Source organism: Mesorhizobium sp. WSM3879 (genome assembly GCF_002294915.1).
Taxonomy (GTDB): Bacteria; Pseudomonadota; Alphaproteobacteria; order Rhizobiales; family Rhizobiaceae; genus Mesorhizobium.
On sequence record NZ_NSFZ01000017.1, the window covers coordinates 1 to 101427 of the forward strand.

Consider the following 101427-nt stretch of genomic DNA (forward strand, 5'->3'; position numbering starts at 1 on the left):
CCCAGCATGAATGGTGAATCATAAACCCGCTGATTTGGGAATCCTCAACGACTCCCAACAATTTCATCCCGCTCTAGAAATGCAGGTCCAGTGCAGGCGGATGGCTTGGCCTGGATCGTCCTGCGGCGCTGCTGCGGAGCCGGCGGGACGGCTTGCTTGCTCCTGGTTGCACTGCCCAGTGAGCTTGCGGCGGCCGTGAAAGCATGATCTTCGCTCGAACAAGAGGCCAATCCCGATTCTGTCGGGACGGAACAGGTGCAGCCGGATGGCACTGAACATCGCGCAGAAGTTACGACTGACTTCGGTCGTGCTGGGAACCGCCAGCCGCAAGGATCTGGCGGCGGCGTTCCGAGCGGTCAATCCGAAGACGGCTTTCGATATCGGCCGCGCCGACAAATGGCTGCAAGGCCGCGCCCAGCCTCGCGAGCACAGCGTCTACGAAGACTGGGCGAAAGTGCTGCGCCTCGAGCGACCCGGCGCCTGGATCGCCGAGAGCGGTCTGCCGAGCTTCACGGCCGCGATCGCGGCCCGGCACGGCATCGACGCGACGGAGCTCGAACGCCGCGCCCACGCGCAGGCCGAGGCCTCGCCCGGACATGACGACAAGGGCACCGGGCTGGCGCTTGCCGGGACCTTTGCCTGCTATTCGCGCGCCTGGTCGCCTTACTATCGCGGCCAGCTCATCAGGGGCCGCCTGTCGATCGAGGCGGGGCCCGGCGCGCATGCGTTCACCGCCACATATCGCGAGACATTGCCGACCGGGCAGTTGCAGCTCGGCGGGCCGGTCACGCCGGCAAAGCGCAGCCTCTACCTACATCTGAAGGAGGTGGGCGGCGAAGCGCAGTTCTTCCTTTGCCTGTTCCCGCAGACGCAGCCGGTGAGCGTGCTCGGCGGCTATATGGTCGGCACCGCCATCATCGGCCCGGAGGCGCAGCCCTCGCTGACAAGAATCCTGCTGGTGCGCCTGCGCGATGCGCCAGCCGCCGAGCAATGGGGCGGGTACCTGCCGCCGGGCACCTCGATCGCCGCCGATCTCGCGAGCCTCGGCATCGTCATGGAGCACCCGGAAGCGGTCGACCGGCAGCTCGGCCAGTTCCTCAGTGCCGACAGCGACGGCGGCGTCAACCAAATCCCGCCGTCCGAGTACCGCGCCATCCTCGACGTGTTCGACCGCCATTGGCTGCAGCACGCGGGCTAGGAACGAACCTCAGCAGGCTCGATGTTGCCGGCTCACCACAGCCTGCCCGCATTCGGTTGCAGCCGGCTCGCTTTGCACGCATCTCACGAAAACGTTTTTTGACAAAACGGCACTTCCCTTGCGTCTTGAGGCGGCAAATTGGGCAAGGGGCATATCCATGAAGAAGATCTATGAGAAACCGGTGCTGGTGAAGCGCCAGAAGCTGTCGAGCGTCGTTGCCGGGTCGTCGGCCCCGCTCCCGCCGCGCTGACCTAAGCAACAGCCAGCAGGGCAAGCATTCCCGGGCTAAGCTTGACAGGGCGGCCGCATCGCGTTCACCTGCGCAGGTCGTTGACCCGCCCAGGAATGGACGATGAAGAAGACTTACGAAAAGCCGCGGCTGCAAAAGCGCGGCAGGCTGTCGGCCGCGACCGCCGCCGCGCCGTCGTCCGGCTTTACCTTCTGAGGCGAGCCAGGCCGCCCTGCGGCACTCCTTTGCGGCGGTCCGAGATCGGTCGAAACTATTGGCTTTGCCACGGCGCGCCAATCGGCGTACCCTGCCGTATCGCTGGTAACCACCCACCGGACACCATTGGCGACTGAGAGACGTTGATCCGCGCTCCCATCTGAACAGGGAGAGCGGCATGCTCGAGAACAAGAATCCCCACTTGCCCGCGCGGGCACGCGGCCGCAGATTTCCAGGACCAACTGATAGAGGAGAGCAGAAGGGCGCTGATCCGCTCTTACGACCTGTTGCGTCGTACGGAGCGCCTGGTGAACGCTTCCGGCCGCAAGCTTGATGGTCGCTCCCCGGCGGCGCTCGCCCACGCGAAGCGTCTTCAGGTGGGAATTGCGATCAAGAAGACGTACAGCAAGCCGACGCTTGAAAAGCTGGCAACGGTTCGTCAGTAGCGGTCTGGGCACCCTTTCTGAGCCTCGTACGCGAAACCTCGCGCCGCTGCCGGCCAGGAGCGGGCGGTACACTACGCAAGTGCCCGCCCGTCCGGCGCCGCCGCCAAGCTGCTGAAACCCCGTCCGTCCCCAACAGCAACGGTCATGGCGTAACCAGTCACTGCGGATTGCCATTGGCCCGGCTGGCTGTCAACGTCGGCGGCGGCGCCTCCGGAACAGCGTTTTTTTCCGTTGTGCAATGCCGAAATCGGGCTGCCGCATTTCCGCGGTTGCCGCGCCGGCAGGCTCCGAAATGGCGGATTTCCGGGCTTTTCGGCCGTTGCGGCAAGCGACACGAATGTTGCCGCCTACACGTTTGAATAGGCTGGTTTTTCACTGGTTGAGGCGTTTTGAGGTCCGGTTCTCAACCTGACTTTTTTTGGGCGCATTTCGGCAACGCAGCATTGGCGGGCAAACGGCAGTGAATTACCCGTCGCGCTAGCGGTTTCGTCGCCCCTCAAAGACTGCGGAGAGGAACGCTGCCGCTCTGTGAACCGCTTCATGATGCGCACATGCAGGGATGCTAAAATTCGCCATCCGATGAGGGTGGGCGATCGGTTGCTCGAAGTGTCCCGGCGCAGGTCCTGGCCGGCAGATCGGGCAGAGGTGCTCGCGCAGCGACGGAGCGGGGGTTCTTGTTGGGCGTCCCTCCGCTCCGTCCCGGCGTGTCGGTCTGTCGGCGCGGCGTTCCTTCGCGCCTCGCCTGCCTGCGTGCCGGTCGCCGCGAAAGGAGATCGGCTGTCTCACCGCCCGCCGCACACCTCCCTCACAAGGCCCCGCAGCCACCGATGCGCGGGGTCGGCGTCGAGGCGCGGGTGCCATAGCAGCGAGATTGTGAGCCCGGCGAGCTTCACCGGCAATGCGAAGGTGAGCAGGCCTTCGCGCAGCTTGCCGGTATAGCGCTCGGGCACCGTGGCGATGAGATCGGAGCCGCGCGCCAGCGCCAGCGCTTCCGCGAAGCCGCCGACCACGGTGGCGATTGTCCGCGTCAGCCCGGCGAGTTCCAGCGCGTCGTCGATAGGCCCGCGATCCAGCCCGCGGCGCGAGATCAATATATGCCGGCCGGCGGCGAAGCGGGCGGCGGTGATCTTGCCGTCGCACAGCGGATGGCCGCTGCGCACCACGCCGACGAAACGGTCGCGGAACAGCGCCTGCGCCCGCACCTCCGGGCCGGTCGAGCCGCCGATAACGCCGGTCTCGAGATCGACACTGCCTTCGCGCATCGGCGCGCTGTCCTTGTCGGGCTTCGGCACGAAGCGCAGCTGCACGCCCGGCGCTTCCTCCGCGACGCGCGCGAGAAGGGAAGGGCCGAAATTTTCCACAAAACCATCGCTGTTGCGCAGCGTGAAACTGCGCGTAAGCCGCTTCAGATCAAGGCGTTCGGCGGGGCGCAGCACAGCCTCCGCCTCCTTCACCAGCCGGCCGACATCCGTCCCGAGCTCGATGGCGCGCGGCGTCGGCACCAGGCCGCGCCCGGCGCGGACCAGAAGCGGATCGCCGGTCACCTCGCGCAGTCTTGCGAGCGCGCGGCTCATTGCCGACGGGCTGAGCTTCAGCCGCCGCGCGGCTTTCGCGACACTGCCTTCGGCGATGAGCACGTCCAGCGTGACGAGCAGGTTGAGATCGGGTCGGGACATGGCGCGATCTTAGCACGTCCTCGATGCAGTGATATGGCGTTTCATGCACTATTCGAGTGCAAATGCTGCGCGTTCCGCCGCATCGGCCAGGCACCTATTCTCCCGGCAAGTTCCACCCGAGCCGGAGAAGAACCATGGCCGATATCGCAGATCCACGCACCGCTCCCGCAAGCCACTCGGCAAGCGGCGCGCTGGCCAGCCTGTCGCTGGCGATGCTTTTGTCCTCGCTCAGCACCAGCATCGCCAATGTCGCGCTGCCGACGCTGAGCACCGCCTTCGCTGCATCCTTCCAGGCGGTGCAATGGGTGGTGCTAGGCTATCTGCTTGCCATCACTGCGCTCATCGTCAGCGTCGGACGGCTTGGCGATCTGGTCGGCCGCCGGCTGCTGCTGGTCGCCGGTCTTGGCCTGTTCAGCGCCGCGTCGCTGGCGGCCGCGCTTGCGCCGTCGCTGCCGCTGCTGGTCGCCGCCCGCGCCGCTCAAGGCCTCGGGGCCGCGGTGATGATGGCGCTGACCATTGCCTTGGTTGGCACGACGATGCCGAAAGAGCGCACCGGCAGCGGCATGGGCCTGCTCGGCACCATGTCGGCGATCGGCACGGCGCTCGGGCCGTCGCTTGGCGGCGTGCTGATCGCTTCCCTCGGTTGGCGCGCGATCTTCCTCGTCACTGCAGGGCTGGGCGTCGTGGCGATGATCCTCGCCCGGCGCTTCCTGCCGGGCGATCAAACCGCGACGATCCTCCGCAGTGAGGCGCAGGGCGTTGGCCCGCGCTTCGATATTCTGGGCACGCTGCTGCTTGCCTTGACGCTCGCCGCCTATGCGCTGGCAATGACGGCAGGACGCGGCCATTTCGGCGGCACGAACATCGCGCTGCTCGGCATGGCCGTTCTCGGCGCCGGCCTGTTCTTTTATGCGCAGCGGAGAGTGGCGTCGCCTCTGGTCAAACCAGCGCTGTTCAGCGATCCGGTGCTGGCGCCGAGCCTTGCCATGAATGGGCTGGTCTCCACCGTGATGATGGCGACGCTTGTCGTCGGGCCCTTCTTCCTGTCGCGCGCGCTGGGCCTGGACGAGGCGCAGGTCGGCGCCGTGCTGTCGATCGGCCCGGTCGTCTCGGCGCTGTGCGGCGTGACTGCCGGCCGCTTCGTCGATCGCCTGGGCGCGTCCGCCATGGTCGTTGCCGGGCTGGTGCTGATGACCATCGGCTGCCTCGCACTTGCTCTGCTGCCGGGGCTGTTCGGCGTCGCCGGCTACGCGGCGGCGATCATGCTGCTGACGCCCGGCTATCAGCTCTTCCAGGCGGCGAACAACACCGCCGTCATGGCCAATGTCGATAAGAACGAGCGCGGCGTTGTCTCGGGCATGCTCAGCCTGTCGCGCAATCTCGGCCTGATCACCGGCACGGCGGTGATGGGCGCGGTGTTTGCGTTCACGGTGGGCACTGGCGAGGTCGGCGCCGCGGCACCGGAAGCAGTCGCCGGCGGGATGGCGTTTACGTTCGCAGTGGCGGCGGGTTTGGTCGCCCTGGCGGTGGCAATTGCGGTGGTTGGAGGTTTGCGAAAGCGTCGGTAACATCCAATCTTCCCCTTGCGGGGGAGATGTCCGGCAGGACAGAGGGGGGGCGTCTCACTTGGATTGCCAACGCCGTCTGATGTCGGGGAGAGCGCTGGCGCTTCACGCGAAGCGCCCCCTCTGTCACCTTCGGCGACAGCTCCCCTCGAAGGGAGAGTACGCATCGCCGCCAATGTAACCCATCGCACATTCCCAATGTCCTTCTTGCCGTATCGGCTTCCGTAAATTAGCCGATTTTGATATTCCGGTGCGGTCTTCTCCCGCCGCATCGACGAGGAGCCAGATGGCAGTGGAAGGGTGCCCGGCCGGATGACCGACGCTCCGCATAAGGGGCTGCTGGACCTGTGCGTGCTCGGCGACTTCCAGGTGGTCCGCGACGGCGCGCTGCTCGACCTGCCTCCGTCGCGCAAGACGAGAGCCTTGCTTGCCTATCTCGCCGTCACCGGCAAGGCGCATCAGCGCGAGCGGCTCTGCGAAATCTTCTGGGACATTCCCGACGATCCGCGCGGCGCCTTGCGCTGGAGCCTGTCCAAGATCCGCCAGGTGCTCGGCGACGACGAATCCGCTCTGGTCGCCGACCGCAACACTGTCTCGCTGAAACTTGGCACGGACTATGCCCGGCTGCTGCCGCTGGTGAAGGCCGATCTTTCCATGGCGTCCACGGAAGAGCTGGAGGCCGCGGCCGGTTCGATCCGCGGCGATTTCCTTGCCGATCTTTCGCTTGAACGCTGCTTCGAATACGAGGCCTGGCGCGCGGGCGTCGCCAGCGAGGTCGAGATCGCCGAGCTCGGCATGTTGCGCGAGCTGATCGAGCGCCTGGCCGGCGAGCCGAGGCGTGCGCTGCCGCTTGCCAGGCGCCTGCGCCGGCTGCTGCCGGAGGATATCGGCCTGGCGGAAGAGATCGAAGCGCTGGAGGAGAAGGTGAGGGCGGCAGCCGCCCAGCCGACGGGACGCTCCGCGCAACGCGGCGCCACGGACGTGGCCCAGATGCAATCACCTTCCACTCAGCTTGCCAACAGCCCGACGCCCGCGCAGGATCCCGGCCGCGCCGTCCATTTCTGCCGGGCTCGCGACGGCACAAGGCTTGCTTTTGCCAAGACCGGCAGCGGCCCGCCCATCCTGCGCGCCGCGCATTGGATGTCGCATCTGACCTTCGACTGGGACAGCCCGATCTGGCGGCACTGGATGAGGGAACTGTCACGCCGGAACCAGTTGGTGCGCTACGACGAGCGCTGCAATGGCCTGTCGCAACGCCACGTGGCCGACGTCTCGTTCGACACGATGGTGTCGGATCTCGAATGCGTCGTCGAGGCCGCGGGGCTCGATCGCTTCACGCTTCTTGGTCTGTCGCAGAGCTGCGCGGTTTCGATCGCCTATGCCATACGCCACCCCGAGAAAGTCTCGGGCATGATCCTCTACGGCGGCTACGTCAAAGGCTGGCGGGCGCGCGGCGACCCCGGCGAGATCGCCACGCGCGAGGCCGTATCGACGCTGATGCGCGAGAGCTGGGGCAAGTCGAACCCGATGTTCCGCCAAGCCTTCTGCTCCATGTTCATCCCCGGCGCCACGCACGAACATTTCGCCTGGATGGACGATCTGATGCGGCGCACGGTTTTGCCGGACGACGCCTGGCGCCTGCAGACCGCCTTTTCCGTGATCGATGTCAGCGAGCTGCTCGAAAAAGTGCGGGTGCCGACCCTGGTGCTGCACGCGCGGGAAGACAATGTTGCCCCGGTCGAGTCCGGCCGCACCATGGCGGCAGGCATTCCCGGCGCCAGCTTCTTCGAGCTGGAAAGCCAAAACCACATCCTGCTTGAGGGCGAGCCGGCCTTCGACGAGTTCGTCGCCCACGTCCGGGCCTTCGTCGCCGGTACGGCAGGGTCGTAGGAAATCTCCTACCGCGATCGCGTAATTTAATCTTGGCGTGGGAAGATTATCTTTGGGTGGCGGCGGTGCCCATTCCGCCCCCTTCGGCCGGTGCTTCAGCTACCCCAACGCCCCCCGCCCGCTGCGGCACCGGCCTCATTCGTCTCGTTCTTCGATGCCGCCTCGGCCGAGCCGGCTTCCGCTTCGCGCTCCAGCTCGACCAGCTTCGACTTGATCTCATGCGTGTCCGCATGCTCGAGCCCAACCACGTCATTGCGTGTCTGCCGCAGCGCGATCACGATCTCGTCGAGTTTCGCGTGGATGGCCGCCGTGTCCCGGTACCCCTGGATAAGCACGATCCCCGTGATGACGATGGCCGCTGCCGACAGGGCATAGGTCACCGTGTTGGTAAGTCCGAAGGGTACGAGCAAGGTGCACGCAAACATCGCGATAACCATCGCATAGAAGCCGGGCGGCCGGGACAGAAAATCGGCGACGATGAAGAGGAGCCGATTCATGGGCGACGCTATGAAAGCAGGAACCCGGCTATCAGCACGGTGAGGACCATCGAAGCCGGCACGGCAAGCAGCCAGCGAGCCTCCAGGACACTGTTGGTCGGGTCTTCCATATTTATCCTCCCATCGGCGAATTGCTTGCCGGCAAACGGCGACCAAGAGCGTTCGTTCCACTCATCGGCCAACCGTCCGAAGCGCCGTCGGACTGAAGTCCGGAAAGCAAAGAAGAGGATCGACCGCCGCAACCTAAGTCATGCTTCCGCATTTCTGACGCGCCATTGCATCGGGAGGCGATATATGACCGACGGACTCGCGGACGATCTGGAAGACCAGCCCTATGAAACAGCGTCCTTCGCCAGCAAATACGGGCTCTCCGACAAGCTTGCCAAGGCCGTGTTGATCGCGAACGGACCGTCGCGACGCGCCTGCGACGCCGCGGCGAGCACTTACCTCAGATATGTTGCGCTGCGGCGCGAACGCCCGAAATGACCTTCGCTGCGTTGCTGCCAGGCAGCCCGATCCAGGCCGGAACCAAACAGCCCGGCAGGGGTTTATCCGGCGAAGGGACGCTCCACCAACCAGGAATATTGCAATGAAAACAGTGCTTCTCGCAGCGTTGGCGCTTTGCGTCGCGGCACCCGCCGTCGCATCCGCCGCCGAGGCCGATGTGGTCATCACGACGCATCACAGGCACCATTACCATCACCGTCCCGCCATCGTCATCAATGAGGAAGGCCACCGCCTTCATCACCGCCATCACGGCACCGTCGCATTCTATGACAACGGCCGCCGCGCCTGGCATCGCCATCACCGCTCGGACGCCGTCGTCGTCACGAACTCAGTCGAGCGCCATCACCGCTACCACCGTCGTCCGGTCACCGTCGAAAGCGACACCGACTATTGACGGCTATCGGCCCGGCTCCGGAACCCACAGCCGGGCCAACCGTTGCCGGCGGTCATTTGTCCGCCTCGCCCCCGGCGAGCGGCACGGTGAACACCGTCGCGGTGCCGGTGAGACAAAGCTCGCCGGCCTCGTTGCGCACCGAGGTCTCCAATTTCGTGATCGGCTTGTCGGCGCGCACGTCCTTGACCTCGACGCGGCCGGTGATCAGTTCGCCGACGCCGACCGCCTTGACGAATTTCCAGGAGACTTCGAGGAACACCGAGCCGGGCCCGGGAAGGTCCTCCGCGACCACCGCGTTCAGGATGCCGGAGGTGATGCCGCCCTGCACGATGAGCTTGCCGAACACCGAGGCCTCGGCCAAGACCTTGTCGCAGTGCAGCGGGTTGCGGTCGCCGGTCATCTCCGCGAAGGCGTCGATATCCTGCGGTTGCGTGCGCCGCGAACGTTCGGCGACGGTGCCGACCTGCGGCCGCCCCTTGATGACGCCGATCCACCCGTCCTTCATCAGATGTACGGTCATGGTCTTACTCCCGTTCGGTTGCGATAGAGGCTCGAGCCCGCCATTGCCTGCGGTTCGTTTGCCGGCGCTCGATAAGTCGCCAGCCCGCTCATGGCGGACGAAGCGCGGCGGACCGGCATCGGGTGTGCGGCGATCGCCCGGACCTCGGCCTTCATCACGGCGCTGAAGCGGCGGTGCCGCTCGCCGATATCGGCCAGCGACCAGTCGAAACCGGCAATGGCGTCGGTGGTGTCGAGGATCTGATGGGCGAAGAGGTCGCGCTCCTGCTGCCAGGTCGCGAAGGCTGCTTCCGATCCGTCCAGGATCGCCCGCGTCAGGCCGTCGGCGTCGCGCAGCGCGTCGGCAATGCCGTGCGAGGTGATCGGGTCGCGGAAGAAGCCGGCATCGCCGACCAGCGCCCAGCCTGGTCCGTGAGCGTGGCGGATGTAGCCCGGCACGCCGCGGAAAGCCTGCAGGCGGGCATCGTCGGGCGCCCGGCTCGCCTGTTCGGCCAGTGCCGGCGAAAGCGCCTCGAGCACCTCCATGCGGGCGCGGAAATGATCAAGGCGGAAGCGCTCGTCGAACAGCTTGGTCGGCACCGAAGCGACGATGCAGGCCAGCCCGGCATTGGTCGGAATGAGGGAGCCGGCGATGCCGTCGCGGAAATACCAGTGATAGCCGGCGCCGGGTTCGACCGGCGCGTAGCCATAGACATGGGCTGCCGAGACCGTGCCCCTTCTGAGCACTTGCGCGTCGCAGCATTTCGCCACCGTGGAGCCGATGCCGTCGCCGCCGATCACGATGTCGGCGCTTAAACGTAAGGCCGCGCGGCCGGCGCCGCGGATCTCGACGCCGCGCACGCGTCCGCGCGTGTCGGCAAAGAGGTCGCCGACCGCCACGTCGTGCAGGAACTCGGCGCCGGCCTTGCGCGCGGCATCGACGAGCATGCGGTCTAGCACGGTGCGCCTAGGCGCGATCAGCCCGGGAAGATCGGGCCCGGCATTGAGCGGAATCGTGATCTCCTCCTCGCCATAGTGGAACGTCGTTGTCTCGATCAGCGGCGTGCCGGCCCTGAGCAGCGGTTTGAGCAGGCCCCAGCGCGACAGCTGCAGCACGGCGGGCCGCATCAGCGCGTGCGTCGACAGCGTGTCTGAGCCGTAGGGCCGGCGCTCGATCGTCAGCACCGTCAGGCCGGCGCGGGCAAGCAGCAGCGCCGTCGAGGCGCCGGCGCAGCGCGCACCGACGATGATGGCGTCGTAATGGGCGCGCTTGGGCGTGGGCGGCAGGGAAATCGCGGTCGTTGGCATCTTCGGTGTCCTCACGGCGGCCTCTCAGGCGGCTTGGCGACCTTTGCGGTCGAGATAGATGGAGACCTCGGCGGCGATCGCTTGCGCGTCGACGCCGGCGCCGCCGATGAAGTTGGAATCGCGCTTGCGCAGAAAGCGGAAGCCGAGCGCGTAGAGTCCGGGAACGCTGGTGATCCCGCCGCGGTGCGCCAGCTCGCCATCCGGCCCAACCGCCGACGGCTCCAGCCAGTCGAACGAGCGGGCATAGCCCGTCGCCCAGATCACCGTGCCGGTCGCCCCCTCCGACAGCGAAAGCCGCTGGCGGCGCGCAGAGGGCGTCGCCACCGGCTCGCGCCGGCCGGGCCGCGCGGCGCCGGCGAAGCGGTCGATCTCGGCAAGCAGCCGCCCCTGCTTCGCGTCCGCCGCCGCGATCTGCGCGGCAAGATCGTCGGCAAAGGCAATCTCGCGGTTGGCTATGCCGCGCACGCGGCCGGTGAGCTCGACGCCGAGCGCCTGCAGCGTGGCAAGGTCGACATCGGCCTTGTCCGGTCGTCCGGCGAGTTGCAGCGAGGGCTGCCGCCTGGCGCTCTCCGGATTGGCAAGTCCGTCGAGCGGCTGGGCCATCACGCCCATCTGACAGAGCCAGAAGAAGATGTCCTTGCCGCGCCACAGTCTCGGCAGGCGCGTATGCTTGCCGACGGACAGCATCACACGCCGGCCGGCGCGCGCGAGCTCGTCGGCGATCTGCACGCCGGAAGATGAGGCGCCGACGATCAGCACCCCGCCGGGCGGCAGCTCGCCGGGAGAGCGATACTGCGAAGCGTGGATATTCAGCGGTCCGCCTCTGGTCTTGGACACAAAGGGCATCATCGGCCGGTCGCAATGCCCCGTCGCCACCACTACGACCCTGGCCGACCAGTCGCCGGCGCTGGTGGAAAGCGCGAAGCTGCCGCCGGTCCGCCTGCAGGAGGTGACCTCGACGTTGCATTCCACCGGCACTTGCCAGCGGCTTGCATAGGTTTCGAGATCATGGACGAACACGTCCTTTGTCCTGAAGCCGTCGGGGTCCGGGCCGTCATAGGGCGAGCCGGGCAGGCCGTTCAGCCAGTTCGGCGTCAACAGCCTCAGCGATCGCCAGCTCTGCGTGCGCCAGCGCTCGCCGATGCGGCCGCGCTCCAGCACGACATGGTCGATTCCGGCGCGGCCAAGGCAATGGCTGAGCGCAAGCCCGGCCTGCCCGCCGCCGATGATGACGACGTCAGCATGTTTCATGGCTGTGTTCCGAGGCCCTGGGAGAGACGGTCCGGATTTCTCCGAACCGTCGCTTCAGCTAACGCATTTGGCCCAGAAGTGTGCAGCGGTTCTGGGACAACGACATGCGTCAAAACAAAGAACTTAAGGCGCGTCGCCTGAACCGTTTTCAGGACGACGCGCTTTAGGTCACTGGATGGTCTTGATGCCGACCGTGACCGGCACGCCGTTGGTCAGCACGTCGAACACGGCCGAGCGTGCGCGGGCCTGCTCGACCAGCTGCTCGAGCTTCTCGGCCGGCGCGTCGCCCTCGACCTCGAACGACACCTGGATGTTCTGGAAGCCGTTGCGTACCTCGTCCGAGATGCCGAGGATGCCGCGCAGGTCGATGTCGCCGTCGACCGAGCACTTCACGCTGGTGAGCTTGATGCCGCGCGCGGCGGCGATGTTGGCGAGCCCCGCCATCAGGCAGCTCGCCAGCCCATGCAGCAGCCACTCGACAGGGGTCGGGGCGTTGTCGGCGCCGCACAGGATCGCCGGATGGTCGCTGTCGGCATAGAAGGGCTTCTCGTGCTTCTGCTCCTGGCCGGCACCGTGGAAGCCATGCATGACGCTCTTGCTGTGGGTGCCTTCGATCCATTCGTTGTGGGCGCGGAACTGGAACTTCGCCAGCTCCGGCTGACCGGCGACGAAATTGATGGTCGCCAGGAGGTTCGGTGTGTCGACGCCGTTGAGCGGAACGCGGGCAGGTTTGGTGTTAGGTTGCATGTCACTACTCCGAAGGTTGCTTTGCGGCTTGGTTGCCGTGACGGCTTCCTTTCTGACGCCGATGCGTTTGAACGAGAGTGGATGGCAGCGTGGAATTTCTGATACGCCCACCGTGGAAATTGCATCGCCCGTTTCATTTGGGCGGGCAGCCCGCGACCGGTTCCAATGCCGGCAGTGCTTCGCGCCGGAACGCGAAAACCCCGGCGAGCCGGGGTTTTCACCTGCCTTCCGGCCGGCCGCCGATGCAGTCGTTCATCCGCTTCAGGCATCCGTCCTGCCGGCTGCGGCGAGCGCGGCGCGCGTGGACGTGTAGTGCTCGATCTGCGAGCGGCTGATGCCCATGTCTTTGAGCAAATAGTCCGGCATGGCGCGCAGCGCGGCGCGATCGCTGCGCATCCGCATGGCGTGATAGGCCAGCCGCAATCCGCGGCGGGCAGAGCCGAACAGGTTGAAGCCCGTGCGGTCGGTTTCGTACTGCAAACGATCCATCGTCGTCATTGTCGTCTCCATTGTTGCGAGCGCGTTCATTCGCGCCGTCGATGGGGACAATGACGTACGGGCGAGGGAGCCAGCGTTGGAGGCGACGTCGAAATTGCCGTGGAATCGTGAGGGGGGAGATTACCCGCTCCGCTGCCCTCATTGGACTTGCCCCGGCACAACCCCATATTGAATCCCAAGGAGCTTTGAGGCGTGAAACTCGCGCGGGTGGCCCTTCTGGCAGCGGCTTTCATGGCCGCCGCGGCGGTTTTCCCCTTCTCCTCGGCCGAAACGGCGGGGGAGAGGATGGCCTTGAGCATCGCGATTGACGGCGCCATCGGTCCGGCGAGTTCGCGCCAGCTCAAGGAAGCGCTCAAGACCGCGGCCGAGCGCAACGCCGGGGCTCTCATCCTTCAGCTCGACACGCCCGGCGGCCTCGTCACCTCGATGCGCGAGATGATCGCCGATATCCTGGCGTCCCCCGTTCCCGTCATCGGCTATGTCGCGCCCGCCGGCGGTCATGCGGCGAGCGCCGGAACCTATATCCTTTACTCGACCCATGTCGCGGCGATGGCGCCCGGTACCAATCTGGGCGCCGCGACGCCGGTCGAGATCGGCGGGCTGCCCTCGCTTCCCGGCGGTGAGAAGGACGACAAGGACACCGGGAAGCCAGCCGGGGACCCGATGATGGCCAAGGCGACCAACGACGCGGTGGCGCTGATCCGCTCCCTCGCCGAACTGCGCGGGCGCAATGGCGACTGGGGCGAGAAGGCGGTTCGCGAGGCGGCGAGCCTCTCGGCAAGCGCGGCGCTGCAGCAACATGTCATCGACTTCGTCGCCCGTGACAAGGCGGAGCTGCTGCAGCTCGCCGACGGCCGCACCGTCGACGTGGCCGGCAAGAAAGAGGTGCTGGCGACGAAGGGCCTGGCCGTCGAGGTCCTGGATCCCGGCTGGTTCATCCGGCTTCTCGCGGTCATCACCGATCCGAACGTTGCCGTCCTCCTGATGCTGATCGGCTTCTACGGCATCGTCTTCGAGGTCACGAGCCCAGGTGCGGTGGCGCCTGGCGTCATTGGCGCCATCTGCCTCGTCCTCGGCCTCTACGCGCTCGATCTCTTGCCGATCAACTATACCGGTCTCGCCCTGATGCTGCTCGGCGTCGCCTTCCTCATCGTCGAGGCTTTCAGTCCGACAGTGGTGCTGGGTGTCGGCGGCGCGGCCGCCTTCCTGCTCGGCGCGGCCATGCTGCTCAAGGTCGAGGGGCCGGGCTTCGCCATATCGTGGGCGGTCATCGGCCCCGCCGCGGCGCTGACGCTGGGCCTCGCGCTGCTGGCCGGCAGCTATCTGTGGGCAGCGCGCCGCAATCCGCCGCGCGTCGGCGGCGGGGCCATGCACGGTCTTTCCGTGGACGTTCTCGACTGGGAAGGCGGAGAAGGTCATGTGCTGGCGCTCGGCGAGCGCTGGCGCGCCAAGGCCGAGGAGCCGATCGCGCCCGGGGATCGTGCTGAGGTGACCGCCGTCAGCGATCTCGTGCTGACGGTGCGGCGGCGTGGTGCAGGTCACAACGGAGCGGGAAACGACGGAGCAAAACAATGACGCTCGGCTATGTCGCCTATCTGATCCTCGCGCTGCTGGTGATCATGTTCCTGTCGGCGGCGATCCGCATCCTGAGGGAATATGAGCGCGGCGTCGTCTTCACGCTCGGCCGCTTCACCGGGGTCAAGGGGCCCGGCCTCATCCTGCTCGTTCCCTTCATCCAGCAGATGGTGCGCGTGGACCTGCGCGTTGTGGTGCAGGACGTGCCGCCGCAGGACGTCATCTCGCGCGACAATGTTTCGGTCAAGGTCAACGCGGTGCTCTATTTCCGCATCGTCGACGCCGAGCGGGCGATCATCCAGGTCGAGGATTTCATGACCGCCACCAACCAGCTGGCGCAGACCACGCTGCGTTCGGTGCTCGGCAAGCACGAGCTGGACGAGATGCTGGCCGAGCGCGACAAGCTCAACAGCGACATCCAGGACATCCTCGACCAGCGCACCGACGCCTGGGGCATCAAGGTCTCCAATGTCGAGATCAAGCATGTCGACCTGAATGAGAGCATGGTTCGGGCCATCGCCAAGCAGGCAGAGGCCGAGCGGCTGCGGCGCGCCAAGGTCATCAACGCCGACGGCGAGCAGCAGGCGGCGGCCAAGCTGGTCGAGGCCGGCCGCATGCTGGCGGCCGAACCGCAGGCCATGCAGCTGCGCTATTTCGAGGCCCTGCACGACATCGCCGGCGAGCGCTCATCGACCGTGGTCTTCCCGCTGCCGGTGGATCTGCTTAGCCAGTTTTTGAAGGGCCAGAGCCAGGGCAGGTGATCTCCCCCCTCGAGGGGGAGATGCCCGGCAGGGCAGAGGGGGTCGGTCCGACTGGACTCGGCCTATTGCGACGGTTGTAGGTTGGCGCCCCACGCGCGGCGACCCCCTCTGTCGCCTTCGGCGACATCTCCCCCTCGAGGGGGGAGACAAGGCCGGCGCTAAATCAACTTCTCCAGCGTAATCGGCAGGTCCCGCACCCGCTTCCCGGTGGCGTGGAACACCGCATTGGCAATCGCCGGCGCCACGCCGACGATGCCGAGCTCGCCGACGCCCTTGCCACCCAGCGCCGAGGAATGTGGGTCGGGGATGCCGACCGAGATCGTCCGGATGTCCGGGATGTCGGCATTGGTCGGCAGCATGTAGTCGGCGAGGTTGCCGTTGACGATGCGGCCATGGCGGCGGTCGACGATGCCTTCTTCCAGCAGCGCCTGGCCGATACCCATGATGATGCCGCCCTTCCACTGGCTCTCCGCCAGCTTGGGGTTGTAGAGCCGGCCGGAATCGAGCGCCGACACGACGCGCGACACGCGCACCGTGCCAAAATCCTCGTCGACGCGCACCTCGACGAAATGCGCGCACCAGGAGTGGCGGGAATAATCGCCCTCGGTGTGCGGCAGCGCCATGGCGATGGTAGTGTAGTTGTTGTAGCGCTGCTCCGGCGTGAAGCTGGCCGGGACAGTGTCGCCCTTGGCCTCGATCTTTTCGCGACCGAGGGCGCGCATCAGCTCGGCGATCGAGAACTCCGGGCCGTCACCGCGCGGCGAGGCGATGCGGCCACCCTTCACTTGCAGCGTGTTCGCTTGCAGCCCATGGAAGGGCGAGCGCGGATCGGAGAGCGCCAGCCCGATCAGCTCGTCCAGCGCCTGGCCCGCCGCCTTGTAGACGGCGCCGGTCATGACCCCGGCAAGCCGCGAGCCGCCGGTGACGCCGGCGCGGGCGAAATGGGAATCCCCCAGCCTCACCGACACCTTCTCCACCGGCACGCCAAGCGTCTCGGCCGCGGTCTGCGCCAGGATCGTGTAGGTCCCCTGGCCCATGTCGATGGAGGAGCTCTCGACCTCGACCGAGCCGTCGGCCAGGAGCTTCACCACGGCCTCGCCATAGGCGCGCCGAACCGGATAGGTGCCGGCCGCGACGCCCCAGCCGATGAGCTGGTGGCCGTCGCGCATCGAGCGCGGCTCGCGCGAACGCTTCGCCCAGCCGAAGGCTTCCGCGCCGGCGGCAAAGGCCTCGCGCAACTGCCTTGTCGACCACGCCTTCTTGGCGTGGGGATCCTGCTCGGCATAATTGATCAGCCGCATCTCCAGCGGATCGATGCCGAGCTCATGGGCGAGCTCGTCGATGGCGCATTCGATGCCGAAGGCGCTCGGGTTCTCGCCCGGCGCGCGCTTTGCTCCCGGCACCACCGTGTTCACCCTGACCACATTCTGCTTCGAGGAGAAATTGGGCGTCGCATACATGATCGAGGTGACGGAGCCGAGCGGCTCGACCCACATGCCGTCGACCGCCGTCTCGTTGACGCCGCGATGCACGATCGACTGGATGCGGCCCGCCTTGTCGGCGCCGATCGCAACAGTCTGGCGCGTCGCGGCGCGGCCGCCATAGGAGGTGAAATTCTGCGGGCGGTTGAGCACCAGCTTCACCGGGCGTCCGAGCATCTTTGCCGCTGCCGCGGCCACCGCGCTGTGCGCGAGCGCCAGCGCCTTGGAGCCGAAGCCGCCGCCGATATAGGGCGAGACCAGCCGCACGTTCTGGAACGGCACGCCAAACCATTCGGCATAGGTGCGCGCCATGCCGTCGAGCCACTGGCTCGGTTCCCAGATGGTGAGCTGGTCGCCCTCCCAGCGCGCGATCAGCCCGTGCGGCTCCATCGCCGCCTGGAACTCGCGCGGCGTGTTGTAGGCGGCGCAGACGCGCACCGGTGCCTCGGCGAAGGCGGCCTCGGCGTCGCCCCATTCCTTGGTCATGGCGTCGACCGGAATACCGTCGCTGCCGTCGCTGAGGTCGACGATTGCCGGCGTCTCGTCATAGCTGACCTTGACCAGCGCCGCGGCGGCGACGGCCTGCTCGAAGCTCTCGGCCACGACGGCAGCAATGTGCTGGCCGGAAAAGGTGACCTCGCGGACGAGCGGGCAATAGGTTTCTTCGGACGGCTGTCTGCCGAACCAGTCCGATGCCGAATTCAGGTCCATGATGGTGTCGGGCGTCAGCACCGCGAGCACGCCTGGCGCGGTTTCCGCCGCGCGCGTGTCGATGCCGGTGACCTTGCCGGCGGCAATCGTCGCGCCGACCAGTACCGCATGGGTCAGCCCTTCGAGCTGCTGTTCGAACGCGTAATGCGCCGCGCCGGTGATCTTGGCCGGGCCGTCGACGCGCGACAGGCGCCCGCCCACCGCTTCGAGGCGCGCGCTGTCGGAGCCTGCGTGTTTCATGTCATGAACGGTCATGCCGTTTCTCCCAATTGGAGGATGGCGCGCGCGATCACGCGGGGCGCCAATGCAATCTTGTAGTGGTTGGCGCCGTGGTCGACGGCGCCCTCCATGACGAGCTCGCTCGCCTTGCGAACGGACGCTTCGTCGAGCGGCTTGCCCTTCAGCGCCTCTTCGACGGCGCGCGCCCGCCACGGTTTCGTCGCGACGCCGCCGACCGCGACGCGGATGTCGCGTATGGTGCGGCCGTCGCCCTCGAGCTCCAGTCCGACGGCAGCGCTCGCCGCCGCGAACTCATAGGACTGGCGGTCGCGGACCTTCAGATAGGTCGACCGCCGGGCTGCGGCCGAACCCGGGATCTCGATGGCCGTGATCATTTCGCCGGGGCGGATGTCGTGCTCGCGTTCGGCCGTGGCGCCAGGGGCGAGGAAGAAGTCCTCGACCTTCAGCTTCCGCTCGCCGAGATCGACCTCGGCGTCGAAGGCGACCAGCGCGATGGCAAGATCGCCCGGATAGGTGGCGATGCAGGCTTCGCTGGTGCCGAGCACCGCATGGCCGCGCGAGACCCCGCCGATCGCCGAGCAGCCGCTGCCCGGCTCGCGCTTGTTGCAGGCCGGGAAGTTCTGCGGATCGCGGAAATAGGGACAGCGCGTGCGCTGCATCAGGTTGCCGCCGATGGTCGCCATGTTGCGCAGCTGCGCCGAGGCCGCCTGCCACAACGCTTCCGAAACCGCCGGGAAGTGGCTTTTCACCTCGGCGTTGTCGGCGACATGGCTCATCTTGGCCAGCGCGCCGATGACGGCGCGGTCGGCGGTTACATCAATGGCGTTGAGCCCCTCGATATGGCTGATGTCGATGACGGTGGCCGGTTCGGCGACGCCGCATTTGGCGAGATCGATGAGCGTCGTGCCGCCGGCAAGCAGCATGGCGCCGGGAAGGGCGGCCGCGTTGCGCGCGGCCTCGACGCTGTCGGCGCGAAGATAGGAAAAGTCTCTCATGAGCGGAGCTCCCTGGCTGCCTGGCGGACGGCGGCGACGATGTGCGGATAGGCGCCGCAGCGGCACAGATTGCCGGCCATGTATTCGCGGATCTCCTCGTCGGAGCCGGCATGGCCCTCGCGGATGCAGGCCACCGCCGACATGATCTGTCCCGGCGTGCAATAGCCGCACTGGAATGCATCCTGTTCGAGGAAGGCGGCCTGCACGGCGTGCAGCGTGCCGTCTTCGTCGGCGAGCCCTTCTATTGTTGTGATCGAGCGTCCCTCGACCTGGGCGGCGAGCGTCAGGCAGGCCAGCACCCGCTCACCGTCGACATGAACGGTGCAGGCGCCGCACTGGCCCTGGTCGCAGCCCTTCTTGGTGCCGGTGAGGTGGAGCCGCTCGCGCAGCGCGTCGAGCAGGGTAACCCGCGGCTCGATATCGAGCGCGTGGTCACGGCCGTTGATGGTGAGGTGGACGGACAAGGTGGTGGGGCTTGCGCCGTTGCTGGCCTTGCCGTTCCTGAAATGGCCGTCTTCGGGAGGGTCGATGATTGTCTGGCTGGTCATGAGGCGTCGGGCTCCGATTGCTGGACGCTAGGGGGAGGGAAATGGGGCTTGGGAGGAGAGGGGCAAGGCGTCGAAGCAGCTAATCTCCCCCCTTGCGGGGAGATGCCCGGCAGGGCAGAGGGGGTCGTCTCACGTCGAGCGCCAACGTCCTCGCGCGTCGCGCGCCAGCAAGGCGCTTCACGCGCGGCGACCCCCTCTGTCGCCTGCGGCGACATCTCCCCCTCGAGGGGGGAGATTAGGCGCTTACCCCGTGACATACCGCTTGCCCTGATTATATGATAAGACAACTCCACTAAAACGGAGGCGCCTCCGTTTATTTACGTGGGGGCTGACCCGCATGGGTTCAAGCCCCATATTGCGACAGTGGAGAAAAAACTGACTGAACAGCCCTCGGAGCCTGCCGAAAAGCCTGAAACGCCGGCGCCAAAGCCGCTGCGCGCCGATGCGCGGCGCAACCGCGACAAGCTTATCGAGGCGGCGGCGCAGGCGTTTGCCGCCGAGGGTGTCGATGCCTCGCTGGAGGAGATCGCCAAGCGGGCAGGAGTCGGCATCGGCACGCTCTACCGGCATTTCCCGACGCGCGAGCATCTGGTCGAGGTGGTCTACCGCCGCGAGGTGGAAGCGCTCTGCCATGCGGCCGAGGAACTTGCCGGCGCTCATCCGCCCGATGTGGCGCTGGAACTCTGGATGCAGCGCTTCGTCGACTACATCGCCACCAAGCGCGGTCTGGCGACAAGCCTGCGGCTGTTGCTCACCACCAACTCGACGCTGTTCTCCGATACCTCGGGCCGCGTATCCGGCGCGCTGAAGGGGCTGGTCGAACAGGCCGCAGCTGCGGGGAAGATCCGCGCCGACGTCGATGCGTCGGACGTGCTGCATGCGCTGGGCGGCATCTACTCCGCCCCCAACACGCCCGACTGGCGGGACCGCTCGGGGCGGCTGGTGAAGCTCTTGATGGATGGGCTGAGGTTCGGGGCATCGGAGGCGGCGAAAGCCGGCTGAAGCACCGCTAGCTGAGCGCGCTTCGTCTGTCCGGTTCCAAGCTGGTGATCCAGTCCGCAAAGGCCGACATCGCGGCGGTCGGTTCCCTGGACTTCAACTTGGTCAGCCAATAGCTGCCGAGCGATATTGAGGCCTGGAAAGGGCGCCTTATCGACCCCTTGCTCAGTTGTCGCGAAAACATCAGCGCCGGAGCCAGCGCAACGCCTGCCCCTTGTTCGGCGGCTTCCATCATCGCCAGTGAAGAATCGAAGACGATCGCGCTCGCGAAGTTCGCCGGCGCTTCCATGCCGGCGGCCTCGAACCAGCGGCTCCATTCGTCCTGACGGTAGCTGCGCAGCAAGGTAAGCGCGCCGAGGTCCTGCGGCGCGTGAAGCGTCGCCGCCAGTTCCGGCGTGCAAAGCGGCGTCAGAGGCGCTTCGAAAAGTTCCGTCGCATCAAGTCCATGCCAGGCGCCGTTGCCGAAGCGGATCGAAAAATCCAATCCCTCGGCCGCCAGGTCGACGCGGTTGTTGTTGGTGGACAGCCGCAGCTCGACGAACGGATGGGTGCGCCGGAAGTCTTCCAGTCTCGGAAGCAGCCAGCCGACGGCGAAGGTTCCGACGGCGCCGACGACGAGCGGTTCGCGCAGTTTGCCCGATCCGACCCGCTCCAGCGATCGCGCCAGGCGGTCGAAGGCGTCGCCGACGATCGGCAGCAGAGCCTCGCCTTCCGCCGTGATCTTGAGGCCGCGAGGCAACCTGCGAAACAGCTGCACGCCGAGCCGCTGTTCGAGCGATCGAACCTGCTGGCTAACGGCGGCCTGCGTCACCGCCAACTCGATGCCGGCGCGTGTGAAGCTGAGATGCCTGGCCGACGCCTCGAAGGCCCGCAATGCATTGAGCGGCAGGTAAGGTCGAACCATCGATGCCCAAGATTATCTTATAGCTGTTGCGATTTATCATCGTTTGTAGCCGGTTCGAAGGGGTCATAAACCCGCAATCGTCCGATCCAGAGGGAGCAGATCATGTGCAGCCGGCTTCGCTTCACCATCGCTGCCGTCGTCCTCGCCTGCGCGCCGGGCAGCCTGTCGGGCGCTCGTGCCGCCGATCAGGACGCCAAGGTAAGGCAGCTAGTCGATGAGGCGGTGAAGCCGGTGATCGCCCAGTACGACATTCCGGGGATGGCCGTCGCCGTGTCCGTGAACGGCGAGCGCTTCTTCATCGACTATGGCGTGGCCGAGAAGGACACCCAGGCAGCCGTCACGCGCGATACGTTGTTCGAGCTCGGCTCAATCAGCAAAACCTTCACCGCGACGCTCGCGGCCTATGCCGAGGTCGAGGGCAAGCTCGCACTTGGCGACAAGGTCGGCAAGCACATGCCCGAACTTCAGGGCAGCGCGCTGGGCGATGTCAGGCTGCTCGACCTCGCCACGCACACGGCCGGCGGTTTCCCGCTGCAACTGCCCGATACGGTGAAGACGCAAAAACAGCTCATCGCCTATTATCGCCAATGGAAGCCGCAATTCGCGGCCGCCACCACCCGCACCTACGCCAACCCGAGCATCGGCCTGCTCGGGATGGCCACCGCCAAGGCGATGGGCGCGAGCTTTCCGGCGCTGATAGAAAGACGGCTGTTGCCGGAATTGGGCTTGCGGCGAACTTACGTCAACGTCCCGGCCGCACAGATGAAATCCTACGCCTGGGGCTACAACCGCAACGACAAGCCTGTCCGCGTCACCCCGGCATTGCTCGCCGAAGAGGCCTACGGGATCAAGTCGAACGCAGTCGACATGATCCGCTTCATCGAGGCCAACATGGGCGTCGGCAAGGTGCCGGACGATGTCGCACGCGCGCTCGAAGCCACCCACACCGGTTATTTCCGCGCGGGCGAACTCATCCAGGATCTGATCTGGGAGCAGTATCCCTATCCGGTCGACCTGGCGAAGATCGTCGCCGGGAACGCGCCCAGTATGCTGCAGCCGATCCCTGCAACTGCGATCGAGCCGCCGATGGCGCCACGCGCCGACGTGGTGCTCGACAAGACCGGCTCGACAAACGGCTTCGGCGCCTATGTCGCCTATGTCCCGTCGAGGAAGATCGGCATCGTCATGCTGGCGAACAAGGCTTACCCGAATGAGGCGCGAGTCAGGGCGGCCTACCAGGTGCTGTCGCGGCTCACCGACTAGCCGCGCGTCCGATCGCTTCGGCGCTCCTTGGCCAATGCACTTTTCACCGGCGCTCCGCCTGCGCCCCAAAAAAACCTGCCCAAAATGGAGAAACAGATGACCTCGATCACCCGGCGTTCAGCGCTTGCCGGCGCATTCGCATCCTTGCCGATCGTCCGTATCCAGGCGGCGACGCGGCCGGGCAAGGCCGATGTGGTGGCCGCGACCAAGGCGGTCGAAGCGCTCGAATCGAGGAATGGCGGGCGCCTTGGCGTCATGATTCTCGATGTCGGGACCAACGCCGCGATCGAATACCGGGCGGACGAACTGTTTCCGATGACCAGCACCTTCAAGTTCCTCGCCGCCGCGGGCGTGCTCAAGGCCGTCGATGACGGCAAGGCCAAGCTCGACGACCGCATCGTCTATGCCGCATCCGATGTCGAACCGGGCTATTCGCCGATCACGAAGGACCACGTCGGCGAGGGCATGACGCTTGAGGATGTCTGCGCCGCGGCGGTCGTCTGGAGCGACAACACCGCCGGCAACCTTTTGCTCAGGGTGCTTGGCGGGCCGCAGGGCCTCACTCGTTTCGCACGCACGCTCGGCGACGACGTCACCCGGCTCGACCGCACCGAGCCGACGCTGAACACGGCCATCCCCGGCGACAAGCGCGATACGACCAGCCCGCGAGCCCTGCTCGGCGACGCCAGGCGCATCCTGCTGGGCGACGCGCTGTCGCCGGCATCGCGCAAACGGCTCGAGGCCTGGCTGATCGAAGACAAGGTTGGCGCGGCGCGAATTCGTGCCGGGCTGCCCGCCACGTGGGGCATCGGCGACAAGACCGGCAGCGGCGACAATGGGACGACCAACATCGTCGCAATCCTTTGGCCGCCCGAGGGCGCGCCCATTCTCGTGGCCGTCTATTACACCGGATCCACCGCGCCGCGGGCGTCGCGCGAGGCAGTCCACCGCGATATGGCCCGCATCATCGTCGAGACGTTCGCGGGATAGTGCGGCCTGGGCGGCGTCGCCGACGGCCGTACGGGACCAAACTCGGCGACGGCAGCGTTTATGTTTTGAGGCGTTGAAACTGCCAATCTCCCCCCTTGCGGGGGAGATGCCCGGCAGGGCAGAGGGGGGTGCTGTCCCGCCAGCCTGTCAATTCTTGGCAGTCCCGCATTCATCCTGTCGGTGAACCGATCCGGCCAACGGTAGCGTTCCTTCGCACCCCCCTCTGGCCTGCCGGCCATCTCCCCCGCAAGGGGGGAGATTAGCGGCTTCGGCGTCTCGCCTTCTCCTGTTGCCGGAGAACGGCTAGGCTTCGTGCCAAAGCACCCCCAGGAGCCCACCCATTCCAAAGCCCACCTTCCTCGAAATCGCCCGCCGCGCCGGGGTCGGCACGGCGACGGTGGAGCGCGTTTTGAACGGCAGGGGCGGGGTGCGCCCCGAGACGGTCGAGAAAGTGGTGGCGGCGGCGCGCTCGCTCGATTATCCGCGCCGGCTCCCCGAAGCGCATCGGGGCGTCATCCGCATCGAGGTGATCCTGGTCAGGCCCGACGCCACCTTCTTCGCGCGCCTCTCCCGTGCCTTCGAACGCATCGCCGCGACGCTCGACCGCTCGATCGCCGTCCACCGCACCTTTCTCGACGAGGCCAATCCGGCGGCGATCGCCAAGCGCATCCTCGAACCGGAGATGCGGCGCGCCGCGCTGATCCTCGCCGTGCCCGACCATCCGCTGGTGAGCGCGGCCGTGGCGAAGCTGGAGGCGGAAAACATCCCGACGGTGCAGATCGTCACCCAGATCTCCGGCACCAAGAGCACCTATGTCGGCATCGACAATTACGCCGCCGGCCGCATGGCGGGGCTGCTGATGGCGAAGATGCAGCGGCGGCCGGGCAAGGTGGTCGCGATCTGTCACAGCCAGATCTATCGCGTCCACCGCGACCGCGTGCGGGGCTTCTTCGACTATCTGATCGACGAGGGGCGGGATTTCGAACCCATCGCCACCCTGTTCGGTTTCGACAACGGCGACCGCAATGCCGAGCAGTTGCATGAGGCGTTTGTGCGCTGGTCGGACCTTGCCGGCCTGTACAATGCCGGTGGCGCCAACACGGCGCTGAACGAAGTGCTGCGCCGGCACCCACGCGGTCGCGACGTCTTCTTCGTCGGCCATGAACTGACCGAGCGCAGCACGCGCGGCCTGCGTGACGGCACGATGGACGTCGTGCTCGACCAGGCGCCGGAGGCTCAGGCGCGCCGCGCCATCGACTTGGTGCTGGCGGCGCTCAACCTGCACGACCTTACCGTCGACAATCCGCCGATCCGCTTCATCACCTTCACCGCCGAGAACCTTTGATCTGATTTGATCAAGGTTGCGCGAGCCTTGGCCGGCATCGCGGTGCTAACTCGACCGCGAACGGGAGACGAGCATGTGCGAATTCTCCCCCTCATCCGGCCGCTGCGCGGCCACCTTCTCCCGAGCGGAGAAGAGGGCCGGCACCGACGCAGCCTGGCTCCTCTCTCCCTGGGGAGAGGTCGGATGGCCCCGAATTGCGCTTCGCAGTTCGGCTGCCAATCCGGGTGAGGGGGAGCTTTCACAAGCCTGATCGTCCGCCCGCGAACGGGAGGATCATCGGTGACAAGTCGCTTGACGGCCTACGACCTGCAAAGCGCCAAGGGCAGCAGGAAATGGCTGCAGCTGCATGTCGACACGCCGGCCGAGGCGGCGGCCGCGGTCGCCTGCGACATCGTCATCCTCTCCTGCGAGCCCGACCACAATCTGGAATCGATCCGCCGGGCAGCGCCTCACGCGTTCCTCTCCGTCGGCATGCCGCATGGCGCGGTCGCGTCGCCGGACGAGGCGGTGCGGCTGGGCTTCGCCATGATGAAGCGCGGCGCCGACGCCGTCTATTCATCGCACTCGCCGCGCTTCATCGAAGCGATGGCGGCGGAAGGCATTCCCGTCACCGGCCATGTCGGCCTGGTGCCGAACCGCGCCACCTGGACGAATTTCCGTGCCGTCGGCCGCACGGCGGAAGAGGCCTTCAAGGTGCTGCGCGCGGCCAAGGACCTGGAGAATGCGGGTGCGGCCTGCATCGAGGTCGAGGTGGTGCCGGTCAGGCTCGCCGACCACATCACCCGCTCGACGCCGCTGATCACGATGGGCATGGGCTGCGGCACTGCCTGCGACACGCAGTATCTCTTCTCCTGCGACGTGCTGGGCACCCACACCGGCCACTATCCGCGCCATGCCAAGCGCTATGCCGACTTCGTCACGCTGGAGGCCGAGTTGCAGGAAAAGCGCATCAGTGCTTTCCGCGCCTTCGGCCGCGATGTCGCCGCAGGCAGCTACCCAGAAGCGAAGCACCAGGTGGACATGGACGATGCCGCCTATGACCGCTTCCTCACGCTTTCTCAATCGCTGTGAGACCAGCCATGGACGACCTGCAATACGGCACGCGCAACAAGAGGGGCGATTGGGCCCCGAACGAACCGGCCGGCACCGCGCCGCTCTTTGCGTTTCCGCCGCGACCGCTGGCGCTGCTGAAGTGGCTGCCGCATTATTTCCTGCCCTACAACCTGCTCTTCGCCCTCTCGGCAGTGGTGTGGTGGCGCTACGTGCTGCCGGACGTCGAGACGATGAAGACGCTCGCCATCGGCTGGATCCTGCGCCTTTTCATCGTCAACTGCGCGGCGCTGCTTATTTTCTTCGGCGCTTTCGAGCTTCGACTCTACATTTTGAGAGCCCAAGGCAACCGCTTCAAATACAATGGCAAATGGCCTCGGAGCAGAAGAGCAAGGCCTTCTTCTTCGAGAACCAGAACATCGACAACATGCTGCGCACCTTCGGCACCGGGATGCCGATCTGGACGACGATCGAGGTGGCGATCCTCTACGCCTACGCCAACGGCTACGTGCCGTGGCTGACCTTCGCGGAGAATCCCGTCTACCTGTTCTGCCTGGCGCTGGTGGTGCCGATCATCCACGAGACGCATTTCTTCCTGCTGCACCGGACGATCCATTGGGGGCCGCTCTACAAATGGGTGCATTCGGTGCACCACAATTCGGTCAACCCGTCGCCCTGGTCGTCGCTGTCGATGCATCCGGTGGAGCAGCTCGGCTATCTCGGCGTCGCCTTCTGGCACCTGATCATTCCGTCCAACCCCCTGCTGGCGCTCTACCAGCTCCACTATGCCGGCTTCGGCGCGATCCCGGGCCATGTCGGCTTCGACAAGGTGGAACTGACCGAGGACAGATCGGTCGATAGCCACGCCTATATCCACTACCTGCACCACAAATATTTCGAGGTGAACTACGGCGACGGCCTGATCCCGTTCGACCGCTGGTTCGGCACTTTCCATGACGGCAGCAAGGACGGCGAGGCGCGCATGCAGGCCCGCTACGAGAAGAAGAAGGCGCGCGCCAACGCCGCCGCGAAATGACAGCTGCAGAGAAAGCCACGTGGCCGGCCTGAGCCGCCCGCTTCAACGATCCCGAAAGGGCCGGCGAACAAGACAGGAGTGAGCCGGCACTCCAAATCCAGAGGGAGGAAACCCGTGAAGAAGCTTCTCATCTCGACGGCGCTCGCCGCTTTGATGGCGACCGCGTTCGCGACTGTCTCGACCGGCGCCTTCGCCGCCAAGCTCGGCGTCTCGATCGTCAACTTCGACAACAATTTCCAGACGCTGCTGATGCATGGCATGCAGGCCCGCGCCAAGGAGAAAGGCGCCGAGATCCAGGTCGAGGACGCCCAGAACGACGTTGCCAAACAGCTCGACCAGGTCAAGAATTTCATCGCCAGCGGTGTCGACGCCATCATCGTCACGCTGGTCGACACCAATGCCTCGAAGACCATCAGCGAGGAAGCCGCCAAAGCCGGCATTCCGCTGGTCTTCGTCAACCTGGAGCCATCGGACATGAAGAACCTGCCGGAGAAGCAGGTCTATGTCGGCTCGAACGAGGTCGAGTCCGGCACGCTGGAAGCTTTCGAGGTCTGCAAGATGCTGCGCGCCAAGGGCAAGTCGGCCGGCGCTACGGCCTACATCATCATGGGCAGCCTGGTGCATCAGGCGGCGCTCCAGCGCACCAAGGATGTCGAGCAGATCTTTTCGACCGACATGTGCAATTTCATCAAGGTCACCGACAAGCAGTCGTCGGAATGGTCGCGCGACAATGCGCAGAACCTGATGACAAACTGGCTGACTGCCGGTCCGGCGCCCGACGCCCTCATCGCCAACAACGACGAATCCGCCATCGGCGCCATCCTGGCGCTCAAGGCCAACGGCGTCGACCTGAAGAATGTCGTGGTCGGCGGCATCGATGCCACGCAGGACGGCCTGCAGGCGATGAAGGCCGGCGAGCTCTCGGTCACGGTGTTCCAGAACGCCAAGGGCCAGGGCGGAGGCGGTGTCGATGCGGCGCTCGCGCTCGCCAAGGGCGAGAAGGTCGACCGCGTCGTCTATGTGCCTTTCGAGCTGGTGACGCCCGCCAACGCGGCGGAATACCTGAACAAGAACTAGACCCGGATCATCGGGGTGGCCGGCTTCGCCGCCCCGATGGGTTCACCTCGATGTGAAGGGAAGAAAAATGACCGGCTGGATCAGGGCCTGCGGGCTCGACGACATCGAACAGGAAGGCGCCCGCCGCTTCGACCATGGCGGCAAGACCTATGCCGTCTTTCGCTCGCCCGACGACGAGGTCTTCTGCACCGACGGGCTCTGCACGCATGAGGCGGTGCACATCGCCGACGGCCTGGTCATGGACTACGAGGTCGAATGCCCAAAGCACGCCGGGGCCTTCGACTACCGCACCGGAGCCGCCAAGCGCCTGCCGCCATGCACCAATCTCAGGACCTATCCGGCGAAGGTCGAGGCGGGAGCGGTGATGGTGGCGGTGGAGTAGGGCGCGCTGCTAATCTCCCTCCTTGAGGGGGAGATGTCGCCGAAGGCGACAGAGGGGGTCGTCTAACGTCGAGCGCCAGCGTCCTTCCCTGACGACGATCATGTCGGCGATCTACGTGGGACGACCCCCTCTGTCCTGCCGGACATCTCCCCCTCAAGGGGGGAGATCAGCTGACACGGCCGCCTTCGCCAATCGCCAAAGAGAGACTCAAATCCCCTCGCCATCCACCAGCGGCACGTCGTCGCCTTCCCAGGGGCTCGGCAACGAACCTCGCCCCGCCGTGGGCAGCGGCATCCAGCATCTCAACTCCGGCTCGGCATATTCGACGATGCGTCCGGGCGATGAATCCGACGCCCGCCAGCCTTCCTCGCCAAACTGGTCGGCGCGCGACCAGTAGGCCATGTCGACCTCGGCCGGTCCCTGTTCGGACGAGCGCACCGTCACCAGGATGCGACTGCCGTCCCGCGGCGCGCTCGCCATGTTGCGCCAGTGGTCGGTCTCGTCCATGTGGTCTCCTCCCAAGAAGCTTCGCGGCAATAGTCGCCGCCCGCCGGGGAGGGGTCAACCCGAACTTGGCGCGAGACAGAAATATCGTTCACGGCTAATATGTTCGCCGACCGCAATCGGACGGACGACGATGGACGAAGGGTTGCCTCAAGCCACCCGTCTCGGGCCGGTCCATCTCAGGGTGACCGACATCCCGGCTGCCTTGATCGTCTGGCGCGATACGCTCGGATTGGCGGTCCTCGGCGAGGATGCCGCCACGGCGGAGCTCGGCGCCGGCGGGCGGAAGCTTATCGTGCTCCACGCCGGAGCGCGGATCGCCCTGCCGCAGAAATCGCGCGATCTCTTCCATGTCGCCATCCATGTGACGAGCCGCCGCGACCTCGCGCACACCGCCGCCCGGCTTAAGGCTTCCGGCTTGCGCTACAGCGCCCAGGACCACCTGGTTTCGGAATCGCTCTACGTTTCCGACCCGTCCGGCAACGGCATCGAGATCTGCTTCGACACGCCGGAACGCTGTCTGCGCCGCGAGGTGTCGGCCGATGGCCGCGTGGCGCTGATCGGCACCGACGGCAGCGCGCATTCCGGGCTCGAGCCGCTCGATGTCCCGGGCCTGCTGCGCGACCTCGGCAATTCGGGCCACGTTGAACCCGCAATGGCCCACGACGCCTTTATCGGCCACATCCATATGCGCGCCCGCGCGCCGGAAGAACTGATGGAATTCTATGTCGGCGTGCTCGGCTTCCGCCCGCACATCCAGTCGAGAAGCTTCGGCATGTTCGACTTCGGCACCGGGAGCCGGCCGCATATGGTCGCCTTCAATATCTGGGCGCGTGACGAGCTGCGCGAGCCGCCGCCGGGTGCCGCCGGCCTCGACCATTTCACGGTTGAGCTTGCATCGGTCGAGGAGCTGGCTGCGCTGGAACGCAGGCTCGATGCCGCCAACCTGCCGCCGAAAAAGATCGCCGGTGCCGTGGAAACCGCGGATCCGGAGGGCAATAGGCTGCGGTTCGTGCTTCGGGAAGGTTGATCGCGCCGCAGCGGACCATTGGGGAAGACAAGTGGGAGGAGGGGAGAATGACCATCAGGGTGATAGGAACCGGCTTCGGCCGCACCGGCACGGATTCGATGCGCGAGGCGCTGACCATGCTCGGCTTCGGCCCGTGCCATCACATGACGGAGGTCATGGCGCATGCGGAGCAGAAGCGGCTCTGGCGAGCGCTCGCCAAAGGCGCAGCGCCGGATTGGGATCGGCTCTTTGCCGGTTATAAATCCTGCGTCGACTGGCCCTCGGTGCATTACTGGCGCGAGCTGATCGAAGTCTTTCCGCAAGCGCGCGTCATCCTCACCTGGCGCTCGCCGGAAAGCTGGTGGAAGAGTTTCGCAAAAACCATCCTGCCGGCCGTCATTGACAGCCAGGATCAGGAGTCGTTGGGCGTCGCCCTTGTCACGAAGCAGGTTTTCGGCGGCCGTCCGCAGGACCGCGCGCATGCGATTGCCGTCTATGAGGCCAATATCGAAGCGGTGCTGAAGACGGTGCCGGCCGAGCGCCTGCTGGTTCACAAGCTGGGCGACGGCTGGGCGCCGCTCTGCGCCCATCTCGGCGTTCCGGTGCCGGACGAGCCCTATCCCAACCGCAACACCACGAAGGAGTTCCGGACGGCGCTTTCGTTGACTTGAAGAGAAGGAAGGGGAGTAGGGGAAAAAGGGAAAAAAGGGAAAAGGGAAAAAGGTATTGGCATTCGATATGCGGAGTTCACGAAGTCTGATCTTCCCAACTCCCCTACTCCCATACTTCCGTTCCGCAGGAAGGAACACCGTGATGAGCCATTTGGACAGCACCTTCCTGACCGCCTCGCAACTGGCGGCGGCGATCCGCGAGAAGAAAGTCAGCGCTTTCGAAGCGATGGAGGCGCAGCTTGCCCGCATCGCTGTCGTCAACCCGCTGCTCAACGCCATCGTCACCCTCGACGAGGAGGCGGCCCGCGCCGGAGCGAAGGCCGCGGATATGGCGGTCGCGCGCGGCGAGGCCGTCGGTCCGCTCAGCGGTGTGCCGGTCACGCTGAGGGACGGCCATGCCACCGCCGGCATGCGCACCACCGTCGGTTTGGAAGCCTTTGCCGATCATGTCCCGGCGACGGACGGCACGATTGCCGCGCGGCTGCGCAAGGCCGGCGCTATCATCATCGGCAAGACCAACGTGCCGCCCAGGCTGCGCGACCTGCAGACCGACAACCCGATCTTCGGCCGCACCGTCAATCCGTGGGACGTTACCCGGACACCCGGCGGCTCCAGCGGCGGCGCGGCTGCCGCGGTCGCCGCCGGGCTGGTGCCGCTCGAGATCGGCAGCGATGCCGGCGGCTCGATCCGGATGCCGGCGCATCTGTGCGGCGTCTATGGCTTCAAGCCGACGCAGGCGACGGTGCCGATCACCGGCAGCTACGCCGATCCGCCCGACCTGCCGCGCAGCTTCCGCCTGCTGTTCGACATCGGGCCTTTGGCTCGCGACGTCGACGATCTCATCCTGGCGCACCGCATCATCGCCGGCGCCGACGGTCTCGACACCGAAGTGCCGCCGGTAGCGACGGACGAGGCGCCGGAGCCGTCGCTGGGCAAGCTCAGGGTTGCCTTCGCGCCCGAATTTCCCGGAGTGCCGACCGCGCTCGACATCGCCGACGCGATCGCCGGCTTCGCGGGCGCCATCGAGGTCGGCGGCGCGCGGGTAGGGCAGGCATTGCCGCAGCACGATTTCGCGGCCGAGCGGGCGCTGTTTTCCGATCTCATCACCTGGTATTCGCAGGTCTTCCGGCAGCCGCGCGAAACCTCGCCCTCGCTGGCCGCCTATCTCGAGGCGCTCAACCGGCGCGACGAATTCATCTCTGCCTGGGAGCGCTTCTTCGACGGGTGGGACGTGCTGGTCTGTCCGGCGATGATGTGCACGGCCTTCCGCCACCGCGAAATGGGTGCGCCGATCCCCGTCGACGGCATCGAGACGCCCTACTGGAGCGCGCTCAGCCACGCCTGCCGCTTCAACCTGACCGGGCATCCGGCCGCCGTCATTCCAATCGGTGTCGACCGGGAGGGCCTGCCGATCGGCGCCCAGCTGGTCGGCCGCCGCCATTCGGACATGAAGCTGCTGGCCGTGGCGAAAGCGCTGGCGCGTCTCACCGACGGTTTCGTCAGGCCACCGGGATTGTGAGCGCGTGGAAACGGCGGGCTGCCTGAAAGACCAAGGGCCGCCGCCCCAGGCTCAAACATGCACGTCGCCGAACGACAGTTCGCCGTCGTCGGCGCGCATCAGGAAGGCGGCGGCAAGCATCGCGAGATAGAATACGACGACGCCGCAGACCACCACGACGCCGGGGATGGGACCGAGCGTCGCCACGCGAAAGGTGTCGAGCAGCGAGGCGCCGAAGCCTATCGGCGAGCCTTCACGCTGCAGGCTGGGCGTGGTGATCTTCAACACCCAGGCAAGCATCAGGATCGTGTACATGAAGACGTAGTTGCGGCGCAGCCTCCGGACCAGCGCCGCGCGCTGCGAGATGAGGAAGCGCGGCGAGCGCAGGCCTTCGCCGAGGATGGCGAGCCAGTTGGAGGCGAAATCCGGCTGCGGCGAAAAGATCTGCGCGAAATAATAGCGCTCGAACTGACGCACCCGCGCCCGATAGACGTCGAAGAACCGGTAGCGGCGCGCTTCGATCCATAGAAGCAGCGTGATGAGCAGCATGGCGAAGAGCAGCACGCCGTGATGCGCCGAAGGCGTCGACAGCGATACGGACAGCATCGCCGCCACCACGGTGATCGCCCAATTGCTGGTGCGATCGAGCCGGTCGCGCCAGCCCGCCATGCGCCCGATCTCCGCGCGGTGGAAATGCGACATGGTGGTTGCGAATTCGGACGAAGTGAGCTTCAGCGCGAATGCATCGGAGCCCCTTGGCGGCGCCGCTGCTTCGGCTGGCTTTACGGTCTGGACCTGCGACATCCCCTTGCCACGTGCCTCCCGCCGTGGCCGGCCGTTGAGCCGGCCACACCCCCTATAGCACAATGTGGGGCCGGCAGAAATGTTCCTGCCGACGCTCTCCGACGGAAGCTCTTATGCGCTCAGCCAGACCCGTTCGGCCACGCGATGATCGCTGAGCAGGAAGTTGGGATTGGGAACGAATCCCTTCACCTCCTGGCGCGCCGCGTCGATCCAGCTGGCGAAGGCCGGGATGATGGTCGGGCACTCGTCATGGATCATCTGCTGCAGCTCGAAATAGACCTCGCGGCGTTTTGCCGGATCGGCCAGTGAGCGCGACTCCGTCAGCCTTCTGTCGAAGCTGTCGTTCTTCCAATGCGTCTCGTTCCACGGCGCGCCCGAGGCGTAGACTGAGGAGAACATCATGCTCGCCGACGGCCGCCCGGCCCAGAAGGAAGCCACCCCTGGCTTCTTCAGCCACACGTCGCTCCAGTAGCCGTCATCGGGCTCGCGCTTGACATTGATGGTGATGCCGGCGGGCTTGGCCGATTGCGCGAAAAGCTCGGCCGTGTTGACCGCCTGCTCGAACGCCACGGGGGCGGCGTGCAGCTCGAGGGTAAGATCGCTCTTGCCGGCCTTCTTGAGGTGAAAACGGGCCCTGTCCGGATCGTAGCCGCGCTGCGCGATGTTCGGATTGAAGCTCGGATCGCCGGCAGCGATCGGATGGTCGTTGCCGACCCGTCCGAAGCCGGCCATCAGCAGCTTCACCATCTGCTCGCGGTCGAGCGCGTGCTTGAGCGCCAGCACGACATCGGGGTTGTTGAACGGCTCCTTCGTGGCGTCCATCGGCAGCGAGAAATGCTGCTTGCCTTCGGTGACCAGCAGATAGGCGCGCGGGTCCTTCTTGAGCAGTGGAGCGATCTTGTAGTCGATGCCGTTGACGATGTGCACCGAGCCGCCTTGAAGAGCCGAGACGCGTGCCGCGGCGTCGTTGATCACGACCGTCTCGACCGTATCGACATGGCCGCGATCGCCGCGCCAGTAGGTCTCGTTGCGTGCGGCGGTGGCGTGCACGCCGGGCTGGAAGGCGGTGAGCTTGAACGGACCGGTGCCGATCGCTTTCGACCAGTCGGCGAAGCCTGCCGGCACCATGGCGAAATGCAGATCCGACAGCACATAATCCATGTCGGGATTTGCCGATTTGAGCAGAATCTCGACTTGCGTCGGCGAGATGGCCCGCACTTCCGCGACGTCGGCGACCAGACCCTTGGCCTTCGACTTGGTCTTGTCGCCGATATGCAGGCCAAGCGAGTATTTGACGTCGTCGGCGTCGAACGTCTTGCCGTTGTGAAACTGCACGCCCTGCCTGAGATTCAGGATCCAGCGCTTGTTGCCGTCGCTGGCTTCCCAGCTTGCCGCGAGCTCCGGCGCCGGCTTGCCGTCATCGCCGATCTCCACCAGCGTGTTGTAGACCTGGCGCGACACGTTGATGGAAAAAGTGCCGATCAGCTGCGTCGGGTCCAGCGTGTCGGCGGAGCTGCCGCCGTTGAGGCCAAGGCGCAGAGCGCCGCCCTTGCGCGGCGCCTCGGCAAGGCCGCTATGTGGAAACGCCGCCGTGGCGAAGGCAGCCGCAGCGGCCGTCTTGATGAAGCTGCGGCGGTTCATGCTGTCCAGGCTCGAGAAGACGCTTCTGTCGTTCATGTCATTCTCCCATTGGTTCAGTAGGCGCCAAGGACTTCGTTGCCCATCAGCGGCTGTGGCGGCAGCCGCCGGTCGAGAACCGAGCTCAGTGCGCGCGCCTGCGCGCCGAGTGCTCGCTCGGGGAACAGGTTCCAGTGCTCCCAGGGGTCTTCGCGAAGATCGAACAGCTCCCCCCAGGCCGGCTGGTTGGGATAGCGGGTGAACCGCCACTCCTTGGAGATGATCGACTGGTTGTAGAGGCAGGCGTCACGTCGCGGATGATATTCACCGAACAGGAAGTCGCGGACGTCGGCGACCCGGCCGTCGATCAGCGGCTTGAGATCGGTGCCGTCGGTCGCGGGCGCCGGCAGGCCGAGCAGCGATGCGATGGTCGCGAACAGGTCGAGGTGGCTGGTCAGCGCATCGAGGTTTGTTCCGGCGCGGATGCCTGGACCGCTAAGAACCAGCGGGACCTGCAGCAGTTGTCGGTAGGGCGGCGGCCCCTTGCGCAGCAGCCCGTGGTCGCCGAGCAACTCGCCATGATCGGCGGTAAACAGCAGGAAGCTGTCATCGAGCACGCCAACGTCGTCCAGGGCCGCGAGCAGCCGCCCGACGGCATCGTCGATCATCTGGATCATGCCATGCGTGTGGGCGATTGCGATGGCCAGCGTTTCGTCGGAGATATCGTCGGTGCGCAGGAGGAAGCCCTGCTCGCGCGGCTGCTCGCCGGAGGCGATGTAGGGCACTTTCGTCGGATCGTCGCCTTCGCCGAGATAGGCCGGCATCCGCTCCAACTCGCCCGCCCGGATGGTCGGCGTGGGCATTTGCTCCGGTCGGAACAGGTCGCAATAGGGCCGGGGCGGGGCGAAGGGGTGGTGCGGGTCCGGAAACGAGACGAACAGGCCGAACGGCTCTGCCTGCTTGCCCTGGCGCTCGATGAAGTCGATCGCCCGATCCGCGATCCAACTGGTGTAGTGCAACTCGGGCGGCACCGCGCTTTTCCAGACTTCGTTCAGATCCTGCGCCCGGCTGTCGGGACTGGCGTCGGGCTCGTAGAGGTCCACCACTTCGGGGTGGTTGCGCTTGAGCCAGGCGGCGTAGTGGCCGGCGCGAGTGGCTTCGTTGGCTTCGCCCATGACGAGGTCGACGGCATCGAAGCCGAAATAGGGACCGTGCCAGTCCTCGCAGCCCGGCCTTTCCCAATAGGCAAGCGATTCCGGCATGTCGCGTTCGACGGGCGCGAGCAGTGGCTGAAAGTGCAGCTTTCCGACGCCTTTTGTGGCGTATCCGGCAAGCGACAGCGCCTGCCACAGATTAGGGAGCCGATCGTCGAGCGCCACGCCATTGCGCCACAATCCGTGATGGCGTGGATAGAGCCCTGTTGCCATGGTCGCTCGGCTTGGCGAGCAAATCTGGTTAGGCGTGAAGTGCCGATGGAAGGTTGCGCCGCGCGCGGCGATGCGGTCGATGTTTGCGGTATGGGCGACGCGGTTGCCGGTGACCGAGAGCGCGTCGTAGCGCATCTGGTCGGCACAGATGAAGATGACATTGGCTCGCTTCACGACGGCTCCGTCAGTTTCTGCCAAGCTTGCAGCTAGGGCCCGAAACGCAGCGAAATCAAAGATCAAGATTTTGGTCCGGTATGTGCTAATCCTATACCGGGAGGACGAGATGCGTTTTTCCGGGCTCAGCGTTCGTCAACTGGAGGCCTTCGAGGCAACGATGGTGGCCGGCTCCGTGTCGGGCGCTGCGATCGCGCTCAACGTCTCGCAGCCGAGCGTCAGCCGGCTGCTGCAGGAGCTGGAGATCGATACCGGCCTCAGCCTGTTCGATCGCTCGCACGGTCGGCTCGTTCCGACCGAGCAGGGCCTGCTGTTCTACGGCGAGGTCGGCAAGACGTTTCATGGCGTGCGCAACCTCATGATGGCGGCGCAGGAGATCAGGGAACTGAAGCGCGGCGTCGTGCGGATCGGGACGCTGGCGGCGATGTCCTTCAAGATCGTGCCGGATGCGATCCAGCAGCTTCGGACGCGCTTTCCGGAGGCAAGGACCACCATCGCGGTGCGCAGCTCGACGGAGATCGTCTCCTCCGTCGCCTCGCGCCTGACCGACGTCGGCCTGGTGGACGCGGGCGTTTCTTTCCTGGACGCCAAATGCGTCGCCACTTTCGAACGCAATAGCGTCTGTGTCATGGACCAGAAGCATCCGCTCGCCGAGAGCGAAGGCGTCCGGCTGGAGGATTTTTCCCGCTATCCTTTCGTGTCGCTGGGCGAGCTCTATTTCCGGCGCAGCCGCGACGGCGCGAGGCTACTCGAAGTGACCGCGGCCAACACCGTCGCCGACATCTTCCAGTCGTTCTTGGCCTGCGCGCTGGTCAGGGGGGGCCCTTCGCTGGCTGTGGTCGATCCGTTCACTGCGGGCTTCTATTCCGAGTTCGGACTGGCACTCAGGCCAATCCAGTTCGACATTCCGTTTCGCATCTCGATCATCGTCAATGATCGGTCGGCGACGGGGGCGGCGGCCGGCAAGGTCATCGAGGCGATGACCGATCTGATCGGCCGTTAATCATCATTGCCGGCCGCCGGTCATGGATGCTTCCTATCGCTGAGCGGCTGATATCGGAAACGGCACCACTTCGGCCTCGGGCCGGGCATAGAGGGCGGTCGCGACCGCCTCGATCACAAGGTCGAGCGCCGCAAGCGCCGTGCGGCTGGTCTCGTCGTCGCCGCGCAGATAATGGCAGGCCCTGTCGAGGTGCAGGTGGGCGGCGGCAAAGTCGCTTTTCATTAGCTTCTCCTTATTGCCCCGCCGTGCCGCGACCATGCGTGAGTCGCTTTACCGACAAGCAAAGATGGGCGGCAGCATTTGAATCGAATTGTACGCGACGTCGAAGCTGCTTGAGAGAGGCGGGCGGAGCCGGAACTGCCCGATCCCTCCGCGCCTGTGAGGAAGTTGTCCGGCAGGGTAGAGGAGGCGCTGTCCCACCGGCATCCCAGCCCTTGCAGGCACCTCCATGGCGGTTAAAAGTGACTTGCTTTGGAGATAGGTTGAATCGACGTTGGCCCTCCACGGCGCCCCCTCCGTCCTGCCGGACATCGCCCCCACAACGGGAGAGAGTGGCAGTTCCACCGCCGTGCAACCGATGCATGTGCGAAACCGTTATGGCGAGGATAATCGAGGGGTGCGGCAATTGTCCTTCATGCCCAACCGGCGCCGGCCGGTTTGTCTCGCGCTTGCGGCGGCGGCGCTTGCATCGATGCCGGCCGCCGCCTTCGCCGCCGAAAAAACCGGCATGTCGAGCGAAGGCATCTTCGTTCTCGAAGTCATTTTGCTGCTCGTCGTCGGCCGAGGCATCGGCGAATTGCTGGAGCGCCTCGGCCAGCCGGCGGTGATGGGACAGCTGATCGGCGGCATCCTGCTCGGGCCCTCGCTGCTCGGCTGGCTGTGGCCCGCGGCCGAGCGGCTGGTCTTTGCCGGCGATGCCGCGCAGAAGTCGATGATCAACGCCATCGCCCAGTTCGGCGTGCTGATGCTTCTGCTGCTGACCGGCATGGAGACGGACCTGAGGCTGGTGCGCCGGGTCGGCCGCGCGTGCTTTTCCATCTCCGCCACCGGCGTCGCCGTGCCCTTCGCGCTCGGCTTCGTGGCGGCGCAGTTCATGCCGGCCTCGCTGCTCGCCACCGGCAGCGAGCGCATCGTCTCCGGCCTGTTCCTCGGCACCGCGCTTTCGATCTCCTCGGTCAAGATCGTCGCCATGGTGGTGCGCGAGATGAACTTCATGCGCCGCGACCTCGGCCAGATCATCGTCTCCTCGGCCATCATCGAGGACACGATCGGCTGGGTGATCATCGCCATCACCATCGGCATCGCCACGCATGGCCGCATCGAGCTCGCCAGCCTCGCTTTCACGCTCGCCGGCGTCGCCGCCTTCATGGCCTTTTCCTTCACGCTCGGCCGCCGCATCGTCTTCGACGCCATCCGCTGGACCAACGACACCTTCCGCTCGGAATACGCGGTGGTCACCGTCATCCTCGCCATCATGGGCGGCATGGCGCTGGTCACCGACCTGATCGGCGTGCATACGGTGCTTGGTGCCTTCGTCGCCGGCATATTGGTCGGCGAGTCGCCGATCCTGTCGCGTCACATCGAGGGGCAATTGCGCGGCGTGATCACGGCACTCTTCATGCCGGTGTTCTTCGGCGTCGCCGGTCTCTCGGCCGACCTCACGGTACTCGTCGATCCCGAGCTTGCACTGCTCACCGTGGCGCTGGTGGCGATCGCCAGCCTCGGCAAGTTCGGCGGCGCCTTCATCGGCGCGGAGGTAGCGGGCATGAGCCGCAGCGAGGGCATCGCCGTCGGCTGCGGCATGAATGCGCGGGGCTCGACCGAGGTCATCGTCGCCTCGATCGGTCTGTCGATCGGCGTGATCTCGCACACGCTTTTCACCATGATCGTCACCATGGCCGTGATCACCACCTTGGCCATGCCGCCGACATTGCGCTGGGCGCTGGGGCGGCTGCCGATGGGGGAGGAGGAGAAGAAAAGGCTGGAGCGCGAGGAGGTCGACCAGCGCGGCTTCATCACCAATCTGGAGCGGCTGCTGGTGGTGGTCGACGAGGGCGTCGTCGGCCGCTTCGCCGCCTACCTCGCCGGTGTCATCGGAGCCGGCAAGCCGACGACCGTGCTCCGTACAAGCGGCGAAAGCGAAGCCGACCCCGTCGAGGCGGCGCATCTGGACGAGATCGAGAAAGGCGCTGAGCAGGGCCGCGAGGCGGCGAAGGAAGCCGACGAGGAGCCCGCGCATGAAGCCCCCCTCACGCGTCGAACGCATGACGCTCCGCTCTCCGCCGAGGCGGTCGCCAAGGAGGCGCGCAAGGGCTACGGCATGCTGCTCATCGGCCTCGGCCGGGCGGTGACCGCGAAGGGCGGCTTCTCGCGCCGGCTGAACGAGGTCGCCGGCGCTTTCGAGGGCCCGCTCTGCCTGGTGCTGAAGCCGGCCGGCGCCGGCCGGCAGATGCCGCGCCTTGGGCCGGGATCCGGCAGGATCCTGGTGCCGGTCAACGGCACGGCGAATGCACGCCGCGGCGCGGAACTTGCGTTTGCCGTCGCCTCGGTCACCAGCGCGCCGGTCAAGGTCCTCTATGTCGCGCGTCCGGGTCGCGACGAACCGCGCGACACCGTCTCGCATCGCCGCAGGGAGGCTGTGCTGAAGGACATTGTCGCGCTTGCCGACCGTTATGGCGTCGAGATCGAGACGGCCATCCGCTCGAGGGCCGCCGCCGCCGATGCCATTGCCCGTCAGGCGGGCAGGAACGTGGCGCTGATCGTCATGGGCGTGGCGCGGCGGCCGGGCGAGGAACTCATCTTCGGCGAGACGACGAGCGGCGTGCTGCAACGCTGCCCGTGTCCGGTGATGCTGATCTCCGACGCGCGGCTGCGCCGCGACGACGAGGGCAGGGAGGCGCTGAGGTCAGGTACGGGCACGGGCTGAGGGCAGCTTCGGCCTGACGGTTCCAACAGCTGACGGCCGCGCTTCACTTGCCTTCGAAAAAGCGATGGATCGCGGCGTCCAGCTTGCCGATGAGCTCGGCGTTGCGCGTGCTGCCGGCCCAGATCAGTGCATTGAGCCGCATGTCCTTGTTGAGGAAGTTCACCTTGCGGGATTCCAGCAGATATTGCGCGACTTCGAAGTGGCGTCCCTTGATCGCCTCGATGAGCGCGCTGTTGCGTCCCGTCTTGTCGGCGAGATTGACGTCGGCGCCATGCTCGACCAGCAGCTTGACGATATCGACATGCCCGTTCCTTGCGGCTTCGATGAGCGGCGTCCTGCCGTAATAGTCGGCGCGGGCGTCGATATCGATCTGCGGATGCTTCATCAGCGCCCGGATACAGGCGAGGTGACCCCTGGCCGCCGCCAGGCTCAATGGCGTGCTCTTCCATTTATTCCTGGAGTTCACGTCGACCGCCGGGTGGCCGATCAACGTTTCGAGCACGGCGGTGCGGCCGTTATGCGCCGCGAGGTGCAGGCTTGACCAGCCGTCTTCATCGGTCTGGTTGATATCCGCGCCCGCCGCGAGCTCCGCGCGCGAGGCTTCGGCATCGCCGCTCTCGGCCGCGACCAGCAAGCGGGACCAATTCCTTGTTTCTGCGGCTTCCAGGCCTGTGTCCACTGCAATATCCCCGACCACGGATCGCGCCGGCCCGGCCGGCATTCAGATGCAGCGTCTTCTCGCGCGGAGAGTTTCACACTCGCCGTCATCGGGCAATGGATTTCGCGTCGGCGGTGCGGGCAATCTACCCTCGAGGGGAGATGCCCGGCAGGGCAGGTCCTGCCGCGTGGATCGCCGGCACCCCATGCGACAGAGAGGGGTCGGCGCTTCACGCGCCGCGACCCCCTGTGTTGCCTTCGGCGACATCTCCCCCTCAAGGAGGGAGATTCATCGCGCTATGCCATCTGCAGCCGCTGCCGGCTTGGCTGCGGCGGAAAGGCGATCGCGATGCCGGCGGCGCCCAGGCCGACCAGCGCCGAGCCGATGAACAGCCAGGAATAGCTGGCATAGGCGTCGTAGATCATGCCGCCGGCGAGCGGGCCGAACGACATGCCGAGGCTGGAGAGCATGGTGGCGGCGCCGAACACCGTGCCGATGATGCGCGGCCCGAAATATTCGCGTGCCAGCACCGCATAGAGCGGCATGACGCCGCCGTAGGTGGCGCCGAAGATGACGGCCAGGACGTAGAACTGCTCGAGCCGGCCGACCGCGAGATAGGCGGCGATCACGGCGGCCTGGATGGCAAGGCCGGTGATCAGCACCGGCTTGACCCCCAGCCGGTCGCCGAGCACGCCGTAGAGCAGGCGTCCGCCAAGGCCGGCAAGGCCCTCGACGCTATAGATCGAGACGGCAGCCATCGGCGCAACGCCGCAGGCCATCGCATAGCTGACCATGTGGAAGATCGGCCCCGAATGCGCTGCGCAGCAGGCAAAGAAGGTCATGCCCAGAACCAGGAACTGCGGCGAGCGCAGCGCCTGGCTGACGCTCATGCCGGGGTCGTCGGCGGCACGCGCCGGCATGCCGCTGTCGGCCGCCGCGCCAGCCACCGGCGGCTGGCGTACCAGGAAGACGGCGGGCAGCAGGAGCACCCAGGCCATGACGCCGATGTCGAACATGGCGGTCCGCCAGTCATAGGCCGAGATCAGCCAGCGCGCGAAGGGCGAGATGGTCATCGGCGCCACTCCCATGCCGGCCGAAACCAGCGACACGGCAAGGCTGCGGTTGGTGTCGAACCAGGCGGTGGTGAGCGCGATCATCGGAGCGAAGAACGCGCTGGCCGCCAGCCCGACGATCACGCCGTAGCTGAGCTGGAAGATCAGCAGCGAGTTGGCGCGGCTCGCCACCACCAGCGCCAGCCCGAGCAGCACCGCGCCGGCAAGCACGACGGGGCGGGCACCGACGCGGTCATAGATCGCGCCCCAGGCGAAGCCGCCGACGCCCATCACCAGAAAATTCAGCGTCATGGCGCTGGAAATGCCGGCGCGCGACCAGCCGGTGCCGATCGACATCGGCTCGAGAAAGATCGCCAGCGAGAACATCGCGCCGAGCGCCACACAGGTCATCAGCGCGCCGGCCGCGATGATGACCCAACGATAGGAAGGATTCATGATTTTCTCCCGTGCCCTAAGGCATCCTGTTTGATGCGGCACGGTTTTTCCAGGTCCATCGCGCCGCTTGCGTCCGAAGGACGCCGCGGCAGACACCGATCCTACAATCTGGTTGCATTATTTATCCGGATTTTTGGGGGATGTTGGCCGATCGCCTTATGCTGGCGTTCCTTCACACCCCCTTCTGTCCTGCCGGACAGTCCGGTAGGACAGAGGGGGGTGCCTCGCGCCGACCCTCTTTAACTGTCAGCAGTCTTCCGCACCCACATTGACCGCGCATCAGGCCCTTCTAGATTGAGCCGCAGCAATCGGGAGGAGGCAAACGCCATGCAACTCTACCGCGGCCGGCTCATCGATCACCTTCATCTGGTAGTGCGCGACGTCAAGGCGAGCCGGCGTTTCTACGGCGCGGTGCTCGAGGTGCTGGGCGTCCCGATCGGCGGCGAGGCCGAGGATTATTTCTGGGCGGACGAACTGTTCGTTTCCAGCGCCGATAGCCGCGCGGCCCAGGGCGTGCTCACCGGCCGTCACCATCTCGCCTTCCAGGCCAAGGACCGCGCCATGGTCGACGCCTTCTACCACGCGGGCCTTGCCGCCGGCGGCAAGGACAACGGCGCCCCGGGCGAGCGTCCCTACCACCCCGGCTACTACGCCGCCTTCCTGCTCGACCCCGATGGCAGCAACATCGAGGCGGTGTTTCATGGCGAGGCGAAGCGTAGTGCGCCGGCGGTGGAGCTCAGTTTTTAGCGCGGCGGCGGGCGCCGTTATCTCCCCCACAAGGGGGGAGATAGCGCGACGCACAACCCCTCGGCTACTTGCTCGCCACCTCGTCGGAGCATCGGGGCTGGGCATCGGCAGGCATGACTTCGAAACCGGCGGCGATGAGTTGCAGCTTCGTTTCCTCGAAATGCCGCTTGGCGCCGCTGTCGATCGCGGCCGGTGCTATCCCGTCACCAATCCGGACGCCATCCGCGTCATCCGCGAGGCGGCCATGCTGGTGCCGATCCGCTAAAATCCATCGATCGGCGGGTGCCTCGTGCAATGGCCATGACCGCCAAAGCGGACGCTATTCCTTCACCGCGCCCGTCATCGATGAGACGTAGTGCTCGACGAAGAACGAATAAAGCACCACCACCGGCAGCGAGCCGATCAGCGCGCCTGCCATCAGCGCTCCCCATTCATAGACGTCTGAGCGGACGAGCTCGGTGAGCACGCCGACCGGAACCGTCTTCTTCTCCGACGACTGGATGAAGGTCAGCGCGTAGATGAATTCGTTCCAGGACAGCGTGAAGGCGAAGATGCCGGCAGAGATCAGGCCCGGTACCGACAGCGGCAGCACGATCTTGGTCAGGATCTGCCAGCGGGTGGCGCCGTCGATCAGCGCGCATTCCTCCAGTTCGAAGGGGATCGAACGGAAGTAGCCCATCAACAGCCAGGTGCAGAACGGGATCAGGAAGGTCGGGTAGGTGAGGATCAGCGCGAAGGGCGTGTCGTAGAGACCGAGGTTGAACACCATCACCGACAGCGGGATGAACAGGATCGAGGGCGGCACCAGATAGGCGAGGAAGACGGCAAGGCCGACCTGGCGGGCGCCGGAGAACCGCAGCCGCTCGATCGCGTAGGCGGCGAGCACCGCAGCCGCCAGCGACAGGAAGGTGGCCGCCGTCGATATGATCACCGTGTTGAGCAGCCAGCCGGGGTAGGAGGTCTCCAGGAGCAGATAGCGTATGTGCTCCAGCGTCGGATGCACGACCCAGAACGGATTGTAGTTCACATAATCGGTCATCTCGACATTGGGCTTAACCGCCGTGATCGTCATCCAGTAGAACGGGAACAGGAGGACGATGAGAAACACCAGCAGCGGCAGATAGACCGTGACCACCCGGCGCGGCAGGCTCTGCAGATAACCCATGCCGCCTTCGTCGGTGTCCAGGCGCTCGACTTCTCTGATCGCGGCCATGTCAGTCTCCGCCGCCTTGCTGCCACCTGCGCCGTTGCAGGCCGAAATAGCTGAACAGGATCGCCGCCAGCAGGAAGGGGATCATGGCGACCGCGATGGCCGCGCCTTCGCCGAGCTGGCCGCCGGCAATGCCGCGCTGGAAGGACAAGGTCGCCATCAGGTGGGTGGCGTTCACCGGCCCGCCGCGGGTCAGCACATAGATCAGCTGGAAATCGGTGAAGGTGAAGAGCACCGAGAAAGTCATGGTAATGGCGATGATCGGCGTCAAAAGCGGCAGCGTCACATGGCGAAACAACTGCCAGCGGCTGGCGCCGTCGAGCGTGGCGGCTTCATAGAGCGACTGCGGGATGGTCTGCAGGCCGGCAAGCAGCGTGATGGCGACGAACGGGATGCCGCGCCAGACATTGGCCGCGATGACGGAAGCGCGCGCGTTGGTCGGATCGCCGAGGAAGTTGATGCGGTGGTCGATCAGCCCCATCTGCTGCAGCGCCCAGGACAGGATCGAGAACTGCGAATCGTAGATCCACCAGAAGGCGATGGCCGACAGCACCGTCGGCACCACCCAGGGCAGCAGCACCACCGCGCGGAAGAACGACTTGAAGGGCAGCTTCTCGTTGAGGATGAGAGCCAGCCAGAGGCCGAGCACGAATTTCAGGATCGAAGCGCTGACCGTGTAGAGCACGGTGTTGAAGACCGACAGCCAGAACACGCTGTCGCTCCAGAGATATTCATAGTTCTCGACGCCGATATAGATGCCGGGCCGGCCGATGCGCGTGTCGGTGAAGCCAAGCCAGACGCCGAGTCCCAGCGGATAGGTGAGAAAGACCAGGAGCAGCGCCGCCGCCGGCAGCATGAAGCCGAGACCAAGAGTGTTCCGGCTCTCGGCAAGTCGCGAAAGCATCGACGGACGCCGCTGAACGGCAACGGATGGCACGGCCATGGGCGCGAATTCCTCGCAAGATGCGGTGGAGTGGTGGTGGCCGCGTGGTCCTTCCGTGCCCCGGAAGATCCCGACGCGGCCACCCTTGCTTCAGGTGCCCGGCAGGATCAGACGCGATAATAGCGGTTGGCGCGCTTTTCGGCCTCTTCCATCGCCTCTTGCGGCGTCGCCTGTCCCGTCACCGCCTTGGCGAACATGTCGACCAGCACATAGTCGGCCATGGTCGCGGCCGAGGCATAGCCGAGCGGCCCGGCATAGCCGTTGGGTCGCAGCGTCGCCGAGGCTTTCGCGTAAGCGGCATTGTTCGGGTCGGCCTTCCACACCGGATTGTTGTCGAAAGCCTTCAGCGTCTGGCAGCAATAGCCGGCCGACGACGTGATCCAGTCCGACATCTGCGGGTCCTCGAACATGAACTGCAGATAGGCTTTGGCCGCGTTGGGGTAGGGCGTGTAGTTGAAGATGACGGCCGTGGTCACCTGGAACAGCTCGACCGATTTCCCGACCGGACCGATCGGCAGATTGGTGGTGCGGATGTCCTTGGCTATTTCGGCCAGCTTCGGGTCGTTGTCCTTGTTGACCTTGGCGGTGTTGTAGGCCGAGATGCCGTTGGCGATCACGCTTATTTCGCCGGCCAGGAAGGCGCGGTTGTTGTTGACGTCGAGCCAGCTTTCCGTGCCGGGGATGAAGGTCTTGTAGAGCTCCTGCGCATACTGGATCGCCTTGAGCGTCTCGGGGCTGTTGATCGTCACCTTGCCGGCTTCGTCGACCATCTGGCCGCCATGGCTCCATAGCAGCCAATGCGCATAGTTGTTGCCGTCGCCGACGCCGTGGCCATGGGTGAACCCGGCGGGATGGCCCTTTGCCTTGAGCGCCTTGCACAGCTCGAGGAAACCCGCCGTGTCCTTCGGGAATTCCGAGAAGCCGGCCTCCTTCACCCAGCTTTCGCGATAGACGATGGCGTTGCCGATGGTGGCGAGCGGCAGGCCGAGGAACTTGCCCTCGCGCGTCGCATACTGCTTCGGGCCGTCGTGCCAGCCGCCATACTTCTTGCCGAGATGGTCGCCGAGTTCGGTCACGTCGAGCAGCTTGTCTGGATATTGGTGCGGGTCGTCGAACCAGACGAACATCAGGTCGGGACCGGAGCCGACATTGGCGGCGACGGCCGCCTTGGGCCGGATGTCTTCCCAGCTCTCCTTGTCGACGCGCACCTCCACGCCCGTCGCCTCGGTGAACCGCTTCGTATTCTTCAGCCATTGGTCCTCGTCGCCCTGCACGAAAGGCGACCAGCGCAGCAGCCGGAGCTTGGCGCCTTCCTCCGGCTTGTAGGTGAGGCCCTCCTGGGCGAAGGCGCTCGAGCCGACGAAGCGGCTGCCCAAGGCTCCGGCGGCCGCGCCGGCGGTCGTGCGGATCACGTCGCGTCTGGTGAACTTCATGCTCGTCTCCTCCTGTGGGTTTCCTCGTTGCGTGGTCTATGGCGCCGCTTCGATCCGCTGGCCCGTTTCGCCGTGAAACAGATGAATGGGGCCGGGTTCGACCGACAGCCGGATGGTTTCTCCCGGCGCGAAGGAATGGCGTTCCCGGAAATTGGCGACGATATCCTCTCCGCCCGCCGTCCGGCCGATGATCTGCACTTCCGAGCCGGTCGGCTCGATCACCACCACGGTGACCGGAATGCCGTCCTCGGCCAGCCGCAGATGCTCGGGCCGAACGCCGAGCACGACGGCTTCGCCGTTGCCGATCGCGGGTGGTTTCGACAGAGGCACGGAGACGCCACCCGCGCCCCGGAACGACGACGGCGCGCCGTCATTGGCGAATGTGCCCTTGAGCAGGTTCATGGCCGGCGAGCCGATGAAGCTCGCGACGAAGAGGTTGTTCGGCCGGTCGTAGAGCTCGAGCGGCGGCCCGATCTGCTCGACGAGGCCGTCATGCATGACGACGATCTTGTCGGCCATGGTCATGGCCTCGATCTGGTCGTGCGTGACATAGATCGTCGTCGTCTTCAGCCGCTGGTGCAGTTCCTTGATCTCGGCGCGCATCTGGACCCTGAGCTTGGCGTCAAGGTTGCTGAGCGGCTCGTCGAACAAAAACACCTGCGGATTGCGCACGATCGCCCGGCCCATGGCGACGCGCTGCCGCTGGCCGCCCGAAAGCTGGCGCGGATAACGCGACAGAAGCGGCACCAGCCCGAGGATCTCGGCCGCGCGCTTCACCCCGGCATCGCTCTCCGCCTTGGCCACTCCCTTCAGCATGAGCGAGAACGCCATGTTTTCGGCAACGGTCATGTGCGGATAGAGCGCGTAGTTCTGGAAGACCATGGCCACGTCGCGCTCCTTCGGCGCAACATCGTTGACGACACGGCTGCCGATCGAAATATGGCCGCGGGAGATTTTTTCCAGCCCGGCAATCATCCGCAGAAGCGTCGATTTTCCGCAGCCCGACGGCCCGACCAGCGTGACGAACTCGCCGTCCTCTATGTCGACGCTGACGCCGTGCAGGATCTGGGTGGCTCCGAACGACTTGTAGACATCGCCAATCGCGACAGACGCCATCGAACTCCTCCCGATGGTCCCTGCGGGTTTCGCGGGGAGCCGTTTCCAATCAAGGTGTGGCTGAAACGGATGCCGGCAAGCATCCACCACTGGCGTCGGCGACGTTTGCCCCAGCTCCCCCCGGGTCACGCGACTGTGAAACGGTAGCGCTACCAAACCCGCCTGTAAAGCTGCGGCGCATGCCCTTAGACTTTCGTCTCAAAGGGCAAATGAGCCAGCCTGCCGTGAGCTAAGTCAATCCAGGGCTGTGCCGGATGGCCACTAATCAGGTCGGCGAAGAAGGCTGAATGCGCATTAGCAAGTACTAAGGTGTAGATTTCAACCTGGCCGAGAAAGAGCCGACAGTTCCCGTTTCCGCGCAGACGGGATTGGCAGCTGTCCCATTCGAGATGCGGTAATGCTGATAGCGGTGCTTCCGGTGTGGCCCTGCTGCCACCGCGGGAAGGGGCGCGGCCGCTCCTTGGCCGTGTTCACCCGCCGATCAGAAACGCCGCAATCAGCTTCTGCAAGTTCCCGCCCGGACCGAACTCGACCTTGTCGAAGTCGCGGCTGGCCCGGCGCTGCGCCTTGGAAAGCTGGTCGAGATAATTCGTCAGCTCCGCCCTGATCTTGGTGCAGCCGGGGTCGTCGGCAACGGTGAGGCCGGTGCTGAAGGCGACGATCTTGTCCACCATGTCGACGATGCCGGCGCCGTGGACCTTCTCGTGTGCGGCGAGGCTGGCGGCAAACGCGTCCCACCGCGCCTGCACGGCGGGGGCAAGTTTTGCGGCGGGCTTGGGCAACGTGTAGGTGATGATCAGCTTCGGGCGAGCGGTCTTCAGCACGCAGGCGCCGCCTTGGGTCTGATAATCGCGCTGCCAGGTCAGCTTGAAGTTGGTCTGCGCGATTGCCCGCCGCCCGTTGCCGGCCGAGTCCCTGCCGATCACAGGGCCTTTCTCGCCGATCGAGACATAGAGCGCCTCCACGCTTTGTCCTGAGATCGCATAGGTCTCGACCTTCTCGCTCGGCTTCCATTGGGCGAGGGCGGGTGAAGAGAGGAGCAGGGCGGAAAGCAGCAAGACGGATTTCATGAGGACTCGGCAGAATTCCGGGACGAGCCTCCGTGCATAGCGGTTGTCGGGGCAAGAGCAAAGACGGCGCGGCGCTTTCGCCCGCAAGGCGGAGACAACGCGCCGGCGCCGTCGGAACCTGCTCCACCCGTCCGCCGTTTCCTTGTCATCGTTCCGCCCCAGGGAGACAAGGATGACCCGCAACGAGATCATTTCCGTTCTTGGCCCTGTCGACGAGGCCGTCATCGCCGACGTCGCGCTCACCGGCGCCAGCCTCGAGGAATTGCGCGAGGCCTTCGCCTGGATCGGCGCCGACGAGGCGCTGATGAACGAGGGTCGCGCGATGCCGGGCGCCAGGGTAGCGCGGCTGATCGAGATTCTCGAACCGCCCGAGGACGAGGCCGAAGCGCCGAGCGGGACGGAGTAGAGCGCGAATCCTGATCTCCCCCCTTGAGGCCTGAGGGGTCATCTCACGCAGATCGCCGACGTTGTATTCCTCCGCGCAACGCGCCGGCACTTCACGCGCAGCGATCGCTCCGTCGCCTTCGGCGACAGATACTTCGCTCGGTGCACCTTGTCCCGCAAGGCTAGGTGACTCCCCTACTTGCTCCTCCGACACCTCGGGCATAGCTTCTTCCCGCCTTGGGGGAGGAGGCTACCTTGGACACCAATGTCGTCATTGTCGGCGCGGGACCGGCGGGGCTGGCTGTCGGGGCCTGCCTGAAGCGGGCCGGAGTCGATTTCATCATCCTCGAAAAGGCGAGCGAGCTGGCGCCGGCCTGGCGGCGGCATTACCGGCGGCTGCACCTGCACACGGTGAAGTCCTTCTCGTCACTCCCTTTCGTGCCGTTCCCGAAAAGCCACCCTCGCTACGTTCCGCGTGAAAAAGTGGTTGCCTATCTCGATGCCTATGCCGCGCGTTTCAGCCTGGAGCCGCGCTTCGGCGTCACGGTGAAATCGATCCGCCGGGCGGGCGAAAAAGTCGTGGTCGAGACCGATGCCGGTTCTTTCAACGCCCGCAAGATCGTGATCGCCACCGGCAACAATGCCGAGCCGATAACGCCGGCCTTTGCCGGCATCGAAACCTTCAAGGGAGAGGTGCTGCACAGCGCCGCCTACACGGAGGCCACGACCTATACGGCCAAGAACGTGCTGGTCGTCGGCATGGGCAACACCGGCGCCGAGATCGCGCTCGATCTTGCCGAGAGCGGCGCGCATCCGACGATCTCGGTGCGCAAGGGCGTCCACATCGTGCCGCGCCAGCTCTTCGGCGTGCCGATCCAGATGGTCGGCATCGCCAGCCGGCCGATGCCGCGGGCGCTGAACGACTGGATGTTCCCGAAAATCCTCGACCTTGCGCTGGGCAGGCTGGAGAGATACGGCATCGTCAGGCCGAAGGAAGGCATCCTCAAGCAGATCGACGCCGGCCGCATTCCGGTCATCGATGTCGGCACTGTAGCGGCGATCAAGGCGGGCAGGATCGGCATTCTCCCCGATATCGTCCGCTTCACCGAGGACGGCGCAACATTCGCCGGCGGGCAGGAACAAAACTTCGACGCCGTAATCTTCGCCACCGGCTACCGTCCTGGCTATGACGGCATCCTGCCGGCGGAGCTGCGGCCGGGGAAGAGTGGAGTGAATCCACGGGCGACGGCGCTGGGTGTCTACCTCGTCGGCTTCTACAATCCGGTCACCGGCCTGCTGCGCGAGATCGGCATCGAGGCGCAGGCGGTGGCGAGGGATATTGCGGGGTGAGGCGTGGCGGAACTGCCGATCTCCCCCCTTGAGGGGGAGATGGTCGGAAGACCAGAGGGGGGCGCAGCGCCTTACGCAGTCCGCCACGAACACGACGCTGACGATTTACGGGAGACGACCCCCTCTGTCGCCTTCGGCGACATCTCCCCCTCAAGGGAGGAGATCAAGGCGCATAAATCGGGTGGCGCCCGCGCACGCCCTATGCGAAGCCAGCCTGGCCAAGGAGGGACGCACCCATGCTCACGCTCTACGATTATCTGCCCTCGCAAAATGCCTGGAAGGTTCGTGTCCTGCTTGGCCTGCTCGGCATCGCTTATGAAACCCGGATCGTTTCTATCTTCGAGGGCGAGAGCCGTACGGAGGCCTTCCTGAAGCTCAATCCGGCCGGCGCCGTTCCCGTGCTCGCCGTGGAGAATGGTGCGGCGATCGCCGAATCCAACGCCATCCTCGCTTGCGTCGCGGAGGGGACGCCCTACCTGCCGGCGGACAGGCTCGCGCGCGCCAAGGCCATGCAGTGGCTGTTCTTCGAGCAGTACTATGTCGAGCCGGTCATCGGCTCGCTGCGCTTCTGGTCGCTGACCGGGCGGCTGGACCGCAATCAGCCGATGGTGGCCGGCAAGCGTGAGGCGGGCGCCCGCGCGCTTGGCGCTCTCGAGCGCAGCCTGCAGGACACGCCGTTCCTTGTCGGCGGCTCGCTCACCATCGCCGACATCGCCGTCTATGCCTACGGCCATCGCGCCGAGGATTGCGGCTTTTCGCTTGCCGACTATCCGGCGGTCAGCGCCTGGATCGATCGGGTGAGTGGGACGATCGGCTCAGGCTACCCCGTCCATCCCTACAGCATCGACCCGCATTCGGGCGGTTGAGCGCCGGAACAGAAGGCCCGGGGAGGGCGTTTGCCCAAGGCGGTGCGCCGGTTCCGTCGACGAACGGCGCCGGCAGCGCCGGCCTGTTTTCCAGCAAACCGACAATGGAGGCCAGGAATGGTTCGCACCATCGCTATCGCTATCCTCTCTACCGGCATTGCCAGCCTGCCTGCTGTCGCGGCCGAGGAATGGTGGGTCGCCAGGGACGCCGTTTCGAAACAGTGCGAGATCGTGCCGAAGAAGCCCGACGGAACGCTTGTCGTCGATCTGGGCAAGAAGAGATACGCCAGCGAGGCCGAGGCCAAGAAGGCGATGGCGGCGCTGGCGGATTGCAATAAGCAGTAGGATCGACCGAGCTGATCTCCCCCCTTGAGGGCCCCAGAGCGGGGAGATTACCTCACCCCTACCGATCCACCATCGACATCGTCCGCTCGTTATACCGCGGCCCCGATACCTTCTCAGGCGTCAGCGCCATGTCGAGCCCCAACATCTCGGTGGCATCGAGCTTGATGTCGGCGGCGGCGACATTCTCCTCCAGATAAGTCCGTCGCTTGGTGCCGGGGATCGGCACGATGTCGATGCCGAATTCCGGCCCCTTGGCCAGCAGCCAGGCGATCGCCACCTGGCCGGGCTTGACCCCCTTGGCGACGGCGATCTCGCGGACCGTAGCGGCGGCGGCGACATTGGCGTCGAAATTTTCGCCCTGATAGCGCGGGTCGCCGCGCCGGAAATCGCCTTCGGGATAGTCTTCCGCCCGCTTGACGTCGCCGGCGAGGAAACCGCGGCCGAGCGGTGCGAACGGCACCAGCCCGATGCCCACTTCCGCAAGCGCCGGGATGATCTCGGGCTCGAGGTTGCGCTCCCACAGCGAATATTCGCTCTGCAGCGCCGAGACCGGGTGCACGGCATGGGCGCGGCGAATGTTGGATATCCCCGCCTCCGACAGGCCGAAGAAGCGCACCTTGCCCTCCGCCACCAGCTCGCCGACCGCGCCCGCGACATCCTCCATCGGCACGTCAGGATCGACGCGGTGCTGATAGAGCAGGTCGATGCGGTCGGTCGCGAGCCGCATGAGCGAAGCCTCGACCACGTCGCGGATATGCTCCGGCCGGCTGTCGCGCCCGGTGCCATCCTGCTTGCCGTCGACGATGCGGAAGCCGAATTTTGTCGCGATCGTCACCTCGTCGCGCCGGCCCTTCAGCGCGCGTCCAAGCAGCTCCTCGTTGATGAAAGGCCCGTAGACCTCGGCCGTGTCGAGGAAGGTGCAGCCAAGCTCGATCGCCCGGTGGATCGTCGCGATCGACTCCGCTTCGTCGGCCGGGCCGTAGGATTGGCTCATGCCCATGCAGCCGAGGCCGATGGCCGACACGACGAGCCCCTGGCTGCCGAGTTTCTGCTTGCCGAGGCTCATTCATCTGTCTCCGGTAAGAAACTAGCACCCGCGAAATTATAATGCCGGGACGCGATGCGTCCAGCGCGGCCTCAAGCCATCGGCAGCATTCGGCGCATGATCAGCGAGGCATGGCCGCCGACGCCATGCGCGGCCGGCCGGCGCTCGACCACCTCGAAGCCGTGCTTGCGGTAGAAGGCGATCGCCCGCTCATTGCCCTCGATCACCTCCAGCGCGATGCTTGGAATGCCGGCATGGGCTGCAAGCACCGCGTGCAAGAGGTCGACGGCGAGGCCGCTGCCGAACTCTTCCGGCTCGACATGCAGCCGGTCGAGCATGACATCGCCCCTCTCGTCCATCGCTGCCATCGCATAGCCGGCGATCGAGCCGTCGGTCCGCTCGGCCACGAACGACATCTTGTTGTCGTCGGCGAGCTCTTCGGCGAGCTTGTCGGGCGCATGTTTTTCGTCGGAGAGCCGGGCCACGGTTTCCTCACCCATGATCGGCGAATAGGTCCGCCGCCAGGATCCTCCCAGCAGCCGCGAGACGGCTGGTAGATCGTTCTTCGTCATCGCGCGGATGTGAGACATGTGCTTCCCTCGTTGCACTCCAAGATAGGGCGCGGCGCTGGCGACAGCCAATCTTCCCCTTGTTGTGGCGGAGATGCCGGCAGAGCAGAGGGGGCGCTGTCCCGCCGACGCATCGTAGTTTCTTGTTCGGAGATCCATAGCAGCAAAGCGGCGGCCCTTATTGGCTCAAACGCCTCGGTCCTTCCGGTGCCTCTCTGGTCTTAGCCTGCCGCCGTCTCCCCCGCTTGACGGGAGATTGGCGCTCCGGTCGCCCCGCCAAATTGACTCGCCCCCCGCTCTCATTCATCCTTAGAGACTGTTCAGCGCCAGCGTGTACAGAGTGAGCCATGGCCAGTCCCGTCGCCAGAGAAAATTCCCGCCGCGCCGCGGTGAAGAAGGCGCTCGACCGCCACAAGGTCTATGTCACCGCGCAGAGCTTTTCCGGCGGCACTTACAGCGCCCGTGTGCTGGTCGACGGTGAAGCCTATTGGGTCGACGAGTTCCGGCTCTCGCAGCTGCGGCAGGGTCTGACGCCGGCCGAGCTGGAATTGACGCCGGCGACCGACGATTGAGTGTAGTGCCTTCGTCATCCCAGGGCGGAGCAGGAGCGAAGCGACGTCGCGGAGACCCTGGGATCCATGCCGTGACGTGGACGCGTCACGACGGTCCAAGTTCTGCTCGGCTGCACTCCGCGGTAAAGATCACCGCATGGATCCCCGGGTCAAGCCCGAGGATGACGACCGCGCGGGCTCGGGGGCGCGAAGGATCGCAGCCCTTGCCACTGTCGGCTACGCGCTTCGGCACCTAACCCATGCCGGCTCCCCAACTCAAAACCTACCGCGCCAAGCGCGAATTCTCCCGCACCCCAGAACCGGCGGGCGGCACGGCAGGCGAAGTCAGCAACCGCTTCGTTATCCACAAGCACCACGCCACCGCCGATCACTACGATCTGCGCCTCGAAGTCGGCGGCGTGCTGAAGAGCTGGGCGGTGCCGCGCGGCCCCTCGCTCAACCCGGCCGACAAGCGCCTCGCGGTCGAGACCGAGGATCACCCGATCGAATATATCGACTTCGAGGGCGTCATCCCCGAGGGCGAGTATGGCGGCGGGCCGATGATCGTCTGGGACACTGGCACCTGGGCGCCGATGGAGGATGTGGACAAAAGCCTGCGCACCGGCGCCTTCAAGTTCCGGCTCGCCGGCCAGAAGCTCAATGGCGGCTGGATGCTGACCCGGCTGAAGCCCAAGCCCGGCGAGGACGAGAACAAGAAGAATTGGCTGCTTTTCAAGGAGCGCGATCTCGCCTCCGACACCGAGCTCGACATTCTCGAAGCGCGGCCGGAAAGCGTCAAGTCGGGGCGGCGCATCGAGGAACTGGCCGCGCCGCCGAAAAAGCCGCAGCGCCTGCCGCCGAAACCTGGCTCGCTGAAACCCGGCGCGCTGCCCGGCGCGGTCAAGGCAGACCCGCCAAGCCGCATCGAGCCGCAGCTCGCCGCGCAGGTGAGCGAGCCGCCCGGTGGCGAGGACACCGGCACGCTCTGGCTGCACGAGATCAAATTCGACGGCTACCGCACCATGGCGCATGTCGTGGACGGGCATGTGCGGCTGATCACCCGTGGCGGCCTCGACTGGACCAAGCGCTACGGCGACCTCTCGCAAGCCTTTTCGCGCCTGCCGGTCAGCCGGGCGATCATCGACGGCGAGATCATGGTGCTGGACGACAAGGGCATCTCGCGCTTCGCGCTGCTGCAGGACGCGCTGGCCCAGGGCGCCGGCTCGAAGCTGCATTTCTACGCCTTCGATCTCCTGCATCTCGATGGCTGGGACCTGCGCAGGGCGCCGCTGCAGAAGCGTAAGGCGCTGCTTGCCGAACTGCTCGCCGGCCAGGCGGCCAACTCCGCCATCCAGTACAGCGACCACGTCGAGGGCGATGGCCGCGGGCTTTACGACCAGGCCTCGGACCTTGGGCTGGAAGGCGTCGTCTCCAAGCGCGCCGATGCCATCTACATGAGCGGCCGAACCAAGAGCTGGACCAAGGTCAAGGCGCAAAAGACGGATGATTTCGTCATCGCCGGCTACACCGTTTCCGACCGGGCGGAAGGGCTTGCGGCGCTGGGCATGGCCGAGTTCGTCGACGGCGAATTGCACTATCGCGGCAAGGTCGGCACCGGCTTCGACCGCGACATGGCGACCGACCTGCTGAGCCGGCTGGAGCGGCTGACCGCCGGCGCCACGCCGCCCGAAGGCGTGCCGCGCGAGATCATGCGCGAGATGCATTGGGTGAAGCCGCTGCTGTCGGCACGCGTCCGTTATTCGAACCGCACCGCCGACAATGCGATCCGCCACGGCGTCTTCCGCGGCCTGCGCGATGTCGGCGGCCTGACGACGCCGGTTGCGGTCAAGCGCAAGCGGCTGATCGCCGAGTCCGACCTCGCCACCATCTGGGTCACCAATCCGGAGCGGCGGCTGTTCGGTAAGACCGGGCCGACCAAGCTCGACATTGCCGTCTATTACGCGCTGGTCGGCGATTTCATGCTGCCGCACATCATCGGCCGCCCGGTGTCGCTGGTGCGCTGCCCGACGGGGCGGCCGCAGGACTGCTTCTTCCAGCGCCACGCCTTCACCGGCATGCCGCCCTCGGTGGCGGTGTTCGAGAGCATCAGTTCGGAAGGCGAGACCAAAACCTACCTCTCGGTCGAGGACGCCAAGGGCTATCTGGCACTGGCGCAGTTCGGCGTCGTCGAGTTCCACACCTGGGGCACGCACCGCACCAAGCTCGACAGGCCCGACCAGATCGTCTTCGACCTCGACCCGGGCGAGGGGATTTCCTGGCGCGAGGTGGTCGAGGCGGCCGTCCACATCAAGGGCGGGCTGGAGAGCCTCGGCCTGGTGCCGTTTGCAAAGACGTCCGGCGGCAAGGGCATCCACATCACAGTGCCGGTGACACGCAAGCAGAACTGGAAGAAGCTGCACCAGGCCTCGAGCACCATTTCCACTTTGCTCGCGGCAAGCGCGCCCGACACCTTCGTCACCGTCATGGGCAAGGAAAACCGCAAGAAGCGCATTTTCATCGACTTCCACCGCAACGCCCGCGGCCACACCTCCGCCGCTCCCTATTCGCTGCGCGCCCGCACCAACCTGCCGGCATCGACCCCGATGAGTTGGACCGATCTGGAGGCGATCGACGCGCCCGAGGATCTGAACTACGCCTCGCTGCCGGGACTGTTGGAGACCTCGGGCGATCCATGGGCGGAGATCGACGAGGCCGCCAGGGATTTGCCGTCCCATTTTTCGTGATCCTAGGGTGCGTCGCTTCGCTCCTTGCTAGACTTTCGCCCAGTCCCAAGCCCCAATCCATCTCCATCGACGCTTCCTACAATTTGAATTATCCTCCGCGCCAGCCGGTCCAAGAACACTTCGTCAGCAATTTGCATGTACCATCAAGGGTCGGTGTAGGATTTCCGGAGCGCCAACCGTCCTTCGGACGAAGCGCCGGGAGCATGATCGCGAAAAGTCGGACCGGTGTTCGGCTAAAATCATGCTTCCAAAAAAGTAACTGTCAGTGCATGGCCGCGTAGGAGTTCATTATGGCGCCCAGGGCAAGTTGGAAAGGTTACCTCAAGCTCAGCCTCGTCAGCTGTCCGGTCCGGCTTTATCCGGCCACCAGCGCGAGCGAGCGCATCTCATTCAACCAGTTGCACAAGAAGACCCACAACCGCATCAACATGAAGCCGGTCGACCCCGAACTCGGCCTGGTCGAACGCTCGGACCTGGTCAGGGGCTACGAATATGAGGACAAGCAGTACATCATCATCGATGATGCCGATCTCGACGCGGTCCGGATCGAATCCAACCACACGATGAACATCGAGGCCTTCGTCGACGAGAATGAGGTCGACGTCATCTACCAGGACTCGCCCTATTACCTTGCCCCGGACGGCGCCATGGCCGAGGAGACCTTCGCGGTGCTGCGGGAAGCGATGCGCAAATCCGGCAAGCTGGCGATCGCCCGCCTGGTCCTTTCCAGCCGCGAGCGCGTGGTGACGATCGGCCCGCGCGAGAACGGCATGTTCGTCTGCACCTTGAGGAACCCCAACGAAGTGCGCGGCACGGCTGAATATTTCGGCAACATCCCGGCCGGCAAGCCGGATCCGGAAATGCTCGATCTCGCCCAGGCGCTGATCAAGCAGAAGGAAACTCATTTCGATCCGAAGAATTACGAGGATCGCTACGAAGTGGCGCTGATGGGGATGATCCGCGAGAAGCTCAAAGGCCACAAGCCGATCATCGCGGCGGCGCCCGAACGCGGCAATGTCATCAACCTGATGGATGCGCTGAAAGCGAGCCTGTCGCAGTCGGCCAAGCCGCCGGCCAAGTCGAAGAGCAAGGCCGAGGAGGCGCCGGCCAAGCCGGCCAAGAAGGCGGCCGCCGGCGGCGGCGCGCCTGAGAACCCGCTGAAAGCGAACCTGTTGAAAGCCGTCGGCAAGAGCAAGAAGTGACGGGAGGGCCGGTGATCCTCCCCGGCGCCGTGTTCGGCGCCGTCGGCCCGCTGGCCGCGTTTCCGCTCAGGCTCGCCGCGCGCGAGGTCGAGCGCCGCCATGCCGAGTTGAGGCGCGGCGTCACCCGTCGCACCACCCATGTCGTGTTCGGCCGCACGCTGCTGGCCAAGGCAGCCACGGCAAGAACGGGCGATGCCGACATCGAGCGCCGCGTGCAGGCCGAGCGCGAAGCCGGGCGCGAATTGGTCAGCGAAAACGGCTTCCTGCGCTTGCTCGGCTTGTTGAAGGCGCCTCAGGCGTCGTCGCTGTCCCGGCAGTCGCTGATCGACCAGTCGCGGCTTGCCGCCAGCGATCTCGACATGCTGTCGCTGTTCGACGCCTTCGAACATGACGGCGAACCCTATTCCTTCCGCGACCTGATCCTGGCCAGAAAATATGCCGGGTTGATCGCCAGCGGCGCGACATGGGGCGCGATCGCGCGCTCGGTGCATCGCTCCGGTCCGGTCGCCTCGCTCACCGCCAAGTCGCTCAATCTCGGTTCGCAGCATGGCCGGCCGGACGCGATCTATCTCGACGAGGGCCGCAGCGAGCTCGACGGCCAGCTTCTCTTCGACCTCGGCTCACCGGAAGACGACACGCTCGAGGAGCTGTTCGCCGAGGCGGAAGCCGCGGAAGAGGAGGGGCGGCACGACGAGGCCGCAACGCTCTACCAGCGCTGCATGGCGATCGATCCGAAAGATGCCATCGCCGCCTTCAATCGCGCCAATTGCCTGCGCGGCGCCGGCCGCGCAGCGGAAGCCGCGCATGATTATGCCCGCGCGATAAAGCTCGATCCCGGCTTCGTCGAAGCCTGGTTCAACCTCGCCGGCTTGGTGGGCGACGAAGGCAAGGTCGCCTCGGCGCGGCGGCACCTGCAGAAGGCGATGGCGCTCGACAAGGCCTATGCCGACCCGGTTTTCAATCTGGCCCGGCTGGAGTTCGACGCCGGCAATCTGGCCGAAGCCCGCCGGCTGTGGGCGCGCTATCTGGAGCTCGACGCGGAGTCCGAATGGGCAAGATTGGCGCAGAAGGGAATCCAGTTCGTGGATTTGCACATGGCCGGTGAGCGAGATGTTCGCGCTTGAGACGGAGTGCGGCCTTGCCAGGAAGCCCGCCCGATGACCTACTTCCTCTTCGACGGCCCCGACTCCGCCCCTGTCACCGTCCTGCTCGCGCACGGCGCGGGTGCGGCGATGGACTCTCCCTCGATGACCGCCACCGCCAAGGCTCTCGCCACCGCCGGCTTCCGCGTCGCGCGCTTCGAGTTCCACTACATGGCTGCGCGCCGTTTTGGCCATCGCAAGCCGCCGCCGCGCGCCGAGACCGTGAACCCGGAATATGTCAAGGCGATCGCCGATCTGCGCGCCAAAGGCGTGACCGGCAAGCTCATCATCGGCGGCAAGTCGATGGGCGGGCGCGTCGCCTCGATGGTCGCCGACGAGATGTTTGCCAAGGGCGAGATCGCCGGGCTGGTTTGTCTGGGCTACCCCTTCCATCCGCCCGGAAAGCCGGAGCAACTGCGGACAAAACATCTTGCCGACCTGAAGACGCCGACGCTGATCTTCCAGGGCACGCGCGACGAGTTCGGCACCAAGGACGAGGTCGCGACTTACGGCCTGTCAGCGGCAATAGAGGTGGTCTGGCTGGAGGACGGCGACCACGATCTCAAGCCCCGCAAGGCGGTGTCGGGTTTTTCGGTGGCGGATCACCTGAAGACGGTGGCGGAGACGATAAAAGCTCGGATGGCGCCTCTCGCTTCGTCATCGTAGGGCGAAGCAAGGAGCGAAGCGACGCGGCGCAGACCCTAGGATCCATGCCGTGACGCTAACGCATTGCAACGGCTCAGAATTTTTCCCCCGCAGAGTTCCACGGCGATGGTCACGGCATGGATCCTCGGGTCAAGCCCGAGGATGACGAATGAAGAGGCGTCTTCGGCAAATGAAACTCGCCACCTTCAACATCAACAACATCAACAGCCGGCTGGAAAACCTTTTGGCTTGGCTCGTCAAAGCCAAGCCCGACGTCGTCTGCCTGCAGGAACTGAAATCCCGCGACACGCAGTTTCCGCTGATCCGGCTGGCGAAGGCCGGTTATGGCGCGGTGTGGAAGGGCGAGCCGACCTGGAACGGCGTCGCCATCCTGGCTCGCGGCGCCGAGCCGGTGCTGACACGCGACGCGCTGCCCGGCGACGATGCCGACCGCCAGGCGCGCTACATCGAGGCGGCGGTCAACGGCATCGTGATTGCCTGCCTCTACGCGCCGAACGGCAACCCGCAGCCCGGGCCTAAGTTCACCTACAAGCTCGCCTGGCACCAGCGCTTCGCGGCGCATGCGAGCGAATTGTTCGACACCGGCCTGCCGGTGGTGCTTGCCGGCGACTTCAACGTTGTGCCCGAGCCGCGCGACATCTACGCCACCCGCTCCTATGACGACAACGCTCTGGTGCAGCCTGAAAGCCGCGCCGCCTTTGCGGCGCTGATCGATCAGGGCTGGACGGATGCGCTGCGCAAGGTCTTTCCGAAGCAGGAGAAGCTCTACACGTTCTGGGACTACCGCCGGAACCGCTGGCCGCGCGACGCCGGCCTACGGCTCGACCACATTCTGTTGTCGAAGAAGCTGGCGCGGAAGCTGAAAGGAGCGGGCATCGATCGGGAGGTGCGGGGCGAGGAAAACGCCAGCGACCACGCGCCGGTGTGGGTGGAGCTGGCGACCTAACCTTTCCACAACAAAGGGAAAAGATTACGTGAGCGCTGTCCCTCGCAAATAATGTCTGTGCAGCAACGACGGCTCGCGTTAGCTTTTGCAGGACTACGAGGGGACGCGGACCTTATGCTTTTCAGGTTGAGTATTTTTCTCCAGCCAACGCTTCCCCGCCGTGGCTGACAACGCCCTCGTCCTCTTCATCTCCGTCCTTGTGATCGCCGGCGCCATTGCCCTCATCGCGTTCGCTTTGCGCTGGCGGCGCAAGCGCCGCAGGGCACGCGGCAGTCCCAATCCGGCCGGCGATTATGCACCCCGCACCGCCTGGGGTCCGACATCCGGCAAGCTGAACTTCTCATCCTTCGTCTTCATGGATGTCGACGGCGACGGAACCTATGGTCAGGCCGACCGCCCGATGGCCGGCATCGTGGTGCGGCTGTTCGACCAGTCCGGCCGCTTCATCGTCGCGGCGCGAAGCAACGCTGCCGGTTATGCCAATTTCCCGATGTCCTCGACGCGGCGCAGCGCCGTGATCCGCTCGCCTGGAACCTTTCGCTTTTCAGTCTCCGTGCCGCCCGGCTGGCGCGCCAGCGGCGCCAACGAGAACCAGTCTGTGCGCGTGACGGATGCGCCCGGCTCGCTTGTCGGTCTGGCCGGAGAGGGCCTGCCAAGGCCCGTCGGCCTTACCCCTGCGCGCATGGTGAGCGGCAGGACGCAGGCCGCGGCCACCGCAACCCTATCCGTGATGGGCAACGGCCAGCTGCTCGAAAGCCACCCGCTCGGCGCGGCCACCACCTTCGGCTTCCCGCTCGCCGCCGAGGCCGATCAGGTCGTGATCGCCGGCGGCGGGTTCGACCGGCGCCTCGCGCTGTCGGCCTATCCGGCCGACCTCGGCTTGCTTGCGTCCGGGGCGCTTGAGCCCGACGCGGCGCTCAGCACCATCGGCTTCGACGACATCACCACGCGCGGCCTGAGCAAGATCCCTTCCGGGTACGCCGGGCTCGACTGGTACAATCTCAACGCCATGTCGCGTGACCACACCAGGAACAGCGAAGGCTACGTCAACGGCAACGTCTCGGGCGCCTATATTGCCTATACCAGCAGCGGCCATCCGGCAGAGTTCGGCCGTGCGGCGCCTTTCGGCTTCCATTCGGTGATGCTGAGCGCCGCATGGCTGCGCTCGGAAGGGGAGAGCGCGCTGGTCGAAAGCTGGCTGGGGGACGAGTTGATCGCGCGCGACGAGATCACGCTGTCGGCGCTGGCACCGGTTCAATACGCGCCGATGCTGAAGGCGGTGACGCGGGTGCGTCTATCGACCAAACATCACTGGCAGATGGTGTTGGATGATCTCGTGCTGGCGCTCTGATGCATGTCGCCGAAGCGCGGCGGCTTATGAATGGGATATGTCAAAGACGAACTATGTCGCCCAGAGCATGCCGCAGCTTCGGGAGAAGAAGTGCATCAAAACAAGGAATTACAGCGCGTTGCCTGAATTTTGGTGCAACGCGCTGTAATGGTCAGAAGGTGAGCGAAGTGGCGCCGTTGGCGGTGACTGCCGAAAGCCTGCCCTTCTTGACCAGCCTTGGTTTCTCATAGGTTTTCTTCATGGCCGGTTCCGCGAGTTTCCTGGATCGCAAGAAGGAGCCAGGGTCGGCAGGCATCAACAGCAGATTGTCCGGCAGATCAGCTCGCCGGGCCGCCGCCATTGATAACAGTAGAAGGACCGCCGGCGACAATTGTCGAAAGCTTGCCTTTGCGGACCAACACAGGCTTCTCGTAAGTCTTCTTCATGGTTGAACCCCCGTTAACCATTCGAATTGACAAGACGTTAATCAGCCGCCTTGTCACGCAACAAGCCAGGATGACCGCTGGCCTCAAACATCAATGAAGCTGATCGGGCTGTCCCCGAATCAACCCGGGACCGGTATCGAACCCGCGACGACCATCGAAAGCTTGCCTTTGCGGACCAACACAGGCTTCTCGTAAATCTTCTTCATGCTGTGGCTCTCCTGAAAATCCCGGGCGGATAATGTCATAAGAGCGTTTGCTGTCAACCAGCGCGGGTAGTCGAGCTTGTTATTCTTGGGGAGTGTGGCTTTCTGCTCACGTGCCGCTTGTTTATGGAGCGAAAGACATCACGCTTCGGTTCGGAGCATCGGGATATTGGCCGGCCGGCTGAGTAAAGCCGAAATTCGGCCGGCGCGGGATTGAAGAAGTCACGCCGCGCCAAAGCACGTTTATCTTTCTTCGTGTGATGTCTTGCACTTAGCCCCGGCGGAAAGCTCGGCTAGGATGGCCGATGCGCCTTCCGCCGGTTGGAGTGGAGGCGCCTGGGGGATGCCGATGAAAAGATCGACCGACAGGCTGTTGGCGCTGGCGATGCTCGTCGTCGGCTTCGCTTGCTTCGCCAAGCTCTATCTGACGCTGGGGGGCAAGCCCCCGGCCACGACGAGCGCCGGGATCTTCGGCGCGGCGGGCATGCTTTCGATTCTCGCCGGGCTTTCGTTCCTTGCCGGCCTGCTGCCGGGCGCGCCAAGGCATGAGCCTTCGGCGCCTCTGTTCGGCCGCGACGCCGAGATCGTGCCGGCCGGGCGCCCGCGGCTGCGCCGCATCGCGCTTGCCGTGCCGCTCATTGCCCTTATCGTCATCCTCGCCGACCAGTTCGGCCGGTGGCGGGAAACAGGGGGCGATGCGGCCGCGCCGGCCAGGGAAGTCGCCGTCGCTCCGGCGGAGCCTGGGACCGAGCCGGCCTCCGCGCCTGTCGCGCCGGCGTCGACGACCGCACCGTCCGAGCCGGCGGCCGCTCCGCCGCAGCCCGCCGCACCGGCGCAGCCTGCAACAACGCCGGCCCAGCAGACCGCGCTGGCGCCGGCCACGCCGCCGCAGACGCTGGCGCCGCCTCGGCCACCGCCCCCAGCCCAGCCGACCGCGCCGGAAGGCCACCGCGATGCCGTCGTCTGGCTGGCGGTGTCGGCCGACGGCCACCAGATCATGAGCGCCAGCACCGATCGCATGATCAAGCTCTGGGATATCGACGGCAAGCGGCTGATCCGCGACCTCGGCGTCCACAAGGACATGGCGCGCAGCGCGCTCTTCATGCCCGACGGCAGAAGCGCGCTCACCGCCGGCGACGACGGCGAGATCGTGCTGCGCGAGCTTTCCGATGGCACAGTGCTGCACGTCTTCTCGTCCGGAGCGAACGGCGGCGTCCGGCAACTGAAGATCCGCCCCGACGGCAAGCTCGCCGTCAGCGGCCACGACACCGGTTCCGTCGTCGTCTGGGATTTGCAGAAAGGCACGGTGCTGCATGTCCTGCCGGGCCATGATTGGTCGGTGAGTTCCATCGCCATCTCGCCAGATGGCGCCAGGGCGCTCACCGGCAGCATCGACGGCGAACTGAAGCTCTGGGACATCCTTGCGGGCAAGCGGCTGCGCAGCTGGCACGGCCACGATCGCGGCGCCTATGGCGCGCTCTTCCTGGCCGACGGCCACCATGCGGTGACCGGCAGCGGCGACTACACGATAAAACTCTGGGATCTCGACACCTTCAAGGAGGTCCGCCGCTTCGACGGCCACTCCGGCACCGTCTATGCGCTCGCCTTATCGGCCGACGGCAAACGGCTCGGCTCCGCCTCGCTCGACGGCACGGCGCGGATCTGGAATATGGATACGGGCGCCGAGATCGCCGAGTTCGACCCCGGCACCGGGCCGATCTACTCGGTCGCCTTCGCCGCCGACGGCACGCTTTTGACCGGCGGCATGGATCGCACCATCCGCGACTGGCCGGCGGCAGGCGGGGATGGCAAGGTGCTGTTCGCCGGCGCGCCGGAGTAGCAAAATAGGAGATTGAGGAAAGCGCCCGCGACAGCCAACCTCCCCTCAACTGCGGGAGATGCCCAACAGGGCAGAGGGGCAAGCGAAGGAATGTGGCCTGTCTGAAGAAAGCCTGTACAAGTATTGTCCAAGCAGCCATCGTCACCATGTGAGCAACACTGCCGAATCCATCTATTTTGTCCTGCAGGAGATCGATCCTGCGACCGGTTCGGCGGTCGCCGAAGCCCGAATTCGCGTCTCAGACCTGGAAGAGCTTCGCGCGGTTCTGGCGTGCGACAGTCCACAGCTATCCGGTTCATGGCATTTGGACCCGGACGACCTCGAGCGACTTGGCGCGATATGCATTCCACCTCGCGAGCTTGATCGAAGGCTCAACCGCATCGAGTCCTGGCATCCAATCCGTGAGGTCCCGTATCTCGTTCATACGAATTTCGAGCTGCCGCTGATGCTGGAAGGTCGCAAGCCGCTGGCAGTCTTCCATGACGCTTATCCGGCGGAATGGCTGTCGGAAACGTTGGCTCGCTTCGACCCGTTTGTGCGCTCGGGCCGGTTGGTGCGTCATGTCATCGATACTCCCTTTACCGAAGCCGAGCACGCCCGTTTCCCCGACTTCCAAGGGTGGCGGCGCGCCTTCTTCTCACTCCCCGGGGAGGAGTGGCGGATAGACGCGTTTCTGCTGTTATCGAAAGTGTTCGCCAAAACCGGCTGGAACGAATCTCTCGAGCGGATGGAGGGCTCGCTTCTCGGCTATGAAGATTGGCAGAACGACTGGTGGATCGAACGCAAGTCAAAACACCGAACTAGCACCTCTTCGATCGTCTGAATTGTCGGCAGGACAGCGCCCGCCTCTGGCTTGCCGGCCATCTCCCCGACCTTTGGGGAGATCAGCAGATCGGCTACGGGGCCCTCCCTGCAACGTCGGCGGTTTGGCAAAAGCTTGCGCGACATCCAATCTCCCTCCTTGCGGGGGAGATGCCCGGCAGGGCAGAGGGGGGTGTGACGGATCGCGGCTTACGAATTTCGAGCCAACCTTCGTCGGACGCGTGGTCACTGACAAGAGGTGCGCCAAGCCGTGAATATAGTCGAAGCCTCGATCGCCGACCTGCGCCGCGCGCTGGAAGACGGCACAGTCACAAGCGTCGAGCTCACCGGCGCGTACCTGCGGCGCATCGCCCATTACGACCGCCACGGCATAGCGCTGAACGCCGTGCCCATCCTCAATCCAAAGGTGTTCGAGGAGGCGGCAGCTTCCGACCGCCGACGCCGCGCGGGCAAAACGCTTGGACCGCTGGACGGCATCCCCTACACCGCCAAGGACAGCTACAAGGTGAAAGGCCTGACGGTCGCGGCCGGCTCGCCGGCCTTCGAGCATCTGATCGCCAGCGAGGACGCCTTCACGATCTCCCGGCTGCGCGCCGCGGGCGCGGTGCTCATCGGCCTCACCAACATGCCGCCAATGGCCAATGGCGGCATGCAGCGCGGCGTCTATGGCCGCGCCGAGAGCCCCTACAACAAGGATTATCTCACCGCCGCCTTCGCCTCCGGCTCGTCGAACGGCTCGGGGACGGCGACGACCGCGTCCTTCGCCGCCTTCGGGCTCGGCGAAGAAACCTGGTCGTCCGGCCGCGCGCCCGCCTCCAACAACGCGCTGGTCGCCTACACGCCGTCGCGCGGCGTGATCTCGGTACGCGGCAACTGGCCGCTGGTGCCGACCATGGATGTGGTGGTGCCGCATACGCGCAGCGTGCCGGACATGCTGGAACTGCTCGACGTCATCGTCGCCGACGACGAGGAAACGCGCGGCGACTTCTGGCGTGTGCAGCCCTGGGTTTCGATCCCGAAGGCATCAGCGCTGAGGCCGGCGAGCTATACCGGGGTTCCCCTGCAAGGCGCGCTCGAGGGCAAGCGGCTCGGCGTGCCGAAAATGTATATCGGCAAGGATCTCGGCGCCGACCGGCCGATCGAGACGCGCGCCTCGGTGCTGGAGCTCTGGCGGCAGGCCGCGCATGACCTGCAGGCGCTCGGCGCCGAGGTGGTCGAGGTCGATTTCCCCGTCGTATCGAACTATGAGCGCGACCGTCCGGGCGCGCGCTCCATGGTTGATCGCGGCCTGGTGCCGGAGGAATTTGCAAACCGCGAGATCTGGGACCTGTCAATCTGGTCGTGGGACGATTTCCTGCGCGCCAATGCTGATCCGGCGATTCCCGATCTCGCTTCGGTCGATGGCCCGAAAATCTTTCCACAGCCGCCGGGCACGCTGCCCGACCGCTATGGCGACGACGGCTTCGACCTGGCGGACTATGTCGAGCGGGCGAAGGACGGGGTGAGCCCGCTCGAGGCCATTCCCACCATGGAGGACGGGCTGAAGGGGCTGGAAGAGACACGCCGCATCGACTTCGAGAACTGGCTTGACGCCAATCGCCTCGACGCCGTGGTGTTGCCGGCCGTCGCCGATGTCGGCCCGGCCGATGCGGATGTCAACGAGGCCTCCGCCGATCTTGCCTGGCGCAACGGCACCTGGGTCGCCAACGGCAATCTGGTCTGGCGCCATCTCGGCATCCCGACGGTGACGGTGCCGATGGGCACCATGGCCGATATCGACATGCCGGTCGGCCTCACCTTTGCCGGCAAGGCCTATGAAGACGTGGCTCTGCTGACGATGGCCGGCGGCTACGAACGCGCCACCAAGCGCCGCACCGTCCCGCCACGCACGCCGGCGCTGGCGGATGATGTGTTTGCAGCGGGCAGGGGAGCGGCGGGTGCTGGCGACGCGCCGCTTGCTCTGGCGCTGAGCGCTGAGACGATCCACGCCGGCGACGACACTGACGAGATCGCGATCACACTCGAGATCGATGCAGACGACGCAGGACTGGATACGGCAGCCGTGAAAGTCCACGTCAACGGCGAACCGGTCACCATGCGGGGAAGCGGCAACCGCCACACCGGCCGGGCCGTCGTGCCGGCTGCGACGCATCAGGGCTTCCACAGCGTCTGGCGCGGCGCTTACGGCTCGATCGTCACGGCGATCGTGAGGCTGGCGGATGGGCGGAGCGTCGGCGCTTATGTGGTGACGGGCGGGATTGGCTGAGGCGCCGAAATCGCCGATCTCCCCACACCAGGGGGAAAACGCTCGTCCCTGTCCTTGACCCACCCCCCACCTCCGCTATCTTCGCGCCCATGCCAGACACCGCTCCCTCGGCCGCCGCTCCGCTGATCGTCATCGACCTCCAGACCGGCATGTTCGACGGCCGTTTCGATCCGCCGATCCATGATGCCGACGTCATTGCCGAGCGCGCGCGAAAACTGATCGATTGGGCGCGGAAAACGGGCCGCAAGGTGGCCTTCGTGCGCCATGACGGGCCGGCGGGCGATCCGCTGGCGCCGGGCGCTTCCGGCTGGCCGGTATGGCCGCAGCTCGGCCAGGCGGCCGGTGAGCCAACCTTCGGCAAGAGCGTCGGCAATGCCTTTTCCAACGCCGAGCTCGGGCAGTGGGTCGCGGGGCAGGGCGTTCGCGACGTGGTGCTCATCGGCGCCCAGAGCGATTTCTGCGTTGCCGCCACGGTGAAAGGCGCTCTTGCCCAGGGCCTCGGCGTCACCGTCGTTTCTGATGCGCATTCGACGCTCGATTCCGAGGAGGAGAAAGCGCCCGACATCATCATCCGGCACAACAAAGCCTTCGCCGAGCAGGGCGCGCGGCTGACGACGACCGCGGCGCTGATTAAGGGCTGAGGGCTTGGCTCCCCTTCTTCCTTTGTCGGAAGAACGTGTCGCCGAAGGCGACGGATGAGAAGGGAAAACCAACCCAAGGAGCGCTCATGCCAGTCCCCTCCCTGCCTGCCGAAGGTGGCTGCCGCTGCGGCCGTGTGCGCCTCAGGATCTCCGCCAAGCCGCTGCTCACCATGGCCTGCCATTGCACCGGCTGCCAGAAGATGTCGTCGAGCGCCTATTCGCTGAGCGCCGCGATCCCCGCCGATGGCTTCGAGATCACCAAGGGCGAGCCGGTGATCGGCGGTCTGCACGGCGCTTCGAAGCACTATTTCTGCGGCTACTGCATGAGCTGGATGTTCACCCGGCCGGAGGGGCTCGACTGGTTCGTCAACCTGCGCCCGACCATGCTGGACGACCCCGCCTGGTTCACGCCTTTCGTCGAGACCTGGACCAGCGAGAAGCTGCTCTGGGCCGAGACGCCCGCCCTGCACAGCTACGCGGCCTTGCCGGCCTTCGAGGAATATGACGGGCTGGTCGCGGAATACGCAAAGTCCCAGGCCTGATGGCCAAAAACAAAACGGCGACCCGGGTCAGATCGCCGTTCAGTACAAGGTCGACGCGGCCGTTGGGGGCGACATTGTTGGGGATGTGCTTGGGCGTCCGCGTCGACCAAGGCGGCCTCGTACCGCAGCCTGGACTATGGCATGTTTTTCTCGTGCCGAAACTTCCGCGATAGCGGAATAGGCAGGCGACAGTGACTTCCCCACCGGCGCTTGCAATTAACCTTAACGGCGGCGCAGCCGACTGGGCGCGCGATCTGCCAATCGCGGGTGACAGAGAGCTTCGGCGAAACACTTTCTATCCCGATCCGCATTGACCTCGGCCTGCCGAGGGTCGACGACTGATGCATCGTTGTTAATGGATTGCATCTTGCCCCGCTTTCTCAACGCCAAACTCACCGACGGCTCCCTGGCCGACCTCACCGTCGCCGACGGCCGCTTCAGCGCCATCACGCCCGCCGCCAATGCCGCCGGCGCGCCGCCAGGCGCCGTCGATCTCGCCGGCCAGCTCGTGCTGCCGGCCTTCGTCGAGGGCCACATCCATCTCGACACCTCCTTCTATGGCGATGTCTGGCGCCCGCACATTCCCTGCACCAACGGCTTCGACGTGCGCGAGCGGGTCGCCTTCCAGATGCGGAACCTCGAGCAGGCCGCGCCGATGGACGAGCGCGCGAAAAACCAGCTCGAGCTTTGCGTTGGCAATGGCAGCCTCGCGATGCGCAGCCATGTCATGGTCGACGCCGCGGTCAGGCTGAAACATGTCGAGACGATCCTTGCCGTGCGCGAAAAAAATCGCGAGCTGATCGACATCCAGCTCGTCGCCTTCCCGCAAAGCGGCATCCAGTCGTCGCCCGGCACCGCCGAGCTTCTGGACGAGGCTTTGAAGCTCGGCTGTGATCTGATCGGCGGGCTCGACCCGGCAAGCTTTGACCGCGATGTGAAGGGTCATCTCGACGTCGTCTTCGGCCTTGCCGAAAAACACGGCGCCGGAATCGATATCCACCTGCATGACGGCGGCACCCTCGGCCTGTTCGAGATCGAGGAGATCGCCGCGCGGAGCACGGCACTGGGCATGCAAGGCAAAGTCGCCGTCAGCCACGCCTATGCGCTGGGCGACATTTCCGCCGACGCGCTGGCCAAAGCCGGCGAGCTGCTCGCCGCCTCCGGCGTCGCCATCATGACCAACGCGCCCGGCAACCATCCTTTCCCGCCGGTGGCGGCATTGCGCAAGGCGGGCGTCACGGTCTTTGCCGGCTCCGACAACATCCGCGATTCCTGGTGGCCCTACGGCGATGGCGACATGCTGAACCGCGCCAACATGATCGGCTACCGCTCCGGCTTCTACGAGGATCGCGAGCTGGAAGCAGCCTACGACGTGGTGAGCCATGCCGGCGCCAGGGCGCTAGGGCTCGAAGGCTATGGCATCGCCGTCGGCGCCAGGGCCGATTTCGTCGCGCTCAGGGCCGAGCATGTGCCGGAAGCGGTGGTGGCCGTGCCGAAGGAGCGGACCGTGTATCGCGCGGGCAGGGAAGTGATCAGGGACGGGAAGGTGGTCGATCGGGCCGGTCTCACCGGGCTGCCATCTGCTTGACAGTCCGATAGCCGTACCGCATTTTCCGGCGAGGCAGGGGAGATTTCGCCATGAAGAAAGAATATTCGAAGCCGACGCTCGTCCGCAAAGGCCGGCTCTCGGCGCAGACCGCGCAGCAACTTCCTTCCGGTAGTACGGACTAACGCCTGACGCCTATTTTGGCGAGCAAGGCAGTCAGCAATTGTGCGCCCGTCATAGCCGGCAGCGCCGTCTGTTGGCGCTCGCCTCTAGTGCCGCGGCGTCGAAACCCAATTTAATTCGCACACAAATGTTTCAGGCCGCTCCGGCTTCGTGAAGCATTTCACCGTCTGCGCGCAATCGCCTGGTTACAGACGCACCTCAAAAGCGGCGCCCGGAGGGCGGCCGCCAATTCTGCCGCTGCTTTGTGGAGGTTGCGATGTTTAAGAGCCTTAACCGAATCCGCGCCGCGTTCGCGCAGGCGAGCAGGCGCCGCAGGACGACGCGGGAGCTGAACGAACTGCCGCCGGAGATCCGCAAGGACATCGGATGGGACGACGAGATTCGATTGCCGTTCTAGTGCATGTTGCCCAAGAGTGCGGAACGGTTTTGGGATATGGGCATGCGTCAGCAAAGCTCGGCCTGCGGTGACGTGATGCCGGCAGCACGGGACGACCAACACGCCGTCCGCGCTGCCTGGCCAGGCCGTCAGCCGGCGGGCTTGTAGGCGCCGGCAGCCTTGTTGGCGGCAGCGAGCACCGCCTTCATGTCGAGTTCTTCGAGGACGACCAGCTCGCTCAACGAGCCGCTCGCGCGCACGGCAAGGGCCATGCCCATCCCGGCGACCTGATCCGGCACCTCGCCATTGACGACGACGTCGTAAATGCCGCGCGTGAACATGACGCTGCTCATCCTGCCGCCGACGCTTTCAAAGAGCGCCTGGATTGCAGCTTCGCGGTTCGATCCCTGCATCAGCCCTTTGGCGGCATGGGGTTCGTAACTTGCCAGTATGGTGACCTTCATGGCTATCTCCTCCAAATATCATTGCCTCAGGCTGCTCAATGGTTTGAGCAGCCGAGGTGCTTGTTGTTTCACTGACATTTGACCTGGTCACGGACCGCCCGGGCACCATGGCCAACAGGCGGTTCAGCCGGAGCACGGCTTCGGCTTCAGACAATATGCGCCTATTCTAATATTACGACAATCCCGCGATGAGCGGACCGCCGTCGTGTCAGATATCTCCGTCAGGATATGTGGGCCAAATGTCGTCAGAGCGATGCGCCATGGCCGTTTTGTGTGTTCACGCGACGGACGTGGCCTGATAATAGGTCAACGAAGCTGACCTAAATGCTACCCTGAACGAAGCACTGCGGGAGGTGCGCTTTGACCCTGTTGAACCTTTTGGCCTCGCGCTCCTCGCGCATGAAGGCCTCGGAAATCCGCGAACTCCTGAAGCTGCTCGATCAGCCCGACATCATCTCGTTCGCCGGCGGTATTCCCGATGCTTCGCTGTTTCCGGCCGAGGCCATCGGCGACGCCTATCAGGCCGTGCTCGGCGGCGCGGAAGCGGGGGCCGCGCTGCAATACCAGGTCAGCGAAGGTTTCCTGCCGCTGCGCAAATGGCTGGCCGGCTATATGGGCGGACTCGGCATCCGATGCGACGAGGGCAACATCTTGATCACCTCCGGCTCGCAGCAGGCGCTCGATTATCTCGGCAAGCTGTTCCTGTCGCCTGGCGACACCGCGCTGGTCACCTGGCCGACCTATCTCGGCGCGCTGCAGGCCTTCAACGCCTACGAGCCGCGTTACGACCGGCTGAACATTGCCGGCGGCAACATGACGCCGGATGCCTATGGCGCGGCCGCCGCGGCTAACGGCGGCAAAGTGAAATTCGCCTATCTGGTGCCGGATTTCGCCAACCCGACCGGCAACACTCTGGATAGCAAGCAGCGCGAGGCGGTGCTCGACCTCGCCGGCGAGCTCGACATCGCCGTCATCGAGGACGCCGCCTATCGGGCACTGCGCTATGATGGCGAGGCGGTGCCGCCGATTCTGGCGCTGGATTGTGCCCGCTCGGGCGGCATCGACAATGCCCGCACGCTCTATTGCGGCTCCTTCTCCAAGATCCTGTCGCCAGGCATGCGCGTCGGCTGGGTCTGCGCCTCGCGCCATGTGGTGGAAAAGCTGGTGCTGATGAAACAGGCCTCCGATCTGCACAGCCCGTCGATCAACCAGATGGTCATGCATCGCGTTGCCGAGACCATCTTCGACGCCCAGGTGGAGAAGCTGATCGGGGCCTATCGCCGTCGCCGCGACGCGCTGCTCGGCGCCCTCGAGGAAAACATGCCGGACGGCATTTCCTGGAGCCGGCCGGAAGGCGGCATGTTCGTCTGGCTGACGCTGCCCGAAGGCACTGACGCCACCGCGTTGCTGGCGCGTTCGGTGCAGGAGGCGCGCGTCGCCTTCGTGCCGGGCAACGCCTTTTATGCCGACGGCACCGGCCGCAACACGCTGCGCATGTCCTTCACGCTGGCCGACGACCGCGCGGTGGGCGAGGGCGTGCCGCGATTGGCGAAGCTGCTGAGGTAGCCACTTTTCCCTCAAAGAGAGATCGACAGCCGGCTATCACCTCCTTCTCGCGCAGGCGTGATTGGTAGTGCGCAGCCGTGATTATAGCCCCGCCGATTCTTCGGCTAGGGTCGCGGCCGATCCAACACCCCCTGGATCGGCAGGCAGCGAAGTCCCACCTTCAAGGCCTCAACGAAAGAGCCCCGACGGCTTCCACCGGCGGGGCTTTTTTGTGTCGGCGATCCGGTGCGAATCGAAACCGCCCTACTTGTTGCAGTTCTGCATGTTCGAGGTCGTATTGCCGCTGGCCGTGTTGTTGTCGGTATCGTTAGCGCCCGTATCCTTGCAGCGATCCTGCATACCGGCCGGCTGGTTCGTCGAATTCGTGGAGTTCATGGAATTCGTGGAATTCGTGGTGGTCGTATCCGTGCCAGGGGTTGCCGGCGTGGTGACCGTGGCACCGCCCGTCGCACTGCCCGAGGCGCCGCCAGTCGTGCCCGAGACGCCGCCCGAAACGCTGCCGCTGGCGTCGCCGCTCGCGCCGGCTGTCTGAGCCATGGCGCCCGAGGTCGCGAGCGCGAGGGTAAGAACGGAAGCTGCGAGAATCTTCTTCATCATCAGGAAATCTCCATTGGTTTGCATCGTTGACTAAGTTTTCAACGGAGCTTTCCAGGGGATGTTCCGGCTGAAAAAATTCGTGAAGAACCGCATAGCTCTGTTGGCCTAACGGCAAGATCGGGTGGCGGCACCTTTAGGAAGGGCCGGCAAGAACAAATCGGGTCGCCCGCGTTGGCGAGAGGGGGATAGTATGGACTCGCCGCCGCGCGTGACACTGCTCGTCGGCAGTGCTCCGGAACTCCTCCTTGTGGGGAAATCGGCAGCTCCGGCGCCTGCCGGCCGTCACGCAAAGTTGCTCGGCTCCGGCGCGCCTTTCGGATAGACTTTGGGCAATCCAAGTAGAAGGAGTGAAGCCATGACTTCGCGCCTCGGCCTGATTGGACTTGCCTTCGCCGCCTTCGCTACCCAGGCATCCGCCTTCGAGATCTCCAGCCCATCGGTTTCCAATGACAGGTGGGACGCAAAATATCTCGGCGACAAGCCCGGATGCGGCGGCAAGAGCGTCTCGATCGCGCTTGCCTGGAAGAACCCGCCGGCGGGCACCAGGAGCTACGCGCTCACCATGTTCGATCCCGATGCCAACGAAGGCAAGGGGTTCTGGCATTGGCTTGCCTGGAACATCCCGGCAAGCGCCAAGGGCCTCGCCGAAGGCGCCGGCTCCAAAGGCGGCAAGCGCCTGCCGAAGGGCACGGTGTCCGGCATGGGCGGCGTCGGTCGCGCCGGCTATTTCGGCCCATGTCCGCCGCCCGGCAGCGGCACGCACCACTATGTCTTCACGCTCTATGCGCTGAGTGAGGCGAAGCTGCGCACGCCGGAAAATCCGTCGCCCGAAATGGTGTCGGTCGCGGCGAAGAGCCAGGCGCTGGCGGAGGCCAGTGTGACGTATACCTACGGGAGGTAGCTGATCTTCCCCCCTTGAGGGCCCTTGAGGGCCCTTGAGGGGGAGATTTCGCCGAAGGCGACAGAGGGGGGTCGGCGTGCACGATGCGCCAACTTGCCCTCTTATTGTTCGTCGGGCGTCTCGCTCCACGCGCAGCGACCCGCTCTGGCCTGCCGGCCATCTCCCCCGCAAGGGGAAATCAGCAGCTCACTCCGCCGCTTGCAACCTGTCCTGCGTCTTCGTCTCGAAATCGCTGGCGTCGTGGCGCTCGTGCAGCTGGGAGGCCGGATCGCCGGAGATGCGGTTGACCATGCGGCCGCGCCTTACCGCCGGCCTGGCGTCGATCGCATCGGCCCAGCGCTGCACGTGCTTATATTCATGCACGGCGAGGAACTGCGCGGCATCGTTGTAGCTGCGGCCTTTGGCGAGCCCGCCATACCAGGGCCAGACCGCCATGTCGGCGATGGTGTAATCCGGCCCGGCGAGATACTCGCTTTCGGCCAGCCGCCGATCCAGCACGTCCATCTGCCGCTTGGTTTCCATGGCGAAGCGGTCGATGGCATATTCGATCTTTTCCGGCGCATAGGCGTAAAAATGCCCGAAGCCGCCGCCGAGATAGGGCGCCGAGCCCATCTGCCAGAACAGCCACGAGAAGGTTTCGGCCCGCGCTGCACGCTCCGTCGGCAGGAACTCGCCGAATTTTTCCGCCAGATAGGTGAGGATCGAGCCCGACTCGAACACGCGCACCGGCTTCGGTTCGCTGCGGTCCATCAGCGCCGGGATCTTGGAGTTCGGGTTGACCTCGACGAAGCCCGAGCCGAACTGGTCGCCGTCATTGATGCGGATCAGCCAGGCGTCGTATTCGGCGCCCTTGTGGCCGCGCGCCAGCAACTCCTCCAGCATGATCGTCACCTTCTGGCCGTTGGGCGTGGCCAGCGAATAGAGCTGCAGCGGATGCTTGCCGACAGGCAATTCCTTCTCATGCGTCGGCCCGGCGACTGGCCGATTGATGGAGGCGAAGGTGCCGCCACTCGGCTTGTTCCAGGTCCAGACTTTCGGCGGGTTGTACTGGTTCATCTCGGGAGGCCTTGTTGCTCTGGGCGGGATGCGGGGTTCGTTGCGCAAGATTTAGGTGCGGTTGCGCGGGCGTCAAAGAAAAAAGTTCAAATTTCGTTGAACTAATGCTTGGGCCAGCAGCGCCCCGCCTGGACAGATGCCCTTGCACCGCGTCCCTTTGGCCATACTTATAGAAAAAGACCCGTAATTCAGGATCGACGATGACCATCGAAAAAATCTCGCGCTCCGTCGTGGCCGTGCGCGCCACGGTTCCGGAAGACGCCTTTACCGCCAATGCGCTGGGCACGCGCCGCGAGGGCAGCGGCGTGGTGATCCGCGACAGCGGGCTGGTTCTCACCATCGGCTATCTCATCACCGAGGCCGAGGAGGTCTGGCTGACCGACCAGGACGGCCGCGTGGTTGCGGCGCATGCGCTGGCCTATGACCAGGAGACCGGCTTCGGCTTGGTGCAGGCGCTGGCGCCGCTCGGGCTGCCGGCAGTCACGTTCGGCAATGCCAGGAAGGCCAATATCGGCGACGCCGTGACGCTTGCCGACGGCATCGGCCAGCAGGTCGACGCCCACATCGTCACCAAGCAGGAATTCGCCGGCTATTGGGAATATCTCATCGACGAGGCGATCTTCACCGCGCCGGCGCATCCGTCGTGGGGTGGTGCTGCGCTGTTCGACCGTGACGGCAAGCTGCTCGGCGTCGGCTCGCTGCGCCTGCAGATGAGCCGCGCCGGCGAGGTTGCCGACATCAACATGATCGTGCCGATCGACCTTCTGACGCCGATCCTCGACGATCTGGTCAAGCGCGGCCAGGTCGCCAAGCCGCCGCGCCCGTGGCTCGGCGCCTTCTCGGCGGAGTCGAACGGCATGGTGGTGGTGATGAGCGTCGCCGAAGGTGGTCCCGCGGCAGAGGCTGGCCTTCGCCAAGGCGACATCATCTCCGACGTGCGCGACGGCGAGGTTGACGGTCTCGCCGACTTCTATCGAAAACTCTGGCAGAACCCGGCCGGCGCGGAAATTCCGTTGCGCGTCGTGCGCGACGGCCGTGAGACCTGGCTTCGCGTAAAATCGGCCGACCGCAACTCCTTCCTCAAGAAGCCGCAGCTGCAGTAACGTGCATCCAAGGCTGCTGAAGACCTTTCTGGCGGTCGCGCGCACACGCAACGTCACGCGCGCGGCGGGCGAGCTCAATCTCGCGCAGTCGAGCGTCAGCGACCAGATCCAGTCGCTCGAGGCCGAGCTGGGCGCGACGCTGTTCACACGGTCGCGGCAAGGGCTGGACCTGACCCCGGCCGGCGAGGCGCTGCAAGCCTACGCCGAGGAATTGCTGGCGCTCGCCGACGACGCCCGGGCCGCCATCGATGCCACCGAGGCCGAGACGGCCGGCAGCCTGTCGATCGGCGCGCTCGAGACGATCGCTTCGGCAAAACTTCCCGGCTGGCTCGCCGATTTCCAGGCCGTTCATCCCGACATCGACATCAGGCTGAAAATCGCAGGCAGCGGCGAGTTGCGCCGCAGGCTGGGAGAGGGCGGGATCGACGTCGCCTTCTGCTTCGACAGACCGGGCGCCAGCGAGCCCGACGAGCGCTTCGCCAGGCGCCCCGTCGCGGCCGAGCCGCTGGTGCTGATCGCGCCGCCGGGCGAGAACCGGGCGGATGTCGATCTGGCGGAGCTTGCCGAAAAGCGTTTCGTCGCCACCGAAACCGGATGCGTCTACCGCGTCATGGTCGACACGGCCTTCACCGAGGCGGGCCTCGGCGGACCGAAGCTCGCGGCCGAGGCTGGCAGCATTGACGCCATCGCCGGCTTGGTGGCGGCCGGCGCCGGCTTCGGCCTTGTGCCGCGGCTGGCGGTCGCCGCGGCGCTCGATCGCGGCGAGGTGGCCGAGATCGCATGGCCGGGCCCGATCCGCTCGGCGGAGCTGGTCATGATCTGGCGGCGCCGGCGCGTCCAGCCGCCGGCGCTGAAGCTCTTGCTCGCGGCGATGGGCGAAAACTTCGCGATCGTCAGACCAGCCGCTGCCCGCCCTCGACATGCAGCGTCGTTCCCGTCGTAAAGCCGTTGCCCATCAGGAAGCGGATCGCGTCCGCAATGTCTTCCGGCCGTCCGACTCGTCCAGCCGGCAGGCGCTTCGCCATCGCGGCAAGCGTCTCGTCCTTCGCATCGCCGGCAACGTATTGCCAGATCGGCGTGTCGACCCAGCCGGGCGAGACGGCATTGACGCGGATCGGCGCCAGCTCGATCGCCAAGGCCCGCACCAGCCCTTCGAGCCCGGCGTTGACGGCCGCGACCACCGAGCCGCGCGCGGCCGGGCGGTAGGCGGCAATGCCGGAGACGAAGGTGAGCGAACCGTTGGCCGAAAGCTTCGGCGCACCATGCTTGGCCAACAGCAGCGGCCCGTAGAACTTGCTGTCCACCACCTTTTGCGCTGCCGAAAGCTCGATCTCGGGCAAAAGCCGGTAGGCGCCTTCGATGTCGGCCGCCGTGCTGACGATATGCTCGAGCCGGCCGATGCGCGCGAACAGCGTCGCGACCTCGGCCTCGCGGCTGATGTCTACCAACTCCGTTGCCAGCGCGGCCGGGCGACCGAGCTCATCGCGCGCGGCGTTCAGCCTCGCTGCATTGCGCCCGGCGATGATGACGCCGGCGCCTTCGTCGAGGCAGCGCCTGGCAAGCGCCAGCCCCATGCCCGAACTGCCGCCGACGATCAGGATTTTTGTCTCGTCCATGTCCATGCCTTTCCTTTGCATGGACGGTGATGTGGCAGGCCGGCCGGCGGAGCGGAAACGGAAGAAACCGATAGTGTTATCGGAGAGTCCGATGGTTGGCTGGCGCGGCTTTGATAATTCAACCAGGCAGGGCAGGGGGGGCGCGAAGAAACGCGGCCTTAAATTCCCACGAGTATAAGCTAAGGCGGCGGCGTCTCGACAGGGCTGGCGGGACAGCGCGCCCTCTGATCTGCCGGCCGTCTCCCCAACAAAGGGGGAGATCGGAGCCTCGGCTCAGGCAAGAAGGAACACCGATGGCCCCCATCAAGGTCGACCCGAGTAAGGTCCACGAGTTCTCGGACGCCGAAAGCTTCTACGCCTGGCTCAGCCAAAACCAGGCCGGCGAAAGCGAGGTCTGGATCAAGATCCACAAGGTCGGCTCTGGCCTTGCTTCGATCACGCCGAAGGAAGCGATCGACGTCGTGCTCTGCTTCGGCTGGATCGATGCGGTGCGCAAGTCGCTCGACGAGAAGAGCTTTCTGCAGCGCTACACGCCGCGCGGCAGGAAGAGCATCTGGAGCAGGATCAACGTCGACAACGTCGCGCGCTTGATCGAAGAGGGCCGCATGACGGAGCATGGCCTGCGCGAAGTCGAGGCGGCCAAAGCCGATGGCCGCTGGGACCGCGCCTATGGCGGCTCGAAAGAGATGACATTTCCGCCCGACCTGCAGGCCGCGATCGATGCCGAACCGAAGGCCAAAGCGATGCTGGCAAAGCTTTCGGCGCAGAACCGTTTCGCGCTCGCCTTCCGCGTCCACAACATGAAGACCGAGGCGGGGCGCAAGAAGAAGATCGAGACGTTCGTCGAAATGCTGAAGCGCGGCGAGACGATCTATCCGCAGAAGAAGTAAGGCACGATCCGGACCGGACGACCGCGCCAGCGACCTGGTAAGCAAAAACGCCGCCTTTGAGGGACGGCGTTTCCGGGAAGCGATGATCCCGAACCCTGTTGAAGCGGTCCGGGATCATCCGGTCATGAAGTTTTTGGCCAATTGCTGAAAAGCCAAAAGCCGGCGACGCGCCTTATGCGGCGAGCTTCTTGCCGTGCTTCTTGTGGGTACGCTTCTTGGTGTGGTGCTTCACATGATGCTTCTTGGCGTGATGCTTCGAGTGCTTCTTCACGTGATGCTTGCGGGCGTGACGGCGATGGTGCTTGACATGCTTCTTGTGCGGGACGTTGGCGTCCGGCTTGGCCGTCTCGGTGGCCGCAGCCGGAGCCGCGGTGGTCGTCGTGGTCGCAGCCGTCGTGGTCGCGGCAGCGTTGGCTTCGGTAGTGCCGAGCGCCGGCACCGCGAAAGCAAGCGCGACCGCCAGGCCGAGAACGGAGAGAAGGGTCTTTTTCATAAGTCGGCGTTCCTTTTTCGAAGATCGATATCAGGTTGTCGCTGGCCGTAGTTCGGCTGCTCCGGTGCCGCTTATGACAGCCGGTCTTTTCGCGAGTTTTTCCGGGCTGTTGAATCCTGTTTCCGGATTGTGTCTGGCGGGGAGGGGGCGCTTGCTGGTCAATTCGACCTGCCCCGGCTGGGTCGCGACATGGGCGGTGCCGGCGGCCGCCCCGTCGCGCAAGGCGCGGCCGGCATCGTCTGCGCCGCAACCTTGCCCGACGGTCCGACCGGCGGCTTTTTAGCGATGGCAAGCGGCTGCCCTGGTGAAGGGACACCATGCTGCCCCCAACCCATCCGCATGCTACGAAAATAGCATTCCCGGCCAGCGAAATGTGATGCTAGGCTCGCGCCCGTGCACCCAAGGCGCGCGGCGGCCCAGCCGCAAACGAGCAGGCCCGCAAGAATAGGAGTGGCAGGCGGGATCGAGGCCTCAATCCACAATCCGACGGAACTGTTGAACCATTGCGAGGTCCGCCGCGTTTCCCGTGGTTGACCACAAGGGAGGAACTACCAGTGAAAGCATCCTATCTCGTCTCCGCCGCGCTCATTGCGGCATCCGCAATGCCGGCGGCGGCTGGCGAAATCTCGGACGGCAAGGTCAAGATCGGCATCTTGAACGACCAGTCCGGCGTCTATGCCGATTTCGGCGGCAAATGGTCGGTCGAGGCCGCCAAGATGGCGGTCGAGGATTTCGGCGGCAAGGTGCAGGGCGCGCCGATCGAGATCGTCAGCGCCGACCACCAGAACAAGCCGGACATCGCCTCCAACATCGCGCGCCAGTGGTACGACACCGAGCAGGTCGACGCGATCATGGAGCTCACCACGTCTTCCGTCGCGCTCGCCGTCCAGGGGCTTTCCAAGGAAAAGAAGAAGATCGACATCGTCACCGGCGCCGCCTCCACCGACCTCACCGGCAAGCAGTGCTCGCCCTATGGTTTCCACTGGGCCTACGACACCCACTCCCAAGCGGTCGGCACCGGCGGTGCACTGGTGCAGCAGGGCGGCGACAGCTGGTATTTCATCACCGTCGACTATGCATTCGGCTATTCGCTGAAGGACCAGACCGCCAAGCTCGTGGAATCCAGTGGCGGCAAGGTGCTGGGCGAGGTGCGCTATCCGCTTGGCTCCACCGACTATTCCTCCTTCTTGCTGCAGGCGCAGTCCTCCGGCGCCAAGATCATCGGCCTAGCCAATGCCGGCCTCGACACCTCGAACTCGATCAAGCAGGCGGCCGAGTTCGGCATCGTCGCCGGCGGCCAGCGGCTGGCGGCGCTGCTCTTCACGCTGGCCGAGGTGCATGGCCTTGGCCTGCAGGCGGCGCAGGGCGTTGTGCTGACGGAAGGCTATTACTGGGACCGCGACGATGTGAGCCGCGATTTCGCGCAGCGCTTCTTCAAGCGCACCAACCGCATGCCCAACATGGTCCAGGCCGGCACCTATTCGGCGGTGACGCAGTATCTGAAGGCCATCGACAAGGCCGGCACCGACGAGACCGAAGCGGTAGCCAAGCAATTGCATGAGATGCCGGTCAACGACGTGTTCACGGTGAACGGCAAGGTGCAGGCCGACGGCTCGATGGTGCACGACATGTATCTCTACCAGGTCAAGAAGCCGGAGGAGAGCAAGAAGGACTGGGACTACTACACCTACCTGGCGACCATTCCCGGCGACAAGGCCTTCATGAAAGCCGAGGATAGCGGCTGCCCGCTCGTCAGCAAGTGACGCTCGACACCGCCACCGCCGTCCGCCGGGACGGCATCGACCAGACGCCGCGGGTGGTGCTTTCCGCCCGCGGCTTGCGGCGCGACTTCGCCGGATTCGTCGCCGTGAAGGACGTCGATCTCGACGTCCATCACGGCAGGATCCATGCCTTGATCGGCCCGAATGGCGCCGGCAAGACCACCATCTTCAACCTGTTGACCAAATTCCTGCAGCCGACCAGCGGCACCATCCAACTGCTCGGCACCGACATCACCCGCACGCCGCCGGCCAGGGTGGCGCGCATGGGGCTTGTACGCTCCTTCCAGATATCGGCGATCTTTCCGCATCTCAGCGTGCTCGACAATGTGCGCGTCGCGCTGCAGCGTCCGGGCGGGCTGGGCTATCAGTTCTGGCGCCCGGTCTCGGCGCTGGACCAGCTGACGCCCCGGGCGCGCGAGCTGCTCGCCATCGTCGGGCTCGACGACGCCGCGCATCGGCTGGCGGGCGATCTCTCCTATGGCAGGAAGCGTGTGCTGGAAATCGCCACCACGCTGGCGCTCGATCCAAAAGTTCTGCTGCTCGACGAGCCGATGGCCGGCATGGGGCATGAGGATGTCGGCACGATCTCAGGCATCATCCGCTCGCTGGCGAAAGACCGCGCCGTGCTGATGGTCGAGCACAACCTCACCGTCGTTGCCGATCTCTGCGACTGGATCACCGTCATGCAGCGCGGCCAGGTGCTTGCCGCCGGCGACTACGCGACTGTGAGCCAGGACGAGCGCGTGCGCGTCGCCTATATGGGGACCGAGCATGAGTGAGCCGCTGCTTGCCGTGCGCGACCTTCATGCCTGGTACGGCGAGGGCCATGCGCTGCACGGCGTCAACCTCGAAGTCCTGCGCGGCGAGACGGTTACGCTGCTTGGCCGCAACGGCGTCGGCAAGACGACGACGCTGCGCGCCATCATGGGCCTGATCCGCAAGCGGACAGGCTCCGTCACTTTCAATGGCAAGGACCTGATCCGCCTGCCGCTGCACCGCGTCGCCCATCAGGGCATCGGTTTCGTGCCGGAGGAGCGCGGCATCTTCGCCACGCTCACCGTCGACGAAAATCTGATCCTCCCGCCGGTGGTGGCCAAGGGCGGCATGAGCGTGGAGGAGATCTTCGACCTCTTCCCCAACCTCAAGGAACGTCGCAACAGCCAGGGCACGAAGCTTTCCGGCGGCGAGCAGCAGATGCTGGCGATCGCCCGCATCCTGAGAACCGGCGTCGAAATGCTTTTGCTCGACGAGCCGACCGAGGGCCTGGCACCGGTCATCGTCCAGCGCATCGGCGAATTGCTGGCGGCGCTGAAGAAGCGCGGCATGACCATCCTTTTGGTCGAGCAGAATTTCCGCTTCGCCGCCCGCATCGCCGATCGCTTCTACGTGATGGATCACGGCAAGGTGGTGGAAGGTTTCCCGGTCGGCCAGCTTTCCGCGCACACCGACAAACTGCACGAGGTGCTGGGGGTATGATGGCCAAATGACCATGATCTTCGGCATCCCCATCCAGGCCTTGCTCGGCCAACTGCTTGTCGGCCTGATCAACGGCTCTTTTTACGCCATGCTCAGCCTCGGGCTGGCCGTCATCTTCGGGCTCTTGCGCATTATCAACTTCGCCCATGGCGCGCTGTATATGTTCGGCGCCTTCATCGGCTATCTACTGCTCGTCCATCTCGGCATCGGCTACTGGCCGGCGCTGATCATCGTGCCTTTGGCCGTCGGCCTGTTCGGCATCGTGGTGGAGCGTGTAGCGCTGTCGCGGCTCTACCGGCTCGACCCGCTCTATGGCCTGCTTTTCACCTTCGGCCTTGCGCTGGTCATCGAAGGCGTCTTCCGCTTCTATTATGGCGTCTCCGGCAATCCTTACGCGGTGCCGACCCTGCTTGCCGGGGGCACCAATCTCGGCTTCATGTTCCTGCCCAATTACCGCGGCTGGGTGGTGGTGGCCTCGCTCATCGTCTGCATCGGCACCTGGCTGCTGATCGAAAAGACCAGGCTCGGCTCCTATCTGCGCGCCGCCACGGAGAACCCCGAGCTGGTGCAGGCTTTCGGCGTCAACGTGCCGCTGCTGCTGACGCTCACTTATGGGCTGGGCGCAGCACTTGCCGGGCTGGCCGGCATCCTTGCGGCGCCCGTCTACCAGGTCAGCCCGCTGATGGGATCGGACCTCATCATCGTCGTCTTTGCCGTCGTCGTGGTCGGCGGCATGGGCTCGATCCTCGGCGCCATCGTCACCGGCTACATGCTCGGCCTCGCCGAGGGCCTGACCAAAGTTTTCTATCCGGAGGCCTCGAACCTGGTGGTCTTCGTCATCATGGCGATCGTGCTTTTGCTCCGCCCCGCGGGCCTGTTCGGAAGGGACGCGTAAGATGAGCGAGGCGACCCTTCACGCAGAGCGCGCCGCTGCCTCCGTCCGGCTGGAACGGGCGCTTGTGGCGCTGGGGATCATGGCGCTCCTCGCCGCCCCCTTCGTCATCTATCCGATCTTCGTCATGAAGATGCTGTGCTTCGCGTTGTTCGCCTGCGCCTTCAACCTGCTCCTCGGCTACACCGGGCTGCTTTCCTTCGGCCACGCCGCCTTCTTTGGCGGCGCCGCCTATTTCTGCGCCTATGCGGTGAAAGCCTGGGGCTGGCCGCCCGAGGCCGGCATCCTGCTCGGCGCTGCGGGCGCGGCAGGCATGGGCCTCGTCGTCGGCTTCCTCGCCATCCGCCGGCAAGGCATCTATTTCGCCATGATCACGCTGGCGATGGCGCAGATGTTCTATTTCTTCTGCGTGCAGGCGCCCTTCACCGAAGGCGAGGACGGCATCCAGGGCGTGCCGCGGGGCCATCTCTTCGGCATGCTCGACCTCAACGTGCCGATGAACATGTATTTCTTCGTGCTAGCTATCTTCCTGATCGGCCTCTTCGCCATCTGGCGCATCGTCAACTCGCCCTTCGGCATGATCCTGCGCTCAATCCGCGAGAACGAGAACCGCGCCATTTCGCTGGGCTATTCGGTCGGCCGCTACAAGCTCGCCGCCTTCGTCATGTCGGCGGCCCTTGCCGGCCTTGCCGGCGCGGTGAAGGCGATCGTCTTCCAGTTCGCGACCCTCACCGACGTCACCTGGCAGATGTCGGGCGAGGTCATCCTGATGACGCTTCTTGGCGGCATCGGCACCATGGTCGGCCCGGTGGTCGGCGCCGGCCTAGTCGTCGGCCTCGAGAACACGCTTGCCACCTCCGGCTTCCCGGTGACGATAGCGACCGGCGTGATCTTCATGGTCTGCGTGCTGATCTTCCGGCGCGGGATCGTGGGGGAGATCTATGCGCGGTTGCTGGGAAGGGAGGGCGGCAAGAGCTCTTAAGCAGCCGCCTCGAACCGTTTAATTTCCTTGAGCTCTTCCTGCAGCGACGCGCCCTCCACGGCCAGGTCGTAACTGGCTTGCATGTTCATCCAGAACTGTGGCGTGGTGCCAAAGAATTTGGCGAGACGCAGAGCGGTGTCCGGCGTAACGGGCGTGGTCTCGTTGGCGAGGCGCTCGATACGGGTACGTGGGACGTGAAGCTTTTTCGCCAGGGTGTAGGGCTTCAGGTCGAGTGGCTCAAGGAACTCGACCCGCAATATCTCGCCGGGATGAATAGGCTTATCAAGGTTGATCATTGGTTCCGCTCCTGTCGGACAGAGCTGGTTGGTTTAGCTATGGTAGTCGGTGATCTCCACATTGTCCGCTCCTCCATCGGTCCACCGAAAGCAAACACGAAATTGGTCGTTGATACGGATTGAGTACTGACCGGCGCGATCGCCCTCAGCGCTTCAAGCCGATTTCCCGGTGGGACTTTGAGGTCGGCCAGTTCGGCTGCGTTGTCCAGCATGAACAGTTTCCGCTGAGCGACACGAATGAGATCTGCCGGAAATCCTTTCGGAGCTTTGCCTGTCGAAATCGCTTCAGTGGTCTTGTCTGTGAACGAACGTATCATCCACTGCCCCTCGCAACGTATCTTTGCATGATACGTCTGCGAGATCAAGCGCTGAGTATCATGCCGCGATACGAAATGCCCCGAGGGATCATGTTGAGTGAGGTGCGCCCACCGGCACCTCCAGCCCGACCTTCACCCGATCCATCGCAACGAACGTGCGAAACCGCCTGACGTTGTTGTTCTCAAAAAACAATCGCCGGGTCAGCGCCTCGTAGTCGGCCATCGTCGCCACGGTGACGACCAGGATGAAGTCGGCCTCGCCGGTCACGTAATAGCACTGCTGTACTTCGGGCACCGCGGCGAAGCCGCGCTTGGCGGCGTCGATCAGTTCGGCCCGCTCGCTCTCCACCTCGACCTCGACGAAGATGGTGATCGGATGGCCGACCTTGGCCGGATCGACCAGCGCGACATTGGCGCGAATGACGCCCGTTTCCTCCATGCGCTTGATGCGCCGCTGCACGGCTGGCGCCGAGAGGTTCACCGTCTCGCCGATAACGCGCTGGGGCGTGCTGTTGTCCTTCTGCAGGATGGCGAGGATGGCGCGGTCGAAAGCGTCGAGGTCGGGCAAAATGGACATGACAGGCATCTAAACGAAACAAACTTGCATTTCAGGCGCTGAGACAGAGCGCCTTTCTCGCTGGACTTGCAATAAATTTCAGCCAACAAGACAGAGAAAGCCGATCCATGTTCCTGCTCAACCACCACCCGACCCATCGCCAGCCGCTGACCGAAGAAGACGCCGCGATGCTTGGGCTCGCCGGAGCCGCCGAGGCCGAGCGCTTCCTGGCCGCACGCGAAAACCATGCCGAGACGCCGCTGCATGCCTTGCCGGCGCTGGCCGGCGAACTCGGCATCGCCGCGCTCCACGTCAAGGATGAGGGCAAGCGCCTCGGCCTCGGCAGCTTCAAGGCGCTGGGCGGCGCCTACGCCGTCATCCGACTGGTGCTGGAAGAGGCCGAGGAACGGCTCGGCCGCGCCATCGAGGTCGCGGAACTGCATGGGCCCGACGTGAAGGCGATTGCGGCCGGGATGACGTTCGCCTGCGCGACCGACGGCAATCATGGACGCTCGGTAGCGCAGGGCGCCGGCCTGGTCGGTGCGCGCTCCGTCATCTTCGTCCATTCGGGCGTCAGCAACGAACGCGTGGCGGCGATCGCCCGCTTCGGCGCCGAGATCGTGCGCATCGCCGGCGACTACGACCAGTCGGTCAGGGAAGCCGCCCGCGTCGCCACCGAGCGCGGCTGGACCGTCGTCTCCGACACATCCTGGCCGGGTTATGAGCGCATCCCGGGGCTGGTGATGCAGGGCTACACGGTTATCGTGCGCGAAGCGCTGAGGCGCTTGCCGAAGTCGCCCACCCACGTCTTCCTGCAGGCCGGCGTCGGCGGCCTCGCCGCGGCGGTGGCCGGCCATTTCGCCATCGTGCTAGGCGAGGATCGCCCTGCGGCAATCGTGGTCGAGCCCGCGCGGGCGGCGTGCGTCTACGCCACCGCGAAGGCGGGGCGTCCAATCGCGATCGCGCACAGCAAGCCCACGGTGATGGCGATGCTCGAATGCTATGAGCCGTCGCTCGTAGCCTGGCGCGTGCTGTCGCGGCTCGGCGATGCTTTCATGACCGTGGACGAGGACGACGCGGTTTCGGTGATGAACCGCCTGGCGCGACCTTCAGGCACTGATCCGGCGATCGTTTCCGGCGAGAGCGGCGGGGCGGGGCTCGCCGGGCTGATCCGCGCTGCCGGCGACAAGAAGATGCGCGGGGCTCTCGGCCTCGATGCCCAGTCGCGCGTGCTCATCATCAACTCCGAAGGCGCGACCGACCCCGGCCGCTATGCCGAGCTGGTCGGGATGGCGCCGGACGAGGTTGCGCTGGCGAGGCAGCCGGCATGAGCAATCTGACGATCAATGCCGACCGCCTGCTTGGCCGTATCGAGGAGCTCGGCAGCCTCGGTCGCGATACGCAGGGCCGGCTCGTCCGCGTCGCCGCCTCCGACATGGACAAGCTTGGCCGCGACCGCCTTGTCGGTTGGCTGGAAGAGGCAGGGCTCGACGTCGCCATCGATCGCATCGGCAACATCTTCGGCATCTGGCAGGGCGACGCCGAGGCAGGCCAGGAAGCGGTGATGCTCGGCTCGCACATCGACACGGTGATCGACGCCGGCATCTATGACGGCTGCTACGGCGTGCTTGCCGGCCTCGAAGCGATCGAGAGCCTGAAGGAGGCAGGATTCGCGCCGGCGCGCCCGCTTGTGGTCGCCGCCTTCACCAATGAGGAGGGCGTGCGCTATTCGCCTGATATGATGGGCTCGCTGGTCTTTGCCGGCGGCCGGGATATCGAAGAGGCGCTGGCCTCGATCGGCACCGACGGCTCGGTGCTGGGCAAGGAGTTGGAGCGCATCGGCTATGCCGGCCGACATCAGCCCGGCTTCCTCAAGCCGCATGTCTATGTCGAGCTGCATGTCGAACAGGGACCGGTGCTGGAGCGCGAGGGCATCGCCATCGGCGCAGTCGAAAACCTGCAGGGCATTTCCTGGCAGCGCATAACCATCGACGGCGTGGCCAACCATGCCGGCACCACGCCGATGTCGATGCGCCAGGATGCCGGCATCGCCGCCGCGCGTGTGATCAGCTTCCTCGCGGACCGGGCCAGCGCCTCGCCGACGCCGACGGTCGCCACCGTCGGCACCATCGCTTTCGAGCCAAACGCCATCAACGTCATCCCGTCGCGGGCAATCTTCACCATCGACCTTCGCGATCCGAACGAAATGCATCTTCGCGAAGCGGAAGCGGCGCTCGCCGCCTTCCTCGACGACCTTGCTGCAAGCGCCGGCGTCACCATCCACGCCGAAAGCCTGGCGCGCTTCGAGCCGGTGACGTTCGATGCCGGCATCGTCTCGCTGATCGAGGATGGCGCCAAAGTCGCCGGCCTTTCGTGCCGGCGCATGACGTCGGGCGCGGGGCACGACGCGCAGATGATTGCTCGCATTGCGCCGTCCGCGATGATCTTCGTGCCGAGCCGGGGCGGCATCAGCCACAGCCCGGACGAGTTCACCGCCGCCGACGAACTGGTTGCGGGCGCCAATGTCCTGCTTGGCGTCGCCGCCCGGCTGGCAGCCGACTGATCGCGGAACCAAACGTTATGGTTGTCGACGGCAGGTGCTACCAGGCGAAGCACCACCAAAAATAGTCATTTCGAAACGTTGCGTGCCACCAAGGCGGGAATCCGGCGACATCTGATCGAAACAAACTTCAATCACTAGCCAGATTAGGGAGCGCGATTCTCGCGCGCGTCAAAAAAGTTCAGTGTATCGAAGAAAGAATAGCATGCTGCTCATCAACCAGCGCCCCGAACACAACCAGCCGCTGGTGCCGGCCGACGCCGAGGCCCTCGGCCTGGCGGGCGCCGACCGGGCCGAGCATTATCTCAGGGCGCGCGACGACCATGCCGAAACGCCTCTCTATGCCTTGCCGGCGCTCGCCAATGGCCTCGGCATCGCAGCACTGCATGTCAAGGACGAGGGCCAGCGTCTTGGCCTTGGCAGCTTCAAGGCGCTGGGCGGCGCCTATGCCGTCATGCGGCTGGTACTGGAAGAGGCCGGCAAGCGCTTCGGTCGCGAAGTCGATATCTGCGAAATCAACGATCCGAAGCTGCGCGCTATCGCCGCCCAGATGACCTTCTGCTGCGCCACCGATGGCAACCACGGCCGATCGGTCGCGCAGGGGGCGGGCCTCGTCGGCGCGCGTTCGGTCATCTACGTCCATGCCGGCGTCAGCGCCGAGCGCGTGGCGGCCATCGCCCGCTTCGGCGCCGAGATCGTGCAGGTCGAGGGCGGTTATGATCATGCGGTCCGCGAGGTCGCCCGGGTCGGCGCCGAGCGCGGCTGGAAGATCGTCTCCAACACCTCCTGGCGCGGCTACGAGCGCATTCCGGGGCTTGTCATGCAGGGCTACACGGTGATCGTGCGCGAGGCGCTGCGGCACATGGCCGAACCGCCGACGCACGTCTTCCTGCAGGCCGGCGTCGGCGGTTTTGCGGCGGCGCTTGCGGGCTATATGGCAATTCTGCTCGGCGAGCGGCGGCCGAAGGCCGTGGTGGTCGAGCCGAGGCGCTCGGCTTGCGTCTGCGCCTCGGTGGAGGCCGGCCGTCCCGTAACGATCGCGCCTCAGCGGTCGACGGTGATGGCGATGCTGGAATGCGCCGAGCCGTCCCTGATCGCTTGGCGGGTGCTGGCCCGCGTCGGCGACGCCTTCATGACCGTCGACGAAGACGACGCGGTCGCGGTGATGAACCGACTGGCCCGGCCCTTGGGCAACGATCCGGCCATCGTTTCCGGCGAGAGTGGCGGCGCGGGGCTTGCCGGGCTGATCCGCGCAGCCGGAGACAAGGGCATGCGCGCGGCTCTCGGGCTCGATGCGACGTCGCGTGTGCTCGTCATCAATTCGGAAGGCGCGACCGACGCCGGCCGTTACACCGAGCTGGTCGGGGCGGTGCCGCGGGAGCTGGAGCTGCAGATCGCCTGAAGGATTTTCAGGAAAGCGGGCTTCCCTCCGGAATCGATGGAAACGAAGCGCAACTTCGGGAACAGTCGCCTGGAACGAGCGCTGGGGAAAGAGAAGATGGCTGAACTCGACCAGCAGCAGCTGCATCGCGAGATGACAGCCTGGCGGCGCGACCTCCACGCCCACCCGGAATTCGGCTTCGAGGAAAAGCGCACCGCCGCCTTCGTGACGGAGAAGCTTCGCGCCTTCGGGCTCGAAGTCGCGGAAGGCATAGGCGGCACCGGCGTTGTCGGCACGCTGGCCAGAGGCAGCGGCAATCGCGCGATTGCGCTGCGCGCCGACATGGATGCGCTGCGCATCGCCGAGCAAGGGACCCAAGCCTGGCGCTCGCAGACGCCCGGCACCATGCATGCCTGCGGCCATGACGGTCACACCGCCATGCTGCTCGGCGCGGCGAAGCTGCTTGCGCAGGAAGGCGGCTTCGACGGCACGGTGCGGTTCATCTTCCAGCCGGCCGAGGAGTGGGGCAGGGGCGCGCTTGCGATGATCGAAGACGGGCTCATCGAACGCTTTCCCTTCGAGGAAATCTTCGGGCTGCACAACATGCCGGGCCTGCCCATCGGCCACTTCGAAACCCGGAGCGGTCCGATCATGTCGGCCGAGGACAATTTCGAGATCGTGCTGAAAGGCTTGGGCGGCCACGCCGCCAGGCCGCACGCCGCTCGCGAGACGCTGGTTGCCGCCTGCGCGCTGGTCGTCAACCTGCAGACCATCGTCTCGCGACGCCTGAGCCCCGTCGATATCGGCGTCGTCTCGGTCACCGAGCTCATCACCGACGGCACCCGCAACGCGCTGCCCGGTCTCGCCCGCATCCTTGGCGACTGCCGCAGTTTCCGGCCCGAGGTGAGCGCGGCGATCGAGAAGGAGATGCGCCGCATCGCCGAAGGCATGGCGCAGGCCTATAACGTAGCGGCTGACGTTACTTACACGCGCGAGTTCGTGCCCTTGATCAACGACGCGGCGCTGGTGGATGAAGCGCTTGCTGCGGCCGGAACGGTACTGGCCGGCGATGCCGTCGGCATCGCCGCCGGGCCGATGACCGCCTCGGAGGATTTCGCCCGCTTCCTCACCGAAGTGCCCGGCTGTTTCGTCTTTCTCGGCAACGGAAATTCCGCCCCGCTGCACAACCCGGCCTACGACTTCAACGATGAAGGCCTGCTGCATGGCGCGCGTTTCCACGCGGCGGTGGTGAGGCGAAGGCTGGCGGCGGGCGGCTAGCATCGCCCATTGTTTTTGGGGAGATGCCCGGCAGGGCAGAGGGGAGCGCTGTCCCCCGACTTTTTCAGCGAAGAGCGATGCCTGCCGATCGGTCACCGGCTTGATCGAGCTAATCAATGCCGCGATCCTTCGCGCTCTCTGCCCTGCCGGACATCTCCCCCCAAGGGCACCCAGAAGGGGAGATTGGCAGCTTCACCCCAGTAACCCTTTCTTGTCAGCTTTCATGCACTATGCCCGAACGGGGACGGCAAGAACGAGGGCATGGCGGACGACAACAAACGCAACGGCGAATTCTGGGCGCTGGCGCTCGATCGCGCCCAGCTCGGCTTATGGGACTGGAATCTCGCGACGGGCGATTGCTACTATTCGCCGACCTGGTGGAAGATGCTGGGTTATGCCGAGGGCGAGCTCGATACCTCCGATCTGTGGCTGAAGCTCACTCATCCCGACGACTGCGAGCGAGCGCTGGCGAGCGGCGACCGCCATATCGCTGGTGACACCGAGTCGATCGAGACGGAACTACGGCTGAAGCACAAGGACGGCCGCTGGGTCTGGGTGCTTGACCGCGGCGGCATCGTCGAGCGCGATGCCGAGGGCAAGCCGCTGCGCCTGATGGGCGTGCAGACCGATATCACCAGGCAGAAGGAGGCCGAGGCCGCGCTTGAGCAGGTCAATGTCCGCTTGCGGCTCGCGCTCGCCGCCAGCGGCACCGGCATCTGGCACTACGATCGGCATCAACAAGAGCTATTGGGACCCGCGCACCAGGGAGATCTTCGGCCTGGTCAGCGATACCGACGAGGTGACGGCCGATCTCTGGCACACCTATCTCCACCCGGACGACAAGGAGGCCACCGAGCGCGCGCATCTGCCGCCGCCGGGCTCGAAAAGCGTGACCGCCACGCAATACCGTATCGTCCGGCGCGACGGCTCGGTCCGCCATGTCGAGTCGCTGGTGCGTTTGATCGCCGGCGCCGGCTCGGCCGGCCAGATCCTCGGCACGGTACGCGACATCACCGACGAGACGAAGCGCGCCGAGGAGCTCGCTTACGCCGCCCATCACGATGCGCTGACCGGGCTGTGGAACCGCTCGGCCTTCGACCGGCTGCTCGCCGAAAACATCGGCGCGGCGGACCGGCTGCCGCTTGCCGTCTTCTATGTCGACCTCGACTACTTCAAGGCGCTGAACGACTATGCCGGCCATGCCGCGGGCGATATCGCGCTGAAGAGCGTCGCCGGCGGCATCCGCGCCAGCCTGCCGCCCTCGGCGCACGCCGCGCGCCTCGGCGGCGACGAATTCGCGCTGCTGGTTCCGAACTGCAACGACGCTTGCGCCGAGCGGCTGGCGCGTGCCGTGCTCGCGGCGGTGCGCGACGCCGATCTCGGCTCCGCCGTGTCGTCCCGCAGGCTAGCCGCCAGCATCGGCATCGCCTTCGTGCGCGATCCCCGGACGACGGTAACCGATGCGCTCGCCTGCGCCGACGATGCCTGCTACGCCGCCAAAGCCGGCGGGCGCGACCGCTTCGCCGTGTTCTCGGCCGAAACAGCTTCCGGAGCCGGCGGCCTCAACGCCGCGCGGCTTGCCGCCGATCTGGTCGATGCCATGGAGGACAGCCGGTTGAAGCTGTTCGGCCAGGAGATCCATCGCCTCGGCAGGCCCTGGCAAGACAGCCGCCATGTCGAGGTGCTGGCGCGGCTCGAGGCGCGCAACGGCAAGCTGATCTTGCCGGGCGAGTTCATGCCGGTGGCCGAACGCTTCGGGCTTGCCGCCCGGCTCGACCGCTGGATCATCCGCACGGCGCTGTCGCGCCATGGCAGGGCGATGCTCTCCGGCGCCGTCTCGCTCGGCTTCAACCTGTCGGCGCAGACGCTCTCCGATCCGCAGCTTTGGGATTTCGTCGACGCGGCGATCGCCGAGAACGGCGCGCCGCCGTCTGCAATCGGCTTCGAGATCACCGAGACCGCGGCTGTCACCAATTTCGACGCAGCGGAGGAATTCGTGCGCCGGGCAAGGCTGCGCCATTGCCGTGTCAGCCTCGACGATTTCGGCGCCGGCATGAGCTCGTTCGAGTATCTGCGGCGCTTTCCTATCGATGCGATCAAGATTGACGGCTCCTTCGTCCAGCACATCGCCGACAGCCGCTTCGACCGCGAGATCGTCTCGGCAATCGCCGGCATCGCCCGCTCGATGGGCTGCGCCGTCGTGGCCGAGAAGGTCGAGGGGAAAAGCGCGCTGGAGATCCTCGTCGGCATGGGCGTCGGCTATGGCCAAGGCTATTTCCTGCACCGGCCAGAGCCGCTGGAGGCGATCGTGGCGCGGGCCGCGGCTGAGAAGCCACAAGCCCGGGTGGGTGTCGCAAAATAAGCCACGGCTAAAATTGCGAGCACCCTCCGCGATTGCCGAGATCGAACAGCAGCTCGGCCTGGATCAGCTCGGCATTTCGCCCGATACAATGGTCCCGCGATCATCGACCCGCAGGACCCCGACCCGCTGGACCGGCGCTGGAAAAGCATCTGGGCTGGATCGACAAGGCCGCTTCGATCGCGTCTGGCGAAATTGGGGTCTACGGCAGTTGATGCGATGGAGAGCCAATCTCCTCCTTGGGGGAGATGCCCCGGCATGGCAGAGGGCGGCCGCCGGCGTTTACCCCATCACCCACCGCAATACCCCGGCCGAAGCCACGCCGATGACCACCGTCGGCAGCATCGACAGTCTTGTCGCCGCGAGCAATGTGATGGCGAGCGCCGCCAGGTCGGCCGGATTCTTCGACACGAAGTCGGGCGCGATCACCGAGATCAGCACGCAGCCGGGCGCGGCTTCCATCACGGCGGTGGCGCGTGGACTGAGCGTGCGGTTCCTGAGCACGACATAGCCGCCGATCCGCGTCAAATAGGTGACGCCGGCCATGGCAAGGATGGCGAGAACGGTCCAGGGCTCGATCATTTCTCACCTGCCAGAAGCCAGGCGGACACCAGCCCGGACAGCGCGCCTGCCGCCACGTACCAGGCGCCCGGAACGACGAGATAAGTTGCCGCCGCCAGCGCGAGGCTGACCAGCCAGGGGCGCGCCGCGGCAAAACCCTTCCACATGCCGCGCAGCAGCACCAGGAACACAGCCGGAAAGGCCATGGCGAAGCCGTAGCGCTCGACGTTGCCAAGCGCCGGCCCGAGCGCCGCTCCGCAGGTCGTGAAAATCACCCAGGCAAGATAGAACGGAAGGGCAGTTCCCGCATAATAGGCGAGGCTGAAGGCTGGCCGCAGCCCGCCTGCCGCGCGGCGCTTCGCGTCGGCGAGCCCGAGCGCCCAGCTCTCGTCGCACATCAAGAACAGCGCGGGGAACGCCTTGCGCTTGGGCAGGTGGCGCAGGAACGGCGCAAGTGCCGCGCCCATCAGGAAATGCCGGCTGTTGACCAGCAATGTGATGGCGGCGATCAACAGCACATGCGGCGGCGAGGTCCAGAGCTGGATGGCGGCAAATTCGGAGCCGCCGGCGAAGTTGAGGCCCGTCATCAACGGCACCTCGACGACGCTCAAGCCCTTCTGCGCCGCCTGCGCGCCCAGCACGAGTGCGTAGGGCACAATGCCAAGCAGCACCGGCGTCGAGGCGGCGGCGCCCCGCCGGAATTCGGCGCCGCGCGCTTCGGCGGGAGGGTGGCCCAGGGTTAGCTCGGAAACGCTCATGGCTCTTCTTCGGCCAGCCTTGCGGGGCGGCCTTCTCCGGTTGCTCGATGGTCGGTTATTCGCTGGCCATCATAGCCGAAACGCTCCGCAATCGGGTTGCGAAGATGCGAGGTTTCTGCAAAGATTTGGCATTGGATAGCGAGAATTAAGACAATATTGGAATCAGACGCCATGAAGCTGGATGAGATCGACAAGCGGATTTTGCGCGCCCTGCAGCGCGACGGGCGCATGGCCAACAACGATCTTGCGAGAGAGGTCGGCCTGTCGCCGTCACCCTGTCTGAGGCGCGTAAAATTGCTGGAGGAAGCGGGCGTCATCGACCGCTATGTCGCGGTGCTCAACCCGGCCAAGATCGGTCGCGGTCATACCTTCTTCACCCGCATCTGGCTGAAGCAGCAGGACGAGGACACGATCGAGCATTTCGCCAGGGAGGTGGCCAAGCTGCCCGAGGTGCTGGAATGCTATCTGATGCTGGGCGATTGCGACGCTATGGTGCGGGTTGTGGCGGCGGGCATCGAGGACTATCGCCGCTTCCAGTCGGAGCACTTAAGTCGCATCAAGGGGGTGCAGAACGTCAAGACCGACGTGCCCAGCCAGACGGTCAAGCAGACTTCGGAGATGCCGCTTTAGATCTTCCCTTTTTCGTTGAGGGAGAAGGTGGCCGCGAAGCGTCCGGATGCTGCTGGAAGGACCGCCGCGCGGCAATGAGGCGCCAGTTTCCGAGCGCCTCGTTTCGTCCCTATCGTCTCGGCGCTGCGCGCCTATCCGCCGGTCTCCGGCAAGGGAGAAGGTGAACCCATGCCTAATGATGCACGTGGTGCTCCGCGTTGCGTTTGCGCGTCGCCGCCGCCTTCTTGGCGGAAGCAGAACGCTCGGCCGCCGAGCGCGAGCTTGACGCTTTGCCGCCGGCCTTGCCGCCCTTGTGCGCCGCCGGATGGCCGGTGTGCTTGCCGCGGCCCGAGCCGCCCGCCTTCTTGCCGCCGCCATCGTCCTTGTTGACGGTCGCCCAGGCTCGCCGCTCGGCTTCCTTCTCCGAGACGCCGCGCTTTTCGTAGCCCTCGGCGATATGGTCGGCCTTGCGCTCCTGCTTGTCGGTGTATTTCGATTTGTCTCCGCGTGGCATTTTTCTTCTCCTGTTGCGCCGAGAGGAGCCGCTACGGCTCCTTCTTCGTTTTGACCGCGTCGCCGAGATCGGACCGCTCGGGGTCCTTGTTGTTCTCGCCGGCCGCGTCGCGATCCTCGTCGGGATCGTCCTTGGCTGGCAGATAGCCTCTCGGCCGATTGGCTTTCGGACCTTCCCAACGTGGCCATTGATCGGATGTGCCTGGACGTCCGGTACGGGGTGAATTGCTCATCATTGCCTCGCTTTCAGAGAGCCGGTCAGCCCTCGGCCTTCATGGTTCGTGCGATTTCAAGCAGCTTGTCGCGGTCGTGCCCGTGCTCGCGGATCAGCTCGCGCGCCTGCTTCGGTGAAAGGTCGGTGTTCTCGGCCAGGAACCGCACGTCCGGATCGTCGCCGCCCTTGGTCGGCAGCCTTGCGTCTTGTGCCGTTCCGCCAGCGCCCGGGCGATGTGGAAGTTTGCTTTTTTCCATCGTTTTCTCCTTCCGATAACCAACCCTTGGCGGAAGGACTGGTTCCTTCGCCGAGCTGGCGACCGCGATGAGGCAGGGCGCCTGAAAGGGGCTGCGGTCGTGCGGGGCCGGGGCTACGCCTTCTCGTTTTCGTGCCCGCGCTCGGCAGCTTCCTTCTGGCGGCGCAGCACTTCGTCGGTGCCGACGATGTCCTTCGCGCCACCGCTGATGGCGGTGGAGACGACCGCGGGCGGATCGCTCGCCGGGAAACTATCTTCGAGACCGGACTGCAATTGTTCTTCCAGCGTGTCCGGGTTCTCCGAGCGTCCTTGCGTGCGGCGGCCGTCGATCTGTTCCACATCCTGTTTGGCGTCGGGATGCTCGCGCACATTGCGCAGCGTGGACACGACGAGTTCGATCGCGAACTCCTTCGTTGCCTCGACGTCTCCCGTGACGACGTCCGCTTCTTCGATGACGCGGATGAGGGACGCCTCGACCTTGTCCATCTCGCTCTTGCCTTGGCAGCGCGCCAGCTTCTGGCTCAGGGCGGTGATGAGCAGCGGAGCGAAGGTCGAATAGGCCTGCATACGTGTCTCATCGACACGTTCGGGGTGAAGTGTGCGCACGGACATTGTTGCCTCCGTTCAAACGTCCTGCCGACGGCCGAGCCGCCGGGGTTTCGGAGGAACCAAGGGGAGGGGAAGAAGTTCCAAATTGGATGTTCTGGGCGGCGTCCCGCGAAGGGATCGCGGGACGCCTGCTTAAAGCTCAGCGCTGGCCGCCCTTGCGGCCGGCTTCGGATGCACGTTCGCGGTCTTCGGCGAAGTTGCCGCTGCCGCCCCGGTGCTGACCTGAATCCTGCTGACGCATGTTGCGGTCCTCGGCCTGCTGCTGGCCGCGACGCTGATCGTCGCGGTTCTTGTGGCTCTGCTGGCCTGCTTTGACGTGCTGTTGGTGAGTTCCGCCTTGATTAGGCATATCTGCAGCTCCGTTGTTGGGGATTGGTCTTCGGGGTTTGATTCAAGGAGGTTCGACCGCCTTGAGCAATGAGAACCGCTGCCCGCGATCGATGTTCCCCCACGAAATATTTCGTGAATCCCTTTAGCCCGACCATGCCGCGACAGCCTTGTCGTGCGTCGCCGGTCCGCGCGTGCGCCAGGGCCCGGGGCCACGGTCGGTCTCTTTCCTACGACTGAAGTCGGAGTGGCTCGCGCATTGGGCCCTCGACGGCAACCAAAGCGGAGGCTTCGAGTTGGTAGCGGTCGTCGACGAAGTCCCCTTCATCGGCGCCGTTTTGGGTGCCCGCCGTTTCCGCGCAAATGGCGGGCATCCAATACCCCACAATCATTGGAACCAGGAAGTCGCGCGGCCGGCTTCGAAAGCGAGACGACGTTTTGACCTTTATTTCTGCAAAGCCCAATCTGCGAGAGCCCGAAAGCCTGCCCGCGAACGACAATCGCATCTCCGTCCTCGCCGACACCTCGATTCTCCAATTCCTCAACGACGACGACGATGTCACCGACATCGCCAGGCGCGCCGAGCGCCTTGGCAATGCCGTGGTGATTGTGATGGCGCTTTGCCTGATCGTTGCGCCCGCGATTTACCTCACCCTGGCCTACGGCCTGTAGCCGCAAAAAACTCGCCGAGCCTTGCGGCTGTCTCGGCCGGCGCCTCCTCGGGAAAGAAATGCCCGCCGGGCATCGTCCCGCCGCTGACCCCGCCGCTGACGTCGTCGGCCCACTCCCGCCACAGTGCCAGCGGACCGCCCTCTCGCGCGTACCATTCGGCGAGCGCGCCATGTCCGCTCCATAGCGCAAGCATCGGGCAGCCGATGCGCCGGCCGGCTTTGCGGTCCGCCTGGTCGTGCTCACGGTCGAGCGTCGCTGCCGCACGGTATTCCTCGCAGATGGCGTGCGCGTGGGCTGGATCGCGCAAGGCCTCGGCATAAGCCTGCCGGACCTCGTCGGGAAAGGCGGCAGGCGAGGAACCCCAGCCAGCCAGCGCGCTGTCGACGATCGCATCCGCGGCCGCGGTCATGATCGTCTCCGGCAGCGGCTCGGCTTGCGCCAAGAGCGACCAGGGCCAATAGCCCAGCGCCAGCCGGGCGTCGGCCCTGTCCCAGACATCGGCGGTGGGTACGATGTCGAGCACGGCAAGCTTCTCGACGCGGTCCGGGTGGTCCAGCGCCAGGCGATACGCAACGCGTCCACCGCGATCGTGGCCGGCAACCATGAAGCGGACAAAGCCGAGCTTCGTCATCAGCGCCGCGAGGTCGGCAGCCATGACGCGCTTGGCGTAGGGCGCATGATCCGGATCGGATGGCGGACAGGAGCTTTTGCCGTAACCGCGCAAGTCGGCGCAGACGACGCTAAAGCGGTCGATCAGCTTCGGCGCCACGTCGCGCCACATCAGATGCGTTTCGGGGAAGCCGTGCAGCAGGAGCAGCGCCGGGCCGCTGCCGGCAGTCCGGATGAATGTCCGTGCCGCGCCCGTATCGACTTCCGCGCTTTCGAAACCGCCGAACATGCTTTGTGCTCCACAGGCGGAACGGCCGGGCGGGATGGTTGCTCGGGCCGCGGCTTCTCTCGGTGGGCGCCTTCCGTGTCAGCTCCAGGCGGATTTGACTGTAAGGGACGCCTCGAATATCTGGCCTCTCTTGTCGGTGCGCATTTTGATGGTGATCTTGAGGTTCTCACTGTTCGGCATCTCGTCGCGCGCGACATCCTGCAAGATCCTGAGCGCCTCCTTTCGCGCGTTTTCTGGTGAGGAGAAGAGCTGCCCCTCGCTGTCCATTTGCGTGTGCACGGTGTTGTATAAATCGAAGTAGAAGCGTTCCATCCGCGAAAGCATCCGCCGCAACCTGGACGTTCAATCCCTGCGCGCGATCATGGTTCCAAAGGACCGTCTTGGCCGGGCACTGCTTGCCGGCGGCTGGCGGTGTGGTGGTCCGCTGCAACCCGGCCCGGCTCTGCAACGTTAGGCCCTTGCAAAATCCACAACGGGCGGCCGCGCATGCTGGAACCCCTTTATCTGAACCTGGGTCAGCACGATGCTCTCTCCGAAAGCGAGAAGGCGTTGCTGGCTAGCGCCACATCGGTGGAGAAGTATTTCGTCGCCGGCGAGGATCTCGTCGCCGAAGGATCAAGGCCGACTTTCAGCACCCTCATCGTCGACGGGATTGCCGCGCGCTACAAGGTGCTGGAGGACGGCGGCCGGCAGTTCACCGCGCTCCATGTTGCCGGCGATTTCGTCGATCTGCACGCTTTTCTCCTGAAGACCATGGACCATGGCATCGTCGCGCTGTCGCCCTGCCATATCATCGCGGCAGAGCACAGCAAGTTACGGGAAATCACCGAAAAGGCCCCGCATTTGACGCGGCTGCTCTGGTTGGACACGCTGGTGGACGGCGCCATCCACCGGGAATGGATCGTGGCCATGGGACGCCGCTCCAAGACCGCGCATCTGGCGCATCTGATATGCGAACTCTTCGTCAGGCTGCAGGCCGTGAAGAAGACGCGGGTCATGAGCTTCAATCTGCCGCTTTCGCAGGCCGAACTCGCCGATGTGCTCGGTCTGTCCGTCGTCCATATGAATCGGGTCATCGGCACGTTGCGCCGCATGAACGTCATCAACTGGACCAACCACCTGATCGACATCCTCGACTGGAACCGTCTGGTCGCCATTGCGGAATTCGACCCGACCTATCTCAGCATGAGGAACGAGCCAAGGTGAGGACGCGTCAGCGCGGCGGCCCTTGGTCGTCGCCAGACCACAGCGCGTCGAGCATCGAGAGTGCCGCGCTCGGGTCGGCCGTCCTCAGCAGGCCCTGCCGGGCGGCGGCCTGCTTGAAAGCGTCGAAGGCGACCGCCGGACGGCAGATGCCCGCCATGGCGTCGTCCACCAGCCGCGCCGCCGCCAAATAGTCGGGCGCTTCCTTGTTCTTCCAGGCTCCGTCCAACGCCTTCCTTGCGTCGGCGATCGACGAAACCACCATTGAGCCGCCAGTGACGAAGCGGATGGTGAGCGGCAGGAATCTACTCATCCCTGGTCACCATCCAAGCCACTGTTGCGCCCGCCAGGCGAGGCCGGCGAAGGGCGCCGCGGTCACCACCGCTGCCGCCAGAATGAAAAGATAATTGTTGGTCCGAAAGGGTCTCATCGTTGCCACCACATGTTTTGGGATCGTCATAACGAGGATGCCGCCGACCGGTTGCACAGGCAGGCGTTGAAGAGGCGGCAAGCTAATTGCTCGCCGGCCGGCTGGGCGGCTGTGGGCGATATGGCGGGCGTGGATGCGGCCTGAGCGGCACGTCGACGCGCGAAGATTGGATCGGCCATGGAGGCCGGGCACCCTGGCGCAGAAATGATCTGGACAGTGTGCCGATCAGATTTCGAATTTCCATGGGACTCTCCTCGTAGAGTCCCCCCAAGCTGCGAGCGACTAGCACTCCGGCAGCATTCGCGCATTTAACTTTGATGTACCTGCGCCACGCCCTGCCGAGACCGCAGGCTCGACCGAAAGCCAACCTTTTCGGCCGGCATGCGTTGTCTCTTCGATACCGTTGTCTCTCGAGAAGGGGATGACGAATGCCCCGGTGCCCCACCGCCACCCGGTGGCAAACACGGCGAGCGGGGCCAGAGTCGGCCTGCCAAGGCGAACGGCTCTCCCCGATCGTCGGCGGTTGCCGAATCCACAAGGAGGCTCCAATGAAGAAAGCACTTCTTTGCTTCGCCATTGTCCTGATGTCGGGCCAAATGCCTGGAATGACTGCGGTGGCCCAGACCCAGCCGACGAGTTCGCAGATCGAGGATTGCCAGGTCAAACCGGATGCCAACGCGACCCCTGGTCAGACCGGCGAGCAGCCGAAAGCGCAGGCCCCGCAAGCGCAGGCCAATGATCAGTCCAACAACCTGACCGCCAGCCTCGCGCCTTGCGACGGTGTGCTGAAGCCTCCGCCCACCGGAGACAAGAACGCTACCGCTCCGCCGGCCGACACCAGCCAGATGCCGGTGATCAAGCCGGGCGAGGTCCCGCCACAGACGTCGAAGTAGAACGCCTGATCGGTCTGGCGGGAAACTTTTCCCGCGCGGGCGAGTTACTGCCTGTGCAGTTCCCGGATACCCGAACTGCTTCCCACAATTGCCGCCCCGGCTCTCCCATCCGGGGCGGTTTTTTGCTGGCTGCGGGCCCGGCACGCCCTGCCTCGTTGCCTATCTTCTCGGCTCCGAAGCACGGAACCATCGGGCCCGCGCCGAATTGTCCTCAGCGGGCCGCGTCAGCCGGACCTGGTGGTAAAGAGAACAGGGTTTGGTTTCTCCGGCTTCACACCCTGGCCAACGAAAAGGCAGTCGAGCTCTTGTCCCACCCGGCC

The 101427-nt window shown here is 65.4% G+C and carries 105 protein-coding genes and 3 pseudogenes; 63 read left to right on the forward strand and 45 right to left on the reverse strand.

All coding sequences use genetic code 11. The features are described from left to right. Positions 1–265: 265 nt before the first annotated feature. The 4 genes from CK218_RS26950 (at position 266) to CK218_RS30800 (ending at position 2089) form a co-directional block, all read left to right on the forward strand. On the forward strand, positions 266–1198 hold the full coding sequence (locus tag CK218_RS26950; RefSeq protein WP_095829467.1) for a hypothetical protein: 933 nt from the start codon (positions 266–268) through the stop codon (positions 1196–1198). A 157-nt stretch (positions 1199–1355) separates the two neighbouring features. Next, a complete protein-coding gene (locus tag CK218_RS26955) occupies positions 1356–1448 on the forward strand; it encodes a hypothetical protein (protein ID WP_082953784.1) in 93 nt (30 codons plus the stop codon). Between the two features lie 102 nt (positions 1449–1550). Next, the gene (locus CK218_RS26960; RefSeq protein WP_082953785.1) at positions 1551–1643 is read left to right on the forward strand and encodes a hypothetical protein; all 93 of its coding nucleotides are present in this window, start codon (positions 1551–1553) and stop codon (positions 1641–1643) included. 308 nt (positions 1644–1951) lie between these two features. Continuing rightward, positions 1952–2089, forward strand: a complete 138-nt coding sequence (locus tag CK218_RS30800; protein WP_156751039.1) for a hypothetical protein — start codon at positions 1952–1954, stop codon at positions 2087–2089. Between the two features lie 782 nt (positions 2090–2871). On the opposite strand, the gene CK218_RS26965 is transcribed toward CK218_RS30800, so the two are convergent. Next, positions 2872–3765 carry a LysR family transcriptional regulator gene (locus CK218_RS26965; protein ID WP_067322378.1) on the reverse strand — a complete coding sequence of 298 codons (894 nt, stop codon included), beginning with the start codon at positions 3763–3765 and terminating at the stop codon, positions 2872–2874. A 134-nt stretch (positions 3766–3899) separates the two neighbouring features. Between CK218_RS26965 and CK218_RS26970 the strand changes: the two genes are divergently transcribed. Both CK218_RS26970 and CK218_RS31235 read left to right on the forward strand, forming a co-directional pair. Continuing rightward, positions 3900–5333 carry an MFS transporter gene (locus CK218_RS26970; protein ID WP_245435204.1) on the forward strand — a complete coding sequence of 478 codons (1434 nt, stop codon included), beginning with the start codon at positions 3900–3902 and terminating at the stop codon, positions 5331–5333. Between the two features lie 309 nt (positions 5334–5642). Then, the gene (locus tag CK218_RS31235) at positions 5643–7220 is read left to right on the forward strand and encodes an alpha/beta hydrolase (protein ID WP_245435205.1); all 1578 of its coding nucleotides are present in this window, start codon (positions 5643–5645) and stop codon (positions 7218–7220) included. Between the two features lie 95 nt (positions 7221–7315). On the opposite strand, the gene CK218_RS26980 is transcribed toward CK218_RS31235, so the two are convergent. Beyond that, positions 7316–7717: a low affinity iron permease family protein gene (locus tag CK218_RS26980; protein ID WP_095829469.1), complete on the reverse strand. Its 402-nt coding sequence runs from the start codon at positions 7715–7717 to the stop codon at positions 7316–7318. A 294-nt stretch (positions 7718–8011) separates the two neighbouring features. Between CK218_RS26980 and CK218_RS26985 the strand changes: the two genes are divergently transcribed. Beyond that, complete coding sequence (locus CK218_RS26985; RefSeq protein ID WP_095829470.1) at positions 8012–8203, forward strand: hypothetical protein; 192 nt, start codon at positions 8012–8014, stop codon at positions 8201–8203. A gap of 103 nt (positions 8204–8306) precedes the next feature. After that, the gene (locus CK218_RS26990) at positions 8307–8618 is read left to right on the forward strand and encodes a hypothetical protein (protein ID WP_066999469.1); all 312 of its coding nucleotides are present in this window, start codon (positions 8307–8309) and stop codon (positions 8616–8618) included. Between the two features lie 52 nt (positions 8619–8670). On the opposite strand, the gene CK218_RS26995 is transcribed toward CK218_RS26990, so the two are convergent. The 5 genes from CK218_RS26995 to CK218_RS27015 form a co-directional block, all read right to left on the reverse strand. Then, positions 8671–9138 carry a MaoC family dehydratase gene (locus CK218_RS26995; protein WP_095829471.1) on the reverse strand — a complete coding sequence of 156 codons (468 nt, stop codon included), beginning with the start codon at positions 9136–9138 and terminating at the stop codon, positions 8671–8673. Beyond that, positions 9135–10424 (reverse strand): NAD(P)/FAD-dependent oxidoreductase, encoded by a 1290-nt coding sequence (locus CK218_RS27000; protein WP_143749710.1) that lies wholly within the window; start codon positions 10422–10424, stop codon positions 9135–9137. The genes CK218_RS26995 and CK218_RS27000 overlap by 4 nt, the downstream gene beginning before the upstream one ends. 24 nt (positions 10425–10448) lie before the next feature. Next, positions 10449–11675 (reverse strand): NAD(P)/FAD-dependent oxidoreductase, encoded by a 1227-nt coding sequence (locus CK218_RS27005; RefSeq protein WP_095829473.1) that lies wholly within the window; start codon positions 11673–11675, stop codon positions 10449–10451. Between the two features lie 168 nt (positions 11676–11843). Beyond that, positions 11844–12422 carry an OsmC family protein gene (locus tag CK218_RS27010; RefSeq protein ID WP_095801426.1) on the reverse strand — a complete coding sequence of 193 codons (579 nt, stop codon included), beginning with the start codon at positions 12420–12422 and terminating at the stop codon, positions 11844–11846. 261 nt (positions 12423–12683) lie between these two features. Next, entirely contained in the window at positions 12684–12920 is a 237-nt protein-coding gene (locus CK218_RS27015) for a DUF1127 domain-containing protein (RefSeq protein ID WP_164746786.1), read from the reverse strand. Positions 12921–13112: 192 nt separating this feature from the next. Between CK218_RS27015 and CK218_RS27020 the strand changes: the two genes are divergently transcribed. Further along, positions 13113–14495 carry a nodulation protein NfeD gene (locus tag CK218_RS27020; protein ID WP_095778849.1) on the forward strand — a complete coding sequence of 461 codons (1383 nt, stop codon included), beginning with the start codon at positions 13113–13115 and terminating at the stop codon, positions 14493–14495. Further along, positions 14492–15256, forward strand: a complete 765-nt coding sequence (locus CK218_RS27025) for a slipin family protein (protein WP_066999450.1) — start codon at positions 14492–14494, stop codon at positions 15254–15256. Before CK218_RS27020 ends, CK218_RS27025 begins: the two co-directional genes overlap by 4 nt. A 158-nt stretch (positions 15257–15414) precedes the next feature. Here the strand turns inward: CK218_RS27025 and CK218_RS27030 are convergent, their stop codons facing one another. From CK218_RS27030 to CK218_RS27040, 3 genes are read right to left on the reverse strand one after another with little or no spacing between them, the layout of a single operon-like run. Further along, on the reverse strand, positions 15415–17703 hold the full coding sequence (locus CK218_RS27030; RefSeq protein ID WP_095829474.1) for a xanthine dehydrogenase family protein molybdopterin-binding subunit: 2289 nt from the start codon (positions 17701–17703) through the stop codon (positions 15415–15417). Next, on the reverse strand, positions 17700–18683 hold the full coding sequence (locus CK218_RS27035; protein ID WP_095829475.1) for a xanthine dehydrogenase family protein subunit M: 984 nt from the start codon (positions 18681–18683) through the stop codon (positions 17700–17702). Before CK218_RS27035 ends, CK218_RS27030 begins: the two co-directional genes overlap by 4 nt. Beyond that, on the reverse strand, positions 18680–19147 hold the full coding sequence (locus tag CK218_RS27040) for a (2Fe-2S)-binding protein (RefSeq protein WP_245299684.1): 468 nt from the start codon (positions 19145–19147) through the stop codon (positions 18680–18682). Before CK218_RS27040 ends, CK218_RS27035 begins: the two co-directional genes overlap by 4 nt. A 459-nt stretch (positions 19148–19606) precedes the next feature. Here CK218_RS27040 and CK218_RS27045 point away from each other — a divergent pair, with 459 nt between their 5' ends. After that, on the forward strand, positions 19607–20233 hold the full coding sequence (locus tag CK218_RS27045; protein WP_095829523.1) for a TetR/AcrR family transcriptional regulator: 627 nt from the start codon (positions 19607–19609) through the stop codon (positions 20231–20233). A gap of 7 nt (positions 20234–20240) precedes the next feature. Here CK218_RS27045 and CK218_RS27050 read toward each other — a convergent pair whose 3' ends face one another. Then, a complete protein-coding gene (locus CK218_RS27050) occupies positions 20241–21134 on the reverse strand; it encodes a LysR family transcriptional regulator (protein ID WP_095778217.1) in 894 nt (297 codons plus the stop codon). A gap of 102 nt (positions 21135–21236) precedes the next feature. Between CK218_RS27050 and ampC the strand changes: the two genes are divergently transcribed. From ampC to CK218_RS27085, 7 genes and pseudogenes are all read left to right on the forward strand, one after another. Beyond that, a complete protein-coding gene (gene ampC / locus CK218_RS27055; RefSeq protein WP_095829476.1) occupies positions 21237–22397 on the forward strand; it encodes a class C beta-lactamase in 1161 nt (386 codons plus the stop codon). 96 nt (positions 22398–22493) lie between these two features. Continuing rightward, positions 22494–23387 (forward strand): class A beta-lactamase, encoded by an 894-nt coding sequence (gene bla / locus CK218_RS27060; RefSeq protein WP_095829524.1) that lies wholly within the window; start codon positions 22494–22496, stop codon positions 23385–23387. 340 nt (positions 23388–23727) lie between these two features. After that, entirely contained in the window at positions 23728–24732 is a 1005-nt protein-coding gene (locus CK218_RS27065; RefSeq protein WP_095829477.1) for a LacI family DNA-binding transcriptional regulator, read from the forward strand. Positions 24733–25011: 279 nt separating this feature from the next. Beyond that, positions 25012–25803, forward strand: coding sequence for a 3-methyl-2-oxobutanoate hydroxymethyltransferase (locus CK218_RS27070; RefSeq protein ID WP_095829478.1), 792 nt, complete (start codon positions 25012–25014; stop codon positions 25801–25803). Between the two features lie 8 nt (positions 25804–25811). Further along, a pseudogene (locus CK218_RS27075) lies at positions 25812–26818 on the forward strand (sterol desaturase family protein). Positions 26819–26932: 114 nt separating this feature from the next. Next, on the forward strand, positions 26933–27895 hold the full coding sequence (locus CK218_RS27080; RefSeq protein WP_095829479.1) for a substrate-binding domain-containing protein: 963 nt from the start codon (positions 26933–26935) through the stop codon (positions 27893–27895). Positions 27896–27962: 67 nt separating this feature from the next. Beyond that, positions 27963–28277, forward strand: a complete 315-nt coding sequence (locus CK218_RS27085; RefSeq protein WP_095829480.1) for a MocE family 2Fe-2S type ferredoxin — start codon at positions 27963–27965, stop codon at positions 28275–28277. Positions 28278–28484: 207 nt separating this feature from the next. On the opposite strand, the gene CK218_RS27090 is transcribed toward CK218_RS27085, so the two are convergent. Continuing rightward, complete coding sequence (locus CK218_RS27090; protein ID WP_095783445.1) at positions 28485–28784, reverse strand: hypothetical protein; 300 nt, start codon at positions 28782–28784, stop codon at positions 28485–28487. A gap of 130 nt (positions 28785–28914) precedes the next feature. Here CK218_RS27090 and CK218_RS27095 point away from each other — a divergent pair, with 130 nt between their 5' ends. From CK218_RS27095 to CK218_RS27105, 3 genes are all read left to right on the forward strand, one after another. Continuing rightward, a complete protein-coding gene (locus CK218_RS27095) occupies positions 28915–29811 on the forward strand; it encodes a VOC family protein (protein ID WP_095829481.1) in 897 nt (298 codons plus the stop codon). Between the two features lie 47 nt (positions 29812–29858). Continuing rightward, the gene (locus tag CK218_RS27100) at positions 29859–30461 is read left to right on the forward strand and encodes a sulfotransferase family protein (RefSeq protein WP_095829482.1); all 603 of its coding nucleotides are present in this window, start codon (positions 29859–29861) and stop codon (positions 30459–30461) included. Positions 30462–30603: 142 nt separating this feature from the next. After that, positions 30604–31980 carry an amidase family protein gene (locus tag CK218_RS27105; RefSeq protein ID WP_245435206.1) on the forward strand — a complete coding sequence of 459 codons (1377 nt, stop codon included), beginning with the start codon at positions 30604–30606 and terminating at the stop codon, positions 31978–31980. Positions 31981–32031: 51 nt separating this feature from the next. Here the strand turns inward: CK218_RS27105 and CK218_RS27110 are convergent, their stop codons facing one another. From CK218_RS27110 to CK218_RS27120, 3 genes are all read right to left on the reverse strand, one after another. Continuing rightward, positions 32032–32763 (reverse strand): DUF2270 domain-containing protein, encoded by a 732-nt coding sequence (locus CK218_RS27110; protein WP_095783449.1) that lies wholly within the window; start codon positions 32761–32763, stop codon positions 32032–32034. A 111-nt stretch (positions 32764–32874) separates the two neighbouring features. After that, a complete protein-coding gene (locus CK218_RS27115) occupies positions 32875–34440 on the reverse strand; it encodes an ABC transporter substrate-binding protein (RefSeq protein ID WP_095829483.1) in 1566 nt (521 codons plus the stop codon). 17 nt (positions 34441–34457) lie between these two features. Beyond that, entirely contained in the window at positions 34458–35981 is a 1524-nt protein-coding gene (locus tag CK218_RS27120) for a sulfatase-like hydrolase/transferase (RefSeq protein WP_067001172.1), read from the reverse strand. A gap of 109 nt (positions 35982–36090) precedes the next feature. On the opposite strand from CK218_RS27120, the gene CK218_RS27125 reads away from it, so the two are divergent. Then, a complete protein-coding gene (locus tag CK218_RS27125) occupies positions 36091–36984 on the forward strand; it encodes a LysR substrate-binding domain-containing protein (protein ID WP_179294608.1) in 894 nt (297 codons plus the stop codon). A 33-nt stretch (positions 36985–37017) separates the two neighbouring features. Here the strand turns inward: CK218_RS27125 and CK218_RS27130 are convergent, their stop codons facing one another. Then, positions 37018–37206 carry a hypothetical protein gene (locus tag CK218_RS27130; RefSeq protein ID WP_067322650.1) on the reverse strand — a complete coding sequence of 63 codons (189 nt, stop codon included), beginning with the start codon at positions 37204–37206 and terminating at the stop codon, positions 37018–37020. A 394-nt stretch (positions 37207–37600) separates the two neighbouring features. On the opposite strand from CK218_RS27130, the gene CK218_RS27140 reads away from it, so the two are divergent. Further along, on the forward strand, positions 37601–39910 hold the full coding sequence (locus CK218_RS27140; protein WP_245435207.1) for a cation:proton antiporter: 2310 nt from the start codon (positions 37601–37603) through the stop codon (positions 39908–39910). Positions 39911–39953: 43 nt separating this feature from the next. Here the strand turns inward: CK218_RS27140 and CK218_RS27145 are convergent, their stop codons facing one another. Together CK218_RS27145 and CK218_RS27150 are read right to left on the reverse strand one after the other, a co-directional pair. After that, a complete protein-coding gene (locus tag CK218_RS27145) occupies positions 39954–40589 on the reverse strand; it encodes an ankyrin repeat domain-containing protein (RefSeq protein WP_095829487.1) in 636 nt (211 codons plus the stop codon). Between the two features lie 275 nt (positions 40590–40864). Next, on the reverse strand, positions 40865–42076 hold the full coding sequence (locus CK218_RS27150) for an MFS transporter (protein WP_095829488.1): 1212 nt from the start codon (positions 42074–42076) through the stop codon (positions 40865–40867). A 327-nt stretch (positions 42077–42403) separates the two neighbouring features. On the opposite strand from CK218_RS27150, the gene CK218_RS27155 reads away from it, so the two are divergent. Beyond that, entirely contained in the window at positions 42404–42823 is a 420-nt protein-coding gene (locus tag CK218_RS27155; RefSeq protein WP_095829489.1) for a VOC family protein, read from the forward strand. 139 nt (positions 42824–42962) lie between these two features. Then, positions 42963–43088 (forward strand): hypothetical protein, encoded by a 126-nt coding sequence (locus tag CK218_RS31450; protein WP_259979814.1) that lies wholly within the window; start codon positions 42963–42965, stop codon positions 43086–43088. 54 nt (positions 43089–43142) lie between these two features. On the opposite strand, the gene CK218_RS27160 is transcribed toward CK218_RS31450, so the two are convergent. The 5 genes from CK218_RS27160 to CK218_RS27180 all read right to left on the reverse strand — a co-directional run bounded on the left by CK218_RS27160 (position 43143) and on the right by CK218_RS27180 (position 48595). Continuing rightward, on the reverse strand, positions 43143–44036 hold the full coding sequence (locus CK218_RS27160; protein WP_067001185.1) for a carbohydrate ABC transporter permease: 894 nt from the start codon (positions 44034–44036) through the stop codon (positions 43143–43145). 1 nt (position 44037) lies between these two features. Then, positions 44038–44976, reverse strand: coding sequence for a sugar ABC transporter permease (locus tag CK218_RS27165; protein WP_067001186.1), 939 nt, complete (start codon positions 44974–44976; stop codon positions 44038–44040). Positions 44977–45083: 107 nt separating this feature from the next. Continuing rightward, positions 45084–46409, reverse strand: coding sequence for an ABC transporter substrate-binding protein (locus CK218_RS27170; protein ID WP_095801402.1), 1326 nt, complete (start codon positions 46407–46409; stop codon positions 45084–45086). A 36-nt stretch (positions 46410–46445) separates the two neighbouring features. Then, entirely contained in the window at positions 46446–47525 is a 1080-nt protein-coding gene (gene ugpC, locus CK218_RS27175) for a sn-glycerol-3-phosphate ABC transporter ATP-binding protein UgpC (RefSeq protein ID WP_067001190.1), read from the reverse strand. A 470-nt stretch (positions 47526–47995) separates the two neighbouring features. Beyond that, a complete protein-coding gene (locus CK218_RS27180; RefSeq protein WP_095829490.1) occupies positions 47996–48595 on the reverse strand; it encodes a DUF922 domain-containing protein in 600 nt (199 codons plus the stop codon). A gap of 172 nt (positions 48596–48767) precedes the next feature. On the opposite strand from CK218_RS27180, the gene CK218_RS27185 reads away from it, so the two are divergent. The 4 genes from CK218_RS27185 (at position 48768) to CK218_RS27200 (ending at position 51540) form a co-directional block, all read left to right on the forward strand. Continuing rightward, the gene (locus tag CK218_RS27185; RefSeq protein WP_067001193.1) at positions 48768–49001 is read left to right on the forward strand and encodes a hypothetical protein; all 234 of its coding nucleotides are present in this window, start codon (positions 48768–48770) and stop codon (positions 48999–49001) included. A gap of 233 nt (positions 49002–49234) precedes the next feature. Beyond that, the gene (locus CK218_RS27190) at positions 49235–50329 is read left to right on the forward strand and encodes an NAD(P)/FAD-dependent oxidoreductase (protein ID WP_095829491.1); all 1095 of its coding nucleotides are present in this window, start codon (positions 49235–49237) and stop codon (positions 50327–50329) included. Between the two features lie 236 nt (positions 50330–50565). Next, entirely contained in the window at positions 50566–51195 is a 630-nt protein-coding gene (locus tag CK218_RS27195) for a glutathione S-transferase family protein (protein WP_066998531.1), read from the forward strand. Between the two features lie 117 nt (positions 51196–51312). Next, positions 51313–51540, forward strand: a complete 228-nt coding sequence (locus CK218_RS27200; RefSeq protein WP_095778240.1) for a hypothetical protein — start codon at positions 51313–51315, stop codon at positions 51538–51540. A 58-nt stretch (positions 51541–51598) separates the two neighbouring features. On the opposite strand, the gene CK218_RS27205 is transcribed toward CK218_RS27200, so the two are convergent. Continuing rightward, positions 51599–52606, reverse strand: coding sequence for an aldo/keto reductase (locus CK218_RS27205; RefSeq protein ID WP_095829492.1), 1008 nt, complete (start codon positions 52604–52606; stop codon positions 51599–51601). A 71-nt stretch (positions 52607–52677) separates the two neighbouring features. Beyond that, positions 52678–53175 (reverse strand): N-acetyltransferase, encoded by a 498-nt coding sequence (locus CK218_RS27210; protein ID WP_095829493.1) that lies wholly within the window; start codon positions 53173–53175, stop codon positions 52678–52680. A 326-nt stretch (positions 53176–53501) separates the two neighbouring features. Between CK218_RS27210 and CK218_RS27215 the strand changes: the two genes are divergently transcribed. The 7 genes from CK218_RS27215 to CK218_RS27245 all read left to right on the forward strand — a co-directional run bounded on the left by CK218_RS27215 (position 53502) and on the right by CK218_RS27245 (position 61756). Beyond that, complete coding sequence (locus tag CK218_RS27215) at positions 53502–53726, forward strand: hypothetical protein (protein WP_066998505.1); 225 nt, start codon at positions 53502–53504, stop codon at positions 53724–53726. A gap of 239 nt (positions 53727–53965) precedes the next feature. After that, positions 53966–56449 carry a DNA ligase D gene (gene ligD / locus CK218_RS27220; RefSeq protein WP_095829494.1) on the forward strand — a complete coding sequence of 828 codons (2484 nt, stop codon included), beginning with the start codon at positions 53966–53968 and terminating at the stop codon, positions 56447–56449. Positions 56450–56739: 290 nt separating this feature from the next. Next, positions 56740–57651 (forward strand): Ku protein, encoded by a 912-nt coding sequence (locus CK218_RS27225; RefSeq protein ID WP_095778244.1) that lies wholly within the window; start codon positions 56740–56742, stop codon positions 57649–57651. A gap of 11 nt (positions 57652–57662) precedes the next feature. Then, positions 57663–58775 carry a tetratricopeptide repeat protein gene (locus CK218_RS27230; protein WP_095829495.1) on the forward strand — a complete coding sequence of 371 codons (1113 nt, stop codon included), beginning with the start codon at positions 57663–57665 and terminating at the stop codon, positions 58773–58775. Between the two features lie 33 nt (positions 58776–58808). Then, entirely contained in the window at positions 58809–59459 is a 651-nt protein-coding gene (locus CK218_RS27235) for an alpha/beta family hydrolase (protein WP_095778246.1), read from the forward strand. 169 nt (positions 59460–59628) lie between these two features. Continuing rightward, positions 59629–60405, forward strand: a complete 777-nt coding sequence (gene xth / locus CK218_RS27240) for an exodeoxyribonuclease III (protein WP_095829496.1) — start codon at positions 59629–59631, stop codon at positions 60403–60405. 160 nt (positions 60406–60565) lie between these two features. Then, positions 60566–61756, forward strand: coding sequence for a hypothetical protein (locus CK218_RS27245; protein WP_095829497.1), 1191 nt, complete (start codon positions 60566–60568; stop codon positions 61754–61756). Positions 61757–61907: 151 nt separating this feature from the next. Here CK218_RS27245 and CK218_RS30805 read toward each other — a convergent pair whose 3' ends face one another. Both CK218_RS30805 and CK218_RS30385 read right to left on the reverse strand, forming a co-directional pair. Next, on the reverse strand, positions 61908–61997 hold the full coding sequence (locus CK218_RS30805) for a lasso RiPP family leader peptide-containing protein (RefSeq protein ID WP_164746769.1): 90 nt from the start codon (positions 61995–61997) through the stop codon (positions 61908–61910). Between the two features lie 76 nt (positions 61998–62073). Next, positions 62074–62181: a putative RiPP precursor gene (locus CK218_RS30385; protein ID WP_141245906.1), complete on the reverse strand. Its 108-nt coding sequence runs from the start codon at positions 62179–62181 to the stop codon at positions 62074–62076. Positions 62182–62733: 552 nt separating this feature from the next. Here CK218_RS30385 and CK218_RS27260 point away from each other — a divergent pair. From CK218_RS27260 to CK218_RS27300, 7 genes are all read left to right on the forward strand, one after another. Next, a complete protein-coding gene (locus CK218_RS27260) occupies positions 62734–64224 on the forward strand; it encodes a WD40 repeat domain-containing protein (RefSeq protein WP_095829526.1) in 1491 nt (496 codons plus the stop codon). Positions 64225–64282: 58 nt separating this feature from the next. Beyond that, entirely contained in the window at positions 64283–65047 is a 765-nt protein-coding gene (locus tag CK218_RS27265; RefSeq protein ID WP_245435208.1) for a hypothetical protein, read from the forward strand. Between the two features lie 249 nt (positions 65048–65296). Then, entirely contained in the window at positions 65297–67312 is a 2016-nt protein-coding gene (locus tag CK218_RS27275; protein WP_245435209.1) for an amidase, read from the forward strand. A gap of 89 nt (positions 67313–67401) precedes the next feature. Continuing rightward, positions 67402–67953 (forward strand): isochorismatase family protein, encoded by a 552-nt coding sequence (locus CK218_RS27280; protein WP_095829500.1) that lies wholly within the window; start codon positions 67402–67404, stop codon positions 67951–67953. Positions 67954–68039: 86 nt separating this feature from the next. Further along, entirely contained in the window at positions 68040–68495 is a 456-nt protein-coding gene (locus tag CK218_RS27285) for a GFA family protein (RefSeq protein WP_095829527.1), read from the forward strand. Positions 68496–68850: 355 nt separating this feature from the next. Beyond that, positions 68851–70083: an amidohydrolase family protein gene (locus CK218_RS27290; RefSeq protein ID WP_095829501.1), complete on the forward strand. Its 1233-nt coding sequence runs from the start codon at positions 68851–68853 to the stop codon at positions 70081–70083. A gap of 397 nt (positions 70084–70480) precedes the next feature. Beyond that, complete coding sequence (locus CK218_RS27300) at positions 70481–70621, forward strand: DUF1127 domain-containing protein (RefSeq protein WP_095829502.1); 141 nt, start codon at positions 70481–70483, stop codon at positions 70619–70621. 128 nt (positions 70622–70749) lie between these two features. Here the strand turns inward: CK218_RS27300 and CK218_RS27305 are convergent, their stop codons facing one another. Beyond that, positions 70750–71064 carry a GYD domain-containing protein gene (locus CK218_RS27305; protein WP_066998476.1) on the reverse strand — a complete coding sequence of 105 codons (315 nt, stop codon included), beginning with the start codon at positions 71062–71064 and terminating at the stop codon, positions 70750–70752. 399 nt (positions 71065–71463) lie between these two features. Between CK218_RS27305 and CK218_RS27310 the strand changes: the two genes are divergently transcribed. After that, positions 71464–72630 carry a PLP-dependent aminotransferase family protein gene (locus CK218_RS27310; RefSeq protein ID WP_179294610.1) on the forward strand — a complete coding sequence of 389 codons (1167 nt, stop codon included), beginning with the start codon at positions 71464–71466 and terminating at the stop codon, positions 72628–72630. A 243-nt stretch (positions 72631–72873) separates the two neighbouring features. Here the strand turns inward: CK218_RS27310 and CK218_RS27315 are convergent, their stop codons facing one another. Further along, positions 72874–73227 carry a hypothetical protein gene (locus tag CK218_RS27315; RefSeq protein WP_095829528.1) on the reverse strand — a complete coding sequence of 118 codons (354 nt, stop codon included), beginning with the start codon at positions 73225–73227 and terminating at the stop codon, positions 72874–72876. A gap of 355 nt (positions 73228–73582) precedes the next feature. Between CK218_RS27315 and CK218_RS27320 the strand changes: the two genes are divergently transcribed. Then, on the forward strand, positions 73583–74128 hold the full coding sequence (locus tag CK218_RS27320; RefSeq protein WP_095829504.1) for a YbhB/YbcL family Raf kinase inhibitor-like protein: 546 nt from the start codon (positions 73583–73585) through the stop codon (positions 74126–74128). 186 nt (positions 74129–74314) lie between these two features. Here the strand turns inward: CK218_RS27320 and yghU are convergent, their stop codons facing one another. After that, complete coding sequence (gene yghU, locus CK218_RS27325; RefSeq protein ID WP_095829505.1) at positions 74315–75184, reverse strand: glutathione-dependent disulfide-bond oxidoreductase; 870 nt, start codon at positions 75182–75184, stop codon at positions 74315–74317. 200 nt (positions 75185–75384) lie between these two features. On the opposite strand from yghU, the gene CK218_RS27330 reads away from it, so the two are divergent. Together CK218_RS27330 and CK218_RS27335 are read left to right on the forward strand one after the other, a co-directional pair. After that, complete coding sequence (locus CK218_RS27330; RefSeq protein WP_095829506.1) at positions 75385–76287, forward strand: S1C family serine protease; 903 nt, start codon at positions 75385–75387, stop codon at positions 76285–76287. A 1-nt stretch (position 76288) separates the two neighbouring features. Further along, positions 76289–77230: a LysR family transcriptional regulator gene (locus tag CK218_RS27335; protein ID WP_095829507.1), complete on the forward strand. Its 942-nt coding sequence runs from the start codon at positions 76289–76291 to the stop codon at positions 77228–77230. Here CK218_RS27335 and CK218_RS27340 read toward each other — a convergent pair. Then, positions 77181–77909: an SDR family oxidoreductase gene (locus tag CK218_RS27340; RefSeq protein ID WP_095829529.1), complete on the reverse strand. Its 729-nt coding sequence runs from the start codon at positions 77907–77909 to the stop codon at positions 77181–77183. The genes CK218_RS27335 and CK218_RS27340 overlap by 50 nt on opposite strands. 287 nt (positions 77910–78196) lie before the next feature. Here CK218_RS27340 and CK218_RS27345 point away from each other — a divergent pair, with 287 nt between their 5' ends. After that, positions 78197–78793, forward strand: coding sequence for a YdeI/OmpD-associated family protein (locus tag CK218_RS27345; protein ID WP_095784251.1), 597 nt, complete (start codon positions 78197–78199; stop codon positions 78791–78793). 172 nt (positions 78794–78965) lie between these two features. Here the strand turns inward: CK218_RS27345 and CK218_RS27350 are convergent, their stop codons facing one another. Beyond that, the gene (locus tag CK218_RS27350) at positions 78966–79286 is read right to left on the reverse strand and encodes a hypothetical protein (RefSeq protein WP_095829508.1); all 321 of its coding nucleotides are present in this window, start codon (positions 79284–79286) and stop codon (positions 78966–78968) included. Between the two features lie 554 nt (positions 79287–79840). Here CK218_RS27350 and CK218_RS27360 point away from each other — a divergent pair. Genes CK218_RS27360 through CK218_RS27380 form a run of 5 tightly spaced genes read left to right on the forward strand, consistent with a single transcriptional unit; the run spans position 79841 to position 84417 of the window. After that, the gene (locus CK218_RS27360) at positions 79841–81049 is read left to right on the forward strand and encodes an ABC transporter substrate-binding protein (RefSeq protein ID WP_066998453.1); all 1209 of its coding nucleotides are present in this window, start codon (positions 79841–79843) and stop codon (positions 81047–81049) included. Continuing rightward, positions 81046–81846: an ABC transporter ATP-binding protein gene (locus CK218_RS27365; RefSeq protein ID WP_245426319.1), complete on the forward strand. Its 801-nt coding sequence runs from the start codon at positions 81046–81048 to the stop codon at positions 81844–81846. Before CK218_RS27360 ends, CK218_RS27365 begins: the two co-directional genes overlap by 4 nt. Continuing rightward, the gene (locus CK218_RS27370; protein WP_095829509.1) at positions 81839–82543 is read left to right on the forward strand and encodes an ABC transporter ATP-binding protein; all 705 of its coding nucleotides are present in this window, start codon (positions 81839–81841) and stop codon (positions 82541–82543) included. The genes CK218_RS27365 and CK218_RS27370 overlap by 8 nt, the downstream gene beginning before the upstream one ends. Positions 82544–82550: 7 nt before the next feature. Beyond that, positions 82551–83438, forward strand: coding sequence for a branched-chain amino acid ABC transporter permease (locus CK218_RS27375; protein ID WP_066998448.1), 888 nt, complete (start codon positions 82551–82553; stop codon positions 83436–83438). A gap of 1 nt (position 83439) precedes the next feature. After that, positions 83440–84417, forward strand: a complete 978-nt coding sequence (locus CK218_RS27380; protein ID WP_095829510.1) for a branched-chain amino acid ABC transporter permease — start codon at positions 83440–83442, stop codon at positions 84415–84417. On the opposite strand, the gene CK218_RS27385 is transcribed toward CK218_RS27380, so the two are convergent. From CK218_RS27385 to CK218_RS27395, 3 genes and pseudogenes are all read right to left on the reverse strand, one after another. After that, entirely contained in the window at positions 84414–84713 is a 300-nt protein-coding gene (locus CK218_RS27385; protein WP_066998444.1) for a HigA family addiction module antitoxin, read from the reverse strand. The genes CK218_RS27380 and CK218_RS27385 overlap by 4 nt on opposite strands. Positions 84714–84746: 33 nt before the next feature. Further along, positions 84747–85030, reverse strand: a pseudogene (locus CK218_RS27390) (type II toxin-antitoxin system RelE/ParE family toxin). Between the two features lie 88 nt (positions 85031–85118). Next, positions 85119–85607: an Lrp/AsnC family transcriptional regulator gene (locus CK218_RS27395; RefSeq protein WP_095829511.1), complete on the reverse strand. Its 489-nt coding sequence runs from the start codon at positions 85605–85607 to the stop codon at positions 85119–85121. Positions 85608–85714: 107 nt separating this feature from the next. On the opposite strand from CK218_RS27395, the gene CK218_RS27400 reads away from it, so the two are divergent. The 6 genes and pseudogenes from CK218_RS27400 (at position 85715) to CK218_RS27420 (ending at position 93167) form a co-directional block, all read left to right on the forward strand. Beyond that, complete coding sequence (locus CK218_RS27400) at positions 85715–86917, forward strand: diaminopropionate ammonia-lyase (protein WP_095829512.1); 1203 nt, start codon at positions 85715–85717, stop codon at positions 86915–86917. Next, the gene (locus tag CK218_RS27405) at positions 86914–88149 is read left to right on the forward strand and encodes a Zn-dependent hydrolase (protein WP_095829513.1); all 1236 of its coding nucleotides are present in this window, start codon (positions 86914–86916) and stop codon (positions 88147–88149) included. The genes CK218_RS27400 and CK218_RS27405 overlap by 4 nt, the downstream gene beginning before the upstream one ends. A 202-nt stretch (positions 88150–88351) precedes the next feature. Continuing rightward, entirely contained in the window at positions 88352–89548 is a 1197-nt protein-coding gene (locus CK218_RS27410; RefSeq protein ID WP_095829514.1) for a diaminopropionate ammonia-lyase, read from the forward strand. A gap of 96 nt (positions 89549–89644) precedes the next feature. Beyond that, on the forward strand, positions 89645–90805 hold the full coding sequence (locus CK218_RS27415) for a M20 aminoacylase family protein (RefSeq protein WP_095829530.1): 1161 nt from the start codon (positions 89645–89647) through the stop codon (positions 90803–90805). 261 nt (positions 90806–91066) lie between these two features. Further along, positions 91067–91408, forward strand: a pseudogene (locus tag CK218_RS31240) (PAS domain-containing protein); the annotation flags it as partial. Positions 91409–91478: 70 nt separating this feature from the next. Continuing rightward, the gene (locus tag CK218_RS27420) at positions 91479–93167 is read left to right on the forward strand and encodes a PAS domain-containing protein (RefSeq protein ID WP_245435210.1); all 1689 of its coding nucleotides are present in this window, start codon (positions 91479–91481) and stop codon (positions 93165–93167) included. 279 nt (positions 93168–93446) lie between these two features. Here the strand turns inward: CK218_RS27420 and CK218_RS27425 are convergent, their stop codons facing one another. Together CK218_RS27425 and CK218_RS27430 are read right to left on the reverse strand one after the other, a co-directional pair. Beyond that, entirely contained in the window at positions 93447–93746 is a 300-nt protein-coding gene (locus tag CK218_RS27425) for an AzlD family protein (protein WP_067322590.1), read from the reverse strand. Further along, the gene (locus CK218_RS27430; protein ID WP_095829515.1) at positions 93743–94483 is read right to left on the reverse strand and encodes an AzlC family ABC transporter permease; all 741 of its coding nucleotides are present in this window, start codon (positions 94481–94483) and stop codon (positions 93743–93745) included. Before CK218_RS27430 ends, CK218_RS27425 begins: the two co-directional genes overlap by 4 nt. A gap of 171 nt (positions 94484–94654) precedes the next feature. On the opposite strand from CK218_RS27430, the gene CK218_RS27435 reads away from it, so the two are divergent. After that, entirely contained in the window at positions 94655–95113 is a 459-nt protein-coding gene (locus tag CK218_RS27435) for an Lrp/AsnC family transcriptional regulator (protein WP_095778267.1), read from the forward strand. 172 nt (positions 95114–95285) lie between these two features. Here the strand turns inward: CK218_RS27435 and CK218_RS27440 are convergent, their stop codons facing one another. From CK218_RS27440 to CK218_RS31515, 5 genes are all read right to left on the reverse strand, one after another. Then, positions 95286–95606 carry a plasmid stabilization protein gene (locus CK218_RS27440; protein WP_095778268.1) on the reverse strand — a complete coding sequence of 107 codons (321 nt, stop codon included), beginning with the start codon at positions 95604–95606 and terminating at the stop codon, positions 95286–95288. A 31-nt stretch (positions 95607–95637) separates the two neighbouring features. Further along, entirely contained in the window at positions 95638–95841 is a 204-nt protein-coding gene (locus CK218_RS27445; RefSeq protein WP_066998411.1) for a hypothetical protein, read from the reverse strand. Positions 95842–95863: 22 nt separating this feature from the next. Continuing rightward, positions 95864–96076 carry a hypothetical protein gene (locus CK218_RS27450; protein WP_095829516.1) on the reverse strand — a complete coding sequence of 71 codons (213 nt, stop codon included), beginning with the start codon at positions 96074–96076 and terminating at the stop codon, positions 95864–95866. A gap of 113 nt (positions 96077–96189) precedes the next feature. Further along, the gene (locus tag CK218_RS27455; protein ID WP_095829517.1) at positions 96190–96687 is read right to left on the reverse strand and encodes a hypothetical protein; all 498 of its coding nucleotides are present in this window, start codon (positions 96685–96687) and stop codon (positions 96190–96192) included. Positions 96688–96823: 136 nt separating this feature from the next. Continuing rightward, the gene (locus tag CK218_RS31515) at positions 96824–97033 is read right to left on the reverse strand and encodes a KGG domain-containing protein (RefSeq protein WP_066998404.1); all 210 of its coding nucleotides are present in this window, start codon (positions 97031–97033) and stop codon (positions 96824–96826) included. A gap of 416 nt (positions 97034–97449) precedes the next feature. Here CK218_RS31515 and CK218_RS27470 point away from each other — a divergent pair, with 416 nt between their 5' ends. Continuing rightward, positions 97450–97683, forward strand: coding sequence for a hypothetical protein (locus tag CK218_RS27470; RefSeq protein ID WP_095829518.1), 234 nt, complete (start codon positions 97450–97452; stop codon positions 97681–97683). Here CK218_RS27470 and CK218_RS27475 read toward each other — a convergent pair. Together CK218_RS27475 and CK218_RS27480 are read right to left on the reverse strand one after the other, a co-directional pair. Further along, positions 97661–98581 (reverse strand): alpha/beta hydrolase, encoded by a 921-nt coding sequence (locus tag CK218_RS27475; protein ID WP_095829519.1) that lies wholly within the window; start codon positions 98579–98581, stop codon positions 97661–97663. The two genes, CK218_RS27470 and CK218_RS27475, sit on opposite strands and share 23 nt — an antisense overlap. A 78-nt stretch (positions 98582–98659) precedes the next feature. Beyond that, entirely contained in the window at positions 98660–98893 is a 234-nt protein-coding gene (locus CK218_RS27480; protein WP_066998532.1) for a hypothetical protein, read from the reverse strand. A gap of 174 nt (positions 98894–99067) precedes the next feature. Here CK218_RS27480 and CK218_RS27485 point away from each other — a divergent pair, with 174 nt between their 5' ends. After that, positions 99068–99787 carry a Crp/Fnr family transcriptional regulator gene (locus tag CK218_RS27485; protein ID WP_066998395.1) on the forward strand — a complete coding sequence of 240 codons (720 nt, stop codon included), beginning with the start codon at positions 99068–99070 and terminating at the stop codon, positions 99785–99787. A gap of 7 nt (positions 99788–99794) precedes the next feature. Here CK218_RS27485 and CK218_RS27490 read toward each other — a convergent pair whose 3' ends face one another. Beyond that, on the reverse strand, positions 99795–100097 hold the full coding sequence (locus CK218_RS27490; RefSeq protein WP_095829520.1) for a DUF982 domain-containing protein: 303 nt from the start codon (positions 100095–100097) through the stop codon (positions 99795–99797). A 665-nt stretch (positions 100098–100762) separates the two neighbouring features. Between CK218_RS27490 and CK218_RS27495 the strand changes: the two genes are divergently transcribed. Beyond that, positions 100763–101107 carry a hypothetical protein gene (locus CK218_RS27495; protein ID WP_095829521.1) on the forward strand — a complete coding sequence of 115 codons (345 nt, stop codon included), beginning with the start codon at positions 100763–100765 and terminating at the stop codon, positions 101105–101107. Positions 101108–101427 lie beyond the last annotated feature (320 nt).

Excerpts from the sequence above, each read along its gene's own strand:
- CK218_RS27260 (WP_095829526.1), top strand. The coding sequence starts at position 62,734 with ATGAAAAGATCGACCGACAGGCTGTTGGCGCTGGCGATGCTCGTCGTC.
- CK218_RS27430 (WP_095829515.1), bottom strand. The coding sequence starts at position 94,483 with ATGAGCGTTTCCGAGCTAACCCTGGGCCACCCTCCCGCCGAAGCGCGC.
- xth (WP_095829496.1), top strand. The coding sequence starts at position 59,629 with ATGAAACTCGCCACCTTCAACATCAACAACATCAACAGCCGGCTGGAA.
- CK218_RS27155 (WP_095829489.1), top strand. The coding sequence starts at position 42,404 with ATGCAACTCTACCGCGGCCGGCTCATCGATCACCTTCATCTGGTAGTG.
- CK218_RS26960 (WP_082953785.1), top strand. The coding sequence starts at position 1,551 with ATGAAGAAGACTTACGAAAAGCCGCGGCTGCAAAAGCGCGGCAGGCTG.
- CK218_RS27035 (WP_095829475.1), bottom strand. The coding sequence starts at position 18,683 with ATGAGAGACTTTTCCTATCTTCGCGCCGACAGCGTCGAGGCCGCGCGC.
- CK218_RS27180 (WP_095829490.1), bottom strand. The coding sequence starts at position 48,595 with ATGAAATCCGTCTTGCTGCTTTCCGCCCTGCTCCTCTCTTCACCCGCC.
- CK218_RS27195 (WP_066998531.1), top strand. The coding sequence starts at position 50,566 with ATGCTCACGCTCTACGATTATCTGCCCTCGCAAAATGCCTGGAAGGTT.
- CK218_RS27280 (WP_095829500.1), top strand. The coding sequence starts at position 67,402 with ATGCCAGACACCGCTCCCTCGGCCGCCGCTCCGCTGATCGTCATCGAC.
- CK218_RS27380 (WP_095829510.1), top strand. The coding sequence starts at position 83,440 with ATGAGCGAGGCGACCCTTCACGCAGAGCGCGCCGCTGCCTCCGTCCGG.
- CK218_RS27395 (WP_095829511.1), bottom strand. The coding sequence starts at position 85,607 with ATGTCCATTTTGCCCGACCTCGACGCTTTCGACCGCGCCATCCTCGCC.
- CK218_RS27205 (WP_095829492.1), bottom strand. The coding sequence starts at position 52,606 with ATGAGCCTCGGCAAGCAGAAACTCGGCAGCCAGGGGCTCGTCGTGTCG.
- CK218_RS27455 (WP_095829517.1), bottom strand. The coding sequence starts at position 96,687 with ATGTCCGTGCGCACACTTCACCCCGAACGTGTCGATGAGACACGTATG.
- CK218_RS27420 (WP_245435210.1), top strand. The coding sequence starts at position 91,479 with ATGTCCGCTTGCGGCTCGCGCTCGCCGCCAGCGGCACCGGCATCTGGC.
- CK218_RS26965 (WP_067322378.1), bottom strand. The coding sequence starts at position 3,765 with ATGTCCCGACCCGATCTCAACCTGCTCGTCACGCTGGACGTGCTCATC.
- CK218_RS27425 (WP_067322590.1), bottom strand. The coding sequence starts at position 93,746 with ATGATCGAGCCCTGGACCGTTCTCGCCATCCTTGCCATGGCCGGCGTC.
- CK218_RS27305 (WP_066998476.1), bottom strand. The coding sequence starts at position 71,064 with ATGAAGGTCACCATACTGGCAAGTTACGAACCCCATGCCGCCAAAGGG.
- CK218_RS27385 (WP_066998444.1), bottom strand. The coding sequence starts at position 84,713 with ATGATCAACCTTGATAAGCCTATTCATCCCGGCGAGATATTGCGGGTC.
- CK218_RS27290 (WP_095829501.1), top strand. The coding sequence starts at position 68,851 with ATGGATTGCATCTTGCCCCGCTTTCTCAACGCCAAACTCACCGACGGC.
- CK218_RS27445 (WP_066998411.1), bottom strand. The coding sequence starts at position 95,841 with ATGATGAGCAATTCACCCCGTACCGGACGTCCAGGCACATCCGATCAA.
- CK218_RS27340 (WP_095829529.1), bottom strand. The coding sequence starts at position 77,909 with ATGGACATGGACGAGACAAAAATCCTGATCGTCGGCGGCAGTTCGGGC.
- CK218_RS27440 (WP_095778268.1), bottom strand. The coding sequence starts at position 95,606 with ATGCCACGCGGAGACAAATCGAAATACACCGACAAGCAGGAGCGCAAG.
- CK218_RS27375 (WP_066998448.1), top strand. The coding sequence starts at position 82,551 with ATGACCATGATCTTCGGCATCCCCATCCAGGCCTTGCTCGGCCAACTG.
- CK218_RS27015 (WP_164746786.1), bottom strand. The coding sequence starts at position 12,920 with ATGACGACGATGGATCGTTTGCAGTACGAAACCGACCGCACGGGCTTC.
- CK218_RS27130 (WP_067322650.1), bottom strand. The coding sequence starts at position 37,206 with ATGAAAAGCGACTTTGCCGCCGCCCACCTGCACCTCGACAGGGCCTGC.
- CK218_RS26950 (WP_095829467.1), top strand. The coding sequence starts at position 266 with ATGGCACTGAACATCGCGCAGAAGTTACGACTGACTTCGGTCGTGCTG.
- CK218_RS27345 (WP_095784251.1), top strand. The coding sequence starts at position 78,197 with ATGGCCCCCATCAAGGTCGACCCGAGTAAGGTCCACGAGTTCTCGGAC.
- CK218_RS27285 (WP_095829527.1), top strand. The coding sequence starts at position 68,040 with ATGCCAGTCCCCTCCCTGCCTGCCGAAGGTGGCTGCCGCTGCGGCCGT.
- CK218_RS27450 (WP_095829516.1), bottom strand. The coding sequence starts at position 96,076 with ATGGAAAAAAGCAAACTTCCACATCGCCCGGGCGCTGGCGGAACGGCA.
- CK218_RS26955 (WP_082953784.1), top strand. The coding sequence starts at position 1,356 with ATGAAGAAGATCTATGAGAAACCGGTGCTGGTGAAGCGCCAGAAGCTG.
- CK218_RS27025 (WP_066999450.1), top strand. The coding sequence starts at position 14,492 with ATGACGCTCGGCTATGTCGCCTATCTGATCCTCGCGCTGCTGGTGATC.
- CK218_RS27480 (WP_066998532.1), bottom strand. The coding sequence starts at position 98,893 with ATGGAACGCTTCTACTTCGATTTATACAACACCGTGCACACGCAAATG.
- CK218_RS27350 (WP_095829508.1), bottom strand. The coding sequence starts at position 79,286 with ATGAAAAAGACCCTTCTCTCCGTTCTCGGCCTGGCGGTCGCGCTTGCT.
- CK218_RS26980 (WP_095829469.1), bottom strand. The coding sequence starts at position 7,717 with ATGAATCGGCTCCTCTTCATCGTCGCCGATTTTCTGTCCCGGCCGCCC.
- CK218_RS27475 (WP_095829519.1), bottom strand. The coding sequence starts at position 98,581 with ATGTTCGGCGGTTTCGAAAGCGCGGAAGTCGATACGGGCGCGGCACGG.
- CK218_RS27085 (WP_095829480.1), top strand. The coding sequence starts at position 27,963 with ATGACCGGCTGGATCAGGGCCTGCGGGCTCGACGACATCGAACAGGAA.
- CK218_RS27265 (WP_245435208.1), top strand. The coding sequence starts at position 64,283 with ATGCCCAACAGGGCAGAGGGGCAAGCGAAGGAATGTGGCCTGTCTGAA.
- CK218_RS26990 (WP_066999469.1), top strand. The coding sequence starts at position 8,307 with ATGAAAACAGTGCTTCTCGCAGCGTTGGCGCTTTGCGTCGCGGCACCC.
- CK218_RS27410 (WP_095829514.1), top strand. The coding sequence starts at position 88,352 with ATGCTGCTCATCAACCAGCGCCCCGAACACAACCAGCCGCTGGTGCCG.
- CK218_RS27185 (WP_067001193.1), top strand. The coding sequence starts at position 48,768 with ATGACCCGCAACGAGATCATTTCCGTTCTTGGCCCTGTCGACGAGGCC.
- bla (WP_095829524.1), top strand. The coding sequence starts at position 22,494 with ATGACCTCGATCACCCGGCGTTCAGCGCTTGCCGGCGCATTCGCATCC.
- CK218_RS26970 (WP_245435204.1), top strand. The coding sequence starts at position 3,900 with ATGGCCGATATCGCAGATCCACGCACCGCTCCCGCAAGCCACTCGGCA.
- CK218_RS31515 (WP_066998404.1), bottom strand. The coding sequence starts at position 97,033 with ATGCCTAATCAAGGCGGAACTCACCAACAGCACGTCAAAGCAGGCCAG.
- yghU (WP_095829505.1), bottom strand. The coding sequence starts at position 75,184 with ATGAACCAGTACAACCCGCCGAAAGTCTGGACCTGGAACAAGCCGAGT.
- CK218_RS27405 (WP_095829513.1), top strand. The coding sequence starts at position 86,914 with ATGAGCAATCTGACGATCAATGCCGACCGCCTGCTTGGCCGTATCGAG.
- ugpC (WP_067001190.1), bottom strand. The coding sequence starts at position 47,525 with ATGGCGTCTGTCGCGATTGGCGATGTCTACAAGTCGTTCGGAGCCACC.
- CK218_RS27005 (WP_095829473.1), bottom strand. The coding sequence starts at position 11,675 with ATGAAACATGCTGACGTCGTCATCATCGGCGGCGGGCAGGCCGGGCTT.
- CK218_RS27100 (WP_095829482.1), top strand. The coding sequence starts at position 29,859 with ATGACCATCAGGGTGATAGGAACCGGCTTCGGCCGCACCGGCACGGAT.
- CK218_RS27315 (WP_095829528.1), bottom strand. The coding sequence starts at position 73,227 with ATGATGAAGAAGATTCTCGCAGCTTCCGTTCTTACCCTCGCGCTCGCG.
- CK218_RS27170 (WP_095801402.1), bottom strand. The coding sequence starts at position 46,409 with ATGAAGTTCACCAGACGCGACGTGATCCGCACGACCGCCGGCGCGGCC.
- CK218_RS27200 (WP_095778240.1), top strand. The coding sequence starts at position 51,313 with ATGGTTCGCACCATCGCTATCGCTATCCTCTCTACCGGCATTGCCAGC.
- CK218_RS27370 (WP_095829509.1), top strand. The coding sequence starts at position 81,839 with ATGAGTGAGCCGCTGCTTGCCGTGCGCGACCTTCATGCCTGGTACGGC.
- CK218_RS27215 (WP_066998505.1), top strand. The coding sequence starts at position 53,502 with ATGGCCAGTCCCGTCGCCAGAGAAAATTCCCGCCGCGCCGCGGTGAAG.
- CK218_RS27030 (WP_095829474.1), bottom strand. The coding sequence starts at position 17,703 with ATGACCGTTCATGACATGAAACACGCAGGCTCCGACAGCGCGCGCCTC.
- CK218_RS27320 (WP_095829504.1), top strand. The coding sequence starts at position 73,583 with ATGACTTCGCGCCTCGGCCTGATTGGACTTGCCTTCGCCGCCTTCGCT.
- CK218_RS27235 (WP_095778246.1), top strand. The coding sequence starts at position 58,809 with ATGACCTACTTCCTCTTCGACGGCCCCGACTCCGCCCCTGTCACCGTC.
- CK218_RS27150 (WP_095829488.1), bottom strand. The coding sequence starts at position 42,076 with ATGAATCCTTCCTATCGTTGGGTCATCATCGCGGCCGGCGCGCTGATG.
- CK218_RS30805 (WP_164746769.1), bottom strand. The coding sequence starts at position 61,997 with ATGAAGAAAACCTATGAGAAACCAAGGCTGGTCAAGAAGGGCAGGCTT.
- CK218_RS27415 (WP_095829530.1), top strand. The coding sequence starts at position 89,645 with ATGGCTGAACTCGACCAGCAGCAGCTGCATCGCGAGATGACAGCCTGG.
- CK218_RS27400 (WP_095829512.1), top strand. The coding sequence starts at position 85,715 with ATGTTCCTGCTCAACCACCACCCGACCCATCGCCAGCCGCTGACCGAA.
- CK218_RS27050 (WP_095778217.1), bottom strand. The coding sequence starts at position 21,134 with ATGGTTCGACCTTACCTGCCGCTCAATGCATTGCGGGCCTTCGAGGCG.
- CK218_RS27435 (WP_095778267.1), top strand. The coding sequence starts at position 94,655 with ATGAAGCTGGATGAGATCGACAAGCGGATTTTGCGCGCCCTGCAGCGC.
- ampC (WP_095829476.1), top strand. The coding sequence starts at position 21,237 with ATGTGCAGCCGGCTTCGCTTCACCATCGCTGCCGTCGTCCTCGCCTGC.
- CK218_RS27090 (WP_095783445.1), bottom strand. The coding sequence starts at position 28,784 with ATGGACGAGACCGACCACTGGCGCAACATGGCGAGCGCGCCGCGGGAC.
- CK218_RS27485 (WP_066998395.1), top strand. The coding sequence starts at position 99,068 with ATGCTGGAACCCCTTTATCTGAACCTGGGTCAGCACGATGCTCTCTCC.
- CK218_RS26985 (WP_095829470.1), top strand. The coding sequence starts at position 8,012 with ATGACCGACGGACTCGCGGACGATCTGGAAGACCAGCCCTATGAAACA.
- CK218_RS27490 (WP_095829520.1), bottom strand. The coding sequence starts at position 100,097 with ATGAGTAGATTCCTGCCGCTCACCATCCGCTTCGTCACTGGCGGCTCA.
- CK218_RS27110 (WP_095783449.1), bottom strand. The coding sequence starts at position 32,763 with ATGTCGCAGGTCCAGACCGTAAAGCCAGCCGAAGCAGCGGCGCCGCCA.
- CK218_RS27330 (WP_095829506.1), top strand. The coding sequence starts at position 75,385 with ATGACCATCGAAAAAATCTCGCGCTCCGTCGTGGCCGTGCGCGCCACG.
- CK218_RS27495 (WP_095829521.1), top strand. The coding sequence starts at position 100,763 with ATGAAGAAAGCACTTCTTTGCTTCGCCATTGTCCTGATGTCGGGCCAA.
- CK218_RS31235 (WP_245435205.1), top strand. The coding sequence starts at position 5,643 with ATGACCGACGCTCCGCATAAGGGGCTGCTGGACCTGTGCGTGCTCGGC.
- CK218_RS27095 (WP_095829481.1), top strand. The coding sequence starts at position 28,915 with ATGGACGAAGGGTTGCCTCAAGCCACCCGTCTCGGGCCGGTCCATCTC.
- CK218_RS30385 (WP_141245906.1), bottom strand. The coding sequence starts at position 62,181 with ATGAAGAAGACTTACGAGAAGCCTGTGTTGGTCCGCAAAGGCAAGCTT.
- CK218_RS27210 (WP_095829493.1), bottom strand. The coding sequence starts at position 53,175 with ATGTCTCACATCCGCGCGATGACGAAGAACGATCTACCAGCCGTCTCG.
- CK218_RS27000 (WP_143749710.1), bottom strand. The coding sequence starts at position 10,424 with ATGCCAACGACCGCGATTTCCCTGCCGCCCACGCCCAAGCGCGCCCAT.
- CK218_RS27105 (WP_245435206.1), top strand. The coding sequence starts at position 30,604 with ATGAGCCATTTGGACAGCACCTTCCTGACCGCCTCGCAACTGGCGGCG.
- ligD (WP_095829494.1), top strand. The coding sequence starts at position 53,966 with ATGCCGGCTCCCCAACTCAAAACCTACCGCGCCAAGCGCGAATTCTCC.
- CK218_RS27165 (WP_067001186.1), bottom strand. The coding sequence starts at position 44,976 with ATGGCCGTGCCATCCGTTGCCGTTCAGCGGCGTCCGTCGATGCTTTCG.
- CK218_RS27010 (WP_095801426.1), bottom strand. The coding sequence starts at position 12,422 with ATGCAACCTAACACCAAACCTGCCCGCGTTCCGCTCAACGGCGTCGAC.
- CK218_RS27310 (WP_179294610.1), top strand. The coding sequence starts at position 71,464 with ATGAAGGCCTCGGAAATCCGCGAACTCCTGAAGCTGCTCGATCAGCCC.
- CK218_RS27160 (WP_067001185.1), bottom strand. The coding sequence starts at position 44,036 with ATGGCCGCGATCAGAGAAGTCGAGCGCCTGGACACCGACGAAGGCGGC.
- CK218_RS27300 (WP_095829502.1), top strand. The coding sequence starts at position 70,481 with ATGTTTAAGAGCCTTAACCGAATCCGCGCCGCGTTCGCGCAGGCGAGC.
- CK218_RS27125 (WP_179294608.1), top strand. The coding sequence starts at position 36,091 with ATGCGTTTTTCCGGGCTCAGCGTTCGTCAACTGGAGGCCTTCGAGGCA.
- CK218_RS27225 (WP_095778244.1), top strand. The coding sequence starts at position 56,740 with ATGGCGCCCAGGGCAAGTTGGAAAGGTTACCTCAAGCTCAGCCTCGTC.
- CK218_RS26995 (WP_095829471.1), bottom strand. The coding sequence starts at position 9,138 with ATGACCGTACATCTGATGAAGGACGGGTGGATCGGCGTCATCAAGGGG.
- CK218_RS27115 (WP_095829483.1), bottom strand. The coding sequence starts at position 34,440 with ATGAACGACAGAAGCGTCTTCTCGAGCCTGGACAGCATGAACCGCCGC.